The organism is Streptomyces sp. NPDC102406 (assembly GCF_044765725.1).
Classification (GTDB): Bacteria; Actinomycetota; Actinomycetes; order Streptomycetales; family Streptomycetaceae; genus Streptomyces.
Window position 1 is genome coordinate 1 of the sequence record NZ_JBIWKP010000011.1, and the last position, 115343, is coordinate 115343.

Consider the following 115343-nt stretch of genomic DNA (forward strand, 5'->3'; position numbering starts at 1 on the left):
CGGCGATCCCGTACTGGCCGCCCCATCCGCGGCGGGACCAGCAACGGCTCGATCACCGCCCACGATTCATCAGTCAGCTCATGTCGACGCACCACAAAGACACCAACGACCCAACCACTTTGCGGACACGACCTAGCGACAGATCCGCGATGATCTTCCCCGGCGGCGCCTGGACGCCGTACCGGCTGCGCGCGGAGTCGATGGCCCGGCGGGGCTTGTCGTTGATGTCGACCTGCCGCGGGCCACGCGGCCCGCCGCGCTTGGTGCGCATAAGCTCACCACGCTGCGCACCAGCGGCGCCCTGGCCGCCGTCGCCGATGCCGCCGAGGAGCTGGCTTCCCGCGGCCGCGCGCCCGCCGCGATCCGGCTGCGCCGTACCTACCTCCGCCACGACGAGCCCCGCCACGTCGACCGGGAGCGCAACGGCCTGCCCCGCGCCGAGCAGCCCCCCGCCGCCCGCCTGATCGCCCCGCGCGGCGTCGCCGGTCGCTTCCACCTCGTTCTGCTGTTCGCCGCCCACTGTCAGACCGCCCCGGGCCACAAGTGGCCCAACCGCATCCCGATCGAGCCCGACAGCACCCGGCCGTTCTCCTGGATGGGGCTGCTCGGCGCGCACGCCCGCCACACTCCCGACGGTCCGCGGGTCGCCAGCCCCCGCGTCAACAAGGCCCGGCAGATCACCGAAGCCGTCAAGAAGCTGCACGAGCATCAGCTGCTCGAGCTTCCCAACGCCGGGACATCCCGGCCCTTCCGGGACTTCCAGCTCCTGTGCGACAGCGGCGCCAGCACCAAGGCCGCCCCCATCCCCTACAAGGTGCCCCGTGGCGCGCTGCCCGGCGTCAACGTGCCGACCGAGTTCTTCACCCGCGGCTGGGTCAATGTGCTCACCCCCAGCGAGACCGTCTCCTACCTGATGTGGCTCGACATCAACCAGAACCCCGTCCACGCCGAGCCCTACGTCACCGGTACCGAACGCGCCGGCCACTTCGGGCTCAGCCGCGACGCCTACGAGACCCACCGCCAGCTCGAAGCCTTCGGCCTCATCGACGTCGAAGCCGCCGCCGGCCGCTACGACGACGGGAAGTACGCTGACTACGGCACCGAGGCTGGCCGCCCGATCTGCCACCGGGCCACCCTCACTCCCAACGGGCTCACCCGTGACGCAGCCGACGTGATCGAACCCGTCCTGCGCGCCTTTGCCGCACACGGAACCTGGGACCGGCCTCTCGCCCTGCGAACCAGTTGATTCACGCATCCTGACGCCATCAGTCGCCGCGCAGAACAAGCAGCTCAGGACCCGGATGGCAGTGGACCCGCAAGAGACCTGGGTGGAAGCGATCCTGGGCCCTACGTGGCTGCCGCACGTCTATTCCGCTGGCGCGCTGAGCGGCTTCGCCAGGGCGGGATCTCAGCATCGCGTCCGTCGACCACGCACCACTCCCCGCGCCACTGCGCGCACTGGCTTCCTCGGCGGCCGCCGCACGCGAGGCATTCACCGCCGCCCGCTACAACGACCTCGCGAGCGCCCTGCCCGCTTTTCTCGCCGCCTCTGCCCCCGGATGGACAGTTCTGCCGTCGGCTCGGGGAGCGGGTGGGAAGGCCGTGGATCGCAGCCCCCGTTGCCTTGAGCGGAGGATCGCGCACGCGATCGAGTGATCGCCTGTGGGTGGCAAACGGCCCCTGGTGTCCGCACGCGCGGGCCACCCAGGGGCCGGGTGGCTACCGCCGGACCAATGCGGTGAGAGCCGTGCCGGTGGCGGCCAGGATCTCGGCGGCCCTGGTGCCGGAGGGGGACCGGCCTTCACGAACAGGTGTTCACTCAGGCCACGGTCCACTGCTGGTTGGCCGGCTCTCCCACGCCGCATAGCAAGGTGTACACGGAATTTGGGGCGACGGTCAGACAATTGCCATTGCCGACGTTCTTGATCTGCCCGTTCTCCACGGTCCACTGCTGATTGGCCGGCTCCCCCGCGCCGCATAGCAAGGTGTACACGGAATTTGGGGCGACGGTCAGACAATTGCCATTGCCGACGTTCTTGATCTGCCCGTTCTCCACGGTCCACTGCTGATTGGCCGGCCCCCCCGCGCCGCATAGCAAGGTGTACACGGAATTTGGGGCGACGGTCAGACAATTGCCATTGCCGACGTTCTTGATCTGTACGGGGTCCGCGGCCAGCGCGGGTGACGCAACCAGGGCGGGTGACGCGACCAGGGCGGCGGTGAGGGTAAGCGCGCTGACGAGTAGACCACGGCACATGAGAATTCCATTTCTTGAGGTGTGCGCTGACCCCCACATAAGCAGCGACGCCCAAGGGAGAACGCCAATTCGTCCTCTTGTGCGCGTGTCGGCCGGGCGTGGTCCCTGGGTGGAGACTGCCGGATGCCGATCCGGCAGACGTGCACAGACCGCCGGAGGCGTGCCCTATATCCCAGGACATCGGCGCCACGTCACCAGCTCGAAGAACACCCCAAGGAGACAGAACACACCCTGGCCAGGAGGGCAAGGACTCAGCTCACCCTGCAGGGGTGGCGACGCAACGATCGCCGACCGCCCGTGTGCTCCGCGCGTGTCACCGGCTTCGGGTGTGACGAGGCGGGCACCCGGTCCATCGAGGACGTCCCATGCCAATGCCTCAGCCGGAGGTGGTCTACCAGCGCCGGGCCCGCCAACGAAACACTGGCGTCCGGGCTGCGTACCCGCGGCAGCCAGCGCCGCGGGAGGTCGTGGGGGCAGTGCGTAAAGTACGCAGAGTACGCGTCAACAGCCGGCCTCCAAGACCATCCCGTAGGGGCCCCGAACGGGTCCGGGGAGCTGACATCGGGGCGGGAGGATGGCCGGCATGGCACGTAACAAGATCCGGCCCCTGGGACACTGCGTCCGCTGCACCCGCGCCTGCTGGAAGGAGAGCAGTGACGCTAGCCGGTGGAACACCGAGTTCGACAAGGGCGTCCCGATCGGTCTGCTCTGCCCGACGTGCCAGACCCCTGAGGAGAACGCCGAGGCGGAGGTGAAGGCCGCCACGCTCGACTACACGAACACCGTCACGGACGCCGACGGACGCCAGGGGACTGCCCCTGTCGGCGGCTGGCACACCGTCACCGCCGGCGGGCACGCGATGGTGGACGACGACAAGAGCGTTCACCTGGTGCTCGCAATCGAGGCGGCAGAGCTCCGTATCGCAGTAGGGCCGCACAGCGATGCCCGCCTCGCCGAGCTTTTCGCCAGCTCGTATGCGGCCGTGATCCGCGCGGCACTGGCGCAGCACCAGGCCCGGCCCGGGGGCCGCACGGTCGTCTACAACCCCGTGGAAGGGCTGGAGCCGGACACCGTCTGGGCCATTGAGGATCACGCCCTGTGCGAGGACGGTGAGGACCGGGGGAACTCATGCTGTCCTTCTCCCCCCGGCTCAACCCGCATCTGCTGAGCGCCTTCGCACCGCCCGTGGCGCAGGCGCTGCGTTCGGCGCTCCGAGCGGCCGCGTAGCCCTGTCCCCCAGACCGCTCGGCGTCTGGCACCGGGAGAGCGCATCTTCGTGCTGCTTATCCGGGTGTCAGCGGCGAAAGGCACGGTCGGGGTCACGGGCGCCTTCGGCTCGGAACGGCTCGAACCACTCATCGGCGGCGAGGTTCACCATGCCCAACGCCTGGTGCACATCACTGTCCGGGTCTTCCATGCCGTCGAGGCGGGCGTCGAAGAGCATCAGCACGTCATGGTCCTCGAAGAGGAGGTCCGAGCAGCCCGGCCAGTCGTAGTCGGCGCCGCTCTGGGGCAGATGAGCGACGAGGTCCTGGACGGCCCGCGGCCGGTTGGTGGTGATCGACCGGGCGCGGATGATCATCAGGTGCAGGGCCATCTCCTCGCCCGTGCACTGCGGTTCCACTCCTGCGGGCGCTGCGGTGCGCAGGTCGCCGGTGAGGTCGTCGAAGGCCCGGGCCATTTGTCGGCGCCACTGCCCGTCCTGGCGCCGCGTGATGGCCGGGAGCTGGCCGAAGACGCCGCCGGCGCCGTGCGCCAGCGGTTCGTCGCCGAGCGCCGTCACCTCTTGCCAGGCCAGCGTGGACAGTTCCTCGCCCGCCCGGGCGAGGACGGCGGCCGTACGCGGGGTCAGCGGGCCCTCGTCCTCGTCGTCCTCATCGTCGAGGTGCCAATGAGGATGGTGGACGCGAGAGACGAACCGCGCGCGGGCGCGGGCGGCGGCTTCCTCGGGCGCGGCCATGCAGGTGTCGATGAGGTGCAGTTCGTCGGAGAACGGTTCGGCGGCAAGGTCGGCAGCGGCCTGGGACAGCAGCCTGGTGCCCATGTCGGCCTCGGCGTTCGATGTCGCACGGGGCAGGACGACGGCGTAGTAATTGTCGCTGAGGCGGTCGATGACGTCGGCGACGACGGTGGTGATGAGGGTGAGGTCGTCGAAGGGGGCCTGGATCTGCAGGCGGTCCAGGACCAGGAAGTGGCCGGGCTGCTCGACCGCGGCCTCCAACTCGGGCGCGAGGCCGCCGTCCGGGGTCAGGAGCTGGCCGGCGGCGATCTCGCAGAGCCCGCCGTGGTCGGTCATGCGCGCGGCCAGGTTGTCGGCGTCGTAGTGCCGGCACCGCGCCGCACGCAGGCTGCCCACCTGATGCTCGCCGTCCAGGACACGGATGTGCCACTCCTGCAGACCGGCGGCGAGATCGGCCAGACGATGGCGGTGATGCAGCTCGATGGCCACCTTCGTGAGGTCAGGCACCGAAGGGGCGGATTGCGCGGGGGCGGTCATCGTTGCTCCTGTCGGCCGTACGGGGTGCAGGGCGCAGCACCACCGTAGCGACCCGCAGCCAGGCGTACGTGCCCGTCGCCAACACTTCACCGTCGTGCGCCAGTTGCCTCTTGCTCCTAATGGGGGCGCTCATGCCGCGGGGAGCGCAGGGGCGTTGACTCTTGGCTCGGCAGCCGGGGGCGAGGGCGGGCGGCGTGGCTGTGGGCGGTACGGGCCGCTGTCAGCCGTGCGCGCGGTGTACGACACGACGGGCCGGCGCACGTACCGGCCCGCGTGACGTGGGCGGGCGGTTGCGGGCATGGTGGATGCTATGGACTTCCAGCCGGTTGAGCGTACGTCCGGGGCGTTCCAGCAGTCACTTGCCGCCGAGGAGATCGAGGCGATCTGCTGGCGGGCGTTCGACATGGATACGATTGTGGGCCTTGACCTCGAATCCTGGACACGGGTTATGCGGCTTGTGCCAGCGTAGTTGGCGTGTGGTGGAGGGCGTTCTCGAAGGTGATGGGTGATTGTTGTCCGAGGCGTGAGTGTCGGCGTCTGGTGTTGTAGCGGTGGAGCCATCTGAAGGCGTCGAGTCGGGCCTCGCGCTCGTTGGACCAGCTTTTTCGTCCTTGCAGGGTCTCGCGTTTGAAGGTGGCGTTGAAGGACTCGGCGAGTGCAATGTCCGCGCTGGACCCGACCGCGCTCATGCTTCGCCGGACCCCTGCTGAACTGCAGGCTTCGGCGAAAGTCCTGCTCGTGTACTGGGCTCCGTGGTCGGTGTGCATGATCGATCCGGCGAGGCTGCCGCTCCGGACAGCCGCGGCCAAGGCTTCGGTGACGAGTTCCGCGCGCATGTGGTCGGCGATCGCCCAGTCGGCCAGACGCCGTGAGGCGAGGTCGATGATGGTGGCCAGGTAGCAGAACTTCGCGCCGTCGATGGGCAGGTTGGTGATGCCGCCGACGTACTTCGTGTTCGGGGCCTGGGCGGTGAAGTCGCGGCCGATCAGGTCGGACGGCTTGGCGGCGGCCGGGTCGGGGACGGTGGTGCGGTGCCGGCGGCGCAACCGGACTCCTTCGATCCCGGACGCCCGCATAATCCGGGCGACGCGCTTGTGGTTGACCGCCTCGCCGCCCGTCTCGCGGAGCTCGGCGGTGATTCTCGGAGCCCCATAGGTGCCGTCCGATCCCTGGTGCACCGCCCGTATCCGGGTGGCGAGCTTCGCGTCGGCAGCCTGCCGGGGGGCCCGGTCCGCAGCCGTCCGGCGCCAGTAGTAGAAGCTCGAGCGGGCGACGCCGAGAATGCTGCAGAGCCGGCTGAGTTGTTCAGCGGCCCGGTGCTGCTCGCTGCGGTACTCGCCGGCAAGGGGCGCCTGCTGCAAAGAGCGGCGCTCGCGGTCGCGCTCATGCTCTCCACCCAGTGGGTCACGGCGCACACCATCCATGTCACGAAGATGTCGACACCGGTGCCGACATGGGCCACAGAAGCACACGGCGCACTGGCGGCACTGGACCGGCTAGGTGCGAGCCGGACCCGCGTGGAGGTCGTGCCAGCAGTCAACCACCGGGAGACCACCGTGCTTGGCCCCTACGTGAATCTCGCACGCGGATGGAATCGTCAGGTCGATGTAGAGCGCGGTGACCTCTTTTACGAAGGCCGGTTCTCCGCCGCGAGGTACCGCTCATGGCTCAACAATTGGGCGGTGAAGTACGTCGTTCTGCCAAACGGCAAGCCCGACTTCGCAGCGAAAGATGAGGCTGAACTCGTAAGGAGCGAGCCTAATTGGCTGGAACGTGTATGGCATGACACAAACTGGCAGATCTACGCAGTCAAGCACGCCAGGCCCCTGGCCATCGGCGCCGGTGCGTCTGTGGTCAGCAGCGACAACGCCCAAGTCACCATCCGCGCCCGGAAACAGGGGACGGTAAGCCTGCGTATCGCCTACTCCCCGTGGCTGCGCACCAGCGCCGGCTGCATCGAACGTGACGGTGAGTGGGCGCGCCTCAAAGTGCCGAGAGCTGGCCGATATCACATCGACAGCTCGTACCTCCCATGGCAAATGCGCTGCTGAGACCGTGTCCTACGTGGTGAGGCGGACGAGCCGCTGTAGCAGCACAAGGCGGCAGCGGGTCCGAGCAAGCCCAGGTAGTTGCGGGGAGCGCGCTCGTAGCGGGGACCGAGACGCCGGTAGCCCCACAACCGGGACATGGGCCGCTCGAACACCCACCTGCGGCGGCCGAGCTGTTCGCTGCGCTCGATTCCCTTGCGGGCGATACGCACGCCGATGTGCTTACCCCACAGCCATCTCCGCAGGTGGGAATTAACCCTGTGCACATGCACGGGGTTAAACCCTGTGCACATGCAGCCGCTGCCCTTGAAGTACAGGCCGCGGAAGGGGTCATCATGTTGCTGGCTGTGCCGATTGTTGTTCAGACCTCCATAGCCAGCAGTCCCGGCGCTGGACGCGAAGGACGTCCTGGCGACCGCGGAACGCTTCCCGTGGGCCGTGGCCGCACCCGGCGAGCGGCACTGGCCGGACGGGTCGGACTTCCTGGACGTAGCGCTGAGCAGGGGGTGCGCCCCGAGGAACGCGCGGGATACATCGAGCGCCTGGAGGCGTTAGTGGAGCAGCACCGCCCGCGCCTGGAGGAGATGCTGCGCACGTACGGGCCGGGCAGCAAGCCCGCCTCGCACGGCCGGTACGCGCTGATCGGACAGCCCGAGACCCTGGTCATCGTGGAGCGGATGGAGGCCGCGCCGTTCCTCCTGCGCGGCCAGTGGGAGAAGGAGCTGGAGGCCGTCTTCCTGGACGACCTCGAGTCCGCGTGGGGGCCGCGTATGGCTGTGCATGACTTCTCTGGCCCCATCGGACCGCCGACTCCCGCCACGTCGTACACCTACGACCCGGCCACGGGCCGGACGCTGACGCAATCCTCCGGCGGCAAGACCATCACCAGCCGCTACGACGGCCTGGGCCGCCCTTACGCATACGACGACGGGGCGGGCAACGTCACGACCACGTCCTACGACGGCCTGGACCGGCCGGTGAAGATGACCGACTCGGCCCCGTCGACGGTGACATACACCTACAACACCGCGGGCAACCGCAAGACGCTCACGGACTCGGTGGCCGGAACCTTCGAGGGCACCTACGACGTCGACGGCAAGCTGATCCGGCAAACCCTGCCAGGCGGCTACACACTGACGCTGACCAGCGACTCGGAAGGGCACCGCACCAGCAGGACCTACACCGCGCCCGACGGCACCCCGGTGCTCTCCGACAATGCCGCCTACACGGCGCAGGGCCGCCAGACGGGCCGCACGCAGACCGACGGCGTCTCGACCAAGACGGAGTACACCTACGACGGTGCCGGGCGCCTCACCCAGGCGTCGGACACCACCGCCACCGGATGCGTCTCGCGCGCCTACACGTTCGACACCAACAGCAACCGCACGTCTCTGACCACCCGGGCGGACGACTGCGACAGCGCCGCGGACGACGCCGCAGAGGACACCGTCCGCTACAACTACGACAGCGCCGACCGGCTCACCACTCACACCTACGACGCCTTCGGTCGCACCACGGCGAAGGACGGCACGGACCTAACCTACTACAGCAACGACCTCGCCGCCTCACAGACCCGCGGCGACATCCGCAACACCTGGCAGCTCGACGCCGCGGGCCGACTCGCGGTCCAGGCCACCGAATCGAAGAACGGAACCGCCTGGCAGCGCGACACGGCGGTGACCAACCACTACGGCTGCGCGTGCGACAGCCCGACCTGGACCAGCGACGGCACCGACGTCAACCGCTACGTGTCCGACATCGACGGAGACATGGCGGCCCGCACCACAGGGGGCACAACAGTGCTCCATCTGTCCAACCTCCAGGGCGACATTGCCGTCCAGCTGCCCCGGGCCGAGGACGCCGCCGCCACCGTCCAGCACTTCGACGAATCCGGGCGCGGGGACACGGCTGCCGGATACGGACGGCTGGGCAGCCAGCAGCGGATTACGGCGCCGGTCTCCGGTGACGTCATCATGGGCGTACGCCTCTACGACCGGTCCCTGGGCCGCTTCCTGTCTGCCGACCCCGCCTATGGCGGCAGTTGCAACGCGTACGAATACGTGTGCGGCGATCCCGTCAGCGGCGTCGACCTCGGCGGCACCAGCCTCAAATACCGTGACCAGCACTCGTGCACCAAGCTGACCTGCATCGGCATCCGCCGCTCCTGCGACAGCAAGAACCGGTGTGCGCTGTCCCACTACCTGACCTTCCGCAAGCAGTGGCGCAACGCCTACATCCACTGCGGCGCCGTGTGGACCATCAGCGTCGACGGGTTCTACGTCAAGAAGGAGACCTACAGCCACGGCGAGAACGGCAAATACAAGTTCCACGGATACTGGTACAGCAACAACAAAGACAAGGGGCGCGGCTGGTTCAAGTGCGGCTGGTTCAACTGCGTGCTGGACCCGGGTGACAGCGTGACCGTCACCTGGGAGGGCGTCGCAACCCTGGGCGGCCGCAAGTACGCCTGGAGCGCCGGGCAGAACTTCTCCGGCAGCGGCCGCTACCACCGCTAGTACCGTCCCGCTTCCCCACCGGTGGCCGGCCGCCCGCCCCGCGGACGGCCAGCCACCAGCCGATAGGCGCCCTGTCAAAACTCCCCCGGCGAACCACTCGCCCCGCTCAAGGAGCCCCCATGTCCGCCCACGCCGACGGCCCTCAGGTCCCGACCGATCCCGCCTTCCTCGCATGGGCCCGCGACCTGTGCGAAGACCTGTGGCTCATGCTCGGCGAGATCGACCCGTCCAACGACTTCCTGGCATTCCTGTGGCAGACCTTCACCACCAACGGCGAAGCCCCCTCGTCCCGTATCGCCCCCCTGATCCAGCAGCGCAGAATCGAACTGGCCCGGCACTACATGCACCACTTCGTCGCCCAGGCACGCCAGGACACCGGCCTCACCATCGAGGAAGCCATGTCGTTCTCCGAGCCGGACGAACTCGAACCCACGGGCCTGACCCAGGTCGGCAACCTCAGCATCCAGGGCATCCACCGGGCGGACGTCGCCCGGGACACCGCCGAGGCGGTCCAGGACTACCTCATGGCTCGCTACTGGATGGTCTGGCCGCAGTGCCCCACACACCACCTCGGTCTGCACCCGGTGCTGACAGACGGCATCCCGCAGTGGAAGTGTTCATCCGGGGACCACAACAGGCCCATGCTGCGAAACGACGCGTGACCAAGCAGCTTTTCGGACGCAAGCAGCACCCCGCACGGCCGTACATCAACCGCTGGACAATGCCCGGATCGACGGATCGAGCGGCTCCGAATCTGATGGGCGTGGTCTGCCCAGTGTCGAGTGGAGCCGGTTGCGCGCCGCGCGGGCAATGCAGCCCTCGATGGCGGCTACGACCGGATCGTGGCCACCGTCTCGATCCCCGCGATCTCCGTCTCCCGCGCCCACTCGCCCCGGACGGCCGGCTGGTGACCTCGCCTCCACCGGACTGAGGCTGACCCTTTGGACTGGACACCCTGACAATGGATCTTGATGGTCCAGGGAGGGATGTCCAGGTGGGACGGAAGTCTCCGTATCCGGAGGAGTTCCGAAAGGATGCTGTCGCGCTGTATCGCGCGTCGGGCGGCAAGCGGACGTACGCGGCGGTGGCCGCGGATCTCGGGATCACCGGGGAGACGCTGCGCACGTGGGTCCGCAAGGACGCCGGCCGGGCTGCGCCCGGGCCGCCGGGTGGCAGCGCGCTCAGCCCGGCCGAGGAGCTGGCCCGGCTGCGGGGCCGCAGTGAAGGGGGAGTGTTCAATGATCATCGGATCCGCCGATCATCGAACACTCCCGTCAGGGAAGGCCCCCTCCGGCCGGAGCGTGGAAACGGTCCGGCGTGGAGCGGCCGTGAGTGGCATGACCTGCACGAAGCGACGAGTACGGGGCTCTGCTCGCTGCCGGCCGGCCGGTGCCAGGCGGCGGACGCGCCTGGCACCCAAGCGTGCGCCGGTCGTTTTGGGCTCAGTAGGGGATGGGCCGGTTCTCTTCGACCCAGAGCTGGTGGGCTTCGCTCTCGGGCGGGGGCGGAGCTATGCCGTCGAGCATCCAGAGGTCACGGGGGGTTTCGTCGATGTGGAACTCGCAGTACAGGCCGCGCTCGGTGGTGTGGGGGGCGAGGATGCGTGCCAGGATCTGGCGGGTCCTGACCCGGGTGTCGGGGTCCTTGGCGTGGACGGCTATGTGGTCGGCCTTGATCCTTACGGATGCGGCCGAGGGCTCGCCTCCGATGAGGAAGGAATCTGCGTCGATCTCCTGGAAGACGGTGACGACGTAGAAGGCCGGCAGGTTTCCGTACCGGGTGTAGAAGCCGGTGATGTCTGCGGAGAACTGCTTCTTCTGCTGGGGGGTGTAGGTGCCGGGCGGATGGTAGATGGTCCAGAGCGGCATGAGTTCCTCCGGGTGAGGGCGTTGGAGTGCGGGCTGCTGGCGCTCAGCGGCGCAGGGTGGGCAGGACGAGGTCCTCGACCGGGCCGGCGAGCGCCGCCTTGAACGTGCGGGTGACCTCGTCGACGAGGACCTCGCTCTCGCCGTTCTCGACGCCGCCGAGGACGATGCGTGCCACGTCGGCGGGCGCGATCTTCTGGGTGGGGATGGCCGCGACCATCTCGGTGTCGGCGAATCCGAGGTGGACGCCGACGACCTGGGTGTGCTGTGCGGCGAGTTCGATGCGCAGGGAGTTCGTCAGCGACCACAGGGCCGCCTTGGAGGCTCCGTAGGCGCCGCTTCCTGCTGCCCAGGACAGGAACGAGTGGATGTTGACCAGGGCGCCGCCGCCGTTGTCGGCCAGGATGGGGGCGAACGCCTGGGCGACGCGCAGCGGGCCGTAGACGTTGGTGTCGAAGGTGGCGAAAACCTGCGCGAGGTCGCCGGTGAGCAGGGGAGCCGGGTGGAGCACGCCCGCGTTGTTGATGACGATGTCGACGTCGCGCGCCTTCTCGGCCACGTCGGTGACGGCGTAGCCGTGGGTGACGTCGAGGAAGAGCGTTTCGACACGGGGGTCATCGCTGGGGTGCGGGTCGCGGGCGGTGGCGTACACCTTCGTGGCGCCGCGGGCCAGGAGTTGTTCTACGAATGCCTTGCCGATGCCTCGTTGGCCACCAGTGACCAGGGCGATGGAACCTTCGATTGCGGTCATGCGCGTTCCTTGGCGTGAGATGCGTCCGGGCACGCGCCGTCACGCCGCATGGCGGTTCGCGACGGCGCGTGCAGTAGCCACACATTAGATGATCGCCATCATCAAAAACAGGGAGGTGCTGCCGTAGGCTGATCAGCACACGGCCGACAGGTCGGGGGCAGGAGAAAGAGGGCGCGGGTATGCCTCGTATGTCGCGAGAGGTGACAGAGCAGCACCGGCGGCAGGTGGTCGAGAACACGTCACGGCTGATTCGCGAGAAGGGGCCCGAGCGCGTCACCGTGCCCGAGGTGATGGCCTCAGCGGGGCTGACCCACGGCGGCTTCTACCGGCACTTCGCCTCGAAGGACGACCTGCTCACCCAGGCGCTCGCGGCGGCCTTCACCGAGCGCCGCGCCGCCATGGATCGAATCGCGGACGAACCGGCTTCGCCCGACGCCGCGTCAGCCCGCGACGCCTTCCTGGCCACGTACCTCTCGGAACTGCACCGGGACCACCCCGCCGACGGCTGCCCGGCCGCCGCCGTGGCCGCCGACGCGGCCCGCGCCGAGCCCGGCTCCCCCCTGCGCGCGGCGTTCACCGCGGGTGTACGCGATCTCGCGGAAGGGCTCCACCGGCTGAACGGCAGCTCCGGACGCGACGCCGATGCGGGCGACCGCCCGCTCGCCGAACTGGCCCTCCTCGTAGGCGCCGTCCTGCTCGCCCGCGCCAGCGACGACGCCGCCCTCTCGCGCGAGATCCTGGACGAAGCCCGCGACCTTCTGCGCGACCGCACCGCCCAGGAGCCCGCACTCCCCGAGGAGCCCTTCGCGGGCTGACACCGCGGCCAGCCGCGAACGCTGCTCCTGCGCGACTACTGGGTCTGCTCGTCGGCCGGGGGCCGGGAGGGGGTGAGCCGCGCCTCGGTCTCCTCGATGCTCACGTCATGGCCCGCCGCGCACCGCACGGCCGGGAGAAGCACTTCGCCGCATCCGGCGTGCGCGAGTTCGACTCCGCCCCGCCCGCCGTCCGTCGCTCTTCCCCAGTTCATCAACGCGACGAACAGCGGGAACAGGGAGCGTCCCCGCTCGGTCAGCACGTACTCGTGCCGGGTGCGCGCGCCCGGCACCCGGTAGGGCCGACGTGCCATCAGGCCATCGGCCACCAGTTGCCGCAGCCGCTTGGAGGCGACCGTCTCCGCGAGGCCGGTGCGCCGGACCAGATCGTCGAAGCGGCGCCCGCCGTAGAACGCCTCTCTGATCAGCATCATCGCCGAGCGGGTGCCGACCACCTCCAGGGACCGTTCCATGGCGCACCAGCCGGCCGCCGTGAAGGCATCCCGGTCGGCGAAGTCGCCTGTGCGCGTGAACACCGTGTCTTCGTCGTGCAGGTCAGCGCGTTCCATGCACCCATCCTAACCTGGCTAGCTTTTTGGCAAGTCAGACTGCTACTTTCCTGGCTATGCAAAACAGCAGCCAGCCGTCAGGCGTGCGCACCGCACCCACACCCGCCGCCCCCACGGCCGCGATACCCGCCCATCCCTGGCGCGGAGTGATCACCGTGTGCCTCGGCGTGATGATGCCGTTCGTCAACGTCTCCTCGACCATCGGCGCCCTCGGCGCCATCCAGCGGGACCTGCATCCGTCCGCGAGCACGCTGGTCTGGGTGACCAGCGCCTACTCCCTGGTCGTCGCCACCCTGGTGATGTTCGCCGGCACCCTCGCCGACCTGGTCGGACGCCGCACGGTCTTCCTCGGCGGAGCAGCGGTGTTCACCGCCGGCAGCCTGCTGGCCTACGCCGCCGACAGCACGGGACTACTGATCACCGCACAGGCGGTCATGGGCGTCGGCGGGGCAGCGGTCCTTCCCGCCAGCCTGTCGATCGTCAGTCACTCCTTCACCGACCCCCACCAGCGGACCAAGGCAATCGGCGCATGGGCCAGCTGCTCCGGCCTCGGCCTGGCCGTCGGCCCGCTCGGCGCCGGACTGCTGCTCGGCAGCTTCACCTGGCACGCCGTATACCTGATCGACGTCGTGATCGGCGCGGTCACCGTGATCCTGACACCTTTCCTGGTGTCCGAGACGAAACACCCGACCCGGCGCCTGGACCTCGCCGGCGTCCTGCTGGGAACCGTCATGATCGCGTCCGCGACCTACGCCATCATCGAGGGCGGCTCCTCCGGCTACGCCTCGGGCCGCATCCTCACCATGTACGGCGTCTTCGCCGTCTCCCTCGTCCTGTTCCTCACCGTCGAGGCCCGCCACCACGACCCGATGCTGGACCTGCGCCTCTTCCGCAACCCCTCCTACACCGCGGTGATGGGCGTCGCCGCGGCATCCATGTTCGGCTTCGTCGGCACATCCCTGCTCGCCGTCCTGTACATGGAACGCGTCCAGCAGCTCTCCGCACTGGCCACCGGCATCCGGCTGCTGGCCATGTTCGCCACTTACATCGTCGTCAGCGCCCTCGCCGGACGCCTCGTCCAGAAGGTCGGCTTCACCCTCATGCTGACCGCGGGCCTCGTCATCTCGGGAGGCGGCGCACTCGCCCTCCTGGCCATCGGCCCCTTCACCGGCTACAGCGCACTCTGGCCCGGCCTCCTCATCGCAGGAATCGGCTCGGCACTGCTCACCGCCCCCTCAACGGCCGCCGCCGTCAACAGCGTTCCGCGACTGCAAGCCGGCATGGCCAGCGCGACCGTCAACATGTTCCGCCAGATCGGTTCCGTACTCGGCCCCAGCATCCTCGGAACCATCGTCACCACCAGATTCCCCCGCTACCTCGAAGACCATCTGATCACCTCGGGCATACCAGCCCCCGACGCCTTGAAAATCACCGACGGCGCTGTCCGCGGCGACACCGCGGCCTCACTGCCGACGGAACTCGCCCACACCGTCACCGACGCCGCCGCACGCGCCTTCACCGACGCCGTCCACCTCGGACTACTCATCGGCGGCATCACCCTGCTCGTCATCGCGATCCCCACGGCGATCTTCGTACGGCACCGCAACACCCCCACCCCTGCAGCCAACTGACGCACAACCCGAGCCCAGAACAACCGTCCCGGCACACGCGGCTTGCCGCGCGCGCCGGGACGGTTCGCAGATGATCCGAACGAAACGGCGCCTAGTGCTGTGACCGGATTAGGTTCGCCGGGTTGTCGGGGCATGCACATTCTCCGCTCCTGCTCCATGCAACATCATCGCGTAGGGCCAGGCAGTCACTCCGGGGCTGGACTGGCGGCTGGTGGGGCGGGCCCAAGCCGGCCATGCTGGATGCCGAGCTGGAGGTCATACAGGCGTAGAAGCTCAGAGGACCCATGAACCGGTCTCCCGTGACGGGCGGCACCGCGTCGGGTCCGTATGCGCCCTGGCCGGGGGTCGAAGCGCCGGTGCAGCGTCAGCGAGGAGACCACAGTCAGCTATACGGTGACGCCGGCGGCCCGCCAGGCGTTTATGCGGACGGTCGCACAGGCTGACCGGCCCGTTTCGGGAAGTACGCCCCTCCCCCGCGGCGCGTCGGCACACTGGCCCAGTGACTTCCTGGCGGCGCCCGCCGGTCCCACCGTCCTCCGCCTGCGGCGGTGAGGCCGACGCCCGCCCTACGAAGAATGCGGACGCAGGAACGGTGAAGTCCTGGCACATCGGCATCGGATCAACCTGCTGGCCGCTGGCACAGCGGCCAGGCTCCCTGCGGAGTTCGCCACGGGCGCCCTGTTGTCCACGTACTTGAGCGCGTAACCTCCCTCCGTGATCGAGGGCGAGAGCGGACAGGTCGTCGGTGGGCGCTTCGAACTGGTGGAGCGGCTCGGCAGCGGTGGGATGGGCACAGTGTGGCGGGCGCGCGATCTCGCGCTGCACCGTGAGGTCGCACTCAAGCAAGTTCGCCCGCTCGCCCCCGAACTGACACCGCAGGGCTCCGCCGCCTCACGCATGCTGCGCGAGGCCCGCGCCCTGGCCCGCATCAGCCACCCGAACGTCGTGACGATCCATCACGTCATCGACGAGGGAGAAGGCTCCTTTCCCTGGCTGGTGATGGAGTTGGTGCCGGGCCGCAGTCTGGCGGACCGGCTCGGCGATGGCAGTCGGCTGTACCCCGTCGACGCCGCCCGGATCGGCCGCGAGGTGCTGGCAGCACTTCGCACGGCCCACGCCGCCGGGATCTGCCACCGCGACGTCAAACCCGCCAACGTCATGCTGCGCCCGGACGGCGGCGCCATACTCACCGACTTCGGCATCGCCGCCATGCAGCGCCCTACCTCCACAGGACCCGCCTCCGCCTCGCTGACTGCTACCGGCGAACTCGTTGGCACTCCCGACTACGTGGCGCCCGAGCGCATCCGCGGCACGGACGACGACCCGGCCTCGGACCTGTGGTCGCTGGGCATGCTGCTGTACGTCTGCGTCGAGGGGCACAACCCGCTGCGCCGGCCCACCCCGCTGGCCACACTGGCGGCCGTCCTCGACGGCGAGTTGCCTCCACCGGTGCGGGCGGGGGCGCTGGCACCTGTACTGGCCGAGCTCCTGGTCCGGGACCCGGCGGCCAGGCCCGCGGCTGAGCGGCTCGACGGAATGCTGGCCGCTGTCGCCGAAGGGCATATGACGAGGCATGCGGAGCCGACGGCCGAGCTGCCCGAAGCTGCGCTGCCCACGGAGACCGCGCTGGGCCCGCCTCCCTTCGACCCGCCGCCCGCGCCTGGCTCCCGCCACACACGCCCGTGGTTGATCACCGTCGCCGCGGCCGTCGCCGCCGTGCTGATCGGCGTCACGGCATACACGTTGGGCAACACCAAGGGAGACGACGGCTCCGACGCGCAGGCGAACAAGCTTCACCTCATCCGCCCCGGCACCCTCACCGTCGCCGTCGCCGGCACCCGCAGCGGCAGCGCACACAATTTGGCGTACGCCGCGAACGACAGCGGCTGGCTCGAGGACACCAGCCCTGGGCCCAAGGCGGGTGACTGGATCGGCCCAGACCCCGACCTGGCCAAGGCACTCGGTGAGCGGCTCGGCTTGCGGGTGCGGACCGTCGGGGTCGAGATATTCGGTCCGGGCAACCCGTTCAAGGGGCTCGGCAAGGAGTACGACGTCCTCATGCCGAGCTCGAAGGTCGTCACCTTGCACGCGAAGGAACGGCAAGGGACCGATTTCCTCTACTACCTCGACTACGGCTACACGGCCTACGCACCGTGGAAGACGGCCAGGAAGATCCATTCCTGGGCCGACCTGTGCGGCCTGCGGGTCGCCGCTTTCGGCTCCGAGGAGGCGATACGCGAGGCGTCCTACCGGGAGTGCGGCCCCAAGCCGATCAAACAGACCTCCGCAGACCTCTTCGACTACCCGAAGCTGCTCCGCAACGGCTCTCTGGACGCGGTCGTCAGCGACCTCCCGTACGCCGTCGGTCAGGCGAAGGAATCCGATGGTGAATTCCATCTGGCCGAGGGCGACCTGACCGAGGGCACCCCCGTCGGCATGGCCGTGCAGGGCTCCAACGCCGCGCTGAGCAAGGCCCTCCAGCGGACCCTGAACGAGCTGATCAGCAGTGGCACGTACCGGAGCATCCTCAAGGAATGGGATCTCGAGGACGGCGCCATCCGCGCCACCCGGGTCATCCGCGACTGAACCACCTCGATGACAACCCTCCGCGGGCGACGCAGCCCAGATGCGGTCACGGACCTCGTGGTTCAGTCCTCGCCACCGGGGTGGCATACACCCGAGCCGCCCACCACAAGAAGGGCACCAAGCCTCGACGAGCAGGCGCGGCTCCCAGCTCGTGACTCCGAGGCCACGCCATGGACCCCGCCCTCCCCGAGCCCGCATGACGGGCCGTCAGCCCACAGGGTCGGGTGCGCAACTTGCACAGGCGGTACTTCAATCCGCCCCGCGGCCCCACCCTCTCGGCGATCCACGCGGAGGGTCTGCCGCACGATCGGGTGACATCTGAACTGGCTTGCTCTATAGGGCGGGTGGGAAGGATGTCGCTGTGCCCAAGCCCGATCCGGAAGAGTTCCGCCAGGACGTCGGGCGAGTTGCGAGGAACCGCGGCACGGGCGTGACCGTCGCGCAGGGTTGATGACGCTCTTTGAAATCGGCCACCCTCTGCTGAGGGGTGGCCCCAGACCTGCTCGCGATTCCCCAGTCTCGAGTGACATGCAGGGGCCGGTTTGTTCCTCAGCTGATGGTCAGGACTGGTTCGCGATCTGGCGGCCGAGCTGTTCGAGGAACTGCTGCAAGCCGGACGCGGCGACCTCGAAGTCGTCAAACCAGGAGGCCGTGGCGGACTTCCAGACTTGTCCGCTGTCTCCGATCGCGAACAGATGGCCCCCGCCGTCGCTGGCGAAGACCAACGCGATCGATTCGCCGTCGATCGGAGCGGGGCCGTACTCGCGGAAGTGTTCCGCCACCGTTACTGGTGAGTGGATGAAGTACCCGTTGTCGACGTCGGGCAGGGAAGCCTCGCCGATCACTCAGTAGAGAGTGATCAGGTCGGAGGGGATCGGCGTCAGGTCCACGAGCGCGTCCGTCGCCTGGTGGCTGTCGTCGGTTGCGAGCATCACGGCGTTGTGGCCGGGCGGAAAGCCGTGCGTCGGGAGGAAGGACTGCATCAGCCTCGTCAGCGCCGCGTCGGCCTGCTCCCACCAGGACCGGACCCACTCCGCGTCAAGCCGCTCGCCAGGCACGTTTCCCCCTCGAATACGCGTGGGACCCGCCGGCGCGAGCCCGCAAGAACATATCGGAGGGCTCGGCATGGGGAGTGATTGGGACGGCACTCTTCCGATCCGCGGCTCCTGGACCGGCCAAACCTGCTCAGGCGCGAGACGACCCGGGTCCACGTGCTGCTCACGGAGGTACGCCGTCTGATCACCGGCACCATCGCCCCGCACGCCGCCGTGGACCCGGACGACAAGCGGGTGCGGCACATCGTCGTCCAGCTCAACTCGGTCGAGTCCACCCTCGACCTGATCGCCTGACAGGGCGGTGGTCATGCGCCGGCGCCGGTATCCCTCGGACACCACAGACCTGGAATGGGCCTGCTTGAGCCCGGGTTGCCGGTGCCGGCCTGCCAGACTCCGCGCGGCGGCCGTCCCGAGGCCCATCCGTGCCGGGAGATCGTCGATGCCCTGCGCTATGTCGTCGACACGGGCTGCAAATGGGCGGCCCTTCCCGGCGATTACCCGCCCTCAAGGCGGTGTTCGGATCTTTTCAGCCGATGGTCCGCGGCCGGGGTCTTCAACCTGATCCGTGACCAGCTACGACGCCGGATCCGCCAGGCGATGAGCGCCTCCCCGAACTCGGTGGCGGCGGTGATCGACTCCCAGTCCGTCAAGGTCGCCGCCACCGCTCCGCGCGCCACGTCGGGCTGTGACGCCGGAAAAAGACGCCGGGCCGGAAGAGGCACATAATCGTGGACCTCAAAGGGCTCCCGCTGTTCGTGACGGTCACTCCGGCCGACATGCACGACAGCGTCGCCGCCCGTGAAGCCCTCTTCCGGCTCCGCCTCATGCACCCCGAAATCACCATCGTCCGGGCCGACTTGGCCTACGCGGGCACCCTCGTCACCTGGGCCAAGACCTTGCTCCACCTCACGATCAAGACCGTGAGCAGGCCCAAAAGAGCAAAGGGGTTCGTGATCCTGCCGAGGCGCTGGGTGGTGGAGCGCAGCCTGGCGTGGCTGTCGCACGCGCGCCGGAACGTGCGCGACTTCGAGTCGCTGCCCGAGCACTCCAAAGCGATGCTCACCCTCGCCGCCATCACGCTCATGACCCGCCGTCTAACGCGACCCGCGGTCCAGCCCGATGCAGCTCTCCCACGACCATCCAGGATGGTTCGCGCTGCCTGATCGCCTGTCCAAGTTGCCAGGTCAGGCAATAGGTTGGTCGGATGAGAAATGGTCTGGGCAAAAGCGGCTCGGTCGCCGCGTGCTGATTGCCGAAAGCCTTCGCCCTGCCCGGTGCAAAGATGGGTTCTGAGGCATGGTGAGCGAGGCCGGCAGTCCGGCGTCGACTGCCTCGGCCGAACTGGCCCGGGCGGTCGAAAACCGCCCGAGCCATGTCCGGGTACGGCTCTTCGAGCCGTGGGTGGTGGATCTGCGCGGAGTTACTTCTTCCTGCGGGGCATCGCTTTGGTTTTGCCTTGGTGGATCGTCGCGCGGGTCTTCTGCGCCTGCGCCTGGATGGTCTTCTGGACCGATGCGGGCAGGCCCTTGCCCTGGAATGTGCGGACCATCTTGTCGAGCACGGCGTCCGCTTCGGTGAGATTGCCGTCCTTGGCGTGGACGCGGGCGAGGCGGCGCATCGCCTTGTTGAGGGTGATGTTGTCAAGTCCCGCATCGCCTGTGGAGGCGTTGATGGCCGCGCCGAGCTGCTGGACGCTCTCCTTGATGTCGGGTTCACGGACGACGAGCCGCCCGTCGCGGATGTGCTGGAAGTGGCGGCCTGCGTTGGCACCACGGGCCAGTCGGGCGTGCGCTGCCAGCGGGTGGTCGCCGTAGCGTTCGATGACCTCCTGCAAGGCGTCGTTGCCGCCCTTGAGCTGCGGCGCGTCGGAGCCGAGGAACGTCAGCAACTGGCCCTGGTCGTCGCCCATCAGGAGTTCGCCGATCCGCTGGTCGTCGCGGACGAGCGGCTGACGGACCCGTATCGTGCGCGGGGCCGAGACCACGCGAGAGCCGTCAGGAGCCTGGTACGCGGCGGTCAGCTTGTACAGGCCGGGCTCGCTGAAGTAGAGCCCGTCGGCGCCGTACCCGAGGTAGACGCTGGCGTAGACGGCGGGCGCCGCGGCGGTGAGCGTGGTGGTCTCGTGCCTGCCGCAGGTACGAGTGAGCGGCCGGAACATGCGCGTCTGGTTGTAGGGGTCGGTGATCGCGACAGTGACGTGCCCCGCCTCGGGGTCCAGCTCGGGCAGCACGGCGATGTCGCCATGGCTGCCGGTGCGGCCCAGCTTGAACTGCGCGACGACCGGTTCGCCGTACTCGAAGGCCGCCTGCCCCTCCACCGCCAGTACGAGGCCGGACTCGTCGGTCAGCGGCTGCGTGAGCAACTCCATGGACGGTTGCTCCTTGGCGGCGCCGGTCACGAAGTCGTTGCCGCCCATGACCACGTTCCGGTAGAAGCCGTGCCGCAGATGCCGGACCTCGTCGTCGGTGAAGCGGAACGGGAAGGCGCGGAAGAACGCGGCGGCCCGCTCGTCCACGGCCGCACTGCTGTCCCCCTGGTAGAGGTGCGGATACTGCATCCACGACAGGTCGCCGTAACCACCGAGGGGCCCCGACGGCGCGGGCGGGGATGCCGCCCCCTTGGAGAAGGAGTGCAGCAGGTTGAAGGCGTGGCCGAGTTCGTGGACGTAGGTGTGCAGCTCGTCGTTGGTGCCGGGGGTGTTGCATTCCATGAACACCGCTATGCCCTGCCGCTGCAGGCCGATGCTGTCGAACATGGTCCCGGCGATCTTCTTGCTGTCGCCGTCGGCGTAACCACCCGCGACCAGGGTCCACAGCTTCCACTGCGGTACGTCACGGTAACCGCTGAAGTTCGCCACCATCGCCGCGTGCAGCTCGGCCTTCGACCACAGCAGGTCCGTGTCGGCCCCACTGAGGGAGATGACATTGCTGCCGGAGGTGCGCAGCTCGATGCCCGCCTCGGCGAACGAGGAGGGCACGGTGAGTGTCCGGTTGGCGTACCCGGGAGGTACGGCGGCCTTGGAGGTGTCGTAACTGACGAGCGCACTCTCGCCGGCCACCGTGTCGACCTCGTAGTCGACGGTGTGGAAGTACGTGGACACCCTGGGCATGTCGCGCCAGTTGTCGTAGTAGTAAGTCTCGTCCTCCAGGTACAGCCACTGGGCCGCGGACGCCGGCTGGCCGGCCGCGGTCAGCGGGATCAGGAGCTGGACGATGGTGGCGGGGCGGGTCGGCGGTGTGGCCCACGCGAGTCCCTTGCCCGTGACCACCATGTAGGTCCCGGTCCACTGCACCTCCGCACCGGCGGAGCGGAAGGAGTTGGAGTAGGCGGTGGTTCCGCCCGACTCCGTGAAGAGGTCGCCGCTGATGGTGGACAGCGTGCCGACTCCGTCGACGTCGACGCGTGCCTCCACGGTCAGGCCCAGGTTGGTGGCCCGGTAGGTCCCGGACACGGGGAGGTACTGCGTCGTGTACGTCGTCGGAAGCTTGCCCAGACCGGTGGTCAGCGAGGTGACCGCGCCCGACTTCTCCACGCCGGTACGCCAGTTGAGGACGATCCCCTTGGCTCCCTTGATGAGCAGTGAGCGGCGTACGTCGGAAGCGGGGGGCAGCGCGACGACGTGGTCGAGGTCCGACTGGAAATCGGCCGGGAGCTTGGCCCAGCCCGGCGCGTCCGCGTCCGGGCCCTCGGTGATCAGCGCCTCCCGTTCGACGGCGGCGGAGGAGGAGGCACCCCCGTTGTACGTCATGACGCGACTGCCCTTGAACAGATAGGTGCGCCATTCGTTCGCCGACGAGTTGGGCGCCTGCAGCAGGGCATCGACGTTGTTCTTCCACTCGGCGGGCAGCCAGGCGCGCATCGCCAGCGGTTCACGCTTCACCGCTCCGGTGCCCACCCGGTAGAGCAGGCTCTCCGCGCCGGTGATGAACAGGTACTGCTTCGCCCCGTCCGTGTGGTCGGGCAGTTGCAGCACGGCCTCCGGATACAGCTTGAAGTCCTGGTACTCGTACTTGGCCAGGTCGGCGAACTGCCCCCCGTACGCTTCATGGGTCGCCGCGTCGAAGAGCAGAGTCGTCTCACTGATGCCCGCGGCACTGCCGGGCCGCAGGAACATCGCGGACCACCCCTGGCCGGTCGGGCATGCCACCGCGCAGCGGAACCCCGTGGACTTGTGCCTGAGGAACGCCATGAGCGTCCCCCCTCTCTGGAAGGATCGCAGCTCGGGGCGCGCGACCTCTGGGCCTTCACCTCAGCACGGAGGCGCTTGTTCCTCAGATGCGCTACCGGCCAAGTCACCCCACACCGTGACGCCGCTCAACGGACGTACCCTCAGGCGGGCCAAGCCTCGGCCAACCGCTCCCGCCCCACCCCCCCGGCCTGCATCCGGCACTGTCCGAGACTGACGAGGTCACAGAACGCAGGCACACCTCCAAGACCATCCGGTGAACTCGCGAGACTCCCAACATCCGCAATGCGGACAACCGCATGGCCGAACTAAGCGAAAAAAGTGTCTGAACCGGCCATGGTCGACACCAAGGACGCACGAACCCGGCTCATGTGGCAACGAACACGGTGGAGGTAAGCCTCCAACGGCGCGGCGGGCGACGCCGGGACACGGCCGACGGGCGGACGTCGTTCCGTCTCGGTCACCACGATCCGGGCAGGGAGAGGCATCTTGGGTTCCTTCGGTTCCCTGCCGAGCACCCTGCCAAAGCCACACCTGCAACACCCACAGACTTGACAGGGAAATCCGCTGCCGGCCTGACACAGCTTTCGGCATCCTGGACTAAAAGAGCGTTTTGTCCGAGCAAGGGTGTTTGGTAACGCCAACCAGCCGGTCAAGGTCTGGGAGGACACGTCGACGCGGTTGGGGTGCCCTGAGACCGCGTACCGGATCGGGAACGTCTCCTTCTACCGCGTCGGCCGCAAGGTCCTGTCTCTTGCTGTTGAGCACGTTCCGGGCGCCCAGGAGCAGCCGCTGGCCACGGTGACCGCCCTGCCGACCGCCTCTCCCTACAGCGCTTGACCGGCAGGCGCGCGCCCGTCGGCCTCGCAGACCGGGCGCCGCGCCCGGCAGTTGGACGGCCACCGTGCGCAGCCCGTTCAGCCCAGGATGGCTCGTTCGGCAGCGATGAGATCACGGGCCGCCTGTCCGTAGACGGCCATGGAGTGCAGGAGCTGGAAGCGCCGCTGGTAGGCGGTGATCTCCTCTGCATCAGTGATAGTCAAGGATGCAGAGACCGTCTCCACATCGACGCTCACGCCGTCAAGGATGGTGAACGAGGTCGACGGCACGCAGACCATGAGCGTCCGCGCGGGAATGATGCCGATCGTCAGGCCCGCCTGGTCCAGCTTCTCGGTGAGCGAGTCGAGCTGGCCGCGCATCACCGCGGTGCCGCCGATGTTGGTGCGCAGAGCCTGCTCACCGAGGATGAGGTGGCTGGTGCGCCCGTCCTGGCCCAAGAGCGCGGTCCGGGCCGTTCGCGCGGCCACCGCGTCCTCGATCGTGTCGGGGTGGCCATGGTCTTCGGCGACGAGCGTAAGCATGGCGCGGGCGTAGTCCTGGGTCTGCAGGTTGCCCCAGACGACGTCCGCGCAGTAATGCTCACCGCTGCGGGAGGCGCGGTAGCGCTCAAGGTAGCTGTTCTGCACCACGCTCAGGCCCTGCGTCATCATCTCGGTCCACGGGATGTGCTCGTGCTGCTCCATGCTCATGGCGGTCCCCCTCTATGCGGCGGCATGCGGTTGGCAACAGGTCGCTTGGAGCATCCCCGCCCTGCCCGTCAGGGAATCGGCGCAGAACCCTGCTTCGCCGGGTCGTCGCCTCCAGGGAGGTTCGCCTTCATGACCTAAAAGCGGGACCCGTCGTCTCGAGGATGCGGCCGCCGTCATGGTGCCGACGACGACCGAGCGGGAACTACATACTGTGATCAACGATTGTCCTCTGGCACACGATCTTGACCGATTAACAAGTGATCTTGACTGCAATCTTGATCAACGGAGGTCAGCGCATTGGCTTGTCGCCGATGCCGCCCGAGGTCACCTTCCGGGGCCAGCTACACGGTGCAACACTGCGTCCGTGGATGACAGGGCACGCTACGAAGCTCAACTTGACACGCTGATTGCGCTCATCACCTATATGGCCCTCACAAGATGGCGAAGCCGATCTCCCAACGGCCTCTCAAAGGATCTTGGTCTAGCTGAGGATGTTGTCACCCGCGCATTGAACGGGTTTCCTGGCTTGTTCCGCCGAAGCGCTGACTCCTATCCGACTGACGCTGGGCTCCAACACTCCTTCACCCTGCATGCGCGCTATGCACGTCGTCGGCCTCGGGGGGCAGATCCTGCCTCGAATCAACCATCCGGTGCGCATAACGCGGCATCCCGCAGCGACCCCGAGCCCAGTCAGGATGGGTCGGGAGAGGAGCTGGATGCCGAAACGCTCCGCGCACTCCTCGACTACGTGACCGAACGCGCGAGAGCCGAGCGAGACACCCGGTTGCATACCCAATCGATTCGGTGGCTGCTTGCCGGAGCCATCGCGGCCGCCCTCGCCAGCTTGGCAGCCGCGATCATCCAAGCCCTCCGATGATGGACGCTGAGGCGCAGGTCAGCCACTACCGAAGCAGCCTCAACGGTAGGAGCTCGACTACGGCGCTGCCCGCCCAGAGTCGCAGCCCTGCCACCTGCGGTGGTCAAGGTTCAATGTCAGAGGACAGCATCCCCTCTGACAGTGGAGCTGTTTCAGAGTGACCACCGATGGGGCGACGGTGATGGAGGCGCAACGTACGAGGCACCCGTGCCGTTGAGGGAGGTGTTCGAAGTCTCAACTCGTCAGCGCAGGTGCCTCGTTGATCCGTCATCCTGCCGTACTCGACCTCCCGCATGCGCTGGTCGAGTGGGTGACCATGCTCATCGTCGCCCGCGAGGGTGACCGCCGCTGCAAGCTCCCGCCGCACCAGCGTGCCCTGGTCGCTCTGGTGTCGCCCTGGTGTACCTGCGCAAGCGCGAGCCTTTGACCCGGATCGCTGTCGACTTCGGGATCTCTGCCGGTACCTCGCACGCCTGCACCACCGCGGCGGTCGGCCTGCTCGCCGAGCACGCCCCGGGACTGCTGAAGGTACTGCGTGAGACCGACCCGGAGTACGTCCTGCTCGACGCGGCCCTCGCGGGGCGCGACCGGATCGGCGACAGCCGGGCCGACTACTCCGCCAGGCACCGCCTGCACGGAGTCAGCCTCCAGATGGTTACCGATCCCGCCGGCACACTGCTCTGGATCCGGCCCGCGCTGCCGGGCCGCACGCACGACCTGACCGCCGCCCGCACACACCGGATCATCCGGATCTGTGAGCGCCAGGGAGTACCGCTCCTGGCGGACTGCGCCTACATCGGCGCGGGACCATGGGTGACCACCCCACGGCGACGCCCGCCCAACGGCGAGCTTCCCTTGACCCAGCGGACCGTCAACCGGGCGCTGTCCCGGGCCCAGGCAGCGGTCGAGCACCGGTCGGCCCGACTCGAACGATGGCGAATCTTCCGCACGGCACGGTGCAGTCCGCATCGAATGACGTCCATCGCGGCCGCCGTCCTCACCCTGGAGCGGCAGCGCTGAAACAGCGCACCCTCACAAGTAGGCTACCTGCCCGCGTCGTTGCAGGTCATGGGCTGTTTCTGCGGTCTGTAACGAGGCGTGTGTTCGAACGACTGTGAAGCAGCTCGCTTGTGACGAACCACATCTGCCATCACATCGCTTCGAAGGTTATGCATTCGGGAACTCCCGGGCGCGCAGATGTTAGCCGAAAGCGCGTGGACAAAATGAGGGGAAGATACTTAAGGGGGACACATATCGGTCGTATGTTGACTGAAATGTTGCAGGCGGAGGTGTTTCTGTCATATGCCATGGACAGTTACTCTCTCGTTCATATATTAAGTACCGGCGAGTAACCAAGACGATGTGCACTTCCAGGCCGCGAGCGTCCTCTAAAGTGATTGGCCTAAACGTGTCGCGGCTGGGTACTAGTGGCTCCGTCAACGAGTTGTCGCCGATTACTTGAATCGGAAACTATTCTCGCGCGCGTTTAACCGAAGCGTCTGAACGGGGTGGCCGGGGGCATCGCAGGACGCCCGGGCGAAGCAGCTCAGCACAGGAATGCAGAAGTACCTAACGAAGATGGACAAATAAAAGGTGGGGGAAAGTCGTGACCAATCCTTTCGACGATGAGTCGGGGCGCTTCGTGACCTTGGTCAACGAGGAGGGTCAGTACTCGCTGTGGCCCTCGCATCTCGACATCCCGGGAGGGTGGCGGGTCGGAGGGCCCGAGGGGTCGCGTCAGGAATGCCTGGACGCGATCGACGCCGCTTGGAGCGATATGCGGCCCGCCAGCCTCGTGCGGGCCATGGGGGGCGACGCCGGATAGTGCCGCGGAACGGCGTCGCCGACACGCCGTCCCGGACCGAACGCCGGCACGAGCCGAACCCCGCCCCGGCGTCTCCGCGTACGATCCCGCCTCCGCTCGACCGGAAGCGATCATTCATGTGCGCAAGCCGCTCAGATTCGTGCACAGTTGTTCGTCTTCATTTCTTTGTGGCTACCTGAATCGCCTCGTTTGCGACGTCTCATGCACGGAACCGCGACGTAGAGGTGCCCACTTCTCGTGTCGGACCACCCGACCGGCCTGAGCCGTCGCTGCCGACCCTGTCGGCAGCGACGGCGAGAAGAACGCGCGCCCGCTTTCTCAGCCGTCCCCGAAACCTCTCCCCAAAGGTGCCTTCCATCATGCACGGAAACCGCTCACGCACGGCCCGGCAGGAGTCCTTCGAACTGACCGCCGCGCAGCACGGTGTTTGGTACGGTCAGTTGATCGATCCGGACAGTCCGAAATACAACATCGGCGAATGCTTCGAAATCCGCGGCATCCTTGACGAGCAAATGTTCGACGCCGCCGTGAGTCGCGCCGCGGACCTCTGCGACAGCCTGAACGTGGAGTTCGTCGTCGAGGACGGAGAAGTCCGCCAGCATGTCTCCCGAGGCCCGCTGGCCGAAACGGGCCGACTCCGCTTCGTAGATCTGTCCGAGGCCAGCGATCCGTCCGCCGAGGCCGAGTGCTACATGGCCGACGACATGGCCGCAGTGGACCGCCTCGACGCCCCGCACCACCACTTCGCACTGTTGCGTCTGGCCCCCCGCCTGCACTACTGGTACATCCGCTACCACCACATCACCGTCGACGGCCTCGGCGGCGCGGTGTTCGCCCGTACGGTGGCCGACCTCTACGCGCGTGCAGCGCGGGGCGAGAACCTCGCCGATGTCGCGTTGCCGTCCGCACCCCTGCGCGACCTCATAGCCGACGAGACGGCCTACCGTCACTCCGACCGGTACGAAGCCGACCGCGCCTACTGGACCGGCAAGTTCGGCGACCTGGCCGACGGTCCCGACCACGCATCCGGTACTCCCGGCGCCGGGAGCGAACCGGCCACGTACGGCGGCACGCTCATCCGCCGCCGCTCCGACGTGCCCTCCCCCGCCGGAGCCGACGTCGAGCTGCACAACGGCGAGACCCTGCCCCTCAGCGTCCTGGACGACCTGCGCCGGCTCGCCGCGGGCCATCGCACCAGTTGGACGGCCGTCCTCGTCAGCGCCGTCGCCGCCTACGTCGGACGGGTCAAGGGCACGCCCGACGTCACCGTGGGCCTCGCCTCCAACGGTCGCCACGGCGGACTGCGGCACATCGTCGGCATGACCGCCAACATCCTGCCGCTGCGTCTGACCGTCACCCCCGACCTGACCGTCGGCGACCTCGTACGAACCGTCGCCGCCGAGATGCGCGGCGCCCTGCGCCACCGCCGCTTCTCCCGCGAACAACTCGCCCGCGAACTGAACATGACCGACAGCGCCACCCGCCTGACCGACGTCGTCGTCAACATCATGGGGTACGACTACGACCTCGACTTCGACGGCAGTCCCGCCTCCTCCCGCGTCCTGTCCATCGGCCCGGTCGACGACGTGTCCCTCTTCGTCTCCGAACGGTCCGAGGGCACCGGACCACTGATCGGCTTCGACACCAACCCGGAGCTCTACCATCCCGAGGACGTGCGGCTGCACCAGCACGCCCTCGTCTCCTACCTGTCGGCTCTCGCCGCGACGGAGGCCGACACCCCGCTACGGAACCTGCCCCTCCTCGACGAGGCCACCGCGGCCCTCCTGCTCGCACAGGGGCGCGGCGCCGACCTGCCCGCGGGCACCATCGCCCGGAGCCTGACGGAGGCGTTCGAGGCACAGGTGCGCCAGGCCCCGGACGCGCCGGCCGTCGTGGACGGCGGCACCACCCTCACCTACCGGGAGCTGGCGCGCACGGCACACGATCTCTCCGGTGCCCTGACCGGATGGGCAGTGGACGCCGAGGACGGCGTCGGCGTCCTCGTGGGCCGCACCCCGGCCGTCGTCGTGGCGACGCTGGGCGCGGTCGGCGCGGGCGCGGCATACGTACCCCTGGACGCCGCCTGGCCGGCCGAACGGCTCGGTGACATCACCCGCGTCGCCCGCCTTCGCGCCCTGATCGTCGACGAGGCCACCGCCGGCCACCCCTGGGTGCGGGAACGCTCCGCCGACCTGCCGGTCCTCGTCGTCGACGATCTCGGCCGGATCGTGGGCGGCGCCCCCACGAGACAGGGCGCCGTTCTGGCAGCGACCCGCAGCGACCGGCTGGCGTACGTGACGTTCACCTCCGGCTCCACCGGTCTGCCCAAGGGCGTCGGCGTCACGCACGCCGACGTCCTCGCCCTGGCCGCCGACAGCGCCTGGGCCGACGGCGTGTCCGACGCCGTCCTGCTGCACTCCGCCTATGTCTTCGACGCCTCCACCTTCGAGATCTGGGTCCCCCTCCTGAACGGCGGCCGGATCGTCGTCGCGCCCGATGGCGTGCTGGAGGCCCATGTCCTGGAGGACACCGTCACCCGGTACGGCGTGACAGCGGCGTTTTTGACAACAGCCCTGTTCAACGTCGTGGCCGAGGCGCACCCGGCGGTGTTCACCGGGCTGCGCCTGGTCGCCGCGGGGGGCGAGGCCGCTTCCGCGGAGCTGATGCAACGGGTGGCCGCCGCCGCTCCCGCCACCCGCGTCCTGCACGTGTACGGCCCCACCGAGACCACCACCTTCGCCACGCGCGCCACGGTCACCCCCGGCACATCGGGCGTGCCGCCCATCGGCGGGGCCCTCGACGGAATGCGCCTGTACGTGCTCGACGACACTCTCGGCATGGTGCCACCGGGCGTCGTGGGTGAGCTGTACGTGAGCGGCCACGGCGTCGCCCGCGGCTACCAGGGCCGGGCCGCGCTGACCGCCGACCGGTTCGTCGCCGATCCCCACGACGCGCACGGCGGCCGGATGTACCGTACGGGCGACCTCGTGCGCTGGACTGCGCACGGCGAGCTCGAGTACGTCGGGCGGGCCGACGGGCAGGTCAAGCTCCGCGGGTTCCGCATCGAACCCGCCGAGATCGAGAACACCCTGGTGAGCGACCCTGACGTACGCGCCGCCTGCGTTCTGGTCCGCGAGGACGTGCCCGGCGACCGGCGGCTCGTCGCCTACGTCGTACCGGTCCCCGGAAGCCGGCTCGACCATGCCGCCCTCGCCCGCCGGGTCGGACGCGCGTTACCCGCCTACATGGTGCCCTCCGTCTTAGTCCCCCTCGACGCGCTGCCTCTGAACGCCAACGGCAAGGTCGACCGGCGCGCTCTGCCCGCCCCCCGTTCGGCCGTCCCCTCGGGCCGCGCCCCGCGCACCGCCCACGAGGAGGTGCTGGCCGGCCTCTTCGCCGACGTCCTGGGCGTACCGGCCGTCGGCGTCGACGACAACTTCTTCGCCCTGGGCGGCCACTCCCTGCTCGCCGCCCGCCTCACCGGCCGGGTGCGTACCGCGCTGGGCGCCGAGGTCGAATTACGTACCCTCTTCGACCACCCCACGGTCGCCCAGCTCGCCGGCGCCCTCACCACCAACGCGACCGACCGCCCAGCCCTCGTGCCGCAGCAGCGGACCCAAGCGGTCCCGCTGTCCTTCGCACAGCAGCGCCTGTGGTTCCTCAACCGTGTGGAGGGGCCCAACGACACCTACAACGTCCCGCTCGTACTGGAGCTCGACGGCCCGCTCGACACCGACGCCCTGCGCGGCGCGCTGGCCGACGTGATCGCCCGGCACGAGAGCCTGCGCACCGTCTTCGCCGAACGCGACGGCGTCGCCCACCAGGAGATCCTCGACGCGAGCGCCGCCGTCTCGCTCGCCCGGCTCGCCGTCGAGCAGCCTCCCCCCGGGCAAGCCGCCGATGTCTGGGTCGAGGAGACGGTGCGCCGTCTGACCGCCATGCCCTTCGACCTCTCCGGCGACGTCGCCGTCCGCGCCCACCTCCTGCGGCCGGACACCACCCGGCACGTCCTGGTCCTCGTCCTGCACCACGTCGTCGCCGACGGCTGGTCCCTCGCTCCGCTCAGCCGCGACCTCGGCGCCGCGTACCGGGCCAGGACGACAGGCACGGGCGCCCCCGACTGGCCGCCGCTGGCCGTCCAGTACGCCGACTACGCGCTGTGGCAGCGCGCGCTGCTCGGCGACATCGGTGACCCGCGGAGCCTGGCCGCCCGCCAGCTCGCTTTCTGGCAGGAGGCGCTGCAGGGCTCGCCGAACCTGCTCGAACTGCCGCTGGACCGGCCGCGTCCCGCGGTGCCGTCCCATCGGGGCGACGCCGTCCCCTTCGAGCTGCCCGCCACCGCGCACAGTGCCCTGGTCCGGCTCGCCCGTGCCGTCGGCTGCACCCCCTTCATGGTGCTCCAGGCCGCTCTCGCCGTGACCTTGCACGCCCATGGCGCCGGTACGGACATCCCCCTGGGCACCGCCGTGGCGGGACGCACCGACGAGGCCCTCGACGACCTGGTGGGGTTCTTCGTGAACACCGTCGTCCTGCGCACGGACCTGTCGGGCGACCCGAGCTTCCGGGCGCTGCTCGACCGGGTGAAGGAGTTCGACATCGCCGCGTTCAGCCGCGGCGACCTGCCTTTCGAACGGCTCGTGGAGGAGATCAACCCCGAGCGGTCCGGTGACCACCACCCGCTGTTCCAGACCATGCTGGTCCTCCAGACCCAGGAACGGGTGGCGCTCGACCTGCCCGGCGTCCGCGTCCACGACCGGTCCCAGCACACCGGCATCAGCAAGTTCGACCTGACGTTCTCGCTCGTCGAATCCGCCGCCCCCGGGGAATCCGCCGGATCCGCGGACTCCGCTGGGGAGGCCATCACAGAGCCCGCCGGGCGCGCGTCGGCAGGTGTGCCGGCCGGTATCGGCGGATACCTGGAGTACGCCACCGACCTCTTCGACGCCGCCACCGCCCGAGCCCTGTGCGACCGCTTCGTCCACGTCCTCACCCAGGCCGTCGCCGATCCCGACCGAGCCGTCGGCGACCTCGACCCGCTCGCGCCCGGCGAGCGGGAGCGCCTGCTCGACCAGGGCCGTGGAGAGCCGCGTCCGATGCCGGCCAAGGCCGTACCCGAAGCGGTCCGGGAGTGGGCCGCGCGGACGCCCCTGGCGGTCGCGGTGCGCGACGCGCGCACGAGCCTCACCTACGCCGAACTCGACGCCCGCGCCGATGCCGTCGCCCGCCTGCTGCGCGAGCGGGGCGCGGGGCGCGAGGACCTGGTGGCCCTCGCCGTACCGCCGTCCGCCGAGGGCGTCGCCGCCATGCTGGGTGTCCTGCGGGCGGGCGCCGCCTACCTGCCGATCGACCCGGAGTACCCGGCCGCCCGCATCCGGCACATGCTGGACGACGCCCGGCCCGCCCTGCTCCTCACGACGGCGGAGGTCCACGAGGGTCTGCCGGCAGGCGAGCGGCCGTGGCTCGTCCTCGACGACCCCGGCCTCCAGCCCGCCGACCCGGCCGCTCCCCTGCCGGACGCGCCGCTCGCCCAGGACCCCGCGTACGTCATCTACACCTCGGGTTCCACCGGCCGCCCCAAGGGCGTGGTCGTGCCGCACGCGGCCCTCGCCCATCACATGGCGTGGATGGTCCGGCACCTGGGACTCACTCCTGACGATCGCGTCCTGGCCCGCACCTCGACCAGTTTCGACGCCTCCGGGTGGGAACTGTGGCTGCCGCTGATGAACGGCGCCGAGGTCTGCGTCCTGCCGCACGAAGCCAACCGGGAACCGGCCGCCCTCGTCTCCTGGATGAGCCGGTTCGGCGTCACTGTCGCCCAGTTCGTTCCCTCGCACCTGACGCTCGTGCTCACCGAGGCGGCGCACGCGGCGCCGCTGCCGGACCTGCGCGCCGTGCTGTGCGGCGGCGAACCCCTGCCCCGCTCGCTCGCCGACCACGTGGTGAGCCTGTGGGGGGCCGAGGTGCACAACCTCTACGGCCCCACCGAGACGACCATCGACGCGACCGCCCACCGGGCCGACGCCTCCGCGGGGCGCGGACCGACCGAGACCGTGCCGATCGGCCGCCCCGTCGACACCATGGCCGCCTACGTCCTGGACGGCGCGCTGCGGCCCGTGCCGCCCGGCGTCACCGGCGAGCTCTACCTGTCCGGCTCCCATCTCGCCCGCGGCTACCTGCGCCGCCCGGGACTGACCGCCGCCCGGTTCGTCGCCGACCCGTTCGGCGCGCCCGGGACCCGCATGTACCGCACCGGTGACCTCGTGCGGTGGAACCGGCAGGGCCTGCTCGACTACGTGGCCCGCGGCGACGACCAGGTCAAGCTGCGCGGATTCCGCATCGAGCTGGGGGAGATCGAGGCCGCGCTCCTGGCCCGCCCCGGGATCACGGCCGCCTGCGCGCTGATCCGCGAGGACATACCGGGGCTGCGCCGCCTCGTCGCCTACGCCGTCACCGGCGACCCGGCCCTGCGCCCCGCCGCCCTGACCGACGACCTCTCCCGGATGCTCCCGCACTACATGGTGCCCGGCGCCGTCGTCCTCCTGGACGACCTGCCGCTCCTGCCCAACGGAAAGGTGGACCGGCGCGCCCTGCCGGCACCCGAGCCGGAGACCGACCTGGCCGCCGAGTCCGGGCAGCATGACCTCCGGGAAGACCTGCTGGCCGGAATCCTGGCCGACGTGCTGGGCCGCCCCGCCGTCGGTCCCCACGACAGTTTCTTCGACCTGGGCGGTCACTCACTGCTCGCCATGCGCGTCGTGAGCCGGGTCCGCGCCGTCCTGGGCGCCACGATGGAGGTGCGCACCCTCTTCGACCACCCGACCGCGGCCGGTCTGGCCCGCGTCCTCGACGCGCCGGGCCGGGCCCGCCCGCCCATCGTGCCCGTCCCGGAGCGGCCCGATCCGATGCCGCTGTCCTCCGCCCAGCAGCGCCTGTGGTTCCTCAACCGGCTCGAAGGCCCCAGCTCCACCTACAACATCCCGCTCGTCCTCGAACTGGGGGGACCGCTGGACACCGACGCCCTGCGCGCCGCGCTGCGCGACGTCGTGGAGCGGCACGAGACGCTGCGCACCGTCTTCCCCGAGCGCGACGGTGTCCCCTGCCAGCAGGTCCTGCCCGCCGACGACAGCGCCCCCGACCTGCCCGTGGTGAGCATCGCGCCCACCGATCTGGAGGCGGCCGTCATTGCCGCCGTCCGGGAGCCGTTCGACGTCATCGTGGACCTGCCACTGCGGGCCCTGCTCCTGCGGCCCGCACCCGACCGTCACGTCCTGGTGCTCGTCCTGCACCACATCGCGGGCGACGGCTGGTCCCTCGCCCCGCTCGCCCGCCACCTCGGCGACGCCTACCGGGCCCGGCTCGCGGGCCGCGCTCCCGAGCCGCCCGCCGGCGTGCCCCTCCAGTACGCCGACTACACCCTGTGGCAGCGTGCCGCCCTGGGAGACGGCGCCGAGCCGCAGGGTGTCCTGCGGCAGCAGCTCGACCACTGGCACACCGCGCTGACGGGGCTGCCCGGCCTGATCGACCTGCCGTTGGACAGGCCACGCCCGGCCACCACCGACCCGCGGGGCGCGGTCCACACCTTCGTCGTCCCCACCGCCCTGCACGCCGGGCTCGTCCGGCTGGCGCGGGAGTCGGGCAGCAGCCTGTTCATGGTTCTCCAGGCGGCGGTGGCCACGCTGCTGCACCGGCACGGAGCCGGCGACGACATCCCGCTCGGCTCGCCCGTCGCCGGACGCACGGACGAGGCACTGGAGGACATGGTCGGGTTCTTCGTCAACACGCTCGTCCTGCGCACCGACCTCTCCGGAGCGCCGACCTTCCGCGAACTCCTGGTACGAATAAGGGAGTTCGACCTGGCCGCCTACGAGCACCAGGACGTCCCGTTCGAGCGGCTGGTCGAGAGGATCAACCCGGTCCGGGCGCGCAACCACCACCCGCTGTTCCAGACGATGCTCGTCCTGCAGAACCAGGAGACCGCCCGCCCCGACTTCCCGGGCGTCACCGTCGACGACCGGCTCGTCCACAACGGCCTGAGCAAGTTCGACCTGACCTTCGCGTTCACCGAGGAGCCGGGCATGGGCGGCCTGGCCGCCGGGATCGAGTACGCCACCGCCCTCTTCGACCGCGCCACCGCCCAGACGTTCGCGGACCGCCTGGTGCGCCTGCTGGAGCAGGTCGCCGCCGACCCCGGCCTGCCGGTGGCCGCCTATGACCTGATGTCCCGGGAGGAGCACGCACGCGTCGCGCACTGGAGCGCCGCTCCGGCGCTGGAGGCGGGCACCGCGGAGGCCATCCTGCCCGCGCGCTTCGCGGCCCAGGCGCGCCGCACGCCGGACGCCGTGGCCGTCACCGACGGCGAGGCGTCCCTCAGCTACGCCGAACTCGACCGGATCTCCGCCGATCTGGCCCGCGCACTGGCCGGCCACGGCGTCGGCCCGGAGGCCGGGGTCGGCGTGCTGCTCACACGGTCGCCGGCCGTCGTGGCGGCGTCCCTCGGCACGGTCCGCGCGGCCGGCGCCTACGTCCCGCTGGACGCGCGCTGGCCCGCACAGCGGCTCGACCAGGTCGCCGGGCTCGCGTCCGTGCGGGTCCTCGTCGTCGACCAGGCCACCCTCACGTCCCCCTGGGTGGCCGCGATGTCCCGCCACCTTCCCGTCGTCGTCGTGGACCGGTCCGGCCGGGTCCTGCGGGGCGCGCCGGAGCACCCGGCGGGACCGGCCGCCGTGCCGGGCTCCGGAGCGCTCGCCTACGTGATGTTCACCTCGGGCTCGACCGGCGTGCCCAAGGGCGTCGGCGTCACCCACGCCGACGTGGTCGCGCTCACCGCGGACTCCGCCTGGCGGGGTGGCGCCACCGACGCCGTCCTGATGCACTCGGCGTACGTCTTCGACGCCTCCACCTTCGAGATATGGGCCCCGCTCCTGAACGGCGGCCGGGTCGTCGTCGCACCGGAGGGCGTCCTGGAGGCTCGGGTCCTCGACGACGCCGTCCACACCCACGGGGTGACCGCCGTCTTCCTGACCACCGCCCTGTTCAACGTCATCGCCGAGACCGACCCCGGCGCCTTCGCCGGTCTGCGGCTCGTCTGCGCGGGCGGGGAGCTGGCATCCCCCGACGCCATGCAGCGCGTCGCGGGCCTCTCTCCCGACCTGCGCGTCCTGCACGTGTACGGCCCCACCGAGACGACGACCTTCGCCACCCGGCACGACGTGACGGCCGACCTGACCCCGGGCCCGCCGCCGATCGGGCGGGCCCTGGACGGCGGGCGCCTGTACGTCCTCGACAGCTCCCTCGGCCCGGTCCCGCCGGGTGTGGTGGGTGAGCTGTATCTCGCGGGGCGCGGTGTGGCACGCGGTTACACCGGGCTGCCGGGCCTGACCGCCACGCGCTTCGTGGCCGATCCTTTCGGCCCCGCGGGCGGGCGCATGTACCGCACCGGGGACCTCGTCCGGTGGACCCGCGACGGGCACATCGAGTACGTGGCACGCGCCGACGGCCAGGTGAAGCTGCGCGGCTACCGCATCGAACTCGGTGAGATCGAGGGCGTGCTGGCCTCTCAGGAGACCGTCGCCGACGCTTTTGCCGTCGTCCGCGAGGCCACCCCGGGCGACCGGCGGCTCGTCGCGTACGTGGTGCCCGCCTCCGGTGCCCGACCCGACCCCGGCGGGCTGGCCAAGGCCGTCGGCCGGACCCTGCCCGCTTACATGGTGCCCTCCGCCTTCGTCCTGCTCGACGCGCTGCCGCTGACGGTCAACGGCAAGGTGGACCAGCTGGCACTCCCCGAGCCGGAGTATCAGGCGACGGGCCCCGGGCGCGCCGCCCGCACCCTCCGCGAGGAGATCCTGTGCGGGCTCTTCGCGGACGTCCTCGGTCTCACCCGGGCGGGCGTCGACGACGACTTCTTCGCCCTGGGCGGCCACTCCCTGCTGGCCACCCGGCTCGCCGCCCGCATCCGTACCGTGCTCGGGGTGGAGATCCAGGTCAAAGCCCTCTTCGAGCACCCCACACCGGCCGCGCTCGCCGCCGTGCTGGACGACGCCGAAGCGGCCAGGACACCACTGGAGCGGGTACCCGAGCGGCCCGATCCGCTGCCGTTGTCCTTCGCGCAGCGGCGCCTGTGGTTCCTCAACCGGTTCGAGGGCCCCAGCGCCACCTACAACGTGCCGCTCGTGCTGCGCCTGGACGGCCCGCTCGACGCGGGCGCCCTGGAGAGCGCCCTGACGGATGTCGTCGGTCGCCACGAGAGTCTGCGTACCGTCTTCCCCGACACCGACGGGGTACCGCGCCAGGTCGTCCGCGACGCGGGCGACGCCGACCTCGATCTGACGCCCCGCGACACGGACGCCGCCCGGCTCGACGCGGTGCTGGCCGCCGAGGTGGCCCACACGTTCGACGTCAGCACCGACCTGCCCGTACGGGCCCGGCTGATGCGCCTGGGCGACCGGTCCCACGTCCTGGTCCTGCTCGTCCACCACATCGCGGGCGACGGCTGGTCCCTGGCCCCGCTCGCCCGCGACCTGGGCGAGGCCTACCGGGCCCGCGCCGAGGGCGTCGAGCCCGCCTGGACGGAGCTGGGCGTCCAGTACGCCGACTACACGCTGTGGCAGCGCGCGCTGCTCGGCGACGAGGACGACCCGTCCAGCCCGGCCGCCCGCCAGCTCTCCTTCTGGCGCACCGCGCTGGACGGCGCGCCCGACCTGCTCGAACTGCCCTGCGACCGGCCGCGTCCCGCGGTCACGGAGCACCGCGGCGACGCCTTCGGCTTCCGTGTCGACGCGGACACCCACCGCGCCCTCGCCGATCTCGCCAGGAGCCGCGGGTCCAGCCTGTTCATGGTGCTCCAGACGGCGCTGTCGGTGCTCCTGTCCCGCCACGGCGCGGGGGAGGACATCGTCCTCGGCACCGCGGTCGCCGGGCGCACGGACGAGGCCCTGGACGATCTGGTGGGCTTCTTCGTCAACACCCTCGTGCTGCGGACCGACCTGAGCGGCGACCCGACCTTCGGTGAGGTGATCGACCGGGTCCGGGAGTTCGACCTGGCCGCCTACGCCCACCAGGACGTGCCGTTCGAGCGGCTCGTGGACGCGCTCAGTCCGGTCAGGGCCCAGAACCACCACCCCCTGTTCCAGACCATGCTGGTGCTGCAGAACCAGTCGGACGCCACGGCGGACCTGCCCCACCTCACCGTGACGGAACAGCCCGTCCGCACCGGCATCAGCAAGTTCGACCTGACCTTCACCTTCTCCGAGCGGCACGACGGCGCGGGCCGGCCCGCCGGTCTCGACGGCGTCCTGGAGTTCTCCACCGAACTCTTCGCCCATCCCACCGCGCACGCCTTCGCCGCCAGGCTGACCCGCCTGCTGGGCATCCTCGCCGCCGACCCGGGCCGGCGGGTGCACACCGTCGAGGTCCTGGACGAGGCCGACCAGCAGAGCCTGGACCGCGCCGCGCACGGCCCGGTCAGGACCGTCGCGGCGCGTACGGCGCCCGAGGCGTTCCGCGCGCAGTGTGCGCGGACCCCCGGGGCGATCGCCGTGCGGGACGGCGGCCTCGACCTCACCTTCCGCGAACTCGACGCGCTCTCCGACGATCTGGCGCATCACCTGCGGGACCGGGGTGTGGGCCGCGGCGATCTGGTGGCTCTCGCCCTCGAAGGCACCGCCGACCATGTCGTCGCGATGCTGGCGGTGACCAAGGCGGGTGCCGCGTACCTGCCCGTCGACCTGGACTACCCGCAGGCGCGCATCACTCACATCTTCGACGACGCACGCCCCGTCCTGCTCCTGACCCACAGCGACGCACGCCCCGACAAGCCCAGCCTGTCCGTGCCGTGCCTGGCACTCGACGACCGGGCCGCCTGGTCGACCGGGCGCGCGGGGCCCCTGGTCGCGGCGGACCCGCGCGACGCCGCGTACGTCATCTACACGTCGGGCTCCACCGGCCGGCCCAAGGGCGTGGTGGTCACCCACGGCTCTCTCGTCAACCACATGGCGTGGATGGCCGGTCATCTGCGGCTGACCGGCGACGACCGGGTGCTCGCCCGCACCTCGCCGAGTTTCGACGCCTCGGTCTGGGAGACGTGGCTGCCGCTGCTGCACGGCGGATCGACCTGTCCGGTGCCGCCCGCCCTCAACCACGATCCCGCGGCACTGGTCGAGCGGCTGCGCGCCACGGGCACGACGGTCGTCCAGTTCGTGCCCTCCCACCTCTCGCTCGTCCTCACCGAGACCGCGTCCGGCGGTGTCCCCGCAGCGCTGCGGGCCGTCCTGTGCGGCGGTGAACCCCTGCCCCCCTCCCTGGCCGAACGCGTCGGCAGCGCCTGGGACGTGGAGGTCCACAATCTGTACGGCCCCACCGAGACGACCATCGACGCCACCGCCCACCAGCACCTCGGCGCAGGGACGCGCACTCCGGCGGGGGCGGGCAGCGTGCCTGTGGGCCGCCCGATCGACAACACCCGCGCCCTCGTCCTGGACGCCGCGCTCCGGCCGGTGCCGCCGGGTGGCACCGGCGAGCTGTACGTCGCGGGTGACGGCCTGGCGCGCGGATATCTGCGCCGCCCGGGGCTGACCGCGTCCCGGTTCGTCGCCGATCCGTACGGCCCCTCCGGGAGCCGCATGTACCGCACGGGTGACCTCGTGCGGCGGGACGCCGACGGACTGCTCACCTTCGTCTCCCGCGCCGACGACCAGGTCAAGCTGAACGGGTTCCGTATCGAACTGGGCGAGATCGAGGCCGCCCTCACCGCCCTCGACGGCATCGCGGACGCCTGCGTCCTCGTCCGGGAGGACAAGCCCGGCGAACGCCGGCTGGTCGCCTACACCGTCTGCGACGGCGGTCCCGCCGCCCCGCCCACCGACACCGAACTGCGCGCCCTCCTGGCGTCGTCGCTGCCGCCGTACATGGTCCCCGGTGTCTTCGTCGCCCTGGACGCCTTGCCGTTGCTGCCCAACGGCAAGGCGGACCGGCGGGCCATGCCCGCCCCCGAACGCCCCGTCGGCGCGCGCCCGGGCGGAGAGCCGCGCACCGCCCACGAACGAGTCCTGTGCGAGGTGTTCGCCTCCGTGCTCCACTCCCCCGGCGTCCGCGCCGACGACGACTTCTTCGCTCTCGGCGGCGACAGCATCCTGTCGATCCAACTGGTCAGCCGGGTGCGGGAGGCCGGGCTCGGCATCACCCCGCGCGACGTCTTCGTCCACCGCACGCCCGAGGCCATCGCAGCCGTCGCCGACGAGCTCGGCGGAGGCGCGGCGGGCCCGGTCGAGGAGGGCGCCGGCACGATGCCGCCGACCCCCATAGCCGCCTGGTTCCTGGAACGGCCGGGCGCCACGGACGGTTACAACCAGTCCGGAGTGCTGCGCACCCCCGCCGACGCGGACGAAAACAGCCTCGCCGCCGCTCTCCAACTCCTCCTTGACCACCACGACATGCTCCGCCTGCGGACCGGCCGCACCATCGAGGGCGACACCGTCCTCGAGGCCCTGCCACCGGGAGCCGTCACGGCACGCCACCGCCTCACCCGGATCGACGTCTCGGGCCTCGGCGCCGACGCCGTCCGTGCCGCCGTCACCGAAGCGGGCGAAGGGGCCCGCGAGCGGCTGCGCCCGGCGGAGGGGAACGTGTTCGAGGCGGTCTGGGCCGATGCCGGACCGCACAGGCGCGGGCAACTGCTGCTCGTCGTGCACCACCTGGCGGTCGACGCGGTGTCCTGGCGCATCCTCGCCGCGGACCTGGCCACGGCCTGGCAGGCGGTCACCACGGCGCCCGTCGGCGAACCGCCCACGACAGCGGCCCTGCCCGCCGTCGCCACCCCCTACCGGCAGTGGGCGCAACTCCTGGCCGCCCAGGCCCGCGGCCCCGCCCGGGCGGCGGAGCTCCCGCTGTGGGAGACGGTCACGCGGACCCCGGACCCGCCGCTGGGGCGCCGGCCGCTCGACCCGGGGCTCGACACCGCCGACCGGACCAGCACCCTCACCACCCATCTGCCCACGGCCGCCACGAAGTCCCTGCTCACCACCGTCCCCGCCGCCTTCCACGCCGGCGTGGACGACATCCTGCTCACCGGCCTCGCGCTCGCCGTCCGGTCCTGGCGCGCGGAACGGACCCTGGGCGACGGCGCCCCGCACGCGGGCAGCGGCGTCCTTCTCCACCTGGAGAGCCACGGCCGCGAGCAGATCACCGACGACATCGACCTGTCCCGCACGGTGGGCTGGTTCACCAGCCTCTACCCGGTCCTCCTCGACCCGGGGCCTCTCGACGCCCGCAGCCCGGGACGCTATGACGCCGATGTGGTCGAACGCGCCCTCAAGCGCGTCAAGGAACAGCTTCGGACCGTTCCCGACCACGGCGTCGGCTTCGGGATGCTGCGCCACCTCAACCCTGCCACCCGCTCTCGGCTGGCCGCCGGACCCGAGCCCCAGATCGGGTTCAACTATCTCGGCCGGTACACCGCCCGGGGCGAGGCGGCGGGCGGTGACGCGGCGGCGGACGCCGACTGGGATGTGCTGCTCGACGCGGGGGGCCCGCCCAGCCAGGACCCGGACATGCCCGTCCACCACGTGATCGACATCAACGCGCACACCGAGGACCGGCCGGACGGCCCGCACCTGATGACCCGCTGGACCTGGCCCGGTGACCTCCTCAAGGAGGAGGACGTCGAAGCCCTGTCCGACGCCTTCACCCGCGCCCTGCGCGCGATCGCCGAACACGCCGCACGACCCGAGGCGGGTGGCTACACGCCGTCCGACCTCCCCCTGGTCTCACTCGACCAGGCCCAGATCGACCGACTGCAGAACAAGTGGGGTGGACGCAAGTGACCGGGTTCCGACTGGAGGACGTACTGCCGCTGACGCCGTTGCAGGCGGGCATGCTCTTCCACGCGCTGTACGACTCCGAGGCCGTCGACGTCTACACCGCGCAGTTCGTCTTCGACCTCGAAGGCCCCGTCAGCGTTCCCGCGCTGCGGGCCGCTGTCGGCGGTCTGCTGCGCCGCCACGCCAACCTGCGGGTCGGGTTCCTCCACGAGGACCTGGACGAGCCCGTGCAGGCCGTCGCCGCCGAGGTGCCGCCGCCCGTGGAGGAGCTCGACCTGACCGGCGCGGACGTCATGGGCTCCGCGGAGGGACGCCTCGCCGCGTTCCTGGCCGCCGACCGGACCCGCCGCTTCGACCTCACCACCCCGCCCCTGATGCGGTTCACCCTGGTGCGCACCGCTCCGGGGCGCTCCCGGCTGGTGATGACGAGCCATCACATCCTGCTCGACGGATGGTCGATGCCCCTGCTCGTCCGGGAGCTGTTCGAGCTGTACGCCACCCGCGGCGACGACAGCGCCCTGCCACGCGTCGCCCCCTACCGCACCTACCTGGGCTGGCTGGCACAGCAGGACCGCGCGGCGGCCCTGGACGCCTGGCGCACGGCCCTCGCCGGCATCGAAGCGCCGACCCTGCTCGCCGGGCGTGCGGCGCACGCGCCGGGCGCCGGTGAACTGCCGCGCAAGCTCGTCCTCGATCTGGACCCGGCCACCACGAGCCGGCTGCGCGAGACGGCCCGCGCCCACCGGCTGACCCTCAACACCCTCGTGCAGGGCGCCTGGGGGCTGCTTCTTGGTCGCCTCACCGGGCGCCCCGACGTGCTGTTCGGCACCACCGTGTCCGGGCGACCGCCGGAGATCCCCGGCATCGAGACGATGGTGGGCCTGTTCATCAACACGGTGCCCGTACGGCTGCGTCCCGAGCCCGGCGAGACCCTGGCCGCGCTCCTGACCCGGCTCCAGGACGAACAGGGGCGACTGCTCGGCAGCCAGCACGTGGGCCTCACCGAGATACGCGGGACCACCGGCCTGGACGAACTCTTCGACACGCTGGCCGTGTTCGAGAACTATCCGATGGACGCCCAGGCACTGCGCACCGCGCAGCAGGCCCTGCCCGACCTCGCCGTCACCGGGTTCAGCGGCACCGACGCGGCCCACTACCCCCTCACCCTCACCATCGCCCCCGGTTCCGCCCTGAGCATCACCTTCGGCTACCGCGAGGCCGCCCTCGGCCGCGACGAGGTGGCCCGCGTCGTCGCCCGCATGCGGCGCCTGCTGACGGCGATGGCGGACGGGCTCGACCTGCGCGCCGACGCCGTCCCCGTCCTCCTGGACGGCGAGCGCGAGACGCTCCTGCGCCAGGGGCACGGCGCCGCGCTCCGCGAGGACCCGGCCGCCGTGAGCGTCCCCGACGCCGTCGCCCGGCACGCCGCCCACCGCCCTGACGCGATCGCCGTGACCGGAGCGGGCGAGGAGCTGACCTACCGGCAGCTCGTCGACGCCTCCGACGCGACGGCCCGCGCGCTCACCGGGCTCGGCATCGGCGCCGAGGACGGTGTCGGCGTCCTCATGGGCCGCTCCACCGCCCTGGTCACCGCCTCCCTGGCCGCCCTGCGCGCAGGCTCCGCCTATGTGCCCCTGGACCCGCGGTGGCCCGCCGACCGCCTCTCCCGCGTCGCCGAGGTCGTCTCCCTGCGCGCCCTGGTGGTCGACGCCTCCGCCCGTACCCACCCCTGGGTACGCGGGCTCGGCCCCGACGTGGCGGTCCTCACCGTCGACGCCGCCGGCCGCGTCGAACAAGGCGGCCCGCCCGCCCCCGGCCCCCTCCCCGCCGTCACCGGCGGCGACCGGCTGGCGTACGTCATGTTCACCTCCGGCTCCACCGGCCTGCCCAAGGGTGTCGGCGTCACCCACGCCGACATCACCGCGCTCGCCTCCGACCGGACGTGGGCGGACGGCGTGTGCGACGCGGTGCTGCTGCACTCCGCGTACGTCTTCGACGCCTCCACCTTCGAGATCTGGACCCCCCTCCTGACGGGTGGGCGCGTCGTGGTGGCCCCCGACGGCACCCTCCAGCCCGCCGTCCTCCGCGACCTCGTCGCCCGACACGGCGTGACCGCGGCGTTCCTGACGACCGCTCTGTTCGACGTCATCGCCGAGACCGACCCCGGCGCGCTCGGCCTGCTGCGCCTGGTGGCCGCGGGCGGGGAGGCAGCCACCCCCGGCGTCCACCAGCGCCTCGCCGCCGCCCACCCCGGCACCGTCGTCCTCAACGTCTACGGACCCACCGAGACCACGACCTTCGCCACGCTCCACCGCCTACGCCCCGACGGCGCCCCCGGCGAGGTGCCCCCCATCGGCCGCCCCCTCGACGGCGTGCGGGCCCACGTCCTTGACTCGGCGCTGCGCCCCGTGCCGGCCGGAGCCGAGGGCGAGCTGTACATCGCGGGCGTCGGCGTCGCCCGCGGCTACCTCGGGCGGCCGGAGCTCACCGCCACCCGGTTCGTCGCCGACCCGTTCGCCGCCGCCGGGGAGCGCATGTACCGCACCGGCGACCTCGTGCGCCAGGACACCGACGGCGTCCTGCACTACTCGGCCCGCGCCGACCAGCAGATCAAGCTCCGCGGCCACCGCATCGAACCCGGCGAGATCGAGGCGGTGCTGTGCGCCGACCCGTCCGTGCGCACCGCCTGCGTCCTGGTCCGCGAGGACCTGCCCGGCGACCGGACCCTCACCGCCTACGTCGTCCCCGCCCCCGGGCACCTCCCGGACCACGGCCGGCTCGGCTCGCACATCGGCCGCCACCTGCCCGCCTACATGGTCCCGGCCGCATTCCACACCCTCGACGCACTGCCCCTGACCCTCAACGGCAAGGTCGACCGGGCGGCCCTGCCCGCCCCCGCCGCCCCGGCCGCCACACCGGGCCGGGCGCCGGGCAACGCCCGCGAGGAGATCCTCGCAGGGCTCTTCGCGGAGGTCCTCGGCCTGCCCCGCGTCGGCGTCGACGACGACTTCTTCGCCCTCGGCGGCCACTCCCTGCTCGCCACCCGCCTCGTCGGCCGCCTGCGCTCCGCCCTGGACACCGAGACCGAGATCCGCACCCTCTTCGACAACCCCACCGTCGCCGCCCTCGCCCGCGCCCTGGACCGGGCGGACCGCCCCGCCCGCCCCGCCCTCGTACCCCAGGAACGGACCGGCGCGCTCCCGCTGTCCTACGCCCAGAACCGCCTGTGGTTCCTCCACCGGCTCGAAGGCCCCTCGGCGACGTACAACATTCCCTTCGCCGTACGCCTCGACGGGCCGCTCGACACCGGCGCCCTGCGCGACGCCCTGCACGACGTCGTCGCCCGGCACGCGTCCCTGCGCACCGTCTTCCCCGAGGACGACAACGGGCCGCACCAGCACATCTGCGCCCCGGACGACATCCGCCTGCCCTTCACCGTCGAACCGGCCGGCGAGGACGAACTGCCCGACCTGATCGCCGCCGCCGCGAGCCACCCGATCGACATCGAGCGCAGTCTCCCGCTCCGGGCGACCCTGCTGCGCCTGGCCGGGGACGCGCACGTCCTGGTCCTCGTGATCCACCACATCGCCGCCGACGGCACCTCCCTTGCACCCCTCGCCCGGGACCTCGGCGCCGCCTACCGCTCCCGCGCCGAGAACCGTAGGGCGCCCGGATGGCCCGAGCTCCCCGTCGACTATGCCGACCACGCCCTCTGGCAGCGGCGCCTGCTCGGGGACGAGCACGACCCCGCCAGCCTGCTGTCCCGTCAACTCGACTACTGGAAGGGGGCGTTGGACGGCCTGCCGGAGATGATCGACCTGCCGTGGGACCGCCCGCGCCCCGCCGTGCCCCGGCACACGGGTGCCACCTACGACTTCTCCCTCGACCCCGCCGCCGCCCAGCGCGTCAACGAGCTTGCCCGCACCAGCGGTTGCAGCGTCTTCATGGTGCTCCAGGCGGCTCTCGCGCTCGTCCTGTCCCGGCACGGCGCGGGCGACGACATCCCGCTGGGCACGGCCGTCGCCGGACGCACCGACGAGGCTGCCGCCGACCTCGTCGGCTTCTTCGTCAACACCCTCGTGCTGCGCACCGACCTCACGGGCGACCCCACGTTCCGGGAACTCCTCGACCGGGTCAAGGAGGTCAACCTCTCCGCCCACGCCCACCAGGACGTGCCCTTCGAACGGCTGGTGGAACTGCTCAACCCCGCCCGCTCGGGGAACCACCACCCGCTCTTCCAGACCATGCTCGTCCTGCAGAACCACACCCACGCCGCTCCCCTCTCCCTGCCCGGCCTCACCGTCGGTGCCGTACCGGCCCGGCCCGCGGTGAGCAAGTTCGACCTGTCCTTCACCTTCACCGAGACACCCGGCGACGGTGGCGCACCCGGCGGCATGCGGGCGGCCGTCGACTACGCCACCGAGCTCTTCGACGCGGCCACGGTCCGCGACCTCGCCGACCGGCTCGTCCTGCTCCTGACGGCCGTGACCGCCGACCCCGACCGCCCGCTGCACACCTACGAGGTCTCCCCGCCCGAGGAGCGCGCCCGCGTCACCGCCTGGGGAGCCGGTCCCGTGGAGGAGGTGCCCGCCGCCTCCGTCCCGGCCCTCTTCGAGCAGTGGGTCCGCGACACACCCGACGCCCCCGCGGTCCGCGACGCCCGCACCACCCTCACCTACGCGCAGCTCGACGCCCGCGCCGACGCCGTCGCCCGCCATCTCGTCGCGCGGGGCATCGGCCCCGAGGACCGCGTGGCCGTCGCCCTGCCCCGCACCCACGAACTCGTGGTGGCCCTCCTGGGCGTCCTCAAAGCCGGCGCCGCCTACCTGCCGCTCGACCCGGACTACCCGGCCCGCCGCCTCATCCACATGCTCGACGACGCCCGGCCCCGCCTGCTCCTGACCACCCCCGCCGTCCACCGCCGCCTCCCGGAGTCCGCCGTACCGCACGTGTACGTCACGGACATCCCTAGCCGCGCTTCCAGCCCGGCGGACACCACTCGCCTGCGCCCCACGCACCCCGCGTACGTCATCTACACCTCCGGCTCCACCGGCCTCCCCAAGGGCGTCGTCGTCACCCACCGCGGCGCCGGTGCCATGGTCAGGACGCAGATCGAGCGGCTGCGCGTGACTCCGGGCAGCCGGGTGCTGCACGCGGCGTCCGTCAGCTTCGACGCCGCGTTCTGGGAGCTGTGCATGGGAGTGCTCTCCGGGGCCTGCCTGGAGATCGACGAACGCGACGCCCTGATGCCCGGCCCCACCCTCGCCGCGCTGGTCCGGGAGCGGGGCGTCACCCACCTCACCCTGCCGCCCGCCGCCCTCGCGGTCATGCCGCCCGGCTCCCTGCCCGCGGGCACGACCCTCGTCCTCGCGGGCGAGGCATGCTCCCCGGCCCTCGTGCGGGCCTGGGCGAAGGACCGCTTCCTCGTCAACGCCTACGGCCCCACGGAAACCACCGTGTGCGCCACCATGAGCGGCTTCCAGCACGCGGACGGCCCCCGTGCCCCGGAGCGCACCGTGCCCATCGGCGGCCCCGTCAACGGCACCCGGGTCCATGTCCTGGACGACCGCCTGGCCCCCGTGCCGCCCGGCGTCACCGGCGAGCTGTACGTATCCGGCGAGGGCGTGGCCCGCGGCTACCACGGGCGGCCGGCGCTCACCGCGTCCCGCTTCGTGGCCGACCCGACCGACCATGCGGGGGGCCGCATGTACCGCACCGGAGACCTCGTGCGCTGGACGAGGGACGGCGAACTCGTCTACGTCTCCCGCGTCGACGACCAGGTCAAGCTCCGCGGCTTCCGCATCGAGCTGGGCGAGATCGAGGCGGCACTCTCCGCGCTGCCCGGCATCGCCGCGGCCTGCGCGGTGGTCCGCGAGGACCGGCCCGGCGACCGGCGCCTGGTCGCCTACAGCGTGGCCGCCGACGGCACGGACGGCCCGGACGAGACCGAGATGCGCGCACACCTGGCCACCACACTCCCCGACCACATGATCCCTGCCGCCTTCGTGCGCCTGGAAACCCTGCCCCTCACCCCCAACGGCAAGACGGACCGGCGCGCCCTGCCCGCACCTGACCTGGCCGCGCCGGCCGGGGGCCGCGCACCGCGCAGCGACCGGGAGCGCATCCTGTGCGAGGTGTTCGCCGAGACGCTCGGTCTGCCCGAGGTCGGCGCCACCGACGACTTCTTCGCCCTCGGCGGCCACTCGCTGCTCGCCGTCACCCTCGCGCGGCGGATCGGCGAGCGGTGCGGCCACCGCCCCTCCCTGCGCGCGCTGTTCAACGCCCCCACCGTCGAGAGCGTGGACCGGCTCCTGGACCGCGCGCCCGGGGAGGACGGCCAGGGCGGCACCGCCGCACCCGACCTCGCCGCCGAGGTCCGCCTGGCCACGAACGTCGCCGGCTCCGGGGCCCACCGCACGGCCCGGGTCCCCGCCCCCCTCCGCGGCTCCGTACGCCCCTCCCCCCGGCCCCTCCTCACCGGCGCCACCGGATTCCTGGGCGCCTTCCTCCTGCGCGACCTCATCGAGATCACCGACGGCCCGGTCACCTGCCTGGTGCGCGCCACGGACGCACACCAGGCCGCCGAGCGCCTGCGGGCCACCTTGCAGCACTACCGCATCTGGGACCCCCGTTACGCGGACCTGATCCACCCGGTCCCGGGCGACCTCGCGGCCCCCGGCCTCGGCCTGTCGGCGGAGGACCGCACCGCGCTGATCCGCCACCTCGGCCCGATCGTGCACAACGGGGCACGGGTCAACTTCGCTGCCGGGTACGCCGAGCTGCGCGCCCCCAATGTGGCCGGCACCCACGAACTTCTGCGTCTGCTCGCCGACTCCGCCTCGCCCGGGATGCACTACGTCTCGACCACGGGCGTCTACGCTCCCGTGTCCCGCCCCGCTCCCGTCACGGAGTCGACCCCGACGGGGCCGCCGGCCGCGCTGCCCGACGGATACGCGCAGAGCAAGTGGGTGGCGGAGGGGCTCGTCGAGGAGGCGGACCGGCGCGGTCTTCCGGTGACCTTCCACCGGCCCGGCCGCATCAGCGGCGACACCACCACGGGCGCCTGTCAGGACCGGGACCTGCTGTGGCAGCTCATCAAGGGGTGCCTCCAGGCCGGAACGGTGCCGGATCTGCGGTCCGGCTCCACGGACTGGGTGCCGGTGGACCATGTCAGTACGGCGATCGCCACGCTCTCCACGACCGGGGCGCCGAGTGCGGGTACCTACCACTTCACCAACCCGAACGCCCCGACCCTGGACCAGGTCTTCGACACGGCCGTCCGTGCGGGCCACGTGCTGCGCCCGGAGCCCGTGGCGCGCTGGCAGGCCCGCGTCGCGGCCCAGGAGGACAACGCGGCACAGTTGTTCCTCGGCGACGACGGGCAGGCCCGGCAGGAAGTGACCCACCACAGCACTTTCGACTCAAGCCGGACGGACAAGGTTCTGGCCGACCTCGGCGTGCGCCGCCCGCCGCTGACCGACGAGATCCTGGCCCGCTACCTGACGTACTTCCACGAGACAGGTTTCCTGCCCACTCCTCGAAAGCCAGTCCGGCAGTGAGGGGACCGCGGCACACCGGGTGTGCATGAAGCGAGCGCAGGTGAGGAGGGACAAGTCCGAGATGGAGGTGTCTACGAGGAAGTCGTTCCCGGCACCTTCTTCGACCCCGAGGACCGCTGGCCGTTCGGCGCTTGGACGCTGGACCGCCTCGGCCACCCGGCCACCCGGCCACCCGGCAGCGGACGACGCGGGCTGGCGGCCTGGGCACTGGGGCTCCGGACCACGTCGCTGGGATCGACCGGAAGACTGGCCGGGGCACGGCCGGCCGCCGATCCGGCGCTCCCGCACGCGCCGTAGTACGGCGATCAGGAACTGCTTGTCAACCTCCTTCGGAGCACGCCGGCGCCCCGACGGCCCGGCATCGATGCCCCGACTGGTTTCCGCCAGGTTCGTGCGGGTCTTCACCCTCTGGGCATCGGTCACTGCTGTCGACGGGGCGGCGGGCCGGCCATGGGCGCGTCGCGACTTGTCGCGCAGGAGATCGTGAACCCACTCAGCAGTGCCGTCTACTTCCCACTTTGCGCAGTAGTCGTAGACGATTTCGTACGAAGGGAAGTCGTGCGGCAGCTACTCCCAAGGGGTCCCCCTGCGGTAGTTGCCCTCTTGATGCGATCGGGCACGTCCACACGCTGCGTGCCGATCATGGAAACCAGCCGTAGTGCCTCTTCTGCGGGTGAGCCGGGCTCGACGGTGTAGAGCACGAGCTGTTGGTCCTGGTCGGTGATGTCGAGGAGGTCGCAGTTGAGGGTGATGGGGCCGATCAGTGGGTGGTCGACGGTCTTGCGCAGGGTGGGCTCGGGGCGCACGTCGTGGGCGGCCCACAGCCGGGCGAATTCGGCGCTGCCGGCAAGGAGATCACCTACCAGCTCGACCACCTCGGGGTCGTCGGGATAGCGGGCGGCGGTGGCCCGCAGGCGCCGGGCTGCGGCGCGGGCGAACGCCTCCGCGTCGAACGGGTCGTACAGCAGCCGCTCGCGCGGTGGCGGTGCGAGGTAGGCACGGCGCACGAGGTTGCGCTCATGCCGGGGCAGAGGGGAGAAGTCCTCCAGGAGTGCGGCGGCCATGTCGTTCCAGGCGATCACCTCGTATGTCGCGGAGAGCACGATGGCCGCGGTGTGCGGCAGCCGCCGCAGCAGGTCGGTGATGCTCCGCGGCACTTCACGTGAGGGCCCGTTCGGCGGGCCGGGCGGCGCGCCGGCAAGGTGGTGCAAGTGGTCGCGCTCGGCGTCCGACAGGCGCAAGGCCCGGACCAGGCCGGCGAGTACCTCACGCGAGGGACGCGGCCCGCGGGCCTGCTCCAGCCGCGTGTAGTACTCGGTCGAGATGAACGCCAGATGCGCGACCTCTTCGCGGCGCAGCCCCGGTGTGCGGCGGCGCGGCCCGGCGGGCAGGCCCACGTCGGCGGGGGCGATGCGCTCGCGCCTGCCGCGCAGGAAGCCCGCCAGCTCTCGTCTGTCCATACCTCCCATTGTGCGTCCGGCCGCGGTGCCGATCCTGGTACCGCTGGTGCCTGGATCGGCTCCGCGGCCGGACGCAGGCTTGCTGCCAGAAACAACGCACGGTTCACCCAAACGTCCGTGCCCGCCGGCGTGGGCCCGCCGTTCCCGGTCCCGGCGGCCCCAGCGCGCTCAGCCTCGCGGCCAGTGACGCCGGGCGACGCATTGCACCTCACCGAAGAGAAAAGGTATAGCCGTCATGATCAAAATGGTCATCACATTGAAGCGTCGCGAGGGTATGACGCATGACGAGTTCACCCACTATCAGCGCAACATCCACAGGCCACTGCTCCTGTCCATCCCGGAGGCCGAGCGGTACATTCGCCGCTTTGTGGTGTCGTATCCCGTCCCCGCCCCGAACTATCCCGAGCCGGACTATGACTCGGTGGTCGAGGCATGGTTCGACACGATGGACGACCTCAACACGTTCTACTTCTGCGAGAACTTCCTGAAGCATGTCGACCCGGATCACGAGAACTTCATCGACCTGGACGCCTTTGGGCGCATCATCTCCGAGGAGGAAGTTGTCATCGGCTGAGGACCAGTAGCTTCCGGGAGGCGGCGGTGGCGCGCCGCTCCAGGGGTACTTCTTCGAGCTGACCGGGCGGGCCCGGGCACTCCAGCCGGCGGATCCGCGTGATCGTCGCAATGCCGCAGGTCTCATCGTGTCAGAGCGGCAGATGCCGTCCATGCTGATGGCGGACACGTTCAGGCCGATGGGCCGGTGCATCACGTCGTCCCCAATGGTCTCGGAGTCCGCGAGAGGTACGCGGAGACCCGGCAGAAGCACCGCCCGGGGTCGGGAGCAGCGAGGCCGGGCGGCGGCGAGGCCGAGCTGCTCCAGTTCGCCCAGTACAGGGACTACTGCGCGCGAACAGTCTTGCGGTCCCCTGATCGGCACTGAAGCCCGAGCCGATCACATCGCCGGAACGTGCTGGGAGGACCACAGGGTGCGTTGTCCGCACTTCGCCCAGCTCAGTCCTCTGCCAGGCGCTGGGCTGCACTCTCTGGACGAGCGTCTGCACCACGTGGCTGGCGTGGCTGACGAAGGCGGGGCCGCCCACGTGGGCGACGAGGCAGACGCAGAGTCGTTTTGGCGGGTGGCTTCGACGGCGCGTGAAGGCGGAGGAGCTGTGTCTACCCCGGGAGTGGCTGGTGAGCAGTCGGGGCCTGCCGTGACCTGCTTATCAGGCAAGCGTTGAACGGAGACGAACCGCTCTTCCCCTCCCGGGAGACAGCTCGGGTGAGGGCCCGGCCCCGGCCTCCTCGAACCGGCCACCGCGCACGCCGGGCCCTCACCAACACCAGCCGCACAACGAGCCGGGCGCCGCTCCCGCCCGGGCACCACCCTCTCGCTTCACCAGTCCTGCCGCCCCACAGAAAGAGCACCTAAGAGACGTGAGCACACCCTCCCTGCGGGACTGTCCAGCAGACTCGGCAGCGTCCTACACCGTCCCGGCTTCTCGCGTGGTGGGGCTTTCCGGCGGTGGGCGGCGTCGAGTTACTCGCGGATCTGAGCGTTCACCGGGGAATGTGCATCCCCGTGCTCCGCGCCCAGGTTGGCGAGCAGGCGTAGTCCGTCCTCGGCGGGGCTGCCAGGGGCCGCGGACAGCACCAGCAGCTCGATGCCTGAATCGGTCGGCAGCGCGAAGTTCTCATGGTGCAGTTCCAGCAGTCCGACCAGAGGGTGCCGGTACGTTTTGCGTCCATGGGTGCGGGCGCGCACGTCCGCGCGGGCCCAGAGGCGGCGGAAGCGCTCACTGCCCATCGCCAACTCACCGATGAGTGAGGCCAGGCGGGGATCTTCGGGGTATTTGCCGGCGGCCAGGCGCAAGTGCCCGACCGCGTCGAGGGTGCAGTTCTCCCAGCCCGCGTACAGACCGCGCTCGGCTTCCTCGAGGAAGATGTGCCGGGCGGTGTTCAGGCCCGGCATCGGGCGGCCGTAGAGGAGGGCGGCGAGGCGGTTCCCGGCGAGTACGTCCATGCGGTGGTTCATGATCAGCGCGGGTGCGTCGCGTACCAGGTCCAGGACGCGTAGCAACTCCGGCCGGACCCGCCCGCTCGGTGCCTTCCCGTGGTGGCGGCGCTGTCGGACAAGCCGGGAGAGGTGTCCGCGTTCGGTCTCGTCGAGGTCGAGGACGCGGGCGAGGGCGTCGAGGACCTGCTCGGAGGGCTGGGTCGCGCGGCCCTGCTCCAGGCGGACGTAGTAGTCGACGCTGACGCCGGACAGGTGCGCGACCTCTTCGCGGCGCAGCCCTTCGACCCGGCGGCGGCTGTCGGTGGGGATGCCGACGGCCGCCGGGTCGACCCGGGAACGCCGGGTCCGCAGGAAGCCCGCGAGATCGTCCATGTGTCCAGTATGGCTTCGGCAGCGGCCCGTGAGGGTGGTCCTGCCGTTACCAGGAAGTCCCGTCCGTTGGATGAGGAGCCCCTGAATGCCGGACGGCGGGACGTCCAGGATCGGAGGCATCCGATCCGAAGGAGTTCCCATGAAGACGCTGATCGTCTACGCCCACCCGGAGCCGAAGTCGCTCAACGGCTCGCTGAAGGACCTCGCGGTGTCCACGCTGGAGAGCGCCGGGCACGAGGTGCGGGTGAGTGATCTGTACGCGATGAACTGGAAGGCGGTCGTGGACGCCACGGACTACGGCCCCGACGCATCGAGCCCGCTCAAGGTCGTCCGGGACTCGGGCCGGGCCTTCGACGCCGGGACGCTCACCCCGGACGTCCGCGCCGAGCAGGAGAAGCTGCTGTGGGCCGACATGATCATCTTCCAGTTCCCGCTGTGGTGGTACACGATGCCCGCGATCCTCAAGGGCTGGGTGGACCGGGTGTTCACCTTCCACTTCGCGTACGGCGTCGGCGAGCACAGCGACACGAAGTACGGCGAGCGCTTCGGCGAAGGCACTCTCGCGGGCCGCAAGGCCGTGCTGTCGGTGACCGTCGGCGGCCCGGAGCCGCACTACGCCGCTCGCGGAATCAATGGACCCATCGACGATCTGCTGTTTCCGATTCAGCACGGCATCCTCTACTACCCGGGTATCGAGGTGCTGCCGCCGTTCGTGCTGTACGGCGCCGACCGGACGACCACCGAGGACTACCCGGACATCGCCAAGGCCTGGGAGCAGCGCCTGCTGACTCTGGAGTCGACCGAGCCGATCGCGTTCCGGCGGCAGAACTTCGGCGACTACGAGATCCCCTCGCTGCACCTGAAGGAGGGACTGGAACCGGCGGGCCGCACGGGTTTCGGTCTGCACGTGCGCGGTTGACCGCCAACGTCTTCATGCAACGTCTTCATGCAGGTCCCGGCCGCGTTCTCCCCGCCCCCGGCCGGGACCCGCCTCAACCGGTGGCATCAACGTGCGGCAGAGCGCCGACGCCTCGGGAGCACGGGCCGTGCGCACCATCGGCCGTCGCGCTCGACCCGAGCACACGTGCACCCGAGACGGTGCTCGGACCAACCCCTGGGTGCCGCCCCGTCCGCCGCGCACCGGGCCTGCCTGTCCGTTGGCGTAGAGGAGATGCGCACCGCCGTCAGCCCTACGAGTGGGCGTCACAGAGGAGTGTGGTGGGTGTGCGGGACCGGCCGTGCTGTAGCTCCCCTCTCGGCCGGCCCCGCTTCCACCGCGGGCGCCGATGCAGCGGGAGGCGTCAGCGCCCGCTGCCCCGGCAGGTCACACCACAACGGCTGGCATGGTCGTCGGGCCGGGATGCGGGAGGCGGAGCACGGGGACCGCAGTGTGGGCCTGCCTGGCCGGGCACTTCATCACGGTCTCTCGGATGGGCAGCGCCCTGGGCGCTTCGCCAGACCCAAGGCGCCCGAACCGCGGCAGCCTCTGCGAGGAAACACCGCCCCGGTCTGCCGCCTGGGTTCGCCCTGGGGCGCGGTCCATGCCCCCTGCAGGCGCTTTCCCGTTTTGCCCCCGTAGGCACCCGCGCCGCGCCATGCTCTGGGTGTCCCCCGACGCAGCCGCATCTGCAGCCGCGTGGAGACGGAAAAGGAGAAGGAGGCGGGAAGTGCCTCCCCACCCGGATCCTGTGCGGAGGCCCTTCCCGTTGACACGGCGGAAGGCGTAGCGGGCGCGATGTGCGCGCAGTTGGCGGCGGAGTTCCGTGCCCAGCGGAGCAGGCCAGGTGCCGGTGTGGCCCCACTGGATGAGCCAAAGGGCGATCTGGCGCAGCTTGACGTTGGTGTGCTGAGAGACTGTCCGCAGCAGGTTCCAGGCCTCGGTGGGCGCAAGGCGGCCGGTGGCGATGAGGACGCCGGTTGCCTGGGCCACATCGGTATGCGAGGCATTGCCTCACTCGGCTGCGTGACGTCTGCAGTGCCGTCAGCCGCCGAGGAGATCGTCACGATCGGCGGCACCGAGACGGTTGTCGCTTCCGCTCGCCGCCGGTACCGAACGGTCCGGCGGCGAGCTGCGAAGGCGTTTGATCAGCCACTCGTGGCGATCGAGTGCGCGGGGAAAGGCAGCACGGGCACGGAAGCGCCCGCGTTGACGGTGTACCGGTCGCCGGTGTAGCCCGTGCCGGAGTACACCACCACCCACGAACCTCGTTTGTTCCAGATGGAGCGGACGGCACCGCCCGTATCGCCGGTGGAGTATTTCCACGCGTAGGTGTTGTCGGCATAGCCGATTCCGCTCCAGCCGCACACCACATTCACGGCGGCGTCGCACTGGGAATGGGACATGGGACGGTATCCGGACCCCTCCGCCGCCGCGGCGGCCTGGCTCGTCAGTGACAGGCCGACAACGGCGGCGATGGCCCCAAATTTGAGAGCTGCACGCAAGGTCTTCCCCAGATTCATCGATACGTGGGAGGCCCCCGGCCTGGCCAATTCTGAGCGGCCAAGGTACTCCAAGGGGCCCTCGGTCATTCTCAACCCACCAGGCTCAACAGTTGGGCAACGGATTCGTCTCGCTGGAGATCGCGGTGTCCTTCATCCAGCCCCACTGTCCATTGTCCGCCTTCGTGAACTCCCAGCGCCTCGGGTGCGGTCCGCCCACCCAGGCCTGGTCGTCCATCTTGCAGTCGAACCAACTGGGGTTCGAGTACATGTAGCCGACGATCACATCGGGGTCGGGGTACTGCGTGCTCGCTCCCATCGTGCCGTAGACGGGCGCCCCGGACACGTTGTTGCACCACCAGCGTCCACCGCTCTGCCAGCACCCACCGGCCGCCTCGGCAGACGGCGCGCCGGCTCCCACCACGGTGACGGCAATCGCGGCGGTGGCCAGCACCGCACCAGCCCTGCTTCTCTTGCGCATGTGACTCCCCCGTAACTCCTGTGCGCGGCACTCCCATTCACGGAGCACCGTGGTTCCCCATCGCAACACGAGCGGATGCTGGGGGCCATGGCTTGTCCCAGACAGCACAGAACAGCTACAAACAACGCATCGGATTCCGCAACGACGTCACTCCCGGCCGTCAGTTTCCTCCCGCCATACGCGTCCCCAGTCGCTGCGAGCAGCTCGTGGAACGGGTTGGCCGGGTGCACCGGCCCGAGCGTCGGCATGCAGGGCATAGGCATGACGCGCGTGCTTCAGTTCCGGCGAAGGCGCATGCCCACACGCTGCTTCCGCTCGCCCACAGACTCGTGTGCGAACCGGTGGGCGTACCGAACGCGGCGCTGACGCGTGCGGCGCACGCGGCCGCAGTACGGGCCCCACAGCGGGGTCGGGCGGGCCGAACACATCATCGCGGAGTCGGCTGCCGACGCGCCGCTGCCCCATCCGGCGAAGCTACGAGTCACCAGCCGGGGTAACGGGAGCGCCAGTGTGGGTCCCACCCCGGGACATGATCGCTGCCACTGGGGGAGTCGACGATCTCGCTCACCATGTCGCGGGCCAGAGTGTCGATCACCCAGGCCAGTTCATGGCGGCTCACCAGGTCCGTGGGCAGTGCCCCGACACCGTGTACGGCGCCGAGCAGCGCCCCGGTGACACAGGCGACGGAACTGCCGTCGGGGGCGCCCGCCGCGAACTCCAGTGCGGTCCTGAGGTGAGCACGGCCGGGGAACGCCGCCGCCGCGTAGAGGCCGCCGAGCAGAGCGGAGGGTGTGGTCGCGTCCGGTGCGAGCCGAGCGAGTGATGCCGCGTTCACGGGCTGGTCGACGGCCTGCCGGAAGGCCGCCAGAAGCTGCTCGTGACCGACTGCGACCGCTCCCTGGCTGGATGCGAGCGCAGCGATACCCGCCTCCAGCGCGCTTCGCACGAGGCGGTGCGAGGAGTCCTGAGGGTCGCGCCCCGAAGGGGAGTTGGTGAGGCAGTGGTGTGCCAATACCACGCCTTGGACGGTAGCGGACTGCGCTCCGGCATCTCCGTGCGTGAGTGCGGCGAACCTCCCGGCCTCCATGGCCCACCTGTCCCCGGCAACGGCGATCGGGAGCGACCGGGTCAGCGCATGGGAGCCCCGGCTCGCAGTAGCTGTGGGCTCGTCTTTGCCCTCGATCCGGGACAGTGTGGTCACCGTCGCCGGAGCGCTGCCACGCCGCTCAGCCAATACGGGCACATCCGCGAGCCACCCGTCCGGCCACATACCGCCACTGCCTGCAGCCCAGCGCCGCCGCATCCTCTCCACTTCGATGCCCTGCAGGGCCGCCCATCGGCAGTAGGCGTGCAGGACGACTCCCGGCGGGTGACAGATCCCCCTGTGGCTCAGGCGCACCGCGGCACGGATGACGCCCTCGGCGGTGAAGCAGGCCAACTGCGTGCTGACACCCGCCGGCAGCGGACCTCTGGCCGGCAGCTTGCCCCTGGCTGCTCCCACGGTGTCCCCGAGCGCGAGGCCCAGCATCATTCCGCTCACCCGGGAATGGCGGCCGAGGAGTTCCCTCTGGTGTTGTTCTGCATGCGGCACGGCGGCGCGTCTCTTTCTTGGTGCGGCGAAGTGGGTGTTGCGCCATACAGGTTGCCACTCGTACAGACGCCCCCACTCCCAAGGGCCGGTCCCCTGAGGCCGAGCGCGCCGCCCAACGGCAGGCACGGGTCGGGTAGAGGTCCTCTGTCTTTCCGAGCGTCGTGAGGTTTGCGGGGCAGCGGTCGGCCGGCTCGATGGTGCACTGCCGGGCGGCTCTCTTTGCAGCCCCCCAATTCACCATCCCGGCGGCGTCCCGGTGGGGCCCGGCAGACGGTGGAGTCGACGTTCACGTCCCCGGTGATCAGGTTGTCGGCGTCGGCCTCGGCCTCGGCCTGGAGCTGAGTGATGATCCGGGCCGAGGTGCCATCGCGCTGGATCTCGCTCGGCAAGGACCGTCAAGGCGAACGCAGCCCACGAGCCACCGCCACCGGGCCCCGCGGGATGCCACAACAGCCCCCGAGCGCGCGTCTGTTCAGCCGATCAGCCGCAGCTTCGTGGGGCACAGGCCGAAGCGGATCGTCTGGCCCCAGGTCAGCTCGATCGCGTCGCTCTCCATGCCATCGCCGAAAGCCACGAGCCGTTCGGATTCCACCGTCACCGACAGCCGCGCGCCGGCCGTGAGTTCGCCCGCGCTCATCCGCGTCCCCGTGGCGGGCGACGGCCATGCCTCCCGTACGAACCAGGCGAGCCGGTCGTCCGTCGGCTCCGGCAGCCGCGGCTGCGTGGCGCGCTCCTGCCACACGGACCGGAGCCAGCCGGTCGCGCCCGTCCCCGTGCCGATCAGCACCCCGGAGGAGGCCTGGGCCTCGACGGCACCCCTGTCGCCGTCGAGGCCCAGACGGTAGCGGGCGGTGCGGTGGCCTGCCGCACCGACGTAGACCTCGTTGAGCGCCACCAGGCGCTGGGTGTCGTCGGTGACAGCCTCCACCATGGTCAGCTCGTCCACGCCGGCCGACGGAGCGAAGGCGGCGGGCAGCAGCCTGGCCACGTCGTCGGGGCGGTGGCGGACCAGGACGCCCGGATTGCGGCCGGGGTCGGTGTCGACGCCGAGCACCGGCTGGGCCCCGACGTACTGCGCGACGTTGGCCACGAGCCCGTCCTGCCCGACCACCACCACGACGTCCTCGGGCCCGAACAGGAACCGGTCCAGGTCGGCCCGCTCCACCTGCGCGCGCCGCCAGTTCAGCGGGACCGCGGCCGACACCTGCGCGAGTGCGCGCAGCGCCCGGTGGTGGCGCTCGACGACCTCGGTGAGGGACCGGCCGCGCGAGGAGAGGAAGAAGGCGGCCTGCCCGTGTGTGCCGTGCCGGGCGACCAACTCCTCGTACTCCGTGGTGCGATGGACCAGGACGGCGCGGGGCGCGAGGCTCATGTTCCCGGCTCCTGGTGCGTGCCGAGCCGCGCGAGCAGTCCGGTGAGCAGGTCCGGGGTGACGGTGACGCTGTCGATGCGCGGCAGGTTCTCGGCGAGGCGGGTGCCGGTCAGGGCGTGCAGGGTCGCCACGCCGACGTCACCGTGTACGCGCAGCCAGGCCGCTTGTGCGTGGGCCCTGGCCTCGCCGACCTCGCGAGCGCCCTCGGCCTCCGCCCGGGCGAGCCGTACGGACCGGTCGGCCTCCGCGTCGGCCCGTACCGCGTCGGCCGCCGCCTCCTCCTCGGCCTCGCGGCGGTTGTTGGCGCCGCGCTGCTCGACCAACTGCTCCTCACGCCGGGCGAGTTCGATCTGGCTGGCCAGCTCGTTCTCGGCGATGGCACGCTCGCGCTCCACGGCGACCGCGCGCCGCTCGTAGGTGGCACGGTCCGCCTCCTGCTGGATGAGCTCGCGGGCCGGGGTGCGCAGCGCTCGCTCCACCTCCGGTTCGGGGCGCACCGCCATCACGCGGACGGTGACGATCTCGATTCCGGTGGCGGGCAGCCGCGGCTCCTCGCCGAGGCCCTGGGTGACGCGCTCGCGCACCGCCGGCACGCCGCCGGAGAGGGCCGCGGCCAGCGGAGTTCGGGCGAGCACCTCAAGAGCGTGCTGCTGGGCGCTTTCGGTCAGGAGGGTGCCGAGCTGTTCCAGGGGGGCGCCGCGCCACACGCCCGTGTCGGGGTCGACGGAGAAGTCCAGCCGCTCGGCCGCGACGGCGGGATCGGCGATCCGGTACGTGACCGTGGCCTGGACGGCGACGTCCTGGAAGTCGGCGGTGCGGGCGTGGAAGGTCATGGCCAACTCCTGGTCGTCCACGGGCACTTCCGACAGCGCGGCGGTCAGCGGCCGGAACCAGAAACTCAGCCCCGAGCCGTCGTGGGCGAGCTGTCCCGAACGGTGATGCCGTACGTGGGAGGTGGGCGCCGCCCACAGATGGCGCCAGCCGAGGCGCTTGGTGATGTCGGCCATGAGGAGCCCCCTTCAATTTGAGTCAACATGACTCTAAAGAGGAGGGCTCATTCTCGTCAAGGGGACGACAAGCAGGGATCGCGCGAGCTGAAGCGATGATGTCGCGTTCGGATGCGGCCGAGCCGAGAAGGGATCGAGTCGGTGGCGCGTGGTCGGCGGGCACGCCGGGAAAGGCACGCGCCCGCGGCACTCACTCATGAGCCCATGAACCCTGCCGACAGCCCGCCCGCCCACTCATGAGCCCATGAACCCTGCCGACAGCCCACCCGTCCACTCATGCGCCCATGAACCCTGCCGACAGCCCACCCGTCCACGAACCACCCCACATATCGGGATCAAGCCGCACGCCGGCAGCGACCTGAAGGGCGTGGGACGCGCGCTGGGAAGGGGTCCAACTCCCCGCGGCACCGGACAAGTCGGTCAGCCCGGCGGTGGACAGCGCCGTCGACACATGAAGGCCGGGGTTGCCGTGCAGCAGCCCGGTGACGGCGTCGAGGCTCGCGACCGCCCGGACCTTTTCGCCCTTCTCCGCGAACAGGACAGAGGTCCGGTTGGGGTCCTTGACCACGGAGCAGGCCATGCCGGTGGCTATGGTTGCGAGGTCCGTCAGCACCTCGGGGTCCCCGCCGCGCCAGCCCAGCACACTCTCCAGCTCCAGCAGCAGCGTCCGGCCCGGTTCCACGCGTCTGGCCAGCACGAGTACGGCTCGTTCGCGGATCGCCGCGGCCTCGGCGAGTCGGCGTGACGCCAGCTCCGTACCGTCCGGGCGTTCGGTGAAGTCCGATACGCCCACTCGCCGCAGCGCTTCCCGTAGCGGCAGCCCGGTCACCGTCACGCACCAGACGACGCCGAGAGCTCGGGTGGGGTCGAAGGGCGGGGTGACCATGAGGCGATCCGTTCATGCCGGCCCGAGGGGCGGGGAATCGGGCGGGAACAGGGGGCGGCGGCAGTTACGGCAAAGACCGGCGGCGAGGCCCCGGCAGACCAGGGCCCCGCCGCCGAACCTACTGGCCCGCTACTCGATGTGGACGTAGAAGCGGTCGTTGGCGAGGGTGTCGGGCAGAGCCGGGTCCCAGGCAAGGATCCGGTCGTCGTTGTAGTACGAGCCCAGCAGGCCACCGGCGATGCTGTTGTCCCGCTGCGGCACGGCCCTGACCGAGAAGTCCCAGTTGGGGTTGGCCGCCCCCTCCAGCGTCGAGGCGAACGGGTACTCGTCGCACTGCTCCGCCGGAGTGTCGGGCCGGACCGGCAACCCGGTGTCGACATACAGCGCCGCTTCGGGGCCGGTCTTGTAGCAGGCGCCGTCCTTGTGGTCACCGTTCGCCTTGTACTCCCCCGGATGCAGGAGTTCGGTGATCCGGTGCAGGCCCGGCGCGTTCGCGTTGTCGGGGTCGTACCTGCCCGGAATGGTCTTGTCCCGGGGCTGCGGCACGCCCGGCGGCACCAGCAGGGGGTAGGTGGTGTTGGGGAAGTACTGGGCGTCGTAGATGTGTTGCGCCACGGACCGGTAGTCGGAAGCCAGTACGTAGTTCAGCCGTGGCGTCACCTCGTTGAAGACGCAGGCCTTCGGATAGACGGTGGTGCCCTGGGAGAAGTACGAAGCGGAATCGCAGCGCATCCACCGCGACGGGCTCACCCCACGCTGCACGACGGCGCCGGCGCCCTCGCCCCAGAACTCCATCCGGAACCGGCTCAGCGTGATCAGGTCCCGTCCGACGCCGGCCGAATCATGGCCGTACACGTCCCAGTTGTACCAGTCGTCATTGTTGTCCCAGACGACGAACGGCAGGCTGACGGAGCTCGGCGCCGCATGGCAGAGCGCGAAATCGTCCGGGCAGTTGGCCATGAGGTTCAGTCGCACATCGCGGCCGGTGAACCACTGGTCCCAGTTCAGCAGCCAGTTGTAGCGCACTGAATCCTCGACGACCCGTGAGAACATCCGGATACGTCGGCTGGTGTTGTCGCCCTGCGCGAAGATCTGGTAGGTGAACGTGTTGGTGCCGCGCCAGATCCGTCGCCCGTTGACGACCCAGTAGAACTCGACCGCGCCCTGCCGCTCGTTGCAGTAGGTGAAGCGGTTGTGCACTCGGCCGAACCCGGAGTCGGCGTCGTCCTTGGAGAGGCACTCGTCCAGGAGTGTGGGGTCGGGCTGGTCGCCGATCGGGGCGGGTGCCGCGAGGGCTCCGGCTGCCTGCCCGCCGTCGGCGGTCTTTCCGTCGTTCGCGTTCTTCTCGGCCTTCCCGGCGTCGGCGGCCTGTTGCGCATGCTTGGCCGCGGTCTGCCGGTTCTGCCGCTCGGCGGTGGCGAGGCCGACGGCGGGCAGCTCCGGCGCGGGTGACAGGAGGACGGGCTTGCCGGCGTCGGCACTGGTCGTGAGGGAGTGGGTCCTACGACTCTCCTCCTGCGCGGCAGCCAGGTCCTTGACCGGGATGAGCACCACGGACCGGTCGACGTCCGCCGCCTGCGACGCCGCCGTGGCGACGGACACCCGCTCGCCGCTGACCGGCGCGTCCTTGGCGTCCTGTGCGAAGGCGGCGGGGGCGCAGCCGATCACCATGGCGGCGACCGCCACGGAACCGGCCCACTTCCGTGACCGGGGTGCGCCTCTCCCCCTATGTGCCCGTGTTCTTCCCGATCGGCCGAGAGCTGTCCTCAACGTCATGAATCCCCCTTCTCACCACGCATGCACAGAGGTGCGAACGCGTCGCATCCTGCCGAGGTGGTGTCATGAACACCACGCACGCGGGGGGATTGGCCGGAATGCACTCGGCATGCAGAAGAGGCACGCGTGCCGATGTCCGGACGCGGCTGTCCGACGGGGTGTCAGGCCGCTTCGGATGCGGGGTCGGTGGCGCTGCGGCCTGTGCAAGTGCAGGTGCGGGTGCAGGTGCAGGTGCAGGTGCGTGAGCGTGTGCAGCGGGTGGTGAGCACGGCGATCTGGCGCGCAGTTCGGTGTTGGTGCGCTGGGAAACCTCCCGCAGCACGGTGAAGGCGGTGGCGGGTGGGATGGGGGCGGTGGCGACGAGGACGCCGATCGCCTGATCGACGTACGCCTCCTCCGCCTCCCTCCTGTACGACTGACGCACCGTTGCATTGAGGGTGTTGTCGACGGCGCCTCGGACCGCAGTGGAGGGTGACGTCCTGGTCGGCCCCGGCATGTGGACGGCGGACGTCCGCCGCCGGAGGCTGCGGCGGTCCCGGCCCCACACCCGCACCCGCACCCCGGGCGGGTCCGCGAGCAGTGGGGCGCACCTCCCTACCTCGCGGCCTTCCCTCTCGGCCTGCGTTTTGATGTCCTGCGGCTGACCCGGCCTCTCGCCCTTAATGTGCTGCGGCAACTCGGCGACCAAGCCGCGAAGATTCCGGTCCTGGAACAGCACGTACCGCCCCGTCCCGTCTTGCTGCTCCCTCGCCGAACCAGGTCTCCCCTCAGGCCTTCACCGCCAGCCCGGATGCCTCCGCACTGGGACGGGAGAATGAGTTGTTCATCCCCCTCCCCCACCGCCAATCTTCTCGCCGTCGTCCAGCACCACACGCGCCTGTGGCGCACCCCGCCCAGCGGCAGCGGCCAGCTCGCCACCGCGGCACACGCATACAGAGCCCCTCACCGACTCGGGCCCCCGGCCCCGGTCCGCTTGTACTTCAGCCGCGGGCAGTCGAGCGTCGTCCAGGGCGAAGACCTCGGACTCTGGGCGCAGCACCTGGAGTTCGAGCAACTGCAACCTGCGCAGCAGTGGCTGTTTGGCCATCCGGGCGTGAACGTACCGCCGCGACGGTACGTTCACGTACCGCCGCAGCGGGTTCGGACGTGCACAGCCACGATCGGGCCGGGCCGGCGAAGTACGCGATCAGCAGCTCAGATTGCTGCCCGCCGGGACGCCGAGGATCGAGGTGAAGCTCTGGTACGCGTTGATCCGGCTCTGGACCTGGGCGGGGTTGCCGCCGTTGCATTCGATGCTGCCGTTGATGGAGCGGATCGTCTCGCCGAAGCCCACACCGTTGACCATGGCGTTGTGCCCGGTCATGGTGCCGGGGCCGGTCTGGGTGTTCCAGTACCACAGGCCGGTCTTCCAGGCGATCGCCGGATCGGTCTGGACGAGGTTGGGGTTGTGGAGGAGGTCGATGCCGAGCGCATCGCCGGCCGCTTTGTAGTTGAAGTTCCAACTGAGCTGGATCGGGCCGCGCCCGTAGTAGGCGGACTGGCCGGCCGGGCAACCATAGGACTGTGAAGTGTCGCAGTAGTGGGGGTAGTTGGCGGTGTTCTGCTCGACGACGTGAACGAGGCCGCCGGTCTCGTGGCTGACGTTGGCGAGGAAGGCCGCGGCCTCCTGCTTCTTGACGGTGTCGCTGCCGGTCTTGGCGAAGCCCGGGTAGGCGCTGAGGGCGGCAGTCAGGCCGCTGTAGGTGTAGAAGGAGCTGCGGTTCGGGAACATCTGGTTGAACTGGGCCTCGCTCACCACGAACGAGCCGTTGGGCGGGGGTGTCGTGCCACCGTCACCGGAGCAGTTGTACGGGTCCCAGTACCAGGTGCTGATCGTTGGGTCGTAACCCGGGTTGTCGTGCGACGCCTTGTAGTAGTTGCCGTTGGTGTACTTGACGATGTCGCCGGCGACATAGGCGCGTCCGGCGGCCCACGCGGGGTAGTCGCAGCTACTTCCGCCGCCGCTGCCGCCCGAACCCCCGGTGCAGGAGCCCTGGTCGGCCCAGACTCCGGAGCCGCCGGCGGACGGTGTCTCGCCCTGCGTCCACCACTTGGCCTGCCAGTTGTGCCCGTTGTAGGAAGAGGTCGAACCGCCGGTGTAGACGGCGGTCGCGTTCCAGCCCGCCGCGCACGTGGCGGCGGACGCGGTGGTTGTCATCGGTCCCAGAAGAGCGATTCCCACCGCGACAGCGAGGGCGGTGAGGAACGCGAGGAGGCGCTGTCTGGACATGGGCCACTCCTTGAGGGGTGAGCGTGACAGTCGCTCCCGACTCAAGCGGAATGGTATGGACCTGTCAATGTCTAGACCAAGTGCTTTTGCGGTACCGTGCGTTGGGTCGCTCCCGGCCGATGCCGCCGACAGCGTCCGACCGGGTCTCACCGGACTCCGCCACGGTCGGTCGGGCCGGGCGTGTCCGTCCAGGTGTTTGCGCGGCGGATCGCGGTGTGCGAGTTCTCCGCGTCCAGCAGCCCTGCAGCGCATGCGATGAGCATGCCGTCGGGGTGGTCGTTCACGTAGGCCGGGTAGCGGAACCGGCGGGTGAGCAGGACGAGGCCGCGTCCGGTGTCGTTGGGCAGGACGACGGCGCCGTTGCCCCGGTCGCAGGTCTCACGTGCCTGCGTCACCCAACGTCCGTCGCGGCGTCGGTAGTCGAAGGCGGTACGGCGCAGAAAGTGATCACGGGTCCGGGCTATGCCGAGTGAACTCTGGGCGACGGTGTGCGCGGTTATGCTCTCGCCCCGTGGACGATGTCGTGGTGGTGCGCGCCGGCTCGGGGCCGGAGGTCTTGCTCGTGCACGGGGGTGCCGGCCCGCGCACGACATGGGGCGCGTTGTCCGCGCTGGCCGACCGCTGGACGTTCGCATACGTGCACCGGCGCGGCTATCCGCCGAGTCCGGCGCCACGGGCAGGTCAGGACTACGAGGTCGACGCCCTGGACCTGGCGCCGTTGCTCATCGGCCGCCCGCACGTCGTCGCCCACTCCTACGGCGTCCTCGGGGCATTGATCGCGGTCGCGGCCGCGACGGACAGCGTGCGCTCGCTCACCCTGCTCGAGCCGCCCCTCACCTACCTCGTCGCCGGCGATGGCGATGTGGCGCGACTCGAGCACCTGGGCGATACGGTCCTCACCCACGGCATGGACACCGACCCCGCCGATCTGCGCGAGTTCCTGCGTCTCGCGGGCGCATCCGTCCACGACGGCCCGCTCCCGCTCGATGTAGTCGCTGGTGTGCGCCGGGCGCACGGCGCACGGCTGCCCAGCCAGGCGCGTCCACGGCTCGACCTCATCCGCCGCGCTCGCGTCCCGGTCCTGGTCGCTTCGGGAGGACACGCGGGCGCGCACGAGCAAATCTGTGATGCTCTCGCACTCGCGCTCGACGGTGAACGCACCGTCCACCCGGGCGCCGGGCACTTCGTCGCCTCGGCGCCGGGCTTCACCGACCGGCTCGACACCTTTCTCCGCACGAGCGAGAGCGGAGCTCCCCAGTCCTGACAACCGGTTCAGGCCAAGGCCATTGCGGTTCAGGCTGGTTGCCCCTTACACAGCACCGTAGTGGTCCTGTAGCGCGCCTACGGCAACGACGACGATCCAGGTGCCCGGCGAGGTCCGCGACCATCTCGCCGAGCTCGCCCGAGGAGCGCGGACTGAGTCTGGGACATCTGATCGAGGCCCTCGCCGCCGAACAGCCCACCGCGGCGCAGCGCGCCGAGCGGCTGACGGCTGACGGCCGACGGCCGACGGCCGACGGCTGACGGCTGACGGCTGACGGCTGACGGCTGACGGCTGACGGCTGACGGCTGACGGCCGACCGTGAGGCGGCGTGGCGACTCATCGGGCTCGAGGTGAGCGATGCCGAGTGCGACCAGGACCTCGACGTGAGGAGCAACCCCTACAGGATCGCCGCCGAGACGATCCTGGCCTCCCGGGGCCACGCCACGTGATCATTCTGGACACCTGCGCCGTCAAGGCCCTCGCGGCCGGGCACAAAGCGCTGAACCTGCTCGCGGGCGACATGGCGCACACACCCGGCGACCTGCTCGGCATCCCCGCCCTATGCTTGATGCACGTTGCAGTTGCAGCCGACGCGGAACGGCTGCAGCGCCGGGTCCTGGCGTTCTCCTCGGTCGTCGTCGACCCGCCCTGCACGATGGCGTCAGCGACCGTCGGCACCATGATCCGCGACGGCTACGGCGCCCCGACACCCGCCACACCCTGTACTGCGCGCTGCCGCCCTTGGCTGGTCGACTGCGCGACGACCACCTACTGGAGCTGAGCCACCCGTTGCTCCAGTTCCGCTATGCGTGCTGCGTTCATGCAGTGGCACCATTCGGGTCGGGAGACAGGCCCATGATCCCTGCGCGACCGGGGCGTTCGGCTGTGCTTCTCCAGCCTTGGCTGCCCGGCCCCGGCCCGGCCGCACAAGGCGTCCAGGAGCAGGTGGCCGGTACACACGGACCAGCTCAGCCCGGCTCCGGTCAGAGTCGGTCAGGCGCGTCGCCGCGCGTCAGTCCGCAGTGGCCGTCAGGTGGTAGGTGGTGTCCACCCAGAACCCCTCACCCGTGTCCGCCTTGATCTCCAGCACGTACTGGCCGGGGATCAGCGGCGCGAGCACACCCCACAGTCCCCATGCGTAGCGCCGCGTGAACCGCGTCCTGAACGGTCCGGCAAACTCGGAGAGTTGCAGTGGCATGCCGTTGAGGCGGGCCAAAGCCTCGGCAACCGGAAGGCTCAAAGGCGTCTTCGAGTGGCTGCGCGAGTGCTGCATGTTGAGGACCGGGAAGAAGACCGGCCGACCGGCCGGCAGCGGGCAGGTCCGGGTTGTCCGGCCCCCGTACGTGCCGGCGAGGAACCACACATCGTCCGGCTGGTCCCAGGCCGCGTGCTCCCCCGTCGTGTCCTTGACAGGGCTGCGGTCGTCCGGCGCCGACAGCGCCCACTTCCACCAGCGGCCCGCCAGTTCACCCCCGGTGTTCCCGTCGATCTCCCACGATGCCCCACCCGTGGCCACCTCGGTCATTGCTGCTCCCACCCCCATACGCGGGCCCGTCAGCCGGACCCGATCAGACCCGGACTCTATCCGGCAGCTTGACGAGTGCCTGCGGCGGATGTCGGACGGCACATGATGCGCGACGGCGCCTGGGAAATGCGGTGATCGCCGGGCCGTCACGCGCCTCACCGAGTGACCGGCGCTCCACCAGTGTCCCCACCGGAAGATCACCGGTCCGTAGCCGGACAGGGCGTTCCTGCGCTCGTCGGGCACGTGGGCAGCGGAGCCGGATGGGCGCGGTCGTACGCGTCGTGCCATGCAGACAGTGCGAAGGCCAGCGCCATGGCTGCAATGAGCAGTTGGACCGTTCCGGCATAGGGGTGCCCCGAGCACAGGAAGACGAGGGCGGCCACGAGTACGGCCAGTGTGATTCCGCCAAGCCAGAGAGTCGGGAGCCAGTCCATCGTCGGGGGCACGGTGGAGTCGTGGGCGTCGGACCATCCACCACGCAGGCTCAGGACCAGGCCCAGCAAAAGCGTCACCGGGATTTCGATGAGCAGCACGATCAGGCTGAGGCAACCACCTGCGAAGCCGTCGCCCGCCGAGCCTGAGGAGTCGCCGGAAGGGTCATCGGTTCGCAGCGGATGCGATACGCGCGGACTCGGGTTGAAGCGCATGAGCACACGCTCGTAGCTCATACCGTGGGCTGGCCCCACGCTTCATCAGGTCGCAACCGGGTCGTGTCGGGGCTGAGCCCGCCGGTGCCCCCGGGGGGATGCTCGGTGCTGCCTGGCAACAGCAGAGAAGCCCCGCCGGCACAGAGCTGGAACGCGAGTTGCTTGGGTCAGGAGAACGGGCAGTCGGCCGAGTCCGCCGCCCGGGCGGGCAGACCGCTCTCGTCTTTCCGTGAAGCGCGTGCTCCGTCCAGGGGGGGGCGAGGCGCCACATCCGCGGCCGAGCCGTCAGGACGAAGTGTGGACAACCGACTCCATAACCCGGGCCGCCGAGACTCGGCCCTCGCACCTATGGCACCCTGCCGTCATGCCAGCCGAGCTGCGGGAACATGCCGGACGTCACTACGCCGTCCAGTCCCACTATGCCTTGCCCGACGATGCCTGGGCTGTGGAGTTGAGCGAGGCCGTGGCTACTCCGGCCGGGTGGGCCGAGAACCCCAGCGCCGAGAGGCACCTGCCTGGAGCCGCCTTCCTGGTGGCGTTCGTCCCCGACGAGGATCCGGGTCTGGAACCCACCGTCCACATTCACAGCCATGATGAACACATAGTCCCCTACGAGATCATGCGCTGGTTCATGGAGCAGGTGTCCGATCAGGTCGAACGCTGCCGCATCGCGCTCGGGCAGGACGGGCGCGAAAGAGGGGAATGATCTTGCCGTGGCCGGTGTGATCACGGCATCGGAACCGTCCTGGACAGCACCGCGGCCGGTGGGGCTCCTCCAGGTAGGCGACCCCGTCCTCGTCGGGTTCGACGTCCACCGCGGCGACCGCGTCGGCCAGTTGGGCCGGCCTGGTGATCCTGACGATGAGCGAGGTCACCACCGGGTCCCCCATGTCCCAGGCCAAGGCGATCTGGGCCGGGACAGACCCCGCTTGCCCGCGATCTCATGGACGCGCTCGTGCCCGCGATCTCATGGACGCGCGCGGCCACTGCCTGATCGCCGTCGCTGTAGAGGATTCTGCCGCCCTCATCTGTCTCCGCACGCGCCGTCGCGGTATCCCAGGCCCGCGTCACTCTGCCCCGCGCCGGCGGACTCCACGACATCACCCCGATGCCCTGGTCGGCGTAGAGCGGAGCCATACCCCGCTCCGCATCCCGGTGGAAGAGGTTGTAGTGGTCCTGCATCGACACGGACCGGATCCAGCCGTTCAGGTCAGCCAGGTACAAGGCCTTGGATCACCGGCACGTGTCGGTCGCGCCGGACCTTTCGATGACACAGGTCGCGTGGAGGTTGCGGGCGAGTCGGCAACAGGTGGGTGTTGTAGCCGATGGTCAGGGCAGGCCGACGTGGGTCGTCGTCCTCATCGTCGATGGAGAAGGAGACGACGTAGATGTCGGCGGCCTCCGCGGCCGGGATGGACGCGAGGGCGCTTTCGGCGAGGTGCTGAAGGTGCTGGTGAAACGTCATGGGCGGCGGGGCCCCGTCGGTCGGTTGATGAGTCCCACTCGTCGCAGCACTCCATGTGGATCTCGCGCGCGTCTCCGAGGATGCCGTCGTTGGAATGGAGCGCCGTGCAGAAGTGCGGGTAGCTCGGATGTACGGGTACGTAGCCGGGGCCGTTTCGGGCAATGTCACGGCCCCGGCTGCGTACCCGTACAGAGGAAGTGCCGGGCGGTTTCCCTGAACACCTTCGCGCTGCCGGTCATGAACAAGGTCTCGGCGTGGAGGTGCTGGTGGAAGAGGTCCCGGTTGTCCGCGTAGTGCCGTGCCTCGGGGTCGATGACGGCGTCGCCTGTGTGTCCTGGGGCTGGCAGTGTCACGGTCTGCGGACGGCCCGGCCCGAGTCGCCTGCGCAGCTCCTTCCAGGCACCTCCTTCCAGCGAGACGGCGCGAACTGGAGTGAGTGATGCAGCAGCACGAGGTCAAGTTGACGCGCGCCGTCTTCCGGCAGTTCGCGGGAGGGGACCGGGTTGCCGCGCATCGGCAGGTGGATCAGTGAGCGCGGCGAAGAGGCAGCGAGTGTCCACAAAGCGCCGATCCTCCGTGCGGCGTTCTGATCGAAATAGGCGTCCACGTGTCGATCGTGGTCGGCGAGTACGGCGTGGACCAACGGCTGGGCTGGTCGGATGACTTTGTACTCGGCTGGCCCGAGCCGTGTTCGGTGCATAGTGAGGGGTAGCTTCATCGGGCCTCACCTCATCTCACGTCAAGGTTGAACGACAAGCTCAGGAGCCACAGAACTCGGCGTCGAGGACCCGCTGTTCGTGGACGTTCCAGTCGCCGTTGAAGTTGAGCGACAGCGCATGCCTACCGTCGGCCGTGGCCATGGACTGCGAAATGGAGCCCTGGATACCGCCGTTGTGCCCCCATATATCGGTGCCGCACGACAGCGTCATCTTCATCAGACCCAGGCCGTAGGAGAAGTTCGGCAGGTTCTTGGGCGAGACAGTCGTCATCATCTCCATCAGCTGAGGCGCCTTCAGGAGCCGGCCGGAGAACAGGGCCCGGTAGAACCGGTTGAGGTCGTGGTTGTTGGAGATCATCTCCCCGGCGGCGCCCGCGACGGAGGGGTTGAGTTCGGTGACGTCGTAGGTCACGCTGTTCGGCTCTCCCACTCCGGCCAGTTCCCCGGTCAGCTTGGAGTAGGCACGTCCGCTGGGTCCCGCGACGCGGGCACGGGTCCCCGGCACCGTGGTGGCGTCCAGGTGCAGGGGGCGCAGGATCCGCCGCTCGATCTCACGGGCGTACGAGTGCCCGGTGGCCTTCTGGATCACCATGGAGGCAATGACGTAATTGGTGTCGCTGTAGCTCCACTCGTCGCCGTCGCCGGTGGGGGCGAAGACGGGCTCGTGTTTCATGGCCAGTTGGACGATCTGGCGGGGTGTCCAGGTGTCGTACCGGTGCTTGAGGAAGTCGGTGCTGAACTCCTTGCGCTTGAAGTCCGCGTCGTCGGTGTAGCTGTAGATCCCGCTGGTGTGATTGAGGAGCTGCCGAATCTTGATCTTGCTGCCGTCGTGCCCATTGCCTCGCACCAGGCCCGGCAGCCAGCGGTCCACCGTGTCGTCCAGGCTCAGCCTCCCCTCCTCCTCCATCTGGAGCATCACCGTCGCCACGAAGGTCTTGGTGATCGAGCCGATCCGGAAGCGGTCGTCGACCCGCGGCTTGCGGCCGGTCGTCACATTCGCGGTTCCCGCACGTCCCGCCCAGGTGTCGGTCCCCAGCTCGACGAGCACCTTCCCCCCGGGCACCCCGTCCTGGACCACCGACTCCAGGGCCGCCCGGGTGGCCGCGTGCCCATCCCGCCCCGCCGAGGCGTCCGCGGTACCGGCAGCCGAGGCCGGCAGGGCGAGACCGGCGCTCATCACGACCGTGGCGATGATCCCGACGGCAGCGGCCCGCGGCCTGCGCTCCCCTCGCGGGCGGCCTCTCCCTGCGGACGTGCGTGAACCGTTGGCAGCGTGCGGGAACTCGTACACGAAAGACTCGTCTCTGGTTGGTGACGACCTGATGTGAGCCCAGTATTTTCGATCAGGGTTCAGGCCGGGATACCGCCAACCACCCGCTTGAAGGTGGAGTTACCCCCCCCTGCCCTCCGGTCGGCGTGGTGGCCCGTATCGCCCGAACCGGAAGAGCTCTCCGTAGCGTGGGTGTGGCAGCTCGATGCCGTGGCGAGGCCGGACGAAAGCGTGATGGAGGGGCCCGCACGTGATCGACACCGGTGACATCGACGTCTTCCTCGGCCTGGACGTCGGCAAGGGCGAACACCCCGCCACCGGCGTGACGGGGCTGACGATGCGGCGGACCCACGACCTCTACCCGGGCGAGGCGAAAACTGACGCGCGGGGGGCGTTCACCACCGCGGACGCAGCCCGCGTGATGTCCCACGCTCTGCGGGCGATGGACGGTGAGGACGAGACGATCGCCGAGCTGGAGGTGATCGTCTCGTTCGACGACCTGGCCGCCGAAGCCACCCGGGTAGCGAACCGGCTGCACGGCCTGCTGACTCAGATGCCTCCTACGCTGAAGCGGGTGCCGGGGCCGCGGGCACAGCACGCCAGGCGTTCCTCGATCCGCCCAGCCAGCAGCTTCTGCTGGCCGAGCACGGTCGTCAGGGAACCGGCCAGGCTCGGGCATACGACGGCTACTACTTACTCTTGCCACCTGGCCTGGCAGCACTCCGGAGGCCTTGTGGCACGCCCTCGACCTACGTGGGAACCCAAGACTCCGCTGAGACACGTCAGTGTCCTTTCACCGAAGTGTGAGCACGGTGATCCGGTGACCTGCAGTGCCCACACTCTGGTGAGACGCCAGGTGGTGCGTCGTCCCGCAAAAGCGTGGGTAGGTCATCGTGCGCAGCCCGGACGAGCAGAGCGGACGAGCAGAGCACTGGCCCGCCGTGGCGAGTTCAAAGGGCCGTCAGCTCTCGGCGCTGCTTTGACTGTCGAGCCTCGCGCAGTCGGCGCGCGGGGAAGCCGACGTGTTCGAAGACGGTCTTGGTGACCATGGTGCCCAGCATCGGTCCGGTGGGGTCAGTGGCGCAGAGCTGGCCGGGCGTGGACGGCCACGTGGGCGATGATCAGCTAGGGCCTGTCTCCTTGAAGATTTCTAGGGGCGCCATTTCTGCTGGTAGGCGGGGTGCTCGGCATACGACTGGGCAAGGACGCGAATCGTGTAGGTGAGGCCCGCGTGACGTACGTCTGTGGAATCCATGACCTTGTAGTCCCGGGCCAGCATGTCGATGAGATCGAGCATGGGTAGGTGGCTGTCGAGCAGGGCTTCGCCACCGAACGTCTGGGCAACGTAGGCGTAGGCGTGGTTGTCCTCCTCGATTCGAGTGCGGAGGAACTTCAGGAGGTCGTCCATACGCCAATCTTCGCGCGCCGCTCTTGCCTCTGGCAGGCGTGCCGTAATCGTCCCTGCAGTCAGCTCTTGGTCCAGATGAGGATGGCAGCGAGGTGGAGTGCGGCCTGGTAGGCGAGAGCAAGCTTGTCGGTGCGCATGGCCAGACCCCGCCACTGTTTGAGTCGGGGGATACAGCGTTCGACGCTGTTGCGCGCTTTGTACGCCTCAGCGTCGAAGCCTGGCGGGCGACCTCCAGCGCGGCCTCGCCGGAGACGGTGACCGACCTGGTCGGCGGGCTGCGGGAGGACGGCTCGGATGCCGCGCCGCCGCAGATGCGCGCGGATCGCACGGGACGAGTACGCCCGGTCAGCGAGGACGAGTGCCGGTCGAGTCCTTGGTCTCCCAAGTCCCGTTCGTGGCACCCGGATACTGGCCATGACTGCCTCGAAAGCCGGGGCGTCACCGGCCTGACCAGCGGTGACATGGAGAGCCAAGGGTCGTGCCCGACTGTCACTGGCCAGGTGGGCCTTCGTACTCAGACCGCCGCGGGAGCGACCGAGCGCATGATCGTGAGGCTCTGATCGTCCGGGCGCCCCCTTTTCCTGGCCCCGGCAGCGTGCTGGTGGGCCCGGCAAACGGTCGAGTCCACCGACACCGTCCAGCCCACGTCGTCACCAGCATCCGCTGCGGCGAGAACCGCCGAGAGAATCCGTTCCCAGGTGCCGTCAACAGCCCATCTGAGCAGGCGTTTATGCGCGCTCTGGAACGGCCCGAGCTCACAGGGCAGGTCCCACCATGGCAAGCAAGTGCGGTACTTCCACGCGATGGCCTCAAGAGTCCGACGGTGGTCGGCCCACCGCCGATTACGGGCCGGATCGGCCAGCATGAGCGGCTCAATCCGGGCCCACATCGCATCAGTGATCAATAACCGGACAGACACATCCGATCAACCGACCAACCCACCAAAGAGACACGCTCTAGCTCCGGACGTCCGCGTTGCGGTGCCAGGAGGCCCTTGTGGGCGGTCCGTGAGGCGGAGTATCAGGGCCCCCGATACTCCGCCGGGCCGCCTGTACGCGGAGGTTTGTGCACTGGCCCCGGATGGCGGTGGGCTCAGCGGATGGTGACCTGGACGGTGTTGGAGACGGCGCCGCCGCCGACGATGCGGATCTTGTTGAGGCCCTTCAGACCGAGCTTCACACGCAGGTTGTAGGTGTGGCTGCGCGTGGTGTTCATGTGGATGGGCAGGCTCACCCACTTCTTCTTCTGCATCTGCTGCAGGGTGACGCGGGTCCCGGCCGGAAGACCGGTGGAGGAGCCGTAGACGCGGAACTGCTGCCAGGCCCCGATGGACTTCACGGTCGCCTTGGCGGACAGGGTGGACCGCGGCGCCGACTGCACTCCCGCGGCTGCCGTGGGAGCGGCGGAGGGGCTGGCGACGGCGGGGGCCGCGGCCAAGGGGGCGGCGGACAGCAGCAGACCGCCGCCTACCAAGGCGATACGGACGCAGACAGGATGCATGACAAGCCTTCCGTGACGAACACATGGAAACAGGCGCAACATATGACAAGAGAGCCGATTCCATGAGTCGACGCGTCCACGGCGCACCGTCGTTTCGCGTATTCGGTCGGATGCAGGAAGCGGCCCGGGGATCGCGGGCCCTGCGGTCGCGGGGTGCAGGTGGAGGAAAGCGATCTACCACCGGACCGCCTGAGCGTCGAAAACATCCGCCCACCGGCAAGGCGGCGCCATCGGGGCGGTCCGCCGCTATCCGGGGCAGCCGTTCGGGACCACGCTGCTCACAGAGCAGCTCGAGACCATGATTTGACTTCGCGAAAGATGCCGAGCAGTTGGTCGGCCTCAGGTGGCGGACCATGAGGGTGCCGCCAGACCAGGGCGAACGGTGGGGGGCACGGTCTCCGATCAGGGTGTGGCGGACCAGCCGATCTGTCTCGTGGTCCCGACCGTCCGTCATGTGGTGACGTGCACTTCTCCTACGGGTGGCCCGCGGCGTGCGGGGGGTGTCGTGTCCCTCCCTGCGTGTCGGGGTGCCCACGGCGCAGGGCCGATTCGGGTGTTGGGCCGGGTCAGGTGTGCGCCTGCATGTCAGCGGTGATCTCGGCGAAGTCAGCGAGCATGTGGGAGGTGGACGGCTTGCGGCCGGTGAACAGCCGGAACGCGTCGGCAGCTTGGTGGACCAGCATGTTTCCGCCGTGGAAGACGCTGCACCCCATGGCGTGGGCGGCGTGCAGGAGCGGTGTCCACAGCGGGTGGTAGTTGATGTCGGCCACCCAGAGTCCGGGGTGCAGCGATGTTTGGGGCAGCGGGAGCTGGAGGTCGTGTTCGGTGCCCACGGGCGAGGCGTTGACCAGCCCGTCGGCGTGGGCCAGGTAGGTGTCGGCCTCCGTCGCGGTGCATGCCCGGGGCCAGGTCGGTTCCGGCTCGTTCGTTGAGCGCCTTGGCGAGACGTTGTGCCCGGCCGAGGTTCGGATCCGTGATCATGAGACGGTGCACACCCAGATCCGGCAAGGCGTGCGCCACTGCCGCACCGGCGCCGCCGCTCCCAGTTGCACGACACGTCCGGTGTCGACGTGCGGCATGTTCCGGCGGCGCGCGGCGGCAAACCCGGCGATGTCGGTGTTGTGGCCGACGGCGCGTCCGTCCTCGGTGAAGACGACGGTGTTGACGGCGCCCACGCGCGACGCGGCAGGCGACAGTTGGTCGAGGTAGGGGATCACGAGCTGTTCCAGGTCGCCCCCTGTACCCCCTCGTCGCGCGACGGTTCACCGGCGGTCCGAAGACAATTTCGTCGATTGCGAAGACATCGCGCCGCAAGGGGAGTTCGCGCGCACTGGTGATTTCGCCGATGGCGTCCGGGCCCGGCCCCACGACCCTGGTCGAGCCAGGTACCCGCATCCCCGTCAGGAGGGCTCCATGGGCTCCACACCTCGTCGTTCCCCGCGCCGGCTGCTCGGCGTGCTCGCGGCCAGTGCCGTCGCGCTCACTCTCTTCTCCTCGGCCACGACGGCCGGCGCGGCCGACGCCCCGGCCGCCGCCAAGCAGACGACGGCGGCGAAGGCCACCGCCGCGCAACCGCTGTCCACCAGTACCCCGGTCGTCTTCGTCCACGGCTACACCGGCAACGCCTCCAACTGGGTCACGGCGATGAGCGTCTTCCGCGCCAACGGCTGGTCCAGCTCCAACCTCTTCGCCTACGAGTACAACTCGTACGGCAACAACGTCACCAACGCCCAGGGCCTCGCCACCTACGTCAACACCGTGAAGGCGCGGACCGGCGCGAGCAAGGTCGCGATCGTCAACCACTCCATGGGCGGCCTCGTCAGCCAGTACTACCTGAAGGTGCTCGGCGGCAACACCAGCGTCAGCCACCTCGCCTCGATCGCGGGCGCCAACCACGGCACCACGTACGCCGGCGCCTGTCTGATCTACACGACCTGCCAGCAGATGTACCCGGGCTCCTCGTTCATCTCCCAGATCTCCTCCGGCGACGAGACACCCGGCTCCACCAAGTACGCGACCTGGTACTCGGCGTGCGACGGCATCATCATCCCCTACACGAGCACCCGGCTCGACGGCGCGACCAACAACAACGTGCTCTGCCAGACCCACATCGGGTACCTGACGGACACCGTCGTCCTCGGGCAGATCGCCCGCTTCGTCGCTTCCTGACTGTCGTCCTCGGAAAGACCCCCTCGTCACAGAGCAGACCTCGTCCCCGGCAGCGCGACGCGACGGCAGGGGACGAGGCGCTACGCGCGCCGGGGCGGGGTCCGCCTCGAACTCGCGGCGGTCGGCGAGCACACGCCGGTGCCGCAGGACGGCGCCGATCTGCCGGACGGCATCGCCGGAGTATCCCCGGTGGGGCGCGGAGCCCGCGTCGGAGAGCTGGCCACCGACGCGCTGCGGACCGTGCTGGAAGGCGGTCGCCGCGAAGCTCGGGGTCTGTGCCGCCGGGACGGTGTGGACCTGGGTCTGCGAAGCGGAAGTCGATGCCGGTCTGCGATCGGGGATGACTTCGGACGAGGATGCAGAGATCGAGTGTTTGAAGGCGGAGAACGCCGAACTGCGGCGGGCTAACGACATCCTCATAGCGGCCTCGACCTTCTTCGCGGCCGAGCTCGACCGGCCGTCGAAACGCTCGCAACGTTCTTCGACGCACACCACCAGGTGTGCGGGGTCGAGCCGATCTGCCGAGTCCTGACCAGCCACGGATCGAAGATCGCAACGAACACCTACTAGGCGGCGAGGAAGCGCACACCTATCACCCGAAGCAGTCCGCGACACCGGACCGAAGACGCAGATCAGCCGCGTTCACGCGGCTGACTGGAGTGTCTACGCGGTCAGGAAAGTCTGGCGGCGACCGCATCGTGAAGGCATACCGGTGGCCCGCTGCACCGTCGCCCGGCTGATGCGCGACCTGGGTTGCAGGCGCACGACGAGAGAAGACGATCCGCACCACCGTCCGGAATGACGTCGGTATCCCGTACGCGGCTCCGCCCTTCGGTGCCCGACGCCGACAGCCTCCGGCCCGCGGACTGTTCTCCGGCGCGATCATTCAGAGCGGTGGATGCCCCAGCCACACGGTGGGGCAGGCCGTCGCCCGAAGGAAGAAGTACGCGGCGGCCGTGGGCTGTGCTGACACGACCTGCCTGCGGACCAAGGCCGCCGGTGAAGTGCCGGCGTCCGGGGTGAGTTCGAATAACATGCACAAGAGCGCTTGGCGTGTGTTGGAGGCGAGTGCTCATCTCGCCGCCGCTCGCTGGGCTTACGGGACGATCGAAGGGATGCAGCCAGCCCTCGGTGGGCTCATGGAAACGCGAAGAGCTATTTATGCCGGAGATCTGGAATCTATATTCGGAGTTCTCCCACCGGTTTGGGCGCCACGCCCGCAAGTCTTCAAACTTCATCCACTGATGCCCCGTCTGACGCGCTCAGGTCGGGAAGTATGGGTCAGCCTGACCGGCCATCTCCTTGCCGATTTCTTGCATTACCGCGAGCGGTGGTGTGAGCTGCGCCGCGCGGTTGTCTTGGAGGTGCGGGCGCAAGAGCCGCCAGTGTCGTACCACAGGGTCGCTGCCATGCTCGGGGGCCTCGTTGGTCATCCGCCCTGCCGCATTCGACCTTCCGCATGCACTCGCGGAGTGAGTCACCATGCTGCGCGAACACACCACTCTCGCGAAGATCGCCGCTGGATTCGGGATCAGCGAGTCCACCGCCCACGCTCACACCAGCACGCTCGTCGACCTGCTCACCGACGGTGCACCGGTCCTGTTGGAAACGCTGCACGTGCGAAGGCCCGGTCCAACAGCGGAGGGGCCCTGCCCGAAGACAGGACCCCTCCCTTGGCGTGCGGTGTGCGATGTGCGGATTCAGTCGATGCTGAACCAGCAGATGTTCACGTACTCGAGCGGGTCGTCGTAGCGCTTCATCTCTTCCCGGATACGACGCAGGCTCTCCTCGCGCGAGAGAGGCCAGGGAATGACGCCCTCTCCGTCGCGCGGGCTCATGTCCCCGACCTTGACGCCACGCTCCAGCATGTCCGCGATGATGGCGAGGGCCGCATCCTGAGTGGCGGCTTCCGAACTCCCCTCACCCGCGATCGTCTCCGCGGCGTCCCAGACGGGTGTGAAGTAGACCGGCGACATCTCGGCATACCGAACCAGGTAGTCGACTTCCTTCTGGTATTCGTCACCGGTGGTCTGCATGGAAGGTCTCCTTGTCACTTCGCGTGGTACCGCTTGAACCCTAGTTCCTGGGCGAGTTGCTTGGTGAAGTCGATGGTGGCATCTCCGGCCCCGCCTGAACTGCTGAAATTCCGGTAGTTGACATTTCCACCGTCCATCTTCCACACCTCGACAGTTCCCTTGCCGGGGACCTCGGTCAGCTGGTCCGGCGGGCCGAGCTTGGTACGGATGGACTGGGCGACGCCCTTGAGTTCGTCCGGGGTGATGATCTGGACGCCGGGGCTGTCCTGGTATCCGAGGGGCTTGCCCTCCTTGAGTACGACCTCGGTGAGGTGGGCGATCTTTCCGACCCGGGTCGTCTCGATGGCCTTCTTGGCAGCCGCTACACCCTTGAGGCCCTTGATCTCACCGACGCCCGGAACGACCATCGCGGCGGACATTCCGCACTTGGTCCACGTGGGGTGTTCGTAGCAGTCCACGATGTCGTCGATGCCGAACAGGGCCCAGACGACGGCCACGGTCGTCGGGTCGGACGGGATGTTCGACGAGAGCGTGCCACCGTTCTCGACGCATCGCAGGAGTTCGTAATCGACCCCGCCCTCCCTGAAGCGCGGCACGCAGCGTGGCTTCTTCGCTGCTTCCGCTTCCTTCTTCCGCGCCGCCTCGGCCGCCTTGCGTTCCGCGACCTCTTCCTGCTTGCGCAGGTCGTAGGTCTTCTTCCACGCAGCCTTGGCATCGGCCTTGGCTTCCTTGGCGCTCTTCCCCGCGGCAAGCGCGGACGCCTCCGCCTGCGCCGCTGAGCTGTCGGCGGACGCCGCCGAGGCGTAGGCGTAGTTGGCCGACCACTGGGCCTGGGCGGCGGATTCGGTGGCCGCGGCGGCGTCGCGGTCCGCGGCGTTGGCCGCGTTGCGTGCCCTCGTCGCCGACGTGGCGGCCTTGTTCGCGCTCGTCTGCGCCTGTTCCGCGGACTTCTTGGCGGCGTCCGCGTAACCATTGGCCTCCAGCTCGGAGTCGTGTGCCCGGGTTGCGGCGTCCTTGGCCGCGTCGGCTGCTCCGTTGGCCTCGGCTGCGGCCTTGGCCGCGAGCCAGCGGTTCTTCTGCGCCGTCAGCGCGATGGCGTCCGCCTGGGCCACGAGCCCCGTGACCTGAGCGATGTGGGTCGCGGCCAGTTGGTCCTTGCGGTCGGCCATGTACTGTCCGACCGCGATGAAGTCGTGCAGTTCACCGGCCTCGCCGGCCAGGGCCGTCTTGGCCGCGGCCTCGACCTCCGGCGCCCCGTCGTTGACGAGCGTGGAGGCAATGACCTGCTCGTCGGAGTTCCGGGCTTCGTACTGGCCGTGCGCGAGGAAGGCGGCCAGGGCCTTGCCGCCACCGTCGGCGAGCGCGGCCTTGCCCGCGGTCTGCACGCTGGGCCCACCCGCGTTGACGAGCGAGGAGACCGCCACCGCCATGTCGTCCGCGCCGGCCGTGTACTGGCCTTGCGCATAGAAAGCCTCAACGGCCTGGTCGTCACCGGCCAGCGCCGTGACGGCGGCGGTGCGTACGGACTCGTACGGGCTGGTGGTGCTGAGTGTCGCAACGGCGTCGCGCACCTCGTTGTGCCCGGCTTCGTCCCACCCGGTCCGCAGGAACTCCATGACGTCCTCGTCGGAACCGGACAAGGCGTCGGCGGAAGCCTGGCGTATCCAGGGGCCGCGCGTCTTCATCGCGTCCAGCGCGAGCCGGCGCCCCTTGGCGGCCAGGGCCGGAATGTCGGCGCCGGGCGCTGCGGCCTCGGTCGCGAGGGAGCTCTGGACGTCGTCGAGCTGCTTGGCCTGTACGGCCATGCCGGCTGAGACGGAGACGTACTGCTCCGTGCTCTGCTTCTCGGACTTGGCCCGCTCGATGGCAGCATTGGTGCGGGTGGTCAGGTCCTCGGCCTCGGTCTCGCGCGCGAGGTCGAACACGTCGTGCGCGGTGGCTGCTGCCGCCGTCGCCGTGTCGGCCGCTTCCTTGGCCGCGGCCGCGTGCTTCGTGGCCTGGGCTGCCGCGTCGGCCGCCTCACCCGCGTGCTTGGCCGCTTCGTCCGCGGCGTCGCCGGCCTTGTCGGCGCCGCACGGCCGGTCGGCCACCACACGTGGTTGCCGACCGGCCAGGGGCCCCGCGACACTGTCCAGCAAGCCTTCGAATCCTTGGCGATCTCTCGGCTCGTCGCCCGACACGACGAGATGGAACGTCTGGACAGGCAAGCCGCAACCAGTTACGACGTCCGACCATTGCCCGCTGCGAGCGGCACCGTCCTCTTCGGCTCGCGCAGCCGACACCGACTGGTGGAGAGGATGCGCCTATGGCTTGTCCCCTCGATCGTCTCTGCTGGACGTATACGTTCACCGCCTTGATGAAGGCCAGTAGCCAACCGACCCCCACCGCTCCCTGCGGTGGGGGTCGAAGGCACGAGTACGTCTACGCGGCACTGTCCGCCGGAGCCAGCGGCTTCCTCAGAACCCGCCTCCTCGACCTGGTGAACTCCCCTGGTGAACTCCATGGACCCCGGACTCGTCGCTGACGCCTTCGGCAGGTACCCGCAGGCCGCCTGTTCCAGCTCGCTGACCGCGTCGACCCTGTACCTGACGGCTCCGCATACCTGACGGCTCTGCCGAAAACCACTGGCGGAGCGCCCCACAGAACGCAAGGATCAACAGCCGGTGTCCGGCATTCAGCGGAGGGAACCGACATGGTCGGTCGGGTAGCGGCGCGGCAGGTGGACGAGGAAAACCTCGAAGAACTCCTCGCGGTCGCCGTCCAGGAAGCAGCCCCCGAAGAGGTCATGCCTGCCGTGGCCGGCCCGCCAGGATGGACGACGGAACGGCAGGAAGCCTTCCGCAACTGGCATCGGGCTCGACGCCTCGGACTCGCCGGCCCGCTCCGCGAGGTCACCTTCGCGATCACCCACAACGGGGACATCGTGGGGTCAGGCCGCTTGGCTCTCCGTGACAGCCATGACGTCCTTGAGACCGGCATGTGGCTCGGCCGTTCACATCGCGGGCGCGGCATCGGCACCGCCGCTCTCCGCATCCTCCTCGACGAAGCCGCAAGGGCCGGCGCACGGGCCGTAGTCGCGGACACCAAGGCTCACAACACGGCAGCGCTTACCGCCCTGCGCCGCAATGGCGCAACGCTCATCGCAAGCCAGGACACCGACGAAATCCACGCGGATCTGATGCCGAAGAAGATCGTGCCGCCCTCATCCACCGCTGAGAACCCGTGAGATTCCGGCAGCACCTCACACGAGTTCGGCGGAACAAGTGCGCTCGGCCAACCCGTGAGAGGGATCCGCACCTTGCTTGACTTGCAGGGCACATGTCGGTTTGAGCAGGGTTGAGGCCTGGACGGGCGGGGTGGTGGAGGCGGGGAGGCGGGGGTTCGTCGTCGCAGGCTTCATGGCATGCCATGCATGGATGGCGAAGCTGAATTTTCCGAAGTGGAACGTTTCCACACCTGAAACGCCGAGCAGTGGCCCTGCCCCCAGTCCGCTTCGGAGATGCGTTCTGAGCTGGTTCATTCGGGTCGGCAGTGTGCGCCGCACGCCCGGTCGGTGTCGGTAGGGTGTGCGCTCGTCGGTGATCGGCTGTGCGCGCCGCGCGCCGTTGGGAGGGGCTGGTTGTGGGCAGGATGACGAGCATGTTCACGTTGCCCAGAATGCTGCGGCACATGGCGGCCACAGCCGACGGATTGCCGCCGGACGGGGCGGTGGACGTAGACGCACCTGATGCCGGTCTGCGGGCCGCACTGTCCGCGGCGCGGTCGGGAGCCTGGGAGCCGGCGGCGGAGTTGCTGGCGCGGACGCGCGTCGACCGGGACTGGGACCGACGAGGTCAGTACAGTGCGGGCCTCGCCGAACTCGCTCTGCACCACACCGGATGGTTCGACGAGTGGCGGCGCGTGCCGATCACGTACGTGCCCGTGCCGTCGCACTTGGCCTCACCCCCGCGCAGGCCACCGCGCTGCGGGAAATGACCGGGCCGATGACCATGCGTGAGCTCGCCGAACGCATGAGCTGCGAGCCCTCCAACGCCACCTTCGTCATCGACAAGCTCGAAAAGCTCGGCCTGGCCGAACGCCGCGCCCACCCCACCGACCGTCGCGCGAAGCACCTCGTCCTCACCCCGCAAGGCACAGCGCTTCGGGCACGGCTCCTCGAACTCCTCGCCCAGGAATCACCGTTGGCCGAACTCGACCCCGGACAGCAACGCGCGCTCCATGACCTCCTGGAACGAGCCGTCCTGCGCCGGTGAGCCAGGAGTGACCGCCCGGCGCATCCGCCCGGCGCATCCGGTCGGCAGCACGCGGCAAAAGGCCGACCCCGTGATCAGCCCAGACCGGCTACTCAAAGTGGCGGTCGGGCCGTGGCGGGGTCAGGTTCCGGCCTGGAGGCGAAGTCCTGCGAGGGTGAGGTCCAGCGCGGCGAGGAACTGGTCCCGGTCGTCGTGACCGGCGAACTCGTCGGCGATCTGCCGTACGAAGGGGAACTCCTCGGCGTCGAGGGACCGCCAGGCCTCGGCGAAGCGGTCGAGGTACTCCTCACGGCCCACCTCACCGTCGAGCAGCTCCTGGGGGATCTCCGCGCCCAGGTCGGCGGCAGTCCCGACCACGACACCCGTGATCGCCGAGACGGCGTGGAAGCGCTGGCGCGGGGTGAGGTCGAGGCGCAGGGTCTGGCGGCCGAGGCGCTCGTACAGTCGTAGCGAGTTGCCCTGGATGTCGGTGTTGCGCATGAAGTACGCGGACAGCCATGGCCGGTCCACGATCGCGTCGAACAGGGCGATGGCCATAGCGCGGAGGTCGGCGATGGGGTCGTCGCTGTCCGGCAGCTCTTCCACGACGGCCAGGACCCCGCTGATCGCATGGTCGGTGGCGCGGTCGAGGAGCTCGTCCTTGTTGTGTACGTACCAGTAGATCGTGCCGACGCCCGTGCCGAGTCGGGCGGCGAGGGTGCGGAAGGTCAACGCGGTCCCGCCGGCTTCGTCGAGCACGGCCACGGCCGCGTCCAGAACGGCCTCCATCGAGTGCGAGGCACGGCGGCGCCCCCGAGGAGGCCTGTCGGCGGCGGAGGCTGCGCGGGCGGGGGGCGGTGTCATGGGATCCATCCAAACACAACTTGCCTCACTATCGAACTCAGTTCTATGGTGGAACAGCGTTCGAATCTCGAACGTTGTTCCATGAGCGAACGCTGTTCCATACTCGACGGCGTTCCGCGTTCAGAAAGGAGGCCGGTCATGACTGCCACCACCGACACCGGGCCCGTTTCCACCCGTACCTACGGATCGCTGCGGGCGGCGTGGATCCCGCTGGCCGCACTCTGCCTGGCCTTCTTCGTCGAGATGGTCGACAACACGCTGCTGTCCATCGCACTGCCCACCATCGGCCGCGATCTCGGCAGCGGCACGACCACCCTGCAGTGGGTCACCAGTGCCTACTCGCTGACCTTCGGCGGCCTGCTGCTCACCGCCGGTTCCATGGCCGACCGCCTCGGACGCCGACGCGTGCTCCTTGTCGGCCTCGCCGTCTTCGGGCTGCTGAGCCTGGCCGTCATCGCCGTCGACTCCACCGGGCAGCTCATCGCCCTGCGAGCCGGACTCGGCATCGCCGCCGCGGCCATGGCACCCATCACCAACTCGCTCGTCTTCCGTCTCTTCGACGACCAGGCACTGCGGATGCGCGCGATGACCCTGATGATCGTCGTCGGCATGTCCGGATTCATCCTCGGTCCGCTGCTCGGCGGCACCGCACTCGCCCACGTGAGCTGGCAGTGGCTGCTGCTGATCAATGCGCCGATCGCACTGATCGCGGCCGTCGGCGTGCGCCTCGGCGTCGCGCCCGACCGGCGCCAGGACCTCACCGACGACAAGCTCGATCTGCCGGGCGCCGTCCTGAGCGTGCTCGCCATCGGCCTGGCCTGTTATGCGCTGACCAGCGGCGTCGAACACGGCTGGCTCTCGGCCACCACCCTCGCCTCGGTCCTGGGCGCCGTCGCCGCGGGCAGCGCGTTCGTGTGGCACGAGCGCCGCAGCAAAACCCCCATGCTGGATTTGAAGATCTTCTCGAACGGCACCGTGCGCGGCGCCGCCCTCGCCCAGATCGGCACGTCCGTGGCGATGGCCGGCGTGATGTTCGGGCTGATCCTCCACTTCCAGTACGCCTACGGGTGGAGCCCGGTGCGGGCCGGCCTGGCGAACCTGCCGCTCATCGTGACCATGCTCGCGGCGACTCCGCTCTCGGAAGGACTGGCCAAAAGGTTCGGTCACCGCATCGCCTGCCTGGTCGGCGCGGGCTGCCTGACCATGGCGCTGGCCGGGCTCGCCTGGGGCGTCGACCACGGATACGCGGCCATCGCGGCCTGCATGGTCGTGATGACGATCGGGCTGCGCACCGTCATGACCATCTGCGCCATCGCCCTGGTCGAGGCGATGCCGGCCAACCGCACCTCGATCGGCACCGCGCTCAACGACACCGCCCAAGAGGTCGGCACCAGCCTCGGCACCGCCGTCGTCGGCACCCTGATCGCCGCGCTGGTCACCACCCAGTTGCCCGCGGGCGTCTGGAACAGCGGCCTCGTGCGGTCCTTCTTCCACGGTGAGCGCATCACCTACGCCGTACTCGCGGTGATCGTCGGCCTGATCGCCACCGGCGGCGCGCTCACCCTCACCCACTCGCACTCCACCGAGGAGCCGGTTTGACGGCCGGACCCCGAAGCGACCGCTGAACGACAAGGGGCGAACCCGGCTGTCCCAGGCCGGGCCCGCCCCTTGTCCCGCTGCTGTCCCAGCCGGGATGTGACATCTGCACCGGCCCGGGGCTGACAGGGAGTGCGGCGGACATCGAACAGACGGGTGTGCTCTCGCGCTCCCGCCCCACGAGCGATGACCAGAGGGAAGCACCTCACCGGATGCGGCAGGCCCTCGCCCGGCGAAACACCAGAAACACCAGAAACACCAGCAGGCGGGACGAGAAGCGCGCAGTCCCATGACCCGGGGGTCGTACAACCGCGGGTGCTGGACCCGGAGGCCGCGTACTCACCTCGCGACAGGGAGGTGGGTGAAGCACACCCAGGATGCCGCCAGGCTCGCCGACCGGATCGCCGCGCGTCGGGAAGCCCGGGAAAGTGTCACCAGTTGATGGCAGCAGCGGCTTCAGCTTCCCGCTGGGGGCGGTGCAGTCCATGTCGCGTGGAGGCCGGGATAGGTGTTGATCCCGGGCTTGCTTTCCTCGGCGACAAGGACGATCAGAGCGATCCCCGCCACGGGCACCAGCATGAGCAGCATGAACCAACCGCTGAGACCTGCATCATGAAGACGCCGGACGCCGACTGCAACCGTGGGAATCGCAACCGCCAGGGCGTAACGAAGCAGTACAAGAGCTGATCCCGCCGGTCCTGCTGATCTCTTCTTGACGTGCAGCTTTGCCGTCCTCCTTCCACGGCGTTCTTGCTCAGGTGCAGGGTTTCCCGTCGAGGGTGAAGTCCGTCGGGGATGCTGCCGGGGCGCCGGATGCCTGGAAGCCGAAGGTTGCCGAGGCGCCGGGTGGAAGGGTCGCGTTGTGGGAGGCGGGCAGGGCGGTGACCGCGGGGCCGTTCTGGGTGGTGGCGGCGTTCCACGTGCCGGTGATCTTTTCGGCGCCCTTGAAGGTGAAGGCCAGCTTCCAGCCGTTCAGGGTGGTGGCGGCGGTGTTGCGTACCGTGACGTCGGCGGTGAAGCCGGTGGACCACACCTCGCCCGGTTTGTAGGTCACCGCGCACGGTCCGGAGGGGGTGGGGTCAGGGGAGGGCTCGGGGGTGGTCGGGGTCGGGTCCGGAGTGGGGGTGGTGCCGTCGGGGGTGGCACCCCATTGTTTTTGCGCGCCGTCCAGCAGGACGATGCGGGGTGCGTCCACCGGGGTGGTGCCCGGGGTCGTCGCGGCCGAGGGGTACGACCAGTCGTTCGCCGGGTCCCACGCGCCGGACGAGGCGATGCGGAACTGTACTTCCTTACGGTAGGCGGACTGTCCCGCCGGGGCGATCGTCGTGTTCGAGCAGTCCACGCTCACGTAGTAGACGTCGTCCTTGTACTGCGTGGGTCCGGTGACCTTGCCGCACTGGTTGTAGTTGGTGGTGAGGCTGATGCGGTCGGGTGTGACGCCGGACTCCAGAGTGAAGTAGTAGCGCAGCGAGGCGTTGTTCAGGGGCCGCGCGGGCCACGCGGACTTGTTGACGAGGTACGCCTTGATCTCGGTGAAGCCGGGGCCGGTGGCGTTCACGGACGCCTGGACGGAGATCTCGGGGCCGTCGGGCTGCTCCGTCTTCGGGAAGCCGGTCAGCGGGGCGCCGCCGTACTCGGCGTACAGGCGGGCGAGCGCGCCGGTGAAGGCGGCGTTGTAGTCGGTGGCGACCTCGTTGTTGACGTAGTTGGAGCGGTCGTCGGTGTAGGTGTCGTCGGGGGCGCTGGGTCCGCCGACCAGGGCGCCGTACAGGGTGTGCCGGCTCTCGACCGGGTTGTTCATCTGGTCGGTCCACGAGCCGTGGGCGGTGCGGTGGTGGGGTTTGGTGGGCGGGTTGGCGCCGAAGCCGACGACGTAGCTGGACTTGCGGGGGTTGTCGCCGAGCGCGTAGTCGATCTGCCGGACGGCGAAGTCGTGGTAGCGCGTCTTGCGCGTGGCGTCGCCCGTCAGCCAGTCGGAGTACTGGAGGGCCGCGAAGGCGGTGTTCGCCGCGTAGCGCAGGGAGCCCCAGCTATCGAGGACGGCCTGGCCGCCGGGCGAGTAGCGCACGCGCTGGCCGTTGACGCCGACCGTCCACCAGTCCAGCCAGCGGTTGGCGTCGTCCATGTACTTCTGCTTGCCGGTGAGTTGGGCCAGCAGGACGTACGCCCCGTACGAGGTGTCGTCCCAGGACAGCGTCCAGCGGTAGGAGCGGGTGCTGCTCTGCGGTTCGGTGGAGAGGGTGTCGTAGGCGGTCTCGGCCTTGGCCAGGTAGGCGGCGTCGCCGGTGGCTTTGTAGAGCCAGATCGCGCCCCAGACCAGCTCGTCGTTGTAGCCGCTCCATGAGTTGTAGTACGACTTCGCGTCGGTGATGCAGTCGCTGTACTTGCCGCGGTAGGTGTCGGCGAAGGAGTAGAGCTGTTTGGCGTGTGTCACGAGCTTCGCCGCGTAGGCGGGGTCGCTGTCGGCGAAGACCATCGACGAGGAGGCCAGCGCGGCGGCGGTCTGCCCGGCGAGGTCCGAGCCCGGGCAGGACGCGTCGATCTTGTACGCGGGCCGGGCCATGGGCAGCACCTCGGCGGGCCCCCACCATTTGTGGTCGTCCGCGCCGTTGCCGACCTGTCCGTACAGGACGTTCGGTGCGGGGTGCGCCTTGAGGAAGTAGTCGTTGACGTGGCGCAAGTTGTTCTTGAGGTACGGGAGTTGGCCGGACGTGGTGTAGGCCGCCTTCTCCGTCACGCCGCCCCACGCGAGCATGGTCGCCGAGAACGCCATCGGGAGGCCGAACTTGACGTGGTCACCCGCGTCGTACCAGCCGCCGGTCAGGTCGAGGCCGGCGTCCTTGCCGTCGTTCAGGGCGGAGTCGCCGCGCCAGGTGACCCGGTTGGTGTCGGGGAGGGCGCCGGACTGCTGCGCCTCGTAGAAGAGGATCGACTTCTGCAGGGCCTCGCCGTAGTTGAACGCGGGTGCGGCGGCGGCGTGCGGGGCCAGGGGGGACAGCAGGGCGGCGCCGAGTGCGGCGGCGCCGGTGAGAGCGAGCGTGCGGACCGGGCGCCCGGTGGTGGCGCGTGCGGGTGTGTCCGGTCGTGGCGGGCGGTCGGTGCGCCGGCCCGGCAGGCGCATGCTTCTTCGGCCGCTGTGCGGGTCCTTGCCGGGGGCCGGGCGGGTGGGGGTGCGCATGGCGTGTTCCCTTCCGTTCGTCGGGCCGGGCGAACTGTCGCGGCGTCCGGCCGGGGCGGTGGGGGCGGGTGCGGGCCTGTCCGCCCGGCTGCTCGCCGGGCGGACAGGGCAGGGGCGGGCCGGTGCGGGGCGGTCGGGCCGGCGCGGTGCCCCGGGCGAGCGCGCCGGAGGTGCAGGTGGTCAGCGCGGAGGGATCGTGGTGCAGGGTTTGCCGTTCAGGCGGAAGACGCGGGGGTCGGTGACGGGTCCGGTGGACTGTCCGTTGAAGCCGAAGCGGACGGTGGCGCCGGGCGCCAAGGTCGTGTTCCAGCTCAGGGCCTTCGCGGTGACCCGCGGACCGGTCTGCTCGACGTCCGCTCCCCAGGGGTCGGCCACCTTCTGCCGGTCGGCGAACGTCCAGTCGAGCGTCCAGGGCTTGACCGTGGCCGTCCCGGTGTTCTTCACCACGGCCTGGGTGGTGAAGCCGCCGCCCCAGCGCACCGAGGTGTAGGTGACCTCGCAGGCCGGATCGGCGGCGCGGGCGCCGCCGAGGTCGTCGACGTAGGACGCCGCCCAGGCGAGCGGGGCGTTCCAGTTGATGGTGACCTCGTTGGTGGACCAGGACTCGATGTCGTCGAGGTAGCACATCGCGGGCGCGCAGCCCTTGAGTTTGGCCTGGGCGACGGGGTCCTCGATGCCGGCATTCGGTCCGCCGGCCAGCGAGCCGGGGGCGGGGTTCGGCAGCGCCGGGTCGAGTTGGTGGGCCCAGAAGCGGTGGTGCTGGTTGTGCGAGTCGCGTTCACCGTAGCCGGTGACGTAGGACTGGTTGAGGGGGTTGCGGCCCAGCAGGTAGTCGAGGCCGCGCAGGACGGCGTTTCGGTAGACGGTCCTACCGGTGAGGTCGTGTGCCGTGCCCAGGACGACCATGTTGTTGGCGACCTGGCTGTTGGAACCCCATGTGTAGTGTCCGCCGTCGGGGGCGTAGGGCACGCCGTAGGCGGCCTTCGCCGAGTCGGCCGCGTATCCGTCGGCCGCGCCCGTCACCATGGCGCGCACGGCGGTGAGTTCGGCGGCGGTGAGCTTGCTCGGCACGGTCGCGAGGTCCAGGGCGCCCAGTCCGGCGGTACTCCCCCAGGACAAGCCTGCGCGCGGGAAGACCGCGTCGGTGACGCCCTGCAGGGGTGAGCGCAGGACTTCCTGCCGGTAGCCGTCCTCTCCGGTGGTGAGGAACAGTTCGGCGGCGGCCCAGTAGAACTCGTCGCGCACGTCGTCGTCGGCGTACGTGCCGCCGCCGGTGCCGTCGGCCGGGTCGGCCAGGACGGCGGGGTGGGCCTTGGCCGCGGCCCACGCGGTCCGGGCGGCCGTGCGGCAGCGGTCGGCGAACGCCGTGTCGTAGACCTGGAACAGCCGGGCGCACTGGGCGGCGGTGGCCGCCAGGTTGAGGGTGGCCGCGGTGGTCGGCGGGTGCAGCTCGCGCGGTTGCGGGTCGCGGTCGGGGCGGGTGGGCAGTCCCGTCCACGCCTTGTCGTGCAGCTTGTGGTGCGCCATCCCGGCCAGCGGCTGCCCGGCGGGCACCTGCATCCGCATGAGGAAGTCCAGCTCCCAGCGAGCCTCGTCGAGGATGTCGGGGGTGGCGTTGCCGTGTTCGGGCACGCGCAGCCGGCCGTCGCCGAGCGGGCTCGCGTCGGCGTTCTCCTCGTACAGGGTCCGCTCGAAGGAGGACATCAACTGGGCGGCGGATATCCCGCCGTTGACGACGTACTTGCCGTGGTCGCCGGCGTCGTACCAGCCGCCCGCCGCGTCCAGGCGGTAGTCGCACACGCCCGGTTGGCAGGGGACGTCGTTGTCGCCCTGGTTGGGACCGGCGTTGACGTGGCCCGCGGGGCGCGCGTACTTCTCGCCGACCAGGTCGGCGTCGATCTCGATGCCGCTGCGGTTGTGGTAGAAGTACGCGAGCGCGTCCGTGCGCAGCGAGCCGTACAGGTCGTCGCCGATGGCGAAGGGTTCGCTGCGCTGTCCGGCGACCGTGACGGTGTAGCCCGTGCCCGGTGCGGTCACCGCGCCGAAGTCGAAGGTGTGGGTGCGCTGTCCGGAGGAGGCGTCCAGGCCCGCGGGGACGGTGGTGCCGCCGGCCACGCGCGTGCCGTCCGCCGCGTTCAGTGTCCAGGGCTGCGGCTCGGTCGCGTCGGTGACGAAGGTGCCGCTCTTGGGGCCGTTCGTGAGGTAGCCGACCTGGTTGACACGCACGGGTGAGCCGGTGTCCGGCTCGTAGGGCGGCGGCGGGGTCCCGCCGGCCAGGGAGACGTCGTCGAGGCAGAACGTGAGGGCCTGGGCGTTGCCGCCGATCTGGAAGGCGACTTGCGCGGCGTCGTGGTCGGCGCCCGCGGTGAAGGTCTGGGTGACGCGCTCGGGGGTTTCGGTGACGTGCTGGACGGTGCCGAGTTCGGTGGTCCACGGGTCCGTCGCCATCTGCACGTTGGTGCGGATGGTGGTCGGCACGGTGGACGTCGCCGTGTAGGCGAGCACGTAGGTCTCGCCGGCGGTGAGGGCGAGGTCGTTCTGGCCGATGATGGCGTCCCATGCGTTGGCGGTGCCGGCGGGGACGTCGGCGCACAGGCGGCCGTCGACGACGGCGGCGGGGCTGTTGGCGGTGGACCACCAGGGCGCGGTGCCGGCGGAGAAGTCGCCGTTGACGACGAGTTCGGGGACGTCGGCGGCGGGCGGCGGGTCCGCGGGCACGCCCGCCGCGGCGGGTGACACCGACGCGGCGGCCAGGACGCAGGCGGTGGTCATGCCGCCCAGGAACGCCCCGACGCGTCCGGAGCGGGCCGTGCGGCGCGGTCTCGGCGCGTGCGGGGGGCGGGTGGGATCGGGGGACGGGTGTCGCGGCACGCTGAAGTCCTTCGGACGGAGGGAGAGTGCTCGGAAACGTGGGACGCGTGGCGAACGGAGTGCTTCGTGCGACATGGGAGCGCTCCCAATTTCGGGGTCGGACGGCATGCCGTCAAGGTGTCGCACGGATTTCGGGCAAGACGCGGGAGCGCGGACGCACGTCGCCCGCGACCACCTCGTCGGCAGTCTCGGCCCGTACAGCAAACGTCTGAGAGCCCTGGCGCACCGGGATGCCGCATGCCGAACGCTCCTGCGTTCAGCTTGACTCGCGGATTACGAGTTCGTTCGGCATGATCACCGGCTTCCTGGGGCCGCCCTCGATGAGCGCAAGCAGCAGGCGCACCGTCGCGGTGGCCTGGTCCGCCATGGAACTGCGCACCGAGGTGAGCGCGGGAGTGGTGTAGGCGGCGGCCTCGATGTCGTCGAACCCGACCACGGCCACGTCGTCGGGGACCCGGCGGCCCGCCTGGTGCAGGGTGCGCAACGCCCCGATGGCCATGAGGTCGTTGGCCGCGAACACCGCGTCGACGTCCGGGTCGTCCTCCAGGAGCTGCCGCATGGCCTCCGCGCCCGACACCCGCGTGAAGTCGCCCAGCGCGACGATCGAGCGGCGGCCGGTGTCCCGCAGGGTCGCGCGGTACCCCTCGAGCCGTTCGCGGGACTCGTACAGGTCCAGGGGTCCGGTGATCGTGGCGATCCGGCGTCTGCCCCGCTCAAGGAGGTGCCGTACGGCCAGTTCCGCGCCGCCCGCGTTGTCCAGTGCCACGTACGGGACGTCCGTCGCGGCGGTGCGGTTGAAGGACGCGACGGGCAGGCCCATGCGGGCGAGCACGGCCGGCAGGGGGTCCGCGCCGTGCAGGGCGACGAGCATCACGCCGTCCACGTGGCCCCCCGCCACGTAGCGCTCCACCCGGGTCCGGCTCTCGTCGGACTCGGCCAGGATCAGCACCACGCGTCTGCCGACGGCCTCCAACTCCCGGCTGACGGTACGCACCACGGTGGAGAACAGCGGGTCGTCGGAGACCACGCCCTTGGGCGGGTCGGAGACGACCACGGCCACGGCGTCCGTGCGGCGGGTGACCAGGTTGCGCGCGGCGGCGTTCGGCACGTAGCCGAGTTCCCGCACCGCCTGCATGACGACGTCCCGGATCTCCGGCGCGACGGTGGTCTCTCCGTTGACGACCCGCGAGACGCTCGACTTGGACACGCCTGCCCGGGCGGCGACCACCGCGAGCGTGGGTCGTTTCATCGCCTTCCGATCACCGGTGCCCGGTCGTCGAGTCCAGGGAGCGTTTCCCTCCTCAGGATGACCTTGGCCCGATCCGCCTGTCAACGGCCTCTGCCATGCGTCTGGTTGCCGTTTCCTCGCCTCAACTGGCCGCTCTCCGGCGCTGGTCGGCAGTGTCGCGCGCACCGCCGCAGTGGATCTCAGGAACCGTTCCCTGGCGCGCAGCACATGCGTCGGGGGTATTGCGGGCCTGTTGCGGAAAGCCTTGACAGGTCACTGACACCGGCCCATTCTCACCCCCCAGGGAGCGCTCCCTCACCCTTCCCCCCTCAATGAGGAGTCGCCCGTGCATCCCCTGCTCCGCCGGTTCGCCTTACCCGCCCTGGTCGCGGCCGTCCTGCTCACCCTCGTCAGCCTGCCCGCGCCCCGCGCCCACGCCGCCGAGACCCTGCTGTCGCAGGGCCGGCCCGTCGTCGCGTCGAGCACCGAGGACCCGTTCACCGCGCCCGGAGCCGTCGACGGCAACCCGGCGACCCGCTGGTCCAGCACCTTCTCCGACCCGCAGTGGATCAGGGTCGACCTCGGGGCCCCGGCCCAGATCAGCCGTGTCACCCTCCAGTGGGAGGCCGCCTACGGGAAAACCTTCCGTATCCAGGTGTCGGACGACGCCGAGACCTGGTCCACCGTCCACGAGACGGCGAACGGCACCGGCGGCACCCAGAACCTGACCCTCACGGCCACCGGCCGCTACGTCCGCATGTATGGCACCCAGCGCGCCACCCAATACGGTTTCTCTCTCTGGGAGTTCCAGGTGTACGGCACAACCGGCACCGGCGGGGACACCCTGCTGTCGTACGGGAAGACCGGCGCGGCCTCCTCGTCGCAGACCGACGGCAACTGCTGGGAGTGCACACCGGCCCGGGCCTTCGACCGCGACCCGGCCTCCCGGTGGGCGACCAGTCCCACCACCGGCTGGACCGATCCCGGCTGGATCTCCGTCGACCTGGGCGCGACCGCGCAGATCACCAAGGTCGTCCTGCAATGGGACCCCGCCTACGCCAAGTCCTTCCAGATCCAGGTCTCGCCCAACGGCACCGATTGGACGCCGGTCTACTCGACCACGTCCGGCACCGGCTTCAAACAGACCCTGACCGTCTCCGGCACAGGGCGCTACGTCCGCATGTACGGCACCGAACGCGCCACCCCCTACGGCTACTCCCTCTGGGAGTTCCAGGTGTACGGCACCGGAGGCGCCCCCGTCCCGGCGCCGCCGCTGCCGCCGGACCCGGCGCAGCCGCCGCGGCTGGTGTGGAGCGACGACTTCGACGGAGCCGCAGGCGGCAAGCCCGACCCGGCGAAGTGGCGCGCCGACCCCGGCACCGGCCAGAACGGCGAGTTGCAGTACTACACCGACCACCAGAACGCGGCGCTCGACGGCGGCGGCCACCTCGTCATGGAGGCCCGCAAGGAAGCCAGCCCCGGCCGGGCCTGCCCGCCCGACCCGCTGACCGGCAGCACCACCTGCCAGTACACCTCGGCCCGCATGAACACCGGCGCCACCTTCCAGTTCACCTACGGACGCGTCGAGGCCCGTATCAAGGTGCCCAAGGGCAACGGGCTGTGGCCCGCCTTCTGGATGATGGGCGGCGACTTCCTCACCGGCCGTCCGTGGCCGTACAACGGCGAGGTCGACATCATGGAGATTCTCGGCAAGGACGTGAAAACCGCCTACTCGACCGTGCACGCCCCCGCCTACAACGGGGGCAACGGGATCGGCTCGCCGTACCGGCTGCCCTCGGGCGCCGACTTCTCGGACGACTTCCACACCTGGGCCGCCGACTGGAACAGCAAGGGCATCGTCTTCAGCCTCGACGGACGCACCGTGTTCACCCTGGACAAGGACCAGGTGGAGCGCACGCGCGGACCCTGGATCTTCGACCACCCGCACTACATGATCCTCAACCTCGCGGTCGGCGGCGACTGGCCCGGCCCGACCGACGCGTCGACGCCGTTCCCGTCCCGGCTGCTCGTCGACTACGTGCGCGTCTACCAGTGACACAGCCGGCACCGGCCCCCTTGGCAGGTCCGGCCCGGACACCTCGGTTCCGGGCCGGACCGCAGCCGCACCACGCCCCACCCCGCCGATGAGGAAGTGACATGCACAGACATCCCTTACACCTCCATCCCCTATTGATCGGTGCCCTGGCGATCGCCCTGGCCGCCGCCCTCGGCATCACCCTCGGCGCCCCCGCGGCGCGGGCCGCCACCGTCACCGTCCAGACCGAGTCCTACGCGGCACAGTCCGGCGTCACCCTGGAGACGACCGCCGACACGGGCGGCGGGCAGAACGCCGCCTACCTCACCGACGGCGACTGGATGCGCTTCGACCAGGTCGACCTCGGGCCCGCCGGCCGCCTGACGGTGTCGGCGCGCATCGCCGCCGCCACGGGCAGCGGGACCGTCGAACTGCGCACCGGCTCCCTGACCGGCCCCCTGCTCGCCGTGATCCAGACCGGCCCCACCGGGGGCTGGCAGACCTGGGCGACGCGCAGCGCCGACGTCACCACCCACCCGACCGGCACCCAGAGCGTGTTCGCGGTGCTGCGCAGCACCGCACCCGGCGACTTCGTCAACATCAACTGGTTCTCGTTCGTCAGCGGTGGCGACGAGCCGGCACCGGGCTGGGTCGACATCGACCAGACCAAGTGGCAGGCCCAGTTGACCCAGTTCCGGGCGATGACCCCGGCGCCGGTGCCCGCCAACGCCGTGCGCGTCCCCGAGTTCAACGCCACCTGCACCTACAGCCACTCCAAGCCGGACGACCCGATCGTCGCCCCGGGCCTGCCCGGCGCCTCCCACATGCACAGCTTCTTCGGCAACAAGAGCACCGACGCGTTCACCACCACCCAGAGCCTGCTGGGCAACACGGGCACGACCTGCACACCCGCCAAGGACCTCTCGGCGTACTGGATCCCCACGCTCTACGAGCGCGGCAAGGCGGTCGAACCCGACGGGATGATCGTCTACTACGGGTCGCGGCTGCCCGACCCCACGGCGACCGTGCCCTTCCCGCAAGGCTTCCGCATGATCGCGGGCAACGCCAAGCTGCAGCAGGCCACCCCGGCCGGCTCGCCCAACCAGTTCTGGTGCGCCGGAGCAGGCGGCGAGACCGGCCGCAGCGCCGACGGCAACTGGCCGCTGTGCGCGCCCACCGCCAAGCTGGTGTACCAGTTGGTCTTCCCGGACTGCTGGGACGGCAAGCACCTCGACAGCCCGGACCACAAGTCACACGTCGCCTTCACCTACGACGGCAAGTGCAGCGGCGCCTACCCGGTCGCCATCCCCTCGGTGTCGTTCGTCATCAGCTACCCGACCAGCGGCAGCGCCGACGGATTCAGCCTCGCGTCGGGCATGGCCTCGTCCATCCACGGCGACTTCTTCAACGCCTGGGACAACCCGGCCCTCGGGCAGCGCGTGAAGGACTGCATCGTACAGAGCGCCAAGTGCAACTCCGCCGGAACGTTCTGACCCGGCGGACGGCGGCCGCCCTGCTCCTCGGCCTGACGGTCGCCGGCTGCACCTCGCAGCCGGCGGCCGACAGGCCCGCGCCCGCCGCCTTCAACGACACCGACACGGCATGGATCCAGTTGCTGATCCCCATGGATGAACGGGCCTCGCAGCTCATCGACCTGGCGCCCGCCCGCACCGGTCACCCGGCCCTGACCGGCTGGACCGAGGAGGCGGGAAGGAGAGTGAAGGACGAACTCGTCGATCTGCGCGAGCTGTTGGAAGCTTCGGGAGTTCCCGACACCCGTCCCCACGAAGGGCACAACATGCCGGGCATGGTCTCGCTCGACACGGTGCGCAGGGCGAGGACGGTGACGGGGGAAAGCTTCGACCGCCTCCTCACCGAGAGTCTGCGGGCCCATCTGGTCCAGGTCCGCATGCTGTGCGCGAGCGAACGCAACGCTGGAGGCGCCCAGCGGGCGAAGGACCTCGCCACCATCATCGAAAGGAGCGCGGCTCAGCAGATCACCCGGCTCGACGCCCTGAGGTGACGGCCGCCGGTGCCGGCCGTCACCGTCAGGGAGGAAGTAGTCCCGTCCGACGCCGTCCCGCACGGACAGGAAGAACCCTTCGAGCAGAGCCTGTACGACCTCGGCGTCGGCCTGATCTCCTACAGCTCCCCTGCACGCAGCCCTCCTCGTCGGCGCTCTCGTCTCCGTCGATCCGGCCTCAGCCCCGGCTCCCGCCCCTGACACTGATATGAGCCACCTGGGCTCGGCCCGCCACGGCATAACCCCGGACACCGGCTGATGGGGCGAGACCATCCGGCGTACCCGCCGCGGCGATGCGGTCGCCGATCTCCACCCGCCCGGCAACGCACACCACCACCAGACTCTTGAGCAACTGGTCCTGGGTGCCGAGGACTTGGCCCCTCTCCATCGTCGCCGCCTACCTCGGTACACCGGCCCGTCGGCGGACGGCTCAGCGCGCAAACGTCTGTCCCGGTGCGCATCCTGCGCGACAGCGGCGTCAACTGGCAGCGGCCATCGGGCGGAGAGAACCTGCTGTCGTCGCGGCGTGAGGACCTCGACACCCGCCACCCCGGCCTGCTCGACGCCATCCTCGAAGGGACCCGGCTCGACGCCGAGTCCGACGGGGTCGCCCGGCCCACATCACCGTGCCCATGGAGACCGGGCGGGCTGCCGCCGCCCGCTCACCTTCCTCCGCACGGTCGAGCGTCTGCACCGTAAAAGCACCTCCGACGTGGCCGTCGCTCATGTCGGGAGTCTTATGACGCGACAGGCTGCCAGTGCGGAGGCCCCTGCGGGCCGCTACTTCTGGTGCCGGGACGGGCTCTCGCGTGGAACACCCGTCCCACCAACCGCTGGCGACCCTGGTCGCACGGGCGCGCACGCCGCGCCCGGCGCAGTACCTGTACGCGCCGGTTCGCTCAGTTCAGTGGAACCGGGTGGTGTAGAGGCGGGCCCGGTAGATCTGCGCGCCTGGCCGGCTGCGGTCGCCGCCCGTGGAGAAGTGCACGCTCCGGCCGCCCCACTCGGAGTCGTCCACGTTGGGGTCGGTCGTCCACATGGCCTGCCCTGAGGAGTGGCGGACATAGGACTTGGGGTAGGCAAGTGAGGCGATGGTGGTGACCTTCCGGGTCGCCTTGTCGAGCGCGTAGACGTGGTGACTGTCGCAGACCAGGAGCGTGCCCGGTCGTGCGTAGTCGGGCTGGATGTCGTGGCCGTTACCGGCGATGGTGATGTCGGGGCCGGCCTTCTCCAGTCGTGCCGCCCGCATCGTCGCCTTGACGCGGTAGGTGCGGACGACGGTGCCTCCGGTGACCCAGAGCAGGTTGCTCTGGTCGTCCCACAGAACAGCGTGCGCCTTGGTGAACTCCAGGGTCTGCACTTCCTTGAGAGTGGCCAGGTCGCTGCTGGAGGGACCGAACACGTGCAGCCGGTCCCGCGATCCGGCGACGACGACCGTGCCGGCGTCCGGGACACGCTCGATGGAGTGCGGATAGCTGGTGATTCGTGTCGACCACAACAGGTCGGCTCGGGTGAGATGGGCGTCGCTGGTGACGTTGACGATGCCGGCCCGCCCCTCCCCCGGGCTGCCGAACGTCATCAGGGCGATGGCTCCGTACCGGCGGGTGTCGCGGAACCGGATCTCGAAGGGGTGGTCCCAGCCCGGCGCGTTCCCCGTGCTGAAACTCCATTTCACGTTGGCGTCGGTGAACTGCGCGGTCCGGTCGAAGACCAGGATCTGGCCCTTGTTCTGCTCGGTGATGGCCACCTTGTAGCTCACTGGGTCGACTGTCGTAGCGGGGGTGCCCAATGTCTTTGTCCTTACTGGCTTGGTGAGTTGAGGATCTTGGGTGTCGAGGGTCGGCGAGGTTGAGCTGTGCCCGGGCCGGGAGACCGCGTCAGCGGTGGCTGTGGCGGTCTCCCGGTCCGGGCGCTCGCTAGAAGGCGCCGTCGTTCAGGGCCTTCTGCAACAGGCGCGTGGTGTCGGCCCCCCACTCGCCGTCGGTGGCCGCGCCCAGGTGACCCTGGAGAGCCGTGACCGTCCTCGGACCGACGACACCGTCCTGCTCCACCTTCAGATAGCGCTGGAGCGCGGTGATGGTGAGCGGCCCGAACGCCCCGTCGACATCGAGTCCGACCCGCATACGGCTGTTCAACGTCCGCTGGAGCGCGGCGCAGGTGGCAGGTCCGAACTCGCCGTCGACCTCGAGAGCGCCGGTGGCGACGAGAGCGGTCGGCCGGATCGGCTTGCTGCGCCCGGCAAGGGCCGCCTTCATCATCGCCGCCGACTTCGGCCCGTACTCGCCGTCCACCGTCAGGTGGTGCGCCGCCTGGAAGGTGCGTACCGCCTTGTCGGTGGCGGTCCCGAAGTCACCGTCGACGGTCAGCTTGGCTTTCTGCACCGTGTTCAGGTTCTTCTGGAGCGTCTTGACGGCCTGCCCCTTGGAGCCCTTGCGCAGGATGCCGTCAGTGCTCGGCATCGGAGCGCCGCCGCTCTTGTACGCGGGCCGTCCGTAGCCGACGACACAGGCCGAGTTGCGCCGCCGGCGCCGGAAGGCGTCGGACGTGTTGCCCTCCAGCGTGGTGATCGTACGGTTGGAGTGCACCGCCTCGACGATGCCGACATGGTCGATGGCGCCGATGGAGCGGGACCCCGACCAGTCGAAGAAGACGACGTCGCCCGGACGGATCCCACCGATCCCGTAGTGCCAGCGCCCCTTGCTCTGGAAGGCGCGGGCGTGGGCGACGGTGTAGGCGAACTTGCCGCCTATCGCGGACAGGTTGTCGGAGTGAGCGGCCGCGTAACTGACGGCCATGTCGCACCAGGCGCCGGAGAATCCGTACCACTTGGTGACCAGGTTGCGGTTCGAGCCGGGCGGGTGCTCCGTGGTGCCAAGGAGCCTGCGGGCGGCGGTCAGCATGCCCTGTACGTTGCCCATGTCAGACCTCCACGTCTTCCGTGAGCACCTGGACATCGCCGGTCACGATCGCTTCGGGGCTCTGGCTGACGCCGCTCTGGTCGGGGTCCACGTCGAAGATTCCCGCACCGCCCACGGGATAGGGCGGCACCTGTACGGGCTCGGTCATGAGAGTTCCTTCCTGTCGCTGTCTCGTGGTGCACGTGTGTCGTGTGTGCCGGCCGGCCCGCCGTGCGGACGGCCAGCGGTGAACGGCGCCGGACGGTGCCGCTCGACAACGACTTCACCGTGCGCCGGATTGATTAGCAGCCCTGGTTCGTGCAGGTAATCAACCCGGCAAGCGCCAAAAACGGTCTGGCCGTACGCCGAGGAGCGCCTTAGCGTGGGCGCCGTTCGACAACCCGATCGACCACCGGGACGACAATCGGAACGACCACCGAGTGACTGGCAGGGGGACAGGAACAGATGGGGCGTCCTGAGAAACCGTTCGACGCGGACGCGGGGCCGGTGCAGCGGTTCGCGGCGGAGTTACGGGCGCTGCGCGCCGAGGCGGGCGGGCCGACGTACCGGGCGATGGCACAGCGATCGTCGTATTCACCGCCCGCGCTGTCCCAGGCGGCGGCGGGCGAGCGGCTGCCCACGTGGGCGGTGACCGCGGCGTATGTGACGGCATGCGGAGGGGACGCCGCCGCATGGGAGAAACGGTGGCAGGCGGCGGCGACCGAAGTCGCGGCCGTACCGCGAAAAAAGGAGTCCTCCGCCGAGTCGCCCTACCGGGGCCTCACCCGATTCGAACCAGGCGACGCCGAAGTGTTCTTCGGGCGGGACCAATTGATCGACGATCTCGTGGAACTGACCCGCGAGCACCGCTGCGCGGTCGTGCTGGGTTCGTCCGGCAGCGGGAAGTCGTCCCTGCTGCGCGCCGGCCTGGTCCCCCGGCTCAGGCAGACGAGCGAGCCCGGTCTGCGCCCCGCCGCTATACGGATCCTGACGCCCGGAGCACACCCGGCCCGTACCCACGCGGACCGACTGCGCCCGGCCGAGGGTGCGGGTGACACGTTGGTGGTGGTGGACCAGTTCGAGGAGGTCTTCACGCTCTGCTCGGACTCGGCCGAACGCGCCCGATTCATCGACCTGTTGCTCACGGCCGGACAGCGAGGCAGCCGGCTGCGGCTGGTACTCGGCGTACGAGCCGACTTCTACGGCCGCTGCCTCGAATACCCGGAGCTGGTGCGGGTGATCGGCGATGCGAGCGTGCCCGTCGGCCCCATGAGCCGCGACGACCTGCGCCGTGCCGTCGTCGGGCCGGCCGGGGTACGCGGACTGACCGTGGAGCGGGCCCTGACCGCACAGTTGGTGGACGAAGTGGCAGGCGAACCGGGAGGTCTGCCCCTGCTCTCGCACGCCCTGCTGGAGACCTGGCACCGGCGCTCGGGCAGAGCTTTGACTCTGCGGGCCTACGAGGCCGCGGGCGGCGTGCGCGGCGCTATCGCCCAGACCGCGGAAGACGTGTACGACACACTCACCGACGCCCAGGCGACCCTGGCACGCCGGATCATGCTCCGCCTGATCGCACCCGGAGACGGCACCGCCGACACATGCCGGCCCGTGGACCGCTCGGAACTGCGGACGGCCGCAGGCGTTCACGTTCACCCCGGACCGGCGCAGGACGACCGCCTGCCCGCCGACCCCGAACACGATGCCGTACTCGACCGCCTCGCCCGTGCCCGCCTGATCATCCTTGACGGAAGCACGGTGCACCTCGCACATGAGGCGCTGATCACCGCCTGGCCCCGGCTGCGCGGCTGGATCGAGGAGGACCGCCACCGGCTGCGCGTCCTGCGCCGCCTCACCCAGGCCACGGCCCTCTGGGGCGAACTGGACCGGGACGCGGGCTCGCTGTACCGCGGAGTACGGCTGGCCGAGGCGGAAGAAGCCTTCGGCGACTCGGACCACATGGGTCTGACACCCGATGAACGCGAGTTCCTGGACGCGTCCGTGGCGGCCCGCACCCGCGAGCGCCGACGACAGCGCACCGTGGCCGGCTTCGCGTCCTTGCTGCTCGTACTCACCCTGATCGCGGGCGTCGTGGCCTGGCAGCAGAACCGGACAAGCGAACACCGGCGCGTCGATGCCGCCGCCCGCCGCGCGGCCACCGCGGCCGTCGACCTGCGCACTTCCGAACCGCGCACCGCACTACAGCTCAGCGTCGCCGCCTGGCGGCTCAGCCCCACACCGGAAACCCGTTCGGCGCTGCTCGGCGCGCTGGGCCAGGACGAGTTGCCGACCTTCACACCGTCCACGGAATCCAAGAGCACCCTGCGGCTCAGCCCCGACGGCCGCACGCTGATCGACGTCGGCAAGCGGCGGGTCACGCTATGGGATCTCCGGACCCACCGACGCACCGGCACCTACAAGGCCCCCCGCATCAACGACGCCTCATCCGAAATCATGGGCACCAGCGCGGACGGGCGCTACCTGCTCGTACCCACCGACGAGGGCAGCCAACAGCGCCTGTGGGACATCCGGGCCGCCCACTACCAGGGGCGCCCCATCGGTCCCCCCGAGCAGGCCGCCGACCTCGCCGCACCAGCCGACGCACCTCTGGCGCCGTCAGACAGCCTCACTGTCCAAAGCACCGAACTCAACGGGCAGAGCTTCAGCAACAAAGCCCTCGTCACCCAGACCGATGACCGTATGGACGTGTGGGACCTGCGCTCAGGACGGCATCTGCTCTCCCGGAGGTTCCCCGGCATCGGCACAGTGGCCGGCAGCGACGTCAGCCCGGACAACCGACTGCTGGCCCTGTGCACCACACGCGGTGTGCTCCTGTGGAACATGCGCACCCACCGCCGCGCCGACACAGCCTGGCGGAGCCGACGCACCTGCGGACCGGACAACGGGTTGCAATTCACCCCGGACGGTCGCTACCTGGCCGTGGAAGACGCCTACGGACTGCGGAGACTGACCGCCTCCACCGGCAAGGAGCTGCCCCGACTCCACCAAGTGGGGCCGCAGGAAGTCCTGTTCACACCGGACGGGCGGTACGCGGTGAGCCGGGGCTCCACCGACATCCTCATCTGGCGCCTGGACCACCCGGAGGCTCCCGTCTTCCGCCACCTCGTGACCGAGGGCGACCCCACGGATCTACGTATCGACGCGCACGCCCACGTCCTGCGCTACGTCGAGCAGGCGCCCGGCAACAAGAGGACCGTCCACGCGCTCGACGTGAGCGCGGCACTGTCACCGAACTGGCGCGCCCAAGCCCTACGGCAGACCGTCCTCAGCCAGGACGGCAGCATGCTCGCCGTCCTGCGCCAGGAGAGGAACACCCACCGCCTCAGCCTCTTCGACGGACGCACAGGCCGCCATTTGTCGGACGCCCCGTCTCCGGCCCCGCCGCCCGGCGACGACGCCGACCTGTACGAACCGATCCTGTCGCTGAGCGCGGACGGAAGCCGTCTCGCCTACGGCTCCGGCCGCCTCGACGACTTCGGTACTCCTCAGGGCATCACCGTCTGGGACACCCGGCGCCACCACCGGCTCACCGAGCTGCACACCGATGAACCCGGCTCGTTCATGACGTTCGCACTCTCCCCCGACGGCCACGAGCTGCGCACGGCAGACGGCGAGGCGGGCATCATCGTCCGGAACGCCTCCAACGGCAGAAAACTGCGCACCATCGGCGCACAGGACGAAGGGGACGACTCCGGGACGGGCACCGAGGTGGGGACAGCCGCCGCCGACGGCCGCACCCTGCTGATGAGCGACGGCGCCTTGATCACCACAGCGACTGGCGGGACCCGGCATCTGGCGGTAGGGGACTGCGCCTGCGTATCCGCGCTCAGCGACGACGGCGCACTGATCGCCACGACGGATCTCTCCGGCCGCATCACCCTGTGGGACGCCCGACGGCACACCTCACTCGGCATGCTCTCCGGCGGCCTGTCCGACGGTGCACCGGGAGAACGCGAGGAGATCACCGCTCTGGCTTTCTCACCCGACGCGGCCACCCTGGCCGCCGCCGGATCGCACGGCACGCTCCGGTTGTGGGACGTCAACTCCCGTCAAGAACTGGGCACCGGCCTGCCCACGGCCGGCGACAACATCGTCTCCCTGGCATTCTCTCCGGACGGCGGGACGCTGCGCGCGGCGGGCACGCACGTGCTCCTGCAGTCCTTCGACATCGCCCCGGAGGACGCGGTGACCGCACTGTGCCGCCGCACCACCGGAGCCTTGTCTCCCACCCACTGGAACACCTACGTCAGAGACATGCCGTACCAGCGGACCTGCGAGGGGTCGTGAACACATCGAAAGCCAGACTGCTCTTAGAGGTCCGTGTGACAGCGGTGTCCAGCGCGGCCTTGTCCTGGCTGAAGGGCGCGCGCTGCTCACCGGCAGCCGCGCGTTGGCATTATGCCGTTGCAATGTGTCACTGGAGCCACTGGGCGAGCACCCAGGAAGCCGGTTGACTTCGGGGTGTCCCGATGGAGAGCGACGCCGAAGGAACCCCACACCCATGCACACCCAGGCCGTCCTGTTCGATGGCTTCAACCCGCTGGTCACACCGTCTGGCGGGCGCAGGATTTAACGCCAACCGCCCTCTGGGCCCGGCCGTCGGCGTACGGACCCTCCTGACCCTGCCCGTCGGCGTACGGACCCTCCTGACCCTGCCCGTCCGGGATCGCGCTCGGGGCGAGACGTCGGTACTCGCGCTGCGACAGCTCGGCCGGGGTGATTCCGCCCGCCCCAGGAAGAAGTCATGCCCTCATGAACCTTGTGTCACCAGTGATCGTCGGCCTCGTGTACTGCCTGCTGATGTCCCTGATCAAAGAACCGTACCGCCGCCACTTCAACGCGATCATGGTGGGCGGAGCCGGCGCCGCCTATCTGAGCGGGGGCGGCTTCGGCCCGTGGGAGCTCCCATTCGTCGCGCTCACGGCCTACATCGCCTACCGCGGCCTGGACTCCTGGACCTTCATCGGCGTCGGCTGGCTGCTCCACACGGCCTGGGACATGGCCCACCATCTCAAGGGCCATCCGATCCTGCCGTTCTACCACGACGCGTCTTTGGCATGTGCCATCTGCGATCCGGTCATCGCCCTGTGGTGCTTCCGCGGAGGACCTTCCCTGATCGCGCTCGTCCGCCGCCGGTTCCGGCCCGGCCGGACGGTAGATCACGCGCACGAGCACGTGTCTGCCGCCTCCTGACCGGACCGCACCACATCCGAAGGCCAGCCTGTGTACCGGATGCTGTCGGTCGACGTGGACGATGAGGCGGTACGCATGGAAGCCCGAAGCACGGTGGCCGGGCCCGGTGGTTGATCCGATGGCCCCACATAAGCGGGAATCGCAGATAGGAGCTGCGAATGAGTCGAGGTCAGTTCCCACGGCCAGGCGGGGCGTCGGCGCAGGCGTCGGCGTCGACCGCAGGAGCTCGGTCCGTCGGCCGTATCGACGAGTCAGCCCCACCATCTGCTCGGGCAGTCCCCGGCCGTGTCATCGGATCAGGCAGAAGTCCCGACCGCCAACAGGTCCGCGGGCACACCACCCTTGTCCGGGGCGTAATAGTTCTTGATCTCGGCCTCCCAGACGTCCACCCGGATCCGATCCTCGGCATCGGGTTCGAACGCGTCGAAGAGGGCCTCGATGTTCGCCAGTTCGAAGCCGACGCCTCTCATCATGCCGATGAAGACCGGCCGGGTGACGGTGCCGCTGCCGTCCACGTCACCGAAGCGTGCGAACCCGGCCGCGAACGCGTCGACGGCCCTGTCGAAGCGCTCCGGCGACAGGACGCACGCCTGGAACTCCTCGTACGTGATCCGGCCGTCGCCATCGGCGTCGAGTTCCCGGACCAGCGTCTCCCAGTACTGCTGGAAACTGGCGCGCATGGCCCGGGTCCGTGCCTCACTGGCGTCGGGCACCGACGCGGCTACCCGATCGCTCATGAGCGTGAAGTCGTCGGCCTCCAAGACCCCGTTGCCGTCGGCGTCGAACAGGGTGAAGACCAGTTTCACACGTGTGACTGCTTCGGAACGCATGTGTGTTCTACCTTTCTTGCGGCCAGGAGACGGCTGGTGTGCCGACCGAGCAGTAACTATGCGGGCGCCGGGCTCCGGCGTCCCGAGAAGAGCGGCCGCTCAACATAAAGAGTGAAGTCGGCGTCGCTCCGGCATGCATGGCACGGAAGGCGGTTGAACCGGCGCGCACGGCGCACTCGCCCCGCGGGTGGCACCTCCCCCACATGCAACGCGCCCTACCGGAGGTCGCGGGCTGCCGCTGATGATGAGCGAACCGCACCAGACGTCAGCACGTTCGCGCGCCCTACCCGTTCTCCGGGCATGTGGTGCTGCGCGGAAAGGAGTACACGTTGTTACTTCTGATCTCCCCGGACAGCGTCGAGGAAGCCATCGAGTGCGCGAAGGCGGCGGAGCATCTCGACATCGTCGACGTGAAAAAACCCGACGAGGGCTCACTCGGAGCGAACTACCCGTGGGTCATCAAGGAGATCCGCGGCGCGGTCCCCGCCGCCAAGCCCGTCTCCGCCACCGTGGGAGACGTCCCGTACAAGCCGGGCACGGTGGCCCAGGCGGCGCTTGGTGCGGCGGTCTCCGGAGCCACCTACATCAAGGTCGGGCTCTACGGGTGCACGACGCCCGAGCAGGCCGTCGAAGTCATGCGCGGTGTCGTGCGGGCGGTGAAGGAGTACAGACCGGACGCCTTCGTCGTCGCATCGGGTTACGCCGACGCCCACCGCGTCGGCTGCGTCAACCCGCTCGCTCTGCCCGACATCGCCCTGCGCTCCGGCTCCGACGCGGCCATGCTCGACACCGCGATCAAGGACGGGACGCGCCTCTTCGACCACGTGCCGCCGGAGGTCTGCGCGGAGTTCGTACGCCGGGCCCACGAGGCCGAACTCCTCGCCGCCCTCGCGGGCAGCGTGAAGGTGGACGACCTCGGGACGCTGACCCGTATCGGCACGGACATCGTGGGCGTGCGCGGGGCGGTCTGCGAGGGCGGCGACCGCAACGCCGGCCGGATCGAACCGCGCCTGATCGCCGCCTTCCGGGCGGAGATGGACCGGCACGCCCAGGAGCACGCCGCTGCCGCCGTCGCCGCGGGCTGACGGCCGACATGTCGACAGGGCTCGGTGCCGGGACGGTGGGGCGCGACGGTGGATCGATGCGGTCCGAGGGCGGATCGATGAGGTTCGACGCCGCGGTCCTGCGCTCTGTCGAAGACCGGTTCAGCGTCGAGGAGGTGTTGCTGCACGCGGGTCCTGCCGACGACGAGATCCTGGTGCGGATCGACGGCTGCGGAATGTGCCGTACGGATCTCGCGGTCCGGCGCTCGGCAGGCCGCTCGCCGCTGCCGGCGGTCCTCGGCCACGAGGGGGCCGGAACCGTGGTGGAGACCGGCGGACCGCACACCGGCCTCAGCAAGGGAGACCATGTCGTCCTGAGCTATGACTCCTGTGGCCACTGCCCGAACTGCCTGAACGCCGCCCCCTCCTACTGCGACTCCTTCGCCGCCCTGAACCTGTTCGGAGGGCGCGAGGAGGACGCCACCCGGTTCACCGACGGGGCGGGAAGGGCGCTGGCCCCACGCTGGTTCGGCCAGTCCTCGTTCGCCGAGTACGCGGTGGTCCCGGCCCGCAACGCCGTACGGGTCGATCCCGCCCTGCCCGTCGAACTACTCGGCCCCCTCGGCTGCGGCTTCCTCACCGGTGCCGGAGCGGTCCTCAATTCCTTCGGCGCCGGGCCCGGTGACACCGTAGCCGTCTTCGGCGCGGGAGCGGTCGGACTGGCGGCGGTCATGGCCGCCACCGCTTGCGGCGCGGCGACCGTCGCCGTCGACCGGCACCCCGAACGGCTCGCTCTCGCGGAACGCTACGGCGCGACAGCGCTGCCCGTCACCACATCCGGCCTGGCCGCCCGTATCCGACAACTGACCGACGGCGGTGCCCACTTCGCCCTGGACACCACGGCCGCCCCCGCGCTGATCAACGACGCGCTCCGGTCCCTGCGCCCGACCGGCCGCCTCGGCCTGGTGGCACGGCTGCACACCACCTTGCCGATCGAACCGGGAACACTGGACCGCGGCAGAACGATGTCGCACATCTGCGAAGGCGACGCGGTCCCCGGTCTGCTGATCCCACGACTGATCGGTATGTGGCGGGCAGGCCGGTTCCCGTTCCACGAGCTCATACGCACGTATCCCCTCGCCGACATCAACGAGGCCGAACGCGACTGCGAAGCCGGCCGCGTCGTCAAACCCGTCGTGCTACCGCAAGAGCGGAACCGATGAGCACGGCACCCGTCCATGCACGGCACCCGTCAACGGAGGACATGTGGTCGCGCCCACACATCACGACACCGGCGTCGAAGGAGGAGTAGGAGCGACCGCGCTCCTGGTCGCCGCCGCACGAGCCATCGAGACCCACCGCCACGACGCCCTGGCCCACGACGTCTTCGCCGAACACTTCGTGCGCGCCGCCCCGGCGTCCGTCGGGTGGCCGACCCGCTTGGAACAGGCGCCGGGCGGGGACGCGAACCCACTGTGGGGCCGTTTCGCGCGCTATTTCGGCCTGCGGACCCGGGTCCTCGACGACTTTCTCCTCCGGTCGGTGCACACGGCCGGTGCCCGCCAAGTCGTGCTGCTGGGCGCGGGGTTGGACACGCGGGCCTTCCGACTCGAGTGGCCCGTCGACACCGTCGTCTACGAGATCGATCGGACGGAGGTGCTGGCCTTCAAGCACCAGGTGCTCGACGGACTGCCGGCCACCGCCACGGCGGCGCGCGTACCGGTTCCGGTCGATCTCCGCGGCGACTGGAGCACGGCACTCACCGACTCCGGTCTCGACCGAGCCGCCCCGAGTGTCTGGCTGGCGGAGGGGCTGCTGTTCTATCTCCCCGCCGACACCGAGACGTCTCTCATCACCGCGGTGGACCGGCTGAGCACACCCGGCAGCGCGCTGGCGTACGAGGTCAAACTCGAACCGGACCTGCTGACCTATCGCGACAGCCCGCTCTACACCGCGACGACCCGGCAGATCGGCATTGATCTGCTCGACCTGTTCGCGAAGGAGCCGAGGCCCGACTCCGCGGGCGTCCTGGCGAGCAAGGGCTGGTCCACGTCGATGCACACGCCCTTCGACTTCACACACCTGCACGGACGTGGCCCCCTGCCCGAGGAGAACGACGCCTTGGCGGGCAACCGGTGGGTGTTCGCGAACAGGACGTAAGGCGGACGGTTGACGGGCGGACGGCGGATGGCCGGGTTCCCGTCCGGCTGGCGACGCCCAGGAGGAGGCAGAGCGGATGCGCCGATGATCGCGTGGACCGGCGCCCTCGTAGAAGCGCAGGGTGGTCGCCGGCGCGCCGGACCGCTCGGCGAACTGGAAAATCCGCATCATGCTCACACTTCGAAGGCAGACCTTCGCCCCAGGTCGAAGGTCAAGCCCGAACCCGCGCGCTCGTCGGCGCGGATACGGCACCCCCGATCCGGTTCGGGCCTCACCACGTCCGAAAATCCGCGCACTTGCGCGCTTCGCCGTGCGGTGTCCTGGAACGTGAGGAGGGTGGCACGGCCGTGCAACTACGGTGAAGTGAGGTGAAGTGAGGGGCAGACAGGGCCGACCGCGCTGAAGCTTCTCCCCAGTCGGCCCCGCCTCAGAGCGCCGATACCGCGGAGGGTCGGCGCCCGCCAGCTCCCCCCTTCACGCCGACGCGGTACGCGGCCACGCGGAGTGGGAGCTGCTGCGGCCGTCCTGGCACCAGACTCCGGCTCGGTGCGCGCAGGGGCGCCCGCACGGAGTTCGGCTGTCCCCCAGGCTCCCCGGCCCGTCATGGTTCAACGGATGCGCGCTTCACAGTTCGTCCAGTTCTTCCCCGCGACCTCACCGTTGATCTCGCCGCGCGAGCTCATGCACATCCCGCGGCCGTCGAGGAAGACGGGCCCGGCGTAGCTGGTGTAGTAGCCGTCGTCGATGACGTCGGCGGTGTTGGTTCCCAGCCCCAGCGAAGCGACCATGTGTACGGCGGCGCCTTTGGCCGCGCGCACGGTGACCACGCAGTTCTCTCCGGTGGTGGCGCTGTAGGTGAGGTACACCGTGCCGAGTCTGCCGATGTCGGCGGAGTTGACGACGGCGTAGCCCGCGCCGCAGGACCCGTTGTAGACCGCCGCCCCGGCTGCGGCCTTGACGGTCGCGGTGGGCGCGGTGAGCGGTGTGGCGGCTGTAGCGGTGCCGCCGGCGAGCCAGGCCGCGCCCAGTCCCGCAGTGGCCACGGCCATGATCCGTCCAAGAGCGTTCATTCTTCGTTCCCCCGTGAATCGATGCTTTCCCTGAAAGGCGCGGGCAAGTCACCCGCACCATGTGTCGTCAGACCCGGCACCACGGCGTGCCGTTGCCCTGAGAGGCGCCTCTGTGACAGAACCGGGACAGCCGGTGCGACGCGGTCGAGGGAGCGGCGGCCGTGGCATCCGCACCAGTCGGGCGAGCAGCGCGAGTTGGAGACTCTGGATCAGCGCCTTGACGCCCGATGTTGTGCAGGGTTCAGGCGGCCCCGCGTAGAGAATGTTCGCCGACGTCACCAAGCAGTGCCCACCCCAGAGCCGCAGGGCCAGGCAGATCCGGGCGGCACCCGGCGCACCGGCCCTCGCCTCCAGCTCCAGCAACGTGTCTTCTCGTGGTACCGCGCCACGGTCTCGCTGCGGAATGGCAAGGGACCCGGTCGCACCTCATGCTTGCGCGACGCTCGTCTGCGGTCATCGAGGCCGTCCGCGCGCCGCGAGTCCGCGGCCCCCGCCACCCACTGCGCGTACCGGGCCCCGTCGGTGAGCGCCTACGCGACCGCACCCGGTGCATCACGGCCCGCACGTGCGCCGATGCGCGACAGAAGACGCCAGGCAGTACTGACGCCGAGGGCACGGTCGGCCCGATCGTGCGGGCCCGGCCGAAGTGACAGGAGTCGTTCCGGTCTGTACGGCCACTTGTGTCCTATGACGACTTCGACGGAAACCTCCATGCGCGGCGCGGAACTCGCGAGCGGCAAGTTCGTCGACTACACGGAGGTGTTGTGGATGGACATCATCCTCAACCTCACCTGGCTTCTGGCGGTCCTCGGTCTCTTTTCCTGGATCACCTGGGGATTTCTCGAACGTCGGCACGGCATCCGCGGCGCGGTGCGCAGGCATGAGGCCAAGGGCGGAAGCACGCCCGGGCGCCGGGTGACCACCCGGACCGTGCTCGCCGTGCTCTCGGTGGTCGGCTCTCTTGTGCACGTCGGCTTCGGGATCGCCTTGTGGGGGCGCTCCGGTGAGCAGGGCGACAGTGCGGGGCTGCTCGTGGTCTTCGGCGGTCTCTGCTTGGCGCTCTGGATGTTCGCCGGGGTGTTCTGGCGGCCGCGTAGGTGGCGTGATGTGCCGGAGGAGCCGAAGGGCGGGCCTGCCGAGGGCGCCACAGACTCGGGCAGGAAAGTAGCCACGGGCAGGTTCGCCACAGGTGTCGATCCTGCTGGGTCCCGCTCGGCACAGGACACAACTCCCCACCGCCGCACCTGATGTTGTGTGGAAGCGGGGTGCTTGCGCCTCGACTGGATGCCGGTGTCCGCAGCGGCAGCCGCGCCGTCCTCGCCGTGTAGGCCCAACACTCCTGAGGGCACACCCGCGGGACCCAGTGCCTGGCTGCACTTGAACCGGCGGACAACCTGTCCCGCATGTCCTTCCTCGATCCTGCGGGCCGCAACTTCTCCACGGCCTGGGATTGAACAGCACAGGCCACTGTCGCCGACCTTCGCAAGGTGACCGTCTTCGACCCGGACCCCCCACGGCTGCGCGAACTCCTCCGAACCCTCACCGAGGGCAACCCGGACTTCAACCGTCTCTGGGCAGCCCACTCCCGTGGTCGTCGGCGGTTAAGCACTTCGTGCACCACTGCATCGGCGCCGGTGCCGATGCCGATGCCGATGCCGATGCCGATGCCACTACTGCTCCTCGTACCGACTGAACGTATCTCTACCGCCTACCTGCGTTGTTCATAGAATGGCCGGGTGGAGGACATCGACGCGATCGCGGCCCTGCAGGATTCGGTACGGCGCCGCCTGTACGAGTATGTGGCGGCACAGGGCCGTGAGGTCGGCCGCAATGAGGCGGCCGAGGCCGTCGGGGTGGCACGCACGCTGGCCGCGCATCATCTAGACAAGTTGACAGAGGTCGGACTACTGGACAGCGGGAGCCGTCGCCTGACGGGCCGTTCGGGGCCGGGGGCCGGCCGCCCCGCCAAGGTGTACACGCCCGCGCGGGCCGAGCGGTCGGTGTCGCTGCCGGCCCGCGACTACCGCACGCTCGCCGAGTTGCTCGCCGAGACGGCCGAGCAGGCGGGCCTCGACGCCCGGCTCTTCGCGGCGGCGCGCCGCCGGGGAGAGGCGGAACGCGGTACCGCGGCACCCTGCGGTGGCTTCGATGAGGCCATGGAGATGCTGACCGCGCGGGGCTATGCGCCCTACCTGGAGAGCACCGAGAACGCTGAGAGCGGTGAGGCGGCCACTGACACATCCGCCTCGCGCCTCCTCCGCATGCGCAACTGCCCCTTCCACGTCGTAGCCGACCGCTTCCCGCCGCTCGTATGCGGGATGAACCTGGCGCTTCTTGAGGGCTTGCTCGGCGCGAGCCCCGTCAGCGCCCGAATGGACGCCCGTCCAGGGGATTGCTGCGTGGTGATCGAGGAGTCTAAAAACAACAAGCATTGACATAGAAAAGAGCCGCATGCTGGGATGAGGCATGACCTCACCCCAACATGCCTTCCACCTGGCCGAGTTGAACGTCGTCACGCTGCGCCACTCCTTCGACGACCCGCGCATGGCGGACTTCGTCGAGCAGCTCAACCCGGTCAATGCCGCCGCCGACGCTGCGCCGGGCTTCGTATGGCGGCTCGTGGCGGACGGGGCGGACGACGCCACCGAACTGCGCCCGGCCGGCGAGGACGTCGTCGTCAACCTCTCGGTGTGGGAGACCCAGCAGGCACTGTGGGACTTCACCTACCGCAGCGGGCACCTGGAAGTGATGCGGCGTCGACGCGAATGGTTCGACCGGCACGTCGAGGCGCACATGGTGCTCTGGTGGGTACCCGCCGGGCACATCCCCACCATCGAGGAAGCGCTGGACCGGCTGGCGGCGCTGCGGGCCGACGGCCCGTCCCCGCACGCGTTCACCTTCACCTACTCCTACACGTCGGAGGAGGCCGCGCGCCCTCTTCCAGCGGTGCGCTGACCGCCGGTACGGTCATGGCCGCGACGGTTGCCCGTGAACAGTGACCAGTAACCAGGCACCGGGAGCGGGCGATACCCGAGGGCCCCTCCCGGAGAAGCAGCACGGTGCCCTGCCCGGGGCGCGGATCCGCGTTGAGGACCAGCAGGAGGTCGACGGCACTGGGCTTCCCGTACGCCGCTTGGGCACGGATGTTCTCCAGCGGGAGGACGTAATTCTCGACACGGCGCGGGTCTGCGGTCAGATCGGGCACTGCCTTCTGCGCCCGACGGCCCGGACGGCGTGGACAGCACCGGCCTGCGTCGGCGGGAAGCCGGCGTCGGCTGCCCGAGGCTCATGCTGGCCGCCTGGCACTGCGCACTGGAGGCGTGGACCTGATCGGACGCCACGCAGCAAGACCGCGCGGCACTCATCCAGCACATGCACAACGCCTTCTCGGTCATCCCAGCGGTCGCGGCAGCGGCAGTGGCAGCACAGGACAGTTGAGGGGACAGGGCGATGCCCGCGAGGCCTGTGACGATGTTGCGGACTGCGAAGCCATCGGGACAGTCGTCAAAAGGTGACTCCGAAACACTCGCCATGAGCGCCGGGTCGGTGACGGCACTGTACGCCCGGGGCCGGAAAGGAGAGCCGCCCGATCGAGCGATACGTCGGCTCGTCGCTGTGCCGCGCGGGGCCCGCATACCTGCGCGGTGGCCGGGCACTCGGAGTGCAGAGCCCCGCCGTGTCTCCCCCGTCGCGGCGGGGTTCTTTGTGTGTTGACGGCACAGCAAGAAGGCGCCCCGGAGTCTGGGCCGTCGGCATCGAGATGCATCGATCAGGCCGCCTCGCGGAGCCGCAGCCATTAGAGAGGGTTGCCTGCCCCCACCCGGTAGGCCCTTCGGCCAGGGGCGCGTACAGCGGTTTCTGACTTTCCCCCAGCGTGTGCTCCATGCACGCCAATCTGGGGGCTGGAGACTACGTAGCTGTCGCCGCCCGGGAGAGCGCGTCGAGGGTCACGCCCACGACGGCCCGCAGTTGCGACGGGCTCGCCCCGGCCCGGCTCATGACGGCGAGGGACTGGTTCACGGCGGCCACGTGGTCGGCGAAGGCCTCGGCCTCCTGGTCGGCCAGCCCGCCCGCCGTCAGCGCGGTGCGCAACCGCGAGCGCTGGAACCCCAGTGCCTCCTTCGCGCGGGCCGCGACGGCGTCGCTCAGTACCGGGATCGCCATGGCCGACTGGGCGACCAGGCAGCCGTCCGGCAGTCCGGGATCGGCGATGCGTGCGAGGGTGACGTCGAAGAATGCCCGGACGGCCGCGTGCGGATCCGCGGCCGCATCCGAAAGGGCCTCGTCGTACTTGTCGCCGTAGCGCGCGGCATAGCGGTCCAGGCAACGCAGGAAGAGCGTGTCCTTGTCGCCGAGCGAGGAGTAGATGGAGCTGCGATTCAGGCCGGTCGCCCGGGACAGGTCGTCCAGCGAGGTGTCGGCGTAACCGGCACGCCAGAACTGGATCATCGCGGCGTCGAGTACCACGTCCATGTCGAACTGCTTCTTGCCTGCCACAGGCACTTCCTTGCCGCTGCGTCGATGATCCCTGCCGAGCCGTGCTGTGCGACACGACACCGTGCTGTGTGGCACGGCACCGTGCTGTGTGGCACGGCACCGTGCTGTGTGGCACGACCCTATCTTGAATCGATCAGTTCAAGAAGTGTTACCGTCCCAGCATGGTCATGTCCCGGAGCAACCCTGTCCCCGAACTCCCGCTGCTCGACCTGGCAGGCTTCACGCACCGCTGGGTCGACGCCGACGGCGTCCGCCTGCACGCGGTCGACGGCGGCCGGCCGGACGGCCCGGCCGTCGTCCTGCTCGCCGGGTTTCCGCAGAGCTGGTGGGCGTGGCGGAAGGTCATGCCCACCCTCGCCGACCGGTTCCGCGTCATCGCGGTCGATCTGCCTGGCCAGGGCCACTCAGAGCGGCCGGAGCGCGGCTACGACACGCACACGGTCGCCGCGCACGTGCATGCCGCGGTGCGGGCGCTCGGAGTGTCGACCTACTGGCTGGCCGCTCACGACATCGGCGCCTGGGTCGCCTTCTCCCTCGCGCTGCGTTACGAAAGCGATCTGCGC

83 protein-coding genes and 10 pseudogenes (1 of these 93 running past the window's edge) are annotated in these 115343 nt (G+C 70.0%); 42 read left to right on the plus strand and 51 right to left on the minus strand.

Translation table 11 applies throughout. The features are described from left to right. Together ACIRF8_RS31335 and ACIRF8_RS31340 are read right to left on the minus strand one after the other, a co-directional pair. Positions 1–95, minus strand: a pseudogene (locus ACIRF8_RS31335) (IS5/IS1182 family transposase); the annotation flags it as partial. Next, positions 74–520, minus strand: a complete 447-nt coding sequence (locus tag ACIRF8_RS31340; RefSeq protein WP_404220303.1) for a hypothetical protein — start codon at positions 518–520, stop codon at positions 74–76. The pseudogene ACIRF8_RS31335 and the gene ACIRF8_RS31340, both read right to left, overlap by 22 nt. Positions 521–595: 75 nt before the next feature. Between ACIRF8_RS31340 and ACIRF8_RS31345 the strand changes: the two genes are divergently transcribed. Next, a complete protein-coding gene (locus ACIRF8_RS31345) occupies positions 596–1246 on the plus strand; it encodes a hypothetical protein (protein ID WP_404220305.1) in 651 nt (216 codons plus the stop codon). Between the two features lie 573 nt (positions 1247–1819). Here the strand turns inward: ACIRF8_RS31345 and ACIRF8_RS31350 are convergent. After that, complete coding sequence (locus ACIRF8_RS31350; RefSeq protein ID WP_404220307.1) at positions 1820–2257, minus strand: RICIN domain-containing protein; 438 nt, start codon at positions 2255–2257, stop codon at positions 1820–1822. A gap of 583 nt (positions 2258–2840) precedes the next feature. On the opposite strand from ACIRF8_RS31350, the gene ACIRF8_RS31355 reads away from it, so the two are divergent. Continuing rightward, the gene (locus tag ACIRF8_RS31355; protein ID WP_404220309.1) at positions 2841–3425 is read left to right on the plus strand and encodes a hypothetical protein; all 585 of its coding nucleotides are present in this window, start codon (positions 2841–2843) and stop codon (positions 3423–3425) included. Between the two features lie 126 nt (positions 3426–3551). Here the strand turns inward: ACIRF8_RS31355 and ACIRF8_RS31360 are convergent, their stop codons facing one another. Together ACIRF8_RS31360 and ACIRF8_RS31365 are read right to left on the minus strand one after the other, a co-directional pair. Beyond that, the gene (locus ACIRF8_RS31360; protein ID WP_404220311.1) at positions 3552–4754 is read right to left on the minus strand and encodes a hypothetical protein; all 1203 of its coding nucleotides are present in this window, start codon (positions 4752–4754) and stop codon (positions 3552–3554) included. 446 nt (positions 4755–5200) lie between these two features. After that, entirely contained in the window at positions 5201–6178 is a 978-nt protein-coding gene (locus ACIRF8_RS31365; RefSeq protein WP_404220313.1) for an IS3 family transposase, read from the minus strand. Between ACIRF8_RS31365 and ACIRF8_RS31370 the strand changes: the two genes are divergently transcribed. Beyond that, positions 6140–6805, plus strand: coding sequence for a hypothetical protein (locus tag ACIRF8_RS31370; protein WP_404220315.1), 666 nt, complete (start codon positions 6140–6142; stop codon positions 6803–6805). The two genes, ACIRF8_RS31365 and ACIRF8_RS31370, sit on opposite strands and share 39 nt — an antisense overlap. Positions 6806–6814: 9 nt before the next feature. Here the strand turns inward: ACIRF8_RS31370 and ACIRF8_RS31375 are convergent. Then, positions 6815–7152, minus strand: a pseudogene (locus ACIRF8_RS31375) (IS5/IS1182 family transposase); the annotation flags it as partial. Between the two features lie 204 nt (positions 7153–7356). Here ACIRF8_RS31375 and ACIRF8_RS31380 point away from each other — a divergent pair. From ACIRF8_RS31380 to ACIRF8_RS31390, 3 genes and pseudogenes are all read left to right on the plus strand, one after another. Further along, the gene (locus tag ACIRF8_RS31380; protein ID WP_404220317.1) at positions 7357–9318 is read left to right on the plus strand and encodes an RHS repeat-associated core domain-containing protein; all 1962 of its coding nucleotides are present in this window, start codon (positions 7357–7359) and stop codon (positions 9316–9318) included. 119 nt (positions 9319–9437) lie between these two features. Then, on the plus strand, positions 9438–9980 hold the full coding sequence (locus tag ACIRF8_RS31385; RefSeq protein ID WP_404220319.1) for a hypothetical protein: 543 nt from the start codon (positions 9438–9440) through the stop codon (positions 9978–9980). 332 nt (positions 9981–10312) lie between these two features. Next, a pseudogene (locus ACIRF8_RS31390) lies at positions 10313–10540 on the plus strand (transposase); the annotation flags it as partial. 220 nt (positions 10541–10760) lie between these two features. Here the strand turns inward: ACIRF8_RS31390 and ACIRF8_RS31395 are convergent. Then, positions 10761–11186, minus strand: coding sequence for a tautomerase family protein (locus ACIRF8_RS31395; protein WP_404220321.1), 426 nt, complete (start codon positions 11184–11186; stop codon positions 10761–10763). A 43-nt stretch (positions 11187–11229) separates the two neighbouring features. Continuing rightward, entirely contained in the window at positions 11230–11934 is a 705-nt protein-coding gene (locus ACIRF8_RS31400) for an SDR family oxidoreductase (protein WP_404220323.1), read from the minus strand. Positions 11935–12134: 200 nt separating this feature from the next. Here ACIRF8_RS31400 and ACIRF8_RS31405 point away from each other — a divergent pair, with 200 nt between their 5' ends. Continuing rightward, on the plus strand, positions 12135–12749 hold the full coding sequence (locus ACIRF8_RS31405) for a TetR/AcrR family transcriptional regulator (RefSeq protein WP_404220325.1): 615 nt from the start codon (positions 12135–12137) through the stop codon (positions 12747–12749). 35 nt (positions 12750–12784) lie between these two features. On the opposite strand, the gene ACIRF8_RS31410 is transcribed toward ACIRF8_RS31405, so the two are convergent. Further along, on the minus strand, positions 12785–13315 hold the full coding sequence (locus tag ACIRF8_RS31410) for a winged helix-turn-helix transcriptional regulator (protein WP_404220327.1): 531 nt from the start codon (positions 13313–13315) through the stop codon (positions 12785–12787). A 56-nt stretch (positions 13316–13371) separates the two neighbouring features. On the opposite strand from ACIRF8_RS31410, the gene ACIRF8_RS31415 reads away from it, so the two are divergent. Together ACIRF8_RS31415 and ACIRF8_RS31420 are read left to right on the plus strand one after the other, a co-directional pair. Beyond that, positions 13372–14946, plus strand: coding sequence for an MFS transporter (locus ACIRF8_RS31415; protein WP_404220329.1), 1575 nt, complete (start codon positions 13372–13374; stop codon positions 14944–14946). 714 nt (positions 14947–15660) lie between these two features. After that, complete coding sequence (locus ACIRF8_RS31420; protein WP_404220330.1) at positions 15661–17532, plus strand: serine/threonine-protein kinase; 1872 nt, start codon at positions 15661–15663, stop codon at positions 17530–17532. 560 nt (positions 17533–18092) lie between these two features. On the opposite strand, the gene ACIRF8_RS31425 is transcribed toward ACIRF8_RS31420, so the two are convergent. Then, positions 18093–18377: a hypothetical protein gene (locus tag ACIRF8_RS31425; RefSeq protein ID WP_404220331.1), complete on the minus strand. Its 285-nt coding sequence runs from the start codon at positions 18375–18377 to the stop codon at positions 18093–18095. Then, complete coding sequence (locus ACIRF8_RS31430; RefSeq protein WP_404220333.1) at positions 18378–18590, minus strand: hypothetical protein; 213 nt, start codon at positions 18588–18590, stop codon at positions 18378–18380. Between the two features lie 159 nt (positions 18591–18749). Here ACIRF8_RS31430 and ACIRF8_RS31435 point away from each other — a divergent pair. Further along, positions 18750–18881, plus strand: a pseudogene (locus tag ACIRF8_RS31435) (RacP protein); the annotation flags it as partial. 13 nt (positions 18882–18894) lie between these two features. After that, positions 18895–19690, plus strand: a pseudogene (locus ACIRF8_RS31440) (IS5 family transposase); the annotation flags it as partial. 317 nt (positions 19691–20007) lie between these two features. Here ACIRF8_RS31440 and ACIRF8_RS31445 read toward each other — a convergent pair. Then, the gene (locus ACIRF8_RS31445; protein ID WP_404220334.1) at positions 20008–22776 is read right to left on the minus strand and encodes a hypothetical protein; all 2769 of its coding nucleotides are present in this window, start codon (positions 22774–22776) and stop codon (positions 20008–20010) included. Positions 22777–23400: 624 nt separating this feature from the next. Here ACIRF8_RS31445 and ACIRF8_RS31450 point away from each other — a divergent pair. Beyond that, on the plus strand, positions 23401–23613 hold the full coding sequence (locus ACIRF8_RS31450) for a hypothetical protein (RefSeq protein ID WP_404220336.1): 213 nt from the start codon (positions 23401–23403) through the stop codon (positions 23611–23613). A gap of 77 nt (positions 23614–23690) precedes the next feature. Here the strand turns inward: ACIRF8_RS31450 and ACIRF8_RS31455 are convergent, their stop codons facing one another. Next, positions 23691–24302 carry a Scr1 family TA system antitoxin-like transcriptional regulator gene (locus ACIRF8_RS31455; RefSeq protein WP_404220338.1) on the minus strand — a complete coding sequence of 204 codons (612 nt, stop codon included), beginning with the start codon at positions 24300–24302 and terminating at the stop codon, positions 23691–23693. A 1136-nt stretch (positions 24303–25438) separates the two neighbouring features. Here ACIRF8_RS31455 and ACIRF8_RS31460 point away from each other — a divergent pair. The 4 genes and pseudogenes from ACIRF8_RS31460 to ACIRF8_RS31475 all read left to right on the plus strand — a co-directional run bounded on the left by ACIRF8_RS31460 (position 25439) and on the right by ACIRF8_RS31475 (position 49376). Then, positions 25439–26199 (plus strand): annotated as a pseudogene (locus ACIRF8_RS31460) (transposase family protein). A 586-nt stretch (positions 26200–26785) separates the two neighbouring features. Then, positions 26786–27004, plus strand: a complete 219-nt coding sequence (locus ACIRF8_RS31465; protein WP_404220340.1) for an MbtH family protein — start codon at positions 26786–26788, stop codon at positions 27002–27004. Positions 27005–27363: 359 nt separating this feature from the next. Next, a complete protein-coding gene (locus ACIRF8_RS31470) occupies positions 27364–41820 on the plus strand; it encodes an amino acid adenylation domain-containing protein (protein WP_404220342.1) in 14457 nt (4818 codons plus the stop codon). After that, positions 41817–49376, plus strand: coding sequence for an amino acid adenylation domain-containing protein (locus ACIRF8_RS31475; RefSeq protein ID WP_404220344.1), 7560 nt, complete (start codon positions 41817–41819; stop codon positions 49374–49376). The genes ACIRF8_RS31470 and ACIRF8_RS31475 overlap by 4 nt, the downstream gene beginning before the upstream one ends. Positions 49377–49882: 506 nt before the next feature. Here the strand turns inward: ACIRF8_RS31475 and ACIRF8_RS31480 are convergent. Beyond that, positions 49883–50836, minus strand: coding sequence for a helix-turn-helix transcriptional regulator (locus ACIRF8_RS31480; protein ID WP_404220346.1), 954 nt, complete (start codon positions 50834–50836; stop codon positions 49883–49885). Positions 50837–51071: 235 nt separating this feature from the next. Between ACIRF8_RS31480 and ACIRF8_RS31485 the strand changes: the two genes are divergently transcribed. Then, on the plus strand, positions 51072–51410 hold the full coding sequence (locus tag ACIRF8_RS31485) for an EthD domain-containing protein (RefSeq protein ID WP_404220348.1): 339 nt from the start codon (positions 51072–51074) through the stop codon (positions 51408–51410). 963 nt (positions 51411–52373) lie between these two features. On the opposite strand, the gene ACIRF8_RS31490 is transcribed toward ACIRF8_RS31485, so the two are convergent. Further along, entirely contained in the window at positions 52374–53222 is an 849-nt protein-coding gene (locus ACIRF8_RS31490; RefSeq protein WP_404220350.1) for a helix-turn-helix transcriptional regulator, read from the minus strand. Between the two features lie 139 nt (positions 53223–53361). Between ACIRF8_RS31490 and ACIRF8_RS31495 the strand changes: the two genes are divergently transcribed. Beyond that, positions 53362–54141, plus strand: a complete 780-nt coding sequence (locus tag ACIRF8_RS31495; RefSeq protein WP_404220352.1) for an NAD(P)H-dependent oxidoreductase — start codon at positions 53362–53364, stop codon at positions 54139–54141. 405 nt (positions 54142–54546) lie between these two features. Here ACIRF8_RS31495 and ACIRF8_RS31500 read toward each other — a convergent pair whose 3' ends face one another. The 11 genes and pseudogenes from ACIRF8_RS31500 to ACIRF8_RS31550 form a co-directional block, all read right to left on the minus strand. Then, positions 54547–55152: an ANTAR domain-containing protein gene (locus ACIRF8_RS31500; protein ID WP_404220354.1), complete on the minus strand. Its 606-nt coding sequence runs from the start codon at positions 55150–55152 to the stop codon at positions 54547–54549. A gap of 155 nt (positions 55153–55307) precedes the next feature. Next, positions 55308–55682 (minus strand): peptidase inhibitor family I36 protein, encoded by a 375-nt coding sequence (locus tag ACIRF8_RS31505; protein ID WP_404220356.1) that lies wholly within the window; start codon positions 55680–55682, stop codon positions 55308–55310. Between the two features lie 85 nt (positions 55683–55767). Beyond that, positions 55768–56142, minus strand: coding sequence for a hypothetical protein (locus tag ACIRF8_RS31510; protein WP_404220358.1), 375 nt, complete (start codon positions 56140–56142; stop codon positions 55768–55770). A 481-nt stretch (positions 56143–56623) separates the two neighbouring features. Continuing rightward, on the minus strand, positions 56624–57673 hold the full coding sequence (locus ACIRF8_RS31515; RefSeq protein WP_404220665.1) for an ADP-ribosylglycohydrolase family protein: 1050 nt from the start codon (positions 57671–57673) through the stop codon (positions 56624–56626). A gap of 532 nt (positions 57674–58205) precedes the next feature. Continuing rightward, entirely contained in the window at positions 58206–59105 is a 900-nt protein-coding gene (locus tag ACIRF8_RS31520; RefSeq protein WP_404220360.1) for a hypothetical protein, read from the minus strand. Then, a complete protein-coding gene (locus ACIRF8_RS31525) occupies positions 59102–60112 on the minus strand; it encodes an SPFH domain-containing protein (RefSeq protein ID WP_404220363.1) in 1011 nt (336 codons plus the stop codon). The genes ACIRF8_RS31520 and ACIRF8_RS31525 overlap by 4 nt, the downstream gene beginning before the upstream one ends. Before the next feature lie 274 nt (positions 60113–60386). Continuing rightward, positions 60387–60998 carry a hypothetical protein gene (locus ACIRF8_RS31530; protein WP_404220365.1) on the minus strand — a complete coding sequence of 204 codons (612 nt, stop codon included), beginning with the start codon at positions 60996–60998 and terminating at the stop codon, positions 60387–60389. A 129-nt stretch (positions 60999–61127) separates the two neighbouring features. Beyond that, a complete protein-coding gene (locus ACIRF8_RS31535; RefSeq protein ID WP_404220367.1) occupies positions 61128–62684 on the minus strand; it encodes a NucA/NucB deoxyribonuclease domain-containing protein in 1557 nt (518 codons plus the stop codon). 40 nt (positions 62685–62724) lie between these two features. Beyond that, the gene (locus ACIRF8_RS31540) at positions 62725–63270 is read right to left on the minus strand and encodes an ANTAR domain-containing protein (protein WP_404220668.1); all 546 of its coding nucleotides are present in this window, start codon (positions 63268–63270) and stop codon (positions 62725–62727) included. A gap of 690 nt (positions 63271–63960) precedes the next feature. Further along, a complete protein-coding gene (locus tag ACIRF8_RS31545) occupies positions 63961–65043 on the minus strand; it encodes a glycoside hydrolase family 19 protein (RefSeq protein ID WP_404220369.1) in 1083 nt (360 codons plus the stop codon). A gap of 200 nt (positions 65044–65243) precedes the next feature. Continuing rightward, positions 65244–65543: pseudogene (locus ACIRF8_RS31550) on the minus strand (hypothetical protein); the annotation flags it as partial. Positions 65544–65554: 11 nt separating this feature from the next. Between ACIRF8_RS31550 and ACIRF8_RS31555 the strand changes: the two are divergent. Then, positions 65555–66307, plus strand: coding sequence for an alpha/beta fold hydrolase (locus ACIRF8_RS31555; protein ID WP_404220371.1), 753 nt, complete (start codon positions 65555–65557; stop codon positions 66305–66307). A 445-nt stretch (positions 66308–66752) separates the two neighbouring features. After that, positions 66753–67088, plus strand: coding sequence for a hypothetical protein (locus tag ACIRF8_RS31560; protein WP_404220373.1), 336 nt, complete (start codon positions 66753–66755; stop codon positions 67086–67088). A gap of 231 nt (positions 67089–67319) precedes the next feature. On the opposite strand, the gene ACIRF8_RS31565 is transcribed toward ACIRF8_RS31560, so the two are convergent. Together ACIRF8_RS31565 and ACIRF8_RS31570 are read right to left on the minus strand one after the other, a co-directional pair. Beyond that, positions 67320–67832, minus strand: coding sequence for a hypothetical protein (locus ACIRF8_RS31565; RefSeq protein WP_404220375.1), 513 nt, complete (start codon positions 67830–67832; stop codon positions 67320–67322). A gap of 197 nt (positions 67833–68029) precedes the next feature. Beyond that, positions 68030–68479, minus strand: coding sequence for a DUF6234 family protein (locus ACIRF8_RS31570; RefSeq protein WP_404220377.1), 450 nt, complete (start codon positions 68477–68479; stop codon positions 68030–68032). Between the two features lie 364 nt (positions 68480–68843). Between ACIRF8_RS31570 and ACIRF8_RS31575 the strand changes: the two genes are divergently transcribed. After that, positions 68844–69185 carry a hypothetical protein gene (locus ACIRF8_RS31575; protein WP_404220379.1) on the plus strand — a complete coding sequence of 114 codons (342 nt, stop codon included), beginning with the start codon at positions 68844–68846 and terminating at the stop codon, positions 69183–69185. A gap of 20 nt (positions 69186–69205) precedes the next feature. Here the strand turns inward: ACIRF8_RS31575 and ACIRF8_RS31580 are convergent, their stop codons facing one another. The 5 genes from ACIRF8_RS31580 to ACIRF8_RS31600 form a co-directional block, all read right to left on the minus strand. Further along, positions 69206–69661 carry a hypothetical protein gene (locus ACIRF8_RS31580; RefSeq protein ID WP_404220670.1) on the minus strand — a complete coding sequence of 152 codons (456 nt, stop codon included), beginning with the start codon at positions 69659–69661 and terminating at the stop codon, positions 69206–69208. 28 nt (positions 69662–69689) lie between these two features. Then, a complete protein-coding gene (locus ACIRF8_RS31585; protein ID WP_404220381.1) occupies positions 69690–69944 on the minus strand; it encodes a hypothetical protein in 255 nt (84 codons plus the stop codon). A 164-nt stretch (positions 69945–70108) separates the two neighbouring features. Further along, entirely contained in the window at positions 70109–70297 is a 189-nt protein-coding gene (locus ACIRF8_RS31590) for a hypothetical protein (RefSeq protein ID WP_404220383.1), read from the minus strand. Further along, a complete protein-coding gene (locus ACIRF8_RS31595) occupies positions 70294–70551 on the minus strand; it encodes a hypothetical protein (RefSeq protein WP_404220385.1) in 258 nt (85 codons plus the stop codon). The genes ACIRF8_RS31590 and ACIRF8_RS31595 overlap by 4 nt, the downstream gene beginning before the upstream one ends. A gap of 151 nt (positions 70552–70702) precedes the next feature. Then, on the minus strand, positions 70703–71839 hold the full coding sequence (locus ACIRF8_RS31600; RefSeq protein ID WP_404220387.1) for a serine hydrolase domain-containing protein: 1137 nt from the start codon (positions 71837–71839) through the stop codon (positions 70703–70705). A 361-nt stretch (positions 71840–72200) separates the two neighbouring features. Between ACIRF8_RS31600 and ACIRF8_RS31605 the strand changes: the two are divergent. Next, positions 72201–72530 (plus strand): annotated as a pseudogene (locus ACIRF8_RS31605) (transposase); the annotation flags it as partial. A gap of 552 nt (positions 72531–73082) precedes the next feature. On the opposite strand, the gene ACIRF8_RS31610 reads toward ACIRF8_RS31605, so the two are convergent. The 5 genes from ACIRF8_RS31610 to ACIRF8_RS31630 form a co-directional block, all read right to left on the minus strand. Continuing rightward, positions 73083–73340: a DUF6221 family protein gene (locus ACIRF8_RS31610; RefSeq protein WP_404220389.1), complete on the minus strand. Its 258-nt coding sequence runs from the start codon at positions 73338–73340 to the stop codon at positions 73083–73085. 59 nt (positions 73341–73399) lie between these two features. Next, a protein-coding gene (locus ACIRF8_RS31615; protein ID WP_404220672.1) for an IS5 family transposase occupies positions 73400–74229 on the minus strand; the annotation gives its coding sequence in 2 pieces (ribosomal slippage) (positions 73400–73903 and positions 73906–74229; 828 coding nt in all). 203 nt (positions 74230–74432) lie between these two features. Continuing rightward, positions 74433–74840: a hypothetical protein gene (locus tag ACIRF8_RS31620; protein WP_404220391.1), complete on the minus strand. Its 408-nt coding sequence runs from the start codon at positions 74838–74840 to the stop codon at positions 74433–74435. A gap of 566 nt (positions 74841–75406) precedes the next feature. Continuing rightward, complete coding sequence (locus tag ACIRF8_RS31625) at positions 75407–75673, minus strand: hypothetical protein (protein WP_404220393.1); 267 nt, start codon at positions 75671–75673, stop codon at positions 75407–75409. A 144-nt stretch (positions 75674–75817) separates the two neighbouring features. Beyond that, entirely contained in the window at positions 75818–76057 is a 240-nt protein-coding gene (locus ACIRF8_RS31630) for a hypothetical protein (RefSeq protein WP_404220395.1), read from the minus strand. A 196-nt stretch (positions 76058–76253) separates the two neighbouring features. Between ACIRF8_RS31630 and ACIRF8_RS31635 the strand changes: the two genes are divergently transcribed. From ACIRF8_RS31635 to ACIRF8_RS31645, 3 genes and pseudogenes are all read left to right on the plus strand, one after another. Continuing rightward, a complete protein-coding gene (locus ACIRF8_RS31635) occupies positions 76254–77009 on the plus strand; it encodes an esterase/lipase family protein (RefSeq protein WP_404220397.1) in 756 nt (251 codons plus the stop codon). A gap of 631 nt (positions 77010–77640) precedes the next feature. After that, positions 77641–77811: an IS3 family transposase gene (locus ACIRF8_RS31640; RefSeq protein WP_404220674.1), complete on the plus strand. Its 171-nt coding sequence runs from the start codon at positions 77641–77643 to the stop codon at positions 77809–77811. Positions 77812–78491: 680 nt separating this feature from the next. Further along, a pseudogene (locus ACIRF8_RS31645) lies at positions 78492–78638 on the plus strand (transposase family protein); the annotation flags it as partial. Between the two features lie 71 nt (positions 78639–78709). Here ACIRF8_RS31645 and ACIRF8_RS31650 read toward each other — a convergent pair. Together ACIRF8_RS31650 and ACIRF8_RS31655 are read right to left on the minus strand one after the other, a co-directional pair. Further along, positions 78710–79045, minus strand: a complete 336-nt coding sequence (locus ACIRF8_RS31650; RefSeq protein ID WP_404220399.1) for a hypothetical protein — start codon at positions 79043–79045, stop codon at positions 78710–78712. A 14-nt stretch (positions 79046–79059) separates the two neighbouring features. Further along, positions 79060–81183 (minus strand): ALF repeat-containing protein, encoded by a 2124-nt coding sequence (locus ACIRF8_RS31655; RefSeq protein WP_404220401.1) that lies wholly within the window; start codon positions 81181–81183, stop codon positions 79060–79062. A gap of 554 nt (positions 81184–81737) precedes the next feature. Between ACIRF8_RS31655 and ACIRF8_RS31660 the strand changes: the two genes are divergently transcribed. From ACIRF8_RS31660 to ACIRF8_RS31670, 3 genes are all read left to right on the plus strand, one after another. Then, positions 81738–82271 carry a GNAT family N-acetyltransferase gene (locus ACIRF8_RS31660; protein WP_404220403.1) on the plus strand — a complete coding sequence of 178 codons (534 nt, stop codon included), beginning with the start codon at positions 81738–81740 and terminating at the stop codon, positions 82269–82271. A 443-nt stretch (positions 82272–82714) separates the two neighbouring features. Continuing rightward, on the plus strand, positions 82715–83020 hold the full coding sequence (locus ACIRF8_RS31665; protein ID WP_404220691.1) for a hypothetical protein: 306 nt from the start codon (positions 82715–82717) through the stop codon (positions 83018–83020). Next, positions 82924–83298 carry a MarR family winged helix-turn-helix transcriptional regulator gene (locus tag ACIRF8_RS31670; RefSeq protein ID WP_404220405.1) on the plus strand — a complete coding sequence of 125 codons (375 nt, stop codon included), beginning with the start codon at positions 82924–82926 and terminating at the stop codon, positions 83296–83298. Before ACIRF8_RS31665 ends, ACIRF8_RS31670 begins: the two co-directional genes overlap by 97 nt. Before the next feature lie 120 nt (positions 83299–83418). Here ACIRF8_RS31670 and ACIRF8_RS31675 read toward each other — a convergent pair whose 3' ends face one another. Beyond that, entirely contained in the window at positions 83419–84066 is a 648-nt protein-coding gene (locus tag ACIRF8_RS31675) for a TetR/AcrR family transcriptional regulator (protein ID WP_404220407.1), read from the minus strand. Between the two features lie 213 nt (positions 84067–84279). Between ACIRF8_RS31675 and ACIRF8_RS31680 the strand changes: the two genes are divergently transcribed. After that, positions 84280–85740: an MFS transporter gene (locus ACIRF8_RS31680; protein ID WP_404220409.1), complete on the plus strand. Its 1461-nt coding sequence runs from the start codon at positions 84280–84282 to the stop codon at positions 85738–85740. 453 nt (positions 85741–86193) lie between these two features. On the opposite strand, the gene ACIRF8_RS31685 is transcribed toward ACIRF8_RS31680, so the two are convergent. The 4 genes from ACIRF8_RS31685 to ACIRF8_RS31700 all read right to left on the minus strand — a co-directional run bounded on the left by ACIRF8_RS31685 (position 86194) and on the right by ACIRF8_RS31700 (position 93035). After that, positions 86194–86460, minus strand: coding sequence for a DUF805 domain-containing protein (locus tag ACIRF8_RS31685; protein ID WP_404220676.1), 267 nt, complete (start codon positions 86458–86460; stop codon positions 86194–86196). Between the two features lie 31 nt (positions 86461–86491). Next, the gene (locus ACIRF8_RS31690) at positions 86492–88915 is read right to left on the minus strand and encodes a glycoside hydrolase family 9 protein (protein ID WP_404220411.1); all 2424 of its coding nucleotides are present in this window, start codon (positions 88913–88915) and stop codon (positions 86492–86494) included. Between the two features lie 180 nt (positions 88916–89095). Then, entirely contained in the window at positions 89096–91687 is a 2592-nt protein-coding gene (locus tag ACIRF8_RS31695; protein WP_404220678.1) for a glycoside hydrolase family 9 protein, read from the minus strand. A gap of 355 nt (positions 91688–92042) precedes the next feature. Then, on the minus strand, positions 92043–93035 hold the full coding sequence (locus ACIRF8_RS31700) for a LacI family DNA-binding transcriptional regulator (protein ID WP_404220413.1): 993 nt from the start codon (positions 93033–93035) through the stop codon (positions 92043–92045). Positions 93036–93360: 325 nt separating this feature from the next. Between ACIRF8_RS31700 and ACIRF8_RS31705 the strand changes: the two genes are divergently transcribed. The 3 genes from ACIRF8_RS31705 (at position 93361) to ACIRF8_RS31715 (ending at position 97072) form a co-directional block, all read left to right on the plus strand. Further along, positions 93361–95070: a discoidin domain-containing protein gene (locus ACIRF8_RS31705; protein WP_404220416.1), complete on the plus strand. Its 1710-nt coding sequence runs from the start codon at positions 93361–93363 to the stop codon at positions 95068–95070. Between the two features lie 101 nt (positions 95071–95171). After that, complete coding sequence (locus ACIRF8_RS31710; RefSeq protein ID WP_404220418.1) at positions 95172–96542, plus strand: DUF1996 domain-containing protein; 1371 nt, start codon at positions 95172–95174, stop codon at positions 96540–96542. Further along, the gene (locus ACIRF8_RS31715; RefSeq protein ID WP_404220420.1) at positions 96518–97072 is read left to right on the plus strand and encodes a DUF305 domain-containing protein; all 555 of its coding nucleotides are present in this window, start codon (positions 96518–96520) and stop codon (positions 97070–97072) included. Before ACIRF8_RS31710 ends, ACIRF8_RS31715 begins: the two co-directional genes overlap by 25 nt. A gap of 904 nt (positions 97073–97976) precedes the next feature. Here the strand turns inward: ACIRF8_RS31715 and ACIRF8_RS31720 are convergent. From ACIRF8_RS31720 to ACIRF8_RS31730, 3 genes are all read right to left on the minus strand, one after another. After that, positions 97977–98831 carry a hypothetical protein gene (locus tag ACIRF8_RS31720; RefSeq protein ID WP_404220422.1) on the minus strand — a complete coding sequence of 285 codons (855 nt, stop codon included), beginning with the start codon at positions 98829–98831 and terminating at the stop codon, positions 97977–97979. Between the two features lie 157 nt (positions 98832–98988). Beyond that, the gene (locus ACIRF8_RS31725) at positions 98989–99990 is read right to left on the minus strand and encodes a peptidoglycan-binding protein (protein ID WP_404220424.1); all 1002 of its coding nucleotides are present in this window, start codon (positions 99988–99990) and stop codon (positions 98989–98991) included. A gap of 1 nt (position 99991) precedes the next feature. Further along, the gene (locus ACIRF8_RS31730; RefSeq protein WP_404220426.1) at positions 99992–100138 is read right to left on the minus strand and encodes a hypothetical protein; all 147 of its coding nucleotides are present in this window, start codon (positions 100136–100138) and stop codon (positions 99992–99994) included. A 296-nt stretch (positions 100139–100434) separates the two neighbouring features. On the opposite strand from ACIRF8_RS31730, the gene ACIRF8_RS31735 reads away from it, so the two are divergent. Together ACIRF8_RS31735 and ACIRF8_RS31740 are read left to right on the plus strand one after the other, a co-directional pair. Then, positions 100435–104274, plus strand: coding sequence for a hypothetical protein (locus ACIRF8_RS31735; protein ID WP_404220428.1), 3840 nt, complete (start codon positions 100435–100437; stop codon positions 104272–104274). 465 nt (positions 104275–104739) lie between these two features. Next, the gene (locus ACIRF8_RS31740; RefSeq protein WP_404220431.1) at positions 104740–105180 is read left to right on the plus strand and encodes a DUF6010 family protein; all 441 of its coding nucleotides are present in this window, start codon (positions 104740–104742) and stop codon (positions 105178–105180) included. 296 nt (positions 105181–105476) lie between these two features. Here ACIRF8_RS31740 and ACIRF8_RS31745 read toward each other — a convergent pair whose 3' ends face one another. Beyond that, positions 105477–106010, minus strand: a complete 534-nt coding sequence (locus ACIRF8_RS31745) for an EF-hand domain-containing protein (RefSeq protein ID WP_404220434.1) — start codon at positions 106008–106010, stop codon at positions 105477–105479. A gap of 329 nt (positions 106011–106339) precedes the next feature. Here ACIRF8_RS31745 and ACIRF8_RS31750 point away from each other — a divergent pair, with 329 nt between their 5' ends. From ACIRF8_RS31750 to ACIRF8_RS31760, 3 genes are all read left to right on the plus strand, one after another. Beyond that, positions 106340–107095: a (5-formylfuran-3-yl)methyl phosphate synthase gene (locus ACIRF8_RS31750; protein ID WP_404220436.1), complete on the plus strand. Its 756-nt coding sequence runs from the start codon at positions 106340–106342 to the stop codon at positions 107093–107095. Between the two features lie 77 nt (positions 107096–107172). Next, on the plus strand, positions 107173–108276 hold the full coding sequence (locus tag ACIRF8_RS31755; RefSeq protein WP_404220438.1) for an NAD(P)-dependent alcohol dehydrogenase: 1104 nt from the start codon (positions 107173–107175) through the stop codon (positions 108274–108276). A 43-nt stretch (positions 108277–108319) separates the two neighbouring features. After that, positions 108320–109213, plus strand: coding sequence for a class I SAM-dependent methyltransferase (locus tag ACIRF8_RS31760; RefSeq protein ID WP_404220440.1), 894 nt, complete (start codon positions 108320–108322; stop codon positions 109211–109213). 608 nt (positions 109214–109821) lie between these two features. On the opposite strand, the gene ACIRF8_RS31765 is transcribed toward ACIRF8_RS31760, so the two are convergent. After that, positions 109822–110283 (minus strand): spore-associated protein A, encoded by a 462-nt coding sequence (locus tag ACIRF8_RS31765; RefSeq protein ID WP_404220442.1) that lies wholly within the window; start codon positions 110281–110283, stop codon positions 109822–109824. Between the two features lie 711 nt (positions 110284–110994). On the opposite strand from ACIRF8_RS31765, the gene ACIRF8_RS31770 reads away from it, so the two are divergent. The 4 genes and pseudogenes from ACIRF8_RS31770 (at position 110995) to ACIRF8_RS31785 (ending at position 113238) form a co-directional block, all read left to right on the plus strand. Then, entirely contained in the window at positions 110995–111531 is a 537-nt protein-coding gene (locus ACIRF8_RS31770; RefSeq protein ID WP_404220445.1) for a hypothetical protein, read from the plus strand. A gap of 221 nt (positions 111532–111752) precedes the next feature. After that, a pseudogene (locus ACIRF8_RS31775) lies at positions 111753–112010 on the plus strand (hypothetical protein); the annotation flags it as partial. 9 nt (positions 112011–112019) lie between these two features. After that, the gene (locus ACIRF8_RS31780) at positions 112020–112718 is read left to right on the plus strand and encodes a helix-turn-helix transcriptional regulator (protein WP_404220447.1); all 699 of its coding nucleotides are present in this window, start codon (positions 112020–112022) and stop codon (positions 112716–112718) included. Positions 112719–112749: 31 nt separating this feature from the next. Further along, the gene (locus ACIRF8_RS31785) at positions 112750–113238 is read left to right on the plus strand and encodes a DUF3291 domain-containing protein (protein ID WP_404220449.1); all 489 of its coding nucleotides are present in this window, start codon (positions 112750–112752) and stop codon (positions 113236–113238) included. A 954-nt stretch (positions 113239–114192) separates the two neighbouring features. Here the strand turns inward: ACIRF8_RS31785 and ACIRF8_RS31790 are convergent. After that, entirely contained in the window at positions 114193–114780 is a 588-nt protein-coding gene (locus ACIRF8_RS31790) for a TetR/AcrR family transcriptional regulator (RefSeq protein ID WP_404220451.1), read from the minus strand. A gap of 161 nt (positions 114781–114941) precedes the next feature. On the opposite strand from ACIRF8_RS31790, the gene ACIRF8_RS31795 reads away from it, so the two are divergent. Beyond that, a protein-coding gene (locus ACIRF8_RS31795) for an alpha/beta fold hydrolase (protein ID WP_404220453.1) crosses the window boundary here: on the plus strand, positions 114942–115343 show its 5' end (the start). The gene runs 513 nt beyond the window's last position; only the first 402 of its 915 coding nucleotides appear in the window; its start codon is at positions 114942–114944; its stop codon lies off the right edge, out of view.

What these genes read in the sequence shown, in the direction of transcription:
- ACIRF8_RS31565 (WP_404220375.1), bottom strand. Translation starts at nt 67,832, where the DNA reads ATGACCGAGGTGGCCACGGGTGGGGCATCGTGGGAGATCGACGGGAAC.
- ACIRF8_RS31575 (WP_404220379.1), top strand. Translation starts at nt 68,844, where the DNA reads ATGCCAGCCGAGCTGCGGGAACATGCCGGACGTCACTACGCCGTCCAG.
- ACIRF8_RS31490 (WP_404220350.1), bottom strand. Translation starts at nt 53,222, where the DNA reads ATGGACGATCTCGCGGGCTTCCTGCGGACCCGGCGTTCCCGGGTCGAC.
- ACIRF8_RS31480 (WP_404220346.1), bottom strand. Translation starts at nt 50,836, where the DNA reads ATGGACAGACGAGAGCTGGCGGGCTTCCTGCGCGGCAGGCGCGAGCGC.
- ACIRF8_RS31455 (WP_404220338.1), bottom strand. Translation starts at nt 24,302, where the DNA reads ATGAGCATGGAGCAGCACGAGCACATCCCGTGGACCGAGATGATGACG.
- ACIRF8_RS31735 (WP_404220428.1), top strand. Translation starts at nt 100,435, where the DNA reads ATGGGGCGTCCTGAGAAACCGTTCGACGCGGACGCGGGGCCGGTGCAG.
- ACIRF8_RS31765 (WP_404220442.1), bottom strand. Translation starts at nt 110,283, where the DNA reads ATGAACGCTCTTGGACGGATCATGGCCGTGGCCACTGCGGGACTGGGC.
- ACIRF8_RS31580 (WP_404220670.1), bottom strand. Translation starts at nt 69,661, where the DNA reads ATGCAGGACCACTACAACCTCTTCCACCGGGATGCGGAGCGGGGTATG.
- ACIRF8_RS31515 (WP_404220665.1), bottom strand. Translation starts at nt 57,673, where the DNA reads ATGATGCTGGGCCTCGCGCTCGGGGACACCGTGGGAGCAGCCAGGGGC.
- ACIRF8_RS31510 (WP_404220358.1), bottom strand. Translation starts at nt 56,142, where the DNA reads ATGCGCAAGAGAAGCAGGGCTGGTGCGGTGCTGGCCACCGCCGCGATT.
- ACIRF8_RS31725 (WP_404220424.1), bottom strand. Translation starts at nt 99,990, where the DNA reads ATGGGCAACGTACAGGGCATGCTGACCGCCGCCCGCAGGCTCCTTGGC.
- ACIRF8_RS31485 (WP_404220348.1), top strand. Translation starts at nt 51,072, where the DNA reads ATGATCAAAATGGTCATCACATTGAAGCGTCGCGAGGGTATGACGCAT.
- ACIRF8_RS31670 (WP_404220405.1), top strand. Translation starts at nt 82,924, where the DNA reads ATGGTTCGACGAGTGGCGGCGCGTGCCGATCACGTACGTGCCCGTGCC.
- ACIRF8_RS31585 (WP_404220381.1), bottom strand. Translation starts at nt 69,944, where the DNA reads ATGACGTTTCACCAGCACCTTCAGCACCTCGCCGAAAGCGCCCTCGCG.
- ACIRF8_RS31395 (WP_404220321.1), bottom strand. Translation starts at nt 11,186, where the DNA reads ATGCCGCTCTGGACCATCTACCATCCGCCCGGCACCTACACCCCCCAG.
- ACIRF8_RS31755 (WP_404220438.1), top strand. Translation starts at nt 107,173, where the DNA reads ATGAGGTTCGACGCCGCGGTCCTGCGCTCTGTCGAAGACCGGTTCAGC.
- ACIRF8_RS31545 (WP_404220369.1), bottom strand. Translation starts at nt 65,043, where the DNA reads ATGTCCAGACAGCGCCTCCTCGCGTTCCTCACCGCCCTCGCTGTCGCG.
- ACIRF8_RS31505 (WP_404220356.1), bottom strand. Translation starts at nt 55,682, where the DNA reads ATGAATCTGGGGAAGACCTTGCGTGCAGCTCTCAAATTTGGGGCCATC.
- ACIRF8_RS31665 (WP_404220691.1), top strand. Translation starts at nt 82,715, where the DNA reads ATGGCGGCCACAGCCGACGGATTGCCGCCGGACGGGGCGGTGGACGTA.
- ACIRF8_RS31370 (WP_404220315.1), top strand. Translation starts at nt 6,140, where the DNA reads ATGCTCTCCACCCAGTGGGTCACGGCGCACACCATCCATGTCACGAAG.
- ACIRF8_RS31600 (WP_404220387.1), bottom strand. Translation starts at nt 71,839, where the DNA reads ATGAGCGCCGGTCTCGCCCTGCCGGCCTCGGCTGCCGGTACCGCGGAC.
- ACIRF8_RS31675 (WP_404220407.1), bottom strand. Translation starts at nt 84,066, where the DNA reads ATGGAGGCCGTTCTGGACGCGGCCGTGGCCGTGCTCGACGAAGCCGGC.
- ACIRF8_RS31385 (WP_404220319.1), top strand. Translation starts at nt 9,438, where the DNA reads ATGTCCGCCCACGCCGACGGCCCTCAGGTCCCGACCGATCCCGCCTTC.
- ACIRF8_RS31365 (WP_404220313.1), bottom strand. Translation starts at nt 6,178, where the DNA reads ATGGATGGTGTGCGCCGTGACCCACTGGGTGGAGAGCATGAGCGCGAC.
- ACIRF8_RS31530 (WP_404220365.1), bottom strand. Translation starts at nt 60,998, where the DNA reads ATGGTCACCCCGCCCTTCGACCCCACCCGAGCTCTCGGCGTCGTCTGG.
- ACIRF8_RS31360 (WP_404220311.1), bottom strand. Translation starts at nt 4,754, where the DNA reads ATGACCGCCCCCGCGCAATCCGCCCCTTCGGTGCCTGACCTCACGAAG.
- ACIRF8_RS31785 (WP_404220449.1), top strand. Translation starts at nt 112,750, where the DNA reads ATGACCTCACCCCAACATGCCTTCCACCTGGCCGAGTTGAACGTCGTC.
- ACIRF8_RS31410 (WP_404220327.1), bottom strand. Translation starts at nt 13,315, where the DNA reads ATGGAACGCGCTGACCTGCACGACGAAGACACGGTGTTCACGCGCACA.
- ACIRF8_RS31680 (WP_404220409.1), top strand. Translation starts at nt 84,280, where the DNA reads ATGACTGCCACCACCGACACCGGGCCCGTTTCCACCCGTACCTACGGA.
- ACIRF8_RS31690 (WP_404220411.1), bottom strand. Translation starts at nt 88,915, where the DNA reads ATGCGCACCCCCACCCGCCCGGCCCCCGGCAAGGACCCGCACAGCGGC.
- ACIRF8_RS31730 (WP_404220426.1), bottom strand. Translation starts at nt 100,138, where the DNA reads ATGACCGAGCCCGTACAGGTGCCGCCCTATCCCGTGGGCGGTGCGGGA.
- ACIRF8_RS31415 (WP_404220329.1), top strand. Translation starts at nt 13,372, where the DNA reads ATGCAAAACAGCAGCCAGCCGTCAGGCGTGCGCACCGCACCCACACCC.
- ACIRF8_RS31445 (WP_404220334.1), bottom strand. Translation starts at nt 22,776, where the DNA reads ATGGCGTTCCTCAGGCACAAGTCCACGGGGTTCCGCTGCGCGGTGGCA.
- ACIRF8_RS31745 (WP_404220434.1), bottom strand. Translation starts at nt 106,010, where the DNA reads ATGCGTTCCGAAGCAGTCACACGTGTGAAACTGGTCTTCACCCTGTTC.
- ACIRF8_RS31695 (WP_404220678.1), bottom strand. Translation starts at nt 91,687, where the DNA reads ATGACCACCGCCTGCGTCCTGGCCGCCGCGTCGGTGTCACCCGCCGCG.
- ACIRF8_RS31520 (WP_404220360.1), bottom strand. Translation starts at nt 59,105, where the DNA reads ATGAGCCTCGCGCCCCGCGCCGTCCTGGTCCATCGCACCACGGAGTAC.
- ACIRF8_RS31610 (WP_404220389.1), bottom strand. Translation starts at nt 73,340, where the DNA reads ATGGACGACCTCCTGAAGTTCCTCCGCACTCGAATCGAGGAGGACAAC.
- ACIRF8_RS31635 (WP_404220397.1), top strand. Translation starts at nt 76,254, where the DNA reads ATGGGCTCCACACCTCGTCGTTCCCCGCGCCGGCTGCTCGGCGTGCTC.
- ACIRF8_RS31525 (WP_404220363.1), bottom strand. Translation starts at nt 60,112, where the DNA reads ATGGCCGACATCACCAAGCGCCTCGGCTGGCGCCATCTGTGGGCGGCG.
- ACIRF8_RS31700 (WP_404220413.1), bottom strand. Translation starts at nt 93,035, where the DNA reads ATGAAACGACCCACGCTCGCGGTGGTCGCCGCCCGGGCAGGCGTGTCC.
- ACIRF8_RS31740 (WP_404220431.1), top strand. Translation starts at nt 104,740, where the DNA reads ATGAACCTTGTGTCACCAGTGATCGTCGGCCTCGTGTACTGCCTGCTG.
- ACIRF8_RS31770 (WP_404220445.1), top strand. Translation starts at nt 110,995, where the DNA reads ATGCGCGGCGCGGAACTCGCGAGCGGCAAGTTCGTCGACTACACGGAG.
- ACIRF8_RS31710 (WP_404220418.1), top strand. Translation starts at nt 95,172, where the DNA reads ATGCACAGACATCCCTTACACCTCCATCCCCTATTGATCGGTGCCCTG.
- ACIRF8_RS31495 (WP_404220352.1), top strand. Translation starts at nt 53,362, where the DNA reads ATGAAGACGCTGATCGTCTACGCCCACCCGGAGCCGAAGTCGCTCAAC.
- ACIRF8_RS31620 (WP_404220391.1), bottom strand. Translation starts at nt 74,840, where the DNA reads ATGCATCCTGTCTGCGTCCGTATCGCCTTGGTAGGCGGCGGTCTGCTG.
- ACIRF8_RS31400 (WP_404220323.1), bottom strand. Translation starts at nt 11,934, where the DNA reads ATGACCGCAATCGAAGGTTCCATCGCCCTGGTCACTGGTGGCCAACGA.
- ACIRF8_RS31660 (WP_404220403.1), top strand. Translation starts at nt 81,738, where the DNA reads ATGGTCGGTCGGGTAGCGGCGCGGCAGGTGGACGAGGAAAACCTCGAA.
- ACIRF8_RS31570 (WP_404220377.1), bottom strand. Translation starts at nt 68,479, where the DNA reads ATGCGCTTCAACCCGAGTCCGCGCGTATCGCATCCGCTGCGAACCGAT.
- ACIRF8_RS31345 (WP_404220305.1), top strand. Translation starts at nt 596, where the DNA reads ATGGGGCTGCTCGGCGCGCACGCCCGCCACACTCCCGACGGTCCGCGG.
- ACIRF8_RS31540 (WP_404220668.1), bottom strand. Translation starts at nt 63,270, where the DNA reads ATGCCGGGGCCGACCAGGACGTCACCCTCCACTGCGGTCCGAGGCGCC.
- ACIRF8_RS31650 (WP_404220399.1), bottom strand. Translation starts at nt 79,045, where the DNA reads ATGCAGACCACCGGTGACGAATACCAGAAGGAAGTCGACTACCTGGTT.
- ACIRF8_RS31350 (WP_404220307.1), bottom strand. Translation starts at nt 2,257, where the DNA reads ATGTGCCGTGGTCTACTCGTCAGCGCGCTTACCCTCACCGCCGCCCTG.
- ACIRF8_RS31355 (WP_404220309.1), top strand. Translation starts at nt 2,841, where the DNA reads ATGGCACGTAACAAGATCCGGCCCCTGGGACACTGCGTCCGCTGCACC.
- ACIRF8_RS31470 (WP_404220342.1), top strand. Translation starts at nt 27,364, where the DNA reads ATGCACGGAAACCGCTCACGCACGGCCCGGCAGGAGTCCTTCGAACTG.